Raw genomic sequence first — 114095 nt, forward strand, 5'->3', positions numbered from 1 at the left:
CGAGCCGGATGGTCCCGGAGCGCACGGTCTCCAGCCGGTTGATCGTCCGGCAGAGCGTCGACTTGCCCGACCCCGAGGGGCCGATGACCACCACCACCTCCCCCTTGCCGACGGTGAGGTCGATGTCCTTCAGGACATGCAGCTCCCCGTAGTACTTGTTCACGTCACGCAGCTCGATCAACGGATCGACGGCCATGGCAGTACCTGCCCACTCTCAGCTGTGTCGGTCCGCGCAAACTATCCACGCCGATATGGGACTTAACAGACGACACGCACTTATGGGCATTAACCGTATTTGCGGCTCAGCGGTGTCCCGGCCGCCGGGCCGGGACACGGCGGCCGCGCCTCAGGATTCCGCGGCCTCCGCGTAGAACTGGGACAACTCGGGGGCACCGCTCGCCGCCCAGGACTGGCCCGCCTCCACGACGTCGATCTCCCGGCCGGACGCGAGGCGCACCACCGGCTGCCCGTTGGGCCAGACCACCCAGGCGGCGCCCGGCACCCGGCGCACCAGGACCGTGCCGAGGTACAGGCCCGCGTCGTTGCCGAGCCAGAGCAGCGCCTCCTCGTCCTCCCGCCAGCGCGGCACCAGCTGGTCGAGGGCGGCCAAGGACCGTACGGAGTCGTCGAGTTCGACGCCGGACTGCTCCGCCTGGGCACGCAACAGCTCGCACTCGGCCAGGAGTTCGCCGACCCCGGCGGCGCCGTCACCGTCCGGCGGGAAGACGGCGACGGCCGCGGCACCGTGCCTCTTGCGCCAGTTGTCCACGAAAGGGATCTTCATACCGTCCAGCCTCGCATCCGGCCCCGCGCTCGCACCACAGGCGCGCTGGCCTACGTTCCCGGTGAGTTCACGCCGCATTCGGCCGTACCTCGTTGACGCCGTCCCACCCCCTTCCTACCTTCGTGGCGCACCCGTCACACCCGCCGCGCCACGGAAGGGAGCCGGTCTTGCGCCGACGCACCTGGGGAAGTGCCGTCCTGTTGGCCCTCTGCGCGGGGCTCAGCCCGCACGCGGCGGCCCCGGCGGCCGCCGCGCACCGACCCGGGCCGCTCCCCCTGGAGCGGCTCTTCGACAACCGGGCGGTCAGCGACGACCGTTCACCCGGGCAGGCGGACTTCGACGGGGCCGGCGGCTCGCTCTCCGCCCAGGACCTGACGGCCGCGGGCTGGAGCCCGGGCACCCGCCTCGGCGCCGAGGGGGCGCGGCTGACCTGGCCGCGCCCGGCCGGGACCGGGCCCGACAACGTACGCGCGAACGGGCAGCGGGTCCGGGTGACCGGCCGGGGCGACGCGCTGGCCTTCCTCGTCGCCGGCACCGGCGGGGACGCCCGCGGGACGGGCACCGTGCGCTACGCCGACGGCAGCCGCTCCGCGTACACGCTCACCGCCCCCGACTGGCGTACCGGACCGCTCGCCACGAAGTCCGTCGCATTGCCGCACCGGAACACGCCGGACGGCCAACTCCTCGACAGGACACGGCTGTACGTCGTGACCGTGCCGGTGCGGGCCCGGCACGCCATCGCCTCGGTGGAGCTGCCGCGGGTGACCGGCGGCGCCGCGCTGCACGTGTTCGCGCTGGCGGTGCGCGCGGCGACGACGGGGTGGACCGGGACCTGGGCGGCCTCCCCGGCCGGATACACCACGGTGGGGCCCTGGGCGGACCGCACGGTGCGGCTCGTCGTGCACACGAGCGTCGGCGGGCCACGGGTGCGCATCCGCCTCGACAACACGTTCGCCTCGACCCCGGTACGGATCGGGAGCGCGTCGGTGGCGGTGCGGGAGGCCGGGGCGGCGGCGCGGGGGAAGCCCGTGCCGCTGACCTTCGGGGGCGCGGCGGGGGCCCGGCTGCCGGCGGGTTCCCAGGCGTACAGCGACCCGGTCGGCCTGCGGGTGCCGGCCGACGGCGATCTGCTGGTCAGCTTCCACCTGCCCGAACCGGTGACCGCCGCGCCCGTGCACAGCCAGGCGCTCCAGACCTCGTACGTGAGCGGGCCCGGGGACCACGCGGCGGAGGCCGCGGGCGCGGCGTACACCTCGACGCTCTCGTACTGGCCGCTGCTCACGGGCGTCGACGTCGCCGGCGGGCCGGGTTCCGTGGTGGTGCTCGGCGACTCGATCACCGACGGCGTGCGCTCGACGCCCGACGCGAACAGGCGGTGGCCGAACGTCCTGGCCCGGCGGCTGCTGGCGCAGTCGGCCGTGCCGCGCTACGGCGTGCTCGACGCGGGCATCTCGGCCAACCGGGTGCTGGCCGACCGCTACCCCGGGGACGGGATCTCCACGGACACCGGCGGGGTGAGCGCCCTGCACCGGCTCGACCGGGACGTGTTCGCGGCGACCTCCGCGCGGACCGTCGTGGTCTTCCTCGGCGTCAACGACGTGCGCTGGGGGGCGAGTGCGGAGCAGGTCGGGGCGGGGCTGCGGGAGATCGCCGGGCGGGCGCACGCGCGGGGGCTGAGGGTGCTCGGGGCGACCATCACCCCGTGCGGCGGGGAGGCGTTGTGCACGGCTGCGGTCGATGCGGAGCGGGTCGCTGTCAACGGGTTGCTGCGTGGGGGCGGGGCCGGGTTCGACGGGGTGTTCGACTTTGATGCGGTGGTGCGGGATCCGGCTCGGCCGGAGCGGATGCGGGTGGAGTTCGACAGCGGGGATCACTTGCACCCGGGCGACGCGGGCCTCGCGGCCCTGGCCGCCTCTATCCAGCTCAGCACGCTGATCCCGCGTGCCTAGGTACCCACTCACCTGCGGGCCGGTGGGGGCTGGTCGCGCAGTTCCCCGCGCCCCTCAAAGGCGCACTCCGTGCGCCCCCGTCTTCGGCCGCGGGCCGGTGGGGCTTCTCGCGCCGTTCCCCGCGCCCCTGAAGGCTTGCGGCTTCGCCGCAGCCTGAGGGGCCGCTGCCCCGGAGGCCGATGAGACAGCGCACGAAGTGCGCATCTCAGGGGCGCGGGGAACTGCGCGACCAGCCCCCACCGGCCCGCGGGTGAGGACGCACCCCGGGACACAGCCCCACCCGCCCGCGGGACGCTACACGTCGAGGTCGACCACCACGGGGGCGTGATCGGACGCCCCCTTGCCCTTGCGCTCCTCACGATCGACATACGCGTCCTTCGCCGCCCCGGCGAACGCCGGGTTCCCGTACACCAAGTCGATCCGCATCCCCCGGTTCTTGGGGAACCCGAGCTGCCGATAGTCCCAGTACGTGAAGGGCCGGTCGTACTTGAGCGGCCGCGGCACCACGTCGGACAGCCCCGCCCCCCGCAGCGCGGCCAGCGCGTCCCGCTCGCCCGGAGTGACGTGCGTGGCGCCCTCGAAGAGGGAGATGTCCCAGACGTCGTCGTCCGTCGGCGCCACGTTGTAGTCCCCCAGGACCGCGAAGGGGCGGGAGCCGGCCGCGTCGCCCGCGACGGCCGCCGTGAGGGCCTCGAACCACCGGAGCTTGTACGCGTAGTGCGGGTGGTCCACCTCGCGGCCGTTCGGCACGTAGACCGACCAGACGCGGACCGGACCGCAGGTCGCGGAGACGGCGCGGGGCTCCTGGACGCCCTCGTACCCCGGGTCGCCGGGCAGGCCCCGGACGACGTCCTCCAGGCCGACCCGGGAGAGCACCGCCACCCCGTTCCACCTGCCGTCCGCGTGCACCGCCGACTCGTAGCCCAGCTCCCGCAGCTCGTCCGTGGGGAACTGCTCCGCCGAGCACTTGGTCTCCTGGACGCACAGCACGTCCGTGCCGCTGGACTCCAGCCAGGCGAGGAGGCGCGGGAGGCGCGCGGTGATCGAGTTCACGTTCCACGTAGCAATGCGCATGTCCTCCAACCTACCGGGCGGGTCCGACAACGGGCCGTCGCCGCGTCCGGATATAGACAGGCAACCTTGCAAGTTTTCCTGTCAGACAGGTAGCCTGTTCATCATGAGCATCAGCACCCCCCTGGACGAGCGCCCCGCCCTCGTCCTCATCGACCTCCAGAACGGCATCCTCGGCCTGCCCACCGTGCACCCCTCCGCCGAGGTCCTGAAGAACGGCGCGCGGCTCGCCGACGCCTTCCGCGCCAAGGGGCTCCCCGTCGTGCGCGTCCGCGTGACCTGGTCGCCCGACGGCGGCGACCTGCCGGTGAGCCGCTCCGAGGCGCCCGGCATGACGCAGGCGCCGCCGGCCGGGTTCGCCGAGTTCCCGGCCGAGCTCGGCCCGCTGGGCGACGACATCGTGATCACTAAGCGGCACTGGGGCGCGTTCACCGGCACCGAGCTGGACCTGCAGCTGCGCCGCCGCGGCGTCACCCAGATCGTGCTCGGCGGCATCTCGACGTCGATCGGCGTCGAGTCGACCGCGCGCTCCGCGTTCGAGCTGAGCTACCACCAGGTGATCGTCACGGACGCGACGACCGACACGGACGCCGCGTCCCACGAGCACTCCTTCGGCAAGATCTTCCCGCGCATCGCCGAACTCGGCACCACGGACGAGGTGCTCGAACTCCTCGGCCGATAGCGCCCTGAAGCGCACGACAGCGCCCGACAGCGCCCGAGAGCCGGGGCTCAGAGCCGGGCCGAGCCACCCGGCGCGAGCCGCAGGTGCTCCGCGCCGCCGAGGCCGCCGATCTGCCGGTCGTAGATCGGCCGGGCCAGGTCGGTCAGCAGCGCGTCGTGGATGTCGTAGGCGCGGTCCGGCTTCACCTCGCGTACGTAGTCGATCACCTCGGAGATCTTGTTCCAGGGCGCCATCACCGGCAGCATCAGCGTCTCGACCTGGTGGTCGGGGACGGTGAGGGCGTCGCCGGGGTGGAAGAGCGTGCCCGCGTCGACGAGGTAGCCGACGTTCGTGACGCGCGGGATGTCCGGGTGGATGACGGCGTGCAGTTCGCCGTGGACCTGGACGTCGAAGCCGGCCGCGCTGAACGTGTCACCGTGGCCGACCGTGTGCACCCGGCCCGGGAACGCGGCGGCGAGCTGCTCCGCGACCGAGGCGAGCGTCCAGATCTGCGCGCCGGGACGGTCCTCCATCCCGGCGCGCAGCCGTGCCTCGTCGAAGTGGTCGGGGTGCTCGTGCGTCACGAGGATCACGTCGGCGCCGAGCGCCGCGTCCTGTTCGGAGAACCCGCCGGGGTCGATGACCAGGGTCTGCCCGTCCTTCTCCAGGCGGACGCAGGAGTGGGACTTCTTCGTGAGCTTCATGGCTCCATCCTGCTCCCGCCGGGCGCCCGGCGGACAATCGGGAGCCTGGTGCTCCTGCCACCCCCGTGACCGGCCGCGGGCGGGACCCGCGCCACCCGCCCGGCGCTCACTCCGGCGGAGTCGTCTCCTCGCGGATGACCTGCTGGGCGACCTTGAAGGCGGCGCCGGCCGCGGGGACGCCGCAGTAGACCGCCGTCTGGAGCAGGACTTCCTTGATCTCGTCGGCGGTCAGGCCGTTGCGCAGCGCCGCCCGGGTGTGGGCGGCCAGATCGTCGAGGTGCCCGCTCGCGACCAGGGCCGTCAGAGCCACGCCGGAGCGCATCCGGCGGTCGAGCCCGGGGCGGCTCCAGACCTCGCCCCAGGCGTAGCGCGTGAGGAACTCCTGGTAGTCGCCGGAGAAGTCGTCGGCGGTGGCCAGGGCCTGGTCCACGTGGGCGTCGCCCAGCACCGCGCGGCGCACCTTCAGACCCACCTCGTGCGGGTCGGGCCGGACGGCCGCCTCGGGCTGCGCGGCGGCGGCGATCTCGGCGACGGGTGCGACCGGCGGGGGCGGCGGCGCGATGACCGGCTTGACGGGCGCGGCGGGGATGGCGTGCTGGCCGGTCTCGTACGCGGGCAGCCAGGCCGAGGAGAAGTGGCGTACGAGGAGGTCGGTGACGGCCGCGGGCTGCTCCACCGGGGCCAGGTGGGAGGCGCCGGGGACCACCGCGAGCCGGGCGTCCGGAATCCCGGCGACGAGCGTACGGGCCTGGGCCGGACCGGTGACCTGGTCCTCCGAGCCGACCAGGACGAGGGTCGGGACGCCGATGGCGCCCAGTTCGGCGCGGACGTCGAAGGCGGCCAGGGCCTCGCAGGCGGCTATGTAGCAGCCGGGGTCGGTCGTGCGGACCATCTGGACCGCCCAGTCCGTGATCGCGGGCTGCGCGGCGGCGAAGCCGGAGGTGAACCAGCGCTCGGGCGAGGTGCGGGCGATGGGGTCGAGGCCGTTGCTGCGCACGATGACGCCGCGCTGGCGGAACTCGTCGGCGGTCCCGAACCGCGGCGAGGCCGCGATCAGGCCGAGCGAGGCGACGCGCTGCGGGTGGCGCAGCGCCAGCTCGGCGCCGATCGCACCGCCCAGCGAACACCCGGCGTACCCGAACCGCCCCACACCGACCAGGTCGAGCGTGGCGAGGAGCCGGTCCGCGAGCGCGGCGACGGAACCGACCGGGTGGGCCGGGGCGCCGCCGTGGCCCGGCAGGTCGTAGCGGAACACCCGCCACTGCCTGGCCAGCTCGGGGACCTGGCGGTCCCACATGTGCCAGGTGGTGCCCAGTGAGGGGCCCAGGATCAGGACAGGAGCGTCTTCTGGCCCGTCAAAGCGGTATTGCAGGGTGTTCATCGGCGTCTCACTCACCTGCCCGACCCTCTCATCTGTCACCAGCGGTCCTACCGGCAGGGCCAGACAGTACCGGGCGACGACGGCACGGAAGCGGTGCGGGCCGCCTCCACGTCCAAGGCCATCGGCTCGGGCCGTCTTCAGAGGCGACCATTGTTCCGGTCACGTCGCAGAAAAGAAAAAAGCAGATATCCGCTGCCCGCGAGGATGAATACCCCGAGCCCCGCGTAGACGATCCCCTGATCCCCCCCGACAGCCACGCCTTCCACCGTGGCCGCAACCCCGAGAATCAGCATCAACCCGATGAAAACCAGAAGATTGCGATTCATTTTCTGCATGCGGATTCCTCCTGATGAGATCAATCAATGCTATCGAAGCGGGTAACGCCCGGACCCGCGGTCAGCGGGTCCGGGCGCTCATATCGACACGGCCGAGGTGTTATCCGTACGAGGGAACCGAGCCGCTGTTCTCCGCCATCACCATCCCGGCCGCGCAGGAGACACCGCCTGCGACGACGAAGGCCTCCGGCCCCAACGTCTCGGCAGCAGTGAGAATTCCGGTGCTGCTGGCCGCCGAAACACCTGCGATGCAGCCGGAGACGTCGGAGTAAAGTCGCTCACCGACGTCCTTGACGGTGCTCCAGAATCCGAGGCCACTGGGGTCTACGTTGTTGACGGGATCGCCGGCGGCGTAGAGATACGTGTTCTCTTCTTTGCCGGACGGGTCAGGCTGGGTGAAGCGGCCGAGGTTGGCGTCGTAGTAGCGCGCGCCCATCTTGTACAGGCCCGACGGGTCGAGGTAGGCGCTGGTGTAGCGGAACGGCTGGTTGGTGCCGCTGTTGGTGCGGGGTTCGCCGTAGGGGCCGTAGGAGTAGGTTGCGGTGCGCTTGCCGCTTGCGTCGACCAGGCCGGTGACGGAGTTCTGGGCGTCGGTCAGGTAGTACTGGCTGGCGCCTCCGCTCTTCATGGCGACCAGCGTGCCCGAGGGCTCACGGATGAAACCGGTGGCGGCGCCGGAGACGCTCTGGCCGGTGACGCCGACCGCGGCGTTGGTGAAGGTGGTGGAGCCGGCCTTCAGGCGCTGGGTGTTGTCGGTGCCCGCGTAGGTCTGGTCGGTGGTGGTGCCGGACTGGGTGTAGGCGCCGAGCTGGGTGAACGGCGTCCACGACTCAGCAGTGCGGGTGCCCGTCGGGCTGGCGGCCGCAGTCTCGTTGCCCGCGCCGTCGTAGGTGAAGGCGTCGTTGCCGTTGTACGAGGTCAGCTCGCCGGCGTCGTCGTAGACCGCCTTCTGCTGCGCGTCGTCACAGCTGGAGGGCAGCGACGTGCCCGAGGAGCGGCCCGTTCGGTTGCCGGCCTTGTCGTAGCAGTACGCCCAACCAGCCGTCGTTGACCCGGACTTGGTCTCCACCGCCTTGGTCAGACGGCCCAGGGTGTCGTAGGTGTAGGCCAGCGCCGCGCCGTCGGTGGTGCGCTTGCGGACCTTGTCGGTGTCCTTACCGGAGTTGGCGTAGTCGTAGGAGACCGTCGACAGGGTCGTCGAGCCGGACTTGGCCTCGATCTTGGTGGGGCGGCTGGAGTCGTCGGAGGTGACGCTCTGGGTGGTGCCGCCGGGGAAGGTGGTCTTGGTGCGGTCGCCGTTGTTGTCGTAGGCGAAGGTGGTCTTCGCGCCGCCCGGTTCGGTGACCGAGGTCAGTTCGTTGGCGTCGTCGTAGCCGTAGGTCACCGTGCCCGCGGCGTCGACGGCGGTGGCGACGTTGCCGGTGGCGTCGTAGGTGATCGACGTGGCCGGGGTGCCGGGCAGGGCGCGGGTGCGTTCCCGGTTCTGCTCGTCGTAGGTGAACGTCGACGTGCCGGCCGGGGTGGCGCGGGTCTTGAGGTTGCCGTCGCCGTCGTAGGTGAACGTGGCCGTCGAACTGCCGGCGGTCTGGGTCTTGATGCGGTCGCGGTTGTCGTAGGTGTAGGTGGTGGTGGTGCCGCGGCCGTCGGTCATCGTCTTCTGCCGGCCGAGGTCGTCATAGGTGTAGGTGATCGGCTTGAGCGGGGACGGCGGGGTGACCTTGGTCAGGTTGCCCTTGGAGTCGTAGGTGTACGACGTCTTCTTGTCCCGCGGGTCGGTCGCACTGCACCGCTGGCCCGGCAGGCCACCGCACTCCATCGTCCCCGACTTGGGGTTGTAGTCGTACGTCCACTTCGCGCCGGTGCCGCCCGTGGTGGAGTCGGTGGAGGTGAGCAGGTTGCCGGAGGCGTCGTATCCGTTCTCCGTCTTCTGCGCCGATGCCGTCGTGGCCGTTTCGGGGAAGTAGCCGCTGCCCTTCTTCACCCACGTCGCTGTCGCCGACGCCCCGGTCGGGATGGTCACCGTGGTGGGGTTGAAGGCGCTGTCGTACTTGTAACTGGTGACGTTGCCGTCCTCGGGGGCGGCGCCCATCGCGTCGGTGGCGGTGGCGATGTCGTTGTCAGGGCCCCAGGACTTGGAGCGGGTGTGGCCGAGGGGGTCCTCGGTCTTCTTGGTGCGCCAGTAGCCGTCGACCGTCTTGAGCGTGTTCTTGCCGCGCGGGTCGGTGACGCGCACCACGCCTTCGGCGTCGGGGTTGTTGTCGGGGGGCAGGATGTAGCGGAAGGCCGTGGTGTTGCCTGCGCCGGTGGTGTTGGTGACCACCCGGGTGAGGGAGGCGACCTTGTCGCTGTCCCAGGTGAACTTCGTCTGACGGCCCTCCGCCGTCGTGACCTTGGTCAGACGGTTCGAGGCGTCGTAGTCGAAGGTGGTGGTCTTGCCGTCGGTGTCGGTGAACGTCTTGATCAGATCACCGGAGTAGGTGTAGCTGATCGACCGGCCGGTGTTGTCGGTGACCTTGGTGATGTGCTTGCCGTCGTTGGTGAACGACAGCGTGCGCCCGGACGCGGAGGTGATCTTCGAGGTGAAGGTGCCCGAGTAGGTGATGGTGGTGGCGTTGCCGTTCTTGTCCTCCACCTTCGACACCCGCGCCACCCCCGTGGTGCCCGAACGGGAGAACGTGGTCTTCTCCCCCGTGCGGCGGCTGGTGAGGGTGAAGGACTTCTTGTCGGAGGCTTCGGTCAGGTCCTGCTTGTAACCCCGGGCCGGGGTGAAGCCGGAACCGTCGCGGGGGAAGACACCGACGGCGCCGGTGGGGCCTTCCACCGAGACGCCGTTGGGGGTGGTCTCCTCGACGAGGTAGTCGGCGCCGGACGTGGCGTTCCAGCCGGCGCTGTTGAGGCTGTTGAAGGTGGTGCCGTAGGCCAGGCCCGGGCCGGCGTCGGCGATGTCGAAGCCGTCGACGGTCAGCAGCAGGTTGCCGTTGCCGTAGTTGACCTGCGCGCTCACGCCGTCGGAGAGCTGCGCGGAGTAGAACTCCGACCACGGCACCTGCCCGACGCCGAGGGCGTAGAAGCCGGGGTCGGCCGCGGCCGACTCGGCCACCGGCTGACCGGAGCGGTCGGATGCCTTGAGCGCGGTGCTGGCCGGGGCCTTGGTCGTGCCCAGGGGTGAGGGGGACGGCTTGCCTGCCGTGGCGGTGGCGGGGGCATTCGCCGGCTGGGCGGTGGCGGGGACGGCGGTGGCCATGGTGGCGGTCGCGGTGGCCGCGGCCAGGATCGACAGCGGCAGCCAGTGTCTGCGGCGCCGGAACGCGGGCATGCGAGGATTCACGAAGGTCTCTCCGATGCGTTGGATGAAAGCGGAGCGGAGCAGGGCCTATGGGGGCGGCACCCCTGCATGGGTGCCGCCCCGCCCTGCGCGTACGGGTCCGTACGGTGAGGCCGCCGGCCTGACGCCGGCGCCGCACACTGCGTCAGCAGCGCTGGGACGTGCGCGTGTGCAGCTCCTGCGGGTCATCGGGGATGCTCATGGTCCCGTCGCCCGAGGTGCACTCGTCCGCCGTCTTGGCCGCGTTGCCCCAGAACTCCTGGGAGTGCGTGTCGAACACATCCCTGCGGCCCACCAGCGCGCTGCGCTTGTAGGACCACACACCGACCGTCAGATCAAAATTGATCTTCTTGTCCAGGAACGACTTCCAGACCCACACGTAGCCGTAGTTCTCGTCGCAGCTGGCCGAGTAGAACTGCTTGACCGAGGCGATCGTCTCCGTGCCCCGGTAGATGTACTCCGTCGTCCCGATCTGCGCCGCGTCCGAGCACACCCCCGCCGCCGACGCGACGCTGCTCAGCGGGTTACCGGCCTCCGTACCCGCGGCCCCCGCCGCCTCGTTCGCCGACCGCTGCTGCGGCGTCTGCCCCGGCCCCGTCGCGGCCGAGGCGACCCCGCCACCCAGCACTGACAACGCTGTCGCCGCAGCCACAGCAAGACCCGTCGTACGCGCACGTCTCACGTGCTCTACCCCCAGGAGAAGCGCGCAGCCCCCAGCGGCCCGAACAGGGCTCGGGCGCTGCGCACAGTGGAAAGCGCACCCGGTTGGTGCGCCTCCTCATCTTCACCACACATCACACCGGAATCCCACGTTCCACGCATGCGAATACCAGGCGTAGTGAAGTCACGCAGGGTACTTGAACGGATTTTCAGCACATAGACCTTGCAATCCAAGGTCAGCGCGCGTAGTTGTCACCGCCACCCAGGCGCGAACGCGTGCACATTGCACTTTCTCAGGAGAGGCATCGAAATGTGACGTGCACTACAAGCATGTTCCTCAACAGGGCGGGCACGCGAGCACGTTTGACATGCCATCAACTACCTCTGACGACGGCCGCGGTAGAGCAGGTCGCCTCCTCCAGTCAGGCGGTCACCAGGCCGGCGTGGTGGCGATACTGCCGCCCCAGGTTTCCCGTTGGGTGCCGTCGGCCGAATTCCACCGCCAGTGCGAGAGTGTCCCGTCGGGCGCGGAGCCGTAGACGTGCTGGGTGTCGCCGACCGCCTGCGCCACCGGATCCGAGGTGATCGTGCCGGGCCACACGGCGTAGTGGTTGCCCGTGGTCGGGTCCCACCACCAGTGGGCGAGGGTGTTGTCCGCGGTGCGGGCGAAGACATGCTGCTGTCCCCCGTGCACCAAGGAGACGGGCGGTCCGGCGAGCGCGGCCGGGGTGCTCAGGATCTGGCTCCTGACCACCTGGTCCGTGCTCTCCCACCACCAGTGGGTGAGCCGGTTCTGCGGGTCGGCGGCGTAGACGTGCAGCTGGCCCTTCTGGACGAGGGCGGTGGCAGCGCCCTTGGCCGATCCCGGCCAGAGTTCGTGCCGGATGCCCGGGCCCCGCGTCCACCACCAGTGGTGGAGCAGGCCGTCGGTGCCGGTGGCCCAGACGTGCTGCTGATCGCCGTAGCGCACGGCGACGGGGTCGCCGGCGAGGGTGCCCGCAGCGGCCCAGGTCTGCTGCTTCAGAGAGGCGGTGCCGGTGTCCCACCAGGTGTGCAGGAGCCGTCCGTCGGTCGCGCGGACCCACGCGTGCTGTTGGCCGGAGGTGACGAAGCCGGTGGGCGCTCCGGCCACCGTGCCCGCGGCGAGCCAGGTCTGCGAGGAGAGGCCGGTCGTGCTCCAGAACCGGTGGACGAGGCTGCCGTCGGTGCCGCGCGCGAGGACGTGTTGCTGGGCGCCGTCGTTGAAGGCGACCGTCTTGCCCGCGACGCCCGTACCCCAGGTGCCGCGCTTGACCGTGCCGTCGGCCTCCTCGAACCAGTGGCCGAGGCCACCGGCGGGTGTGGGTGCAAACAGGTGCAGCTGGTCGGGGCCGGTGGTGGCCAGCGCGCCGGTGTTCTGGTTCAGGGTGAGGGAGCCGGCGCCGGCGGGGAGGTCCAGGTCGGCTTCGGTGAACGTGGTGAACCTGATGTCCTGATACTGCTTGGTGGTTCCGGCCTCGTAGAGGATGCCGAAGGTTCCGCCGCCCAGGGCGGTCATGGAGCTGTAGGCGGAGTACCCGTCCTGCACGAGGGCGCCGTCGGCGGCATCCTGCCAGGTGAGGCCCCCGTCGAAGGAGGAGCGGATGGTGAGGTCCTCGCGGTTCGGGCCGACGGGGGCGGCGAAGACGGCCCGGTCGTAGCCGTCGCGGTTCTTCTCGCGCAGGGCGAGGGTCGACGCCTGTATGCCGGTGCCGGGCAGGTCCATGTCCGGGAGGAGCGCGAAGTCGGACTCGAAGCTGAGCCCCTGGTCGTCGGAGACCGCGTAGACCGCCCGGTCCCGGGTCGCGGGGGCGCCTTCCTCGTTGCGCGCCGTCACGAAAAGGCTGCCGTCCCCGCGTTCGAACAGGCTCAGTTCCTGCGCTCCGATGGCGGGTTCGGCGCCGAGTGAGGAGGCGCCGAGACTCCAGGTGAGACCGCCGTCGTCGCTGTAGATGAGCGCTCCGCCCAGGTCGGCGGGCGCGGCCCCCGGTGCCACGCGTACCGTCATGCCGGCGACCAGGCGTCCGGCGTGGCGGCCGTGGGTGAGCTGGATGGCGCTCGCGGGACCCGTCGCCATCTGACCGGCGTACAAGGCTCCCCAGGTGGTCGACCAGACGTCGGCGGAGATGTCGTTCGCGGCCGTCCAGTGCAGGCCGTCGTCGTCGCTGCTGGTGCGGTGGATGTGGTCGTAGTTCTCGGTGTACAGCACGACGACCCGGCCGGAGGCGGCGTCGACCACCGGCGTCACGTTGTGGTAGATGTGCCCGGCGCTGTGCCGGGCCACCACCTGCAAGGCACTCCATGCGCCGTTGACGTAGCGCTTCACGACGATGTCGATGGAGGCCGTGTCGGAGCAGCTGCCGAGCCGCCCCTCGGCGAAGGCGAGCACAGTGCCGTCGGCGGCCTTGACCACCGCGGGGGCACGGAAACACACGTAGGAGGCGGAAGCCCCGGCCTCCCGCTCGCCTTCGGTGAACACCGTCGTCCGCGGTCTGGTCAAGGGACCCGCCGTCGCGACGCCGGCGGGCAGGACCAGCGCGGACAGCACCGCCCATACGACTGCAACCACGGTGATCAGGAACACGGCCCGTCTGCCGCCACTTGACGCCCGCCCCCTGCGCGGCGCTCCTGGTCTGTCTGCTGTCTCGACAGCACGCATGTCTCGCTCCCCATACCTGTACGGGGATCGGGCGGCCGCAGCACCACGGGCCGGCTCCCCCCTGGCGAATAGCGCTCCCCCCGCCCGGCCACCAGGCAGTCTCGGCGAGGCCGGTGAACCGCGGATGAGGCGAGGGTGAACACGGCAACTGCCCCTCTGCGGCCCGGCCGATGATGCTGTTGACCGGTCCACTGGTACCCGGGCGGGCGATGAGGTGCGCCGTCCACCGGCGGGGCGGGGGTTCGCCGTACCGGACCGGAACGGGCCCAGTCACCAGGCCATGACGTGGCCGCCGTGCGGGTCGGCCGGTCGGCCCGAGGCCGGTCAGCGGAGCAGGTAGGCCGGCAGCGGCCGGCCTTCGATGTCCTCGCGTGGCAGGGACAGGCCGAATCGAGCCTCCAAGAGCGCCAGGGTGTGGCGGTCGCGGTCCTGGGAGGATTCGCTGATGTCGTCGCGGGCGTATTCGCCCTCGCTCGTCAGCACGTCGGCGGCGATCAGTTCAGCGAGCAGGAGGTCGGGGTGGGTGCCCCACCGCCAGACCTCTTCGCCGATCCCGAAGCCGCACACGATCTCCCCGTCGCGGGCGAAGGAGAACATCGACGGCGGGTGGTCGACGCACGGATCGAGCCGGACGGCCTCGACGCCGCCGCGGGAGACGGCGGCCAGACGGTCTGCCGCGTAGGGCATGCCGTGCTCGATGGCGAAGGCCCACGGTCCTGCCTGGCCGACGCGGATGACCGCGTCGTCGTCGTGCGCCGCGTCCCACACGACGGCCATCGCCTCGTCCTCGGTGAGCGGTACGGATAGGGAGTCCGGCACACCGCCGATCCGCGCAGCCAGCTCCGGTGGGGTGATGCCCCGTACCCACACCACGGCATCCCTCCAGTCGTCTTCCTCTTCCAGCAACCACAGAATTCCGGTCATGCGGTCCCCCCTAGGAGTTCCTCGGACACCCGCACCCCGGTCAGCCGTTCGGCCGGGGCGTCACCGAGGTCATGGTCCACAGTCTGCCGCCTGGCACCGACAGGACGAGGCGGCGGACACGGCTGCGCCTCGGCGCCCGTCTGCGGGAGACTGCGGCGGTGGTGCGGGCGGTTCACCGCTCGGCGACGTATGCGGGCGAACGCATTCGACGACGTCGTAGCGCGACCACCGCCACACCCCCGGTGCGGCCGGAGTACAGGCGGGCGCGCTGCCGGTCCGCTGGTGCCGACGCCCTCCAGCCGGTAGCCGTCGGGGACGCGCGGGCCGCCCGCTTCGCCTGAGTAGGCGTACTCAGGCGTCCGCGGCCCGTCGACGGCAGGCTGGAGGCCATGGGCTCTCCTTCGGTGTGGGTCGATGGTGCGGTGGCGCTCGTTCTTGGCGCGCTGACGGCCGCGCTCCTGTTCTGGCTGGGCTGGCGTGTGCTGTTCGCCGGCGACGACTTCGGCTCCCCCGGCCCGCGCACGGCCCGGGCCGCCCGCCGCGCCGCCCAGGTCAGCGGGTGCGTGGCCGCGGTGGCCGGGAGCGGGTTGCTGGGGCTGCGGCTGTGGATCGCCGCGGCGGTACAACTGTTCCTTGCCGGGTCGGCCACCGTCCTGTTCACCGGCATCGCCGTCGAACGCCGCTGATACAGGCCCCCGGAAGCCGTTCGCTCTACGACGCATGTGGGCCGGGAGTCGAAGTCAGTGGCGCAGTGATCGGCATGTGGGGCGGGCACGTCATTCAACGGCGCTGGACGCCGTCCGCCGCCGCCGTGCTCGAGCCACCGTCGTCATGACCGGCAGAAGCAGGAACAACACGGCGCTCGCGCTGGTCAAGGCCGCTAGCACGGCCACCGCACCGCCCCCCCGCGTCAGACGCGGCCGCGACCGTCTGCGGATCGTCCGCCCGGTACCGGACGGTGAGGTGCGCGCCCACGGGGTACTTGCTGCCACCACTGCCTGGGGGCAAGGCCGCCACGACAGTGCGGTCCTGCACCTCGAAGGCGACTTTGCACTGTCCCAGCGCGCATGTGCCGCGGGTACGCATGACGGCGTCCGTACGCACACCGTCGCGGAGCGAGCGCAGATGCTGGGCCTGGGGAATCAGTATCAGGGCCGACAGTGCCCCGAGGAGCAGCCCGAGACCGAGCCACACGCGGACTTCCGTGCGGTGCTCGGCGCCTGCACGTACCGTCTCATTCACCATGGTCCCCGCTTCCGTAGGCCCTGCTCACGTGCGGGGCAACGGTAGGTGGGGCTCCGCGGCGGGGTCACCGGCTGCTGACGGCACCCCTGAGCCGGTCCAGTTGCCGGACATCGGCAGGATGGGGGTGCGCGTGATGCGCCCGTCCCCTTGCGCGGTGGGTCAGGGGAGGGTGGTCGAGACGATGAAGACCATGGGGTGGTCCGGGTTGGAGCGGTTGACCACGATGCTCTGGGTCGGGGACGGCTTCTTCTGGGTGTGGGTGAGGCCGTACCAGGGACCCGGGCCGGTGAAGTCCCAGCCGGCCACGGACCGGTCGCGGGCCGCGATCGGCAGCTCGCCGCGGTCGAGGTCGCCGGCGTCGCTGCCGATCCGCTCCAGGAACGTGTCCAGACCGTCGTCGCTGGTGAGGAACTGCGTGTACAGGCGGCTGACCTTGTAGTTGTTCGTCTCGTAGTAGGCGACGTTACGGGAGTACCCGGGGATCGGGATCTGGTAGAGCCGGCGCTGCACCTTGGACGGCCAGCCGATGGTGAGACCGGTCGCCGAGTACTTGGCCTCCTTGTCCTTGCCGCTGTTGCGGCTCTGGTTCGCGGAGATCACCAGATAACCGGCGGGGATGCCGATGAGCAGCACGATGGTCAGGAGGGTGAGCGCGCGGCGGCGGATCACCCGGCCGCGGTCCTCGGCCGGACGCGGCGGCTCCCCGTCGGGGGACGAGGGCTGACGGGGCACGGTGGTCATGGCTGGCATTTCCTGTCGCTCTGGTCTCACTGGCCCTCGGCGCCGGTGCGCGTGCGCGCGTACCTCTCGTACCGCTCGTAGCGCTCCACGCGGCGGCGCTTGGCGCGGCGGAAGCGGCGGGCGACGAGCCGGGCGAGGTCCGCGGCGCCGACCATCCCGGCCTCGGGGCCGAGCTGGGCGCGGGCGATACGGGCCTCGGGGCGGTAGCCGCGGCCGGTGAGGTGGCGCTTGAAGGCGTCGCGGGCGGGGCCGATGAGGAGGTCGTCGGCGGCGGAGACGCCCCCGCCGATGACGAAGCAGGACGGGTCGAGGGCGGCGGCCAGGTTGGCGATGCCGACGCCGAGCCACTGGCCGATGTCCTGGAGCAGCTCGACGCACATGGCGTCGCCCTCGCGGGCCAGCTCGGTGATGAGCGGGCCGGTGATGTCGGGGACGCTGCCCTTGACCCGCTCGATGATGTTGTACGCGACCGGGGAGTCGGCGGCGGCGAGCTCGCGGGCCTCGCGGACCAGCGCGTTGCCGGAGCTGTACTGCTCCCAGCAGCCGCGGTTGCCGCACGGGCAGCGGTGGCCGCCGGGGACGACCTGCATGTGGCCGAACTCGCCGGCGACGCCGAACTTGCCCCGCTTGACCTGGCCGTCCTCCAGGATCGCGCCGCCGATGCCGGTGCCGAGCGTGATCATGACGAGGTGTTCCTCGCCGCGGCCCGCGCCGAACCGCCACTCCGCCCAGGCGGCGGTGTTGGCGTCGTTGTCGACGAGGACGGGGACGGAGAGGCGGCCCGCGAGGCGGTCGCGCAGCGGCTCGTTGCGCCAGGACAGGTGCGGGGCGAACAGGACGCGGTTGCGGTCCGCGTCGACCCAGCCGGCCGCGCCGATGCCGACGGCGTGCACGTCGTGCCGGTCGGAGAGGTCGAGCACCAGCTCGGTGATGGTGTCCTCGACGACCTTCGGGCTCTTCGACTTGTCCGGCGTCTCGGCCCGCAGCGTCTCCAGGATGGCGCCGTCCGCGTCCACGACGCCCGCCATCACCTTCGTGCCGCCGATGTCGATGCCGACGGTGGGGACGCGGGGGGCCGTCAGGTGCGAGCGGCGCTCCCGGGTGCCTACCGTTCGCAGGACGGTGGCGCGGGCGCTGCCACGGTGGGCTAGGTCGCGGTAGGTGCTCATTGCGGCGATTCTGCCTCACGCCCCGGCTCCGCCGCATGCCGGGTTTCTGGGACCCCGGGGTCCCATCCCCACGCGGGGTCCCTGTCCGCGACCCGGCGGGGGCTGAGCGCGCAGTTCCCCGCGCCCCTGGGCGGTTCGTTGTCCGCCGGCCGGTGGGGGCTTGTCGCGCAGTTCCCCGCGCCCCTGAAAGGCCGTCCTTCGGCCGCCGGGCCGGTGGGGCCTCTCGCGCAGTTCCCCGCGCCCCCAGGCGGTTCGTTGTCCGCCGGCCGGTGGGGGCTTGTCGCGCAGTTCCCCGCGCCCCTGACAGGCCGCCCCTCGGCCGCCGGGCCGGTGGGGCCTCTCGCGCAGTTCCCCGCGCCCCCAAGAAGACTTTGTCTGCGGCGCCGTCGTGGTTGCTCGCGCCGTTCCCCGCGCCCCTGGGGGGCTTGCGGCTGCGCCGCTGCCTCCCAGGGCCCGAGGAGATAGCGCACGAAGTGCGCATCTCAGGGGCGCGGGGAACTGCGCGACCAGCCCCCACCGGGCCCGCAGACGAGAGCGGGGGCGCACGTAGTGCGTCTTTCGGGGGCGCGGGGAACTGCGCGGCCCGCCCCCACCGGCCCGCGGGCGGACGACTAGCCAGGGCCGCGGGGAGAGCGCGGGCCGCCCCGCCCGGTCGCGGGCTGAGGGCTGCCAGGGGTCACTTCGGGGTGTCGGGGCCGCCGAGGTGGGTCGGGGTGGGGGCGCGTTCGAGTTCGTGACGGAGGTCGTCCAGTTCGTTGCCGCCGGCCATCTGCCGGGTCAGCTCGTCGAGGGAGATCTCGTCCCGCGTATGGCTGCCCGCCATCGCCCCCCGCTTGAGCAGCACGAAACGGTCACCGACCAGATACGCGTGGTGCGGGTTGTGCGTGATGAGGACAACCCCGAGCCCCGCGTCCCGCGCCGCGGCCACGTACTTCAGGACGACCCCGGACTGCTTGACGCCGAGCGCCGCCGTCGGCTCGTCGAGCACGAGCACCTTCGCGCCGAAGTAGACGGCCCGCGCGATGGCGACACACTGGCGCTCACCACCGGAGAGCGTCCCGACGGGCTGGTCGACGTCGCGCAGGTCGATCCCCATGCGCAGGAGTTCCTCGCGGGTCGTCCGGCGCATGAACTCGACGTCCAGCCGCTTGAAGGGGCCCCGCCCCTTCGTCGGCTCCGAGCCGAGGAAGAAGTTGCGCCACACCGGCATCAGCGGCACGACGGCGAGGTTCTGGTGGACCGTGGCGATCCCCCGGTCGAGCGCCTCGCGCGGATTGGCCAGCCTGGTCTCCTCGCCCTCGATCGACAAGGCTCCCGTGTCGTGCCGGTGCAGCCCCGCGATGATCTTGATGAGGGTGGACTTGCCGGCGCCGTTGTCTCCGAGGACGCAGGTGATCTCCCCCGCGTTGACCAGCAGGGACACGTCTTCGAGCGCGCGGATGTTGCCGTAGTACTTGCTGACGCCGTCCAGTTCGACCAGCGGCGCCGCCGCTTCCTGCACCGTACTCACTTGATCGCCTCCGCGCGCTTGCGGACCCAGTGGTTGAGCAGGGTCGCGAGGAGCAGCATCGCTCCCAGGAAGAACTTGAACCAGTCCGAGTTCCACTCGGCGAACACGATGCCCTTGCTGGTCATGCCGAAGATCAGCGCGCCGATGGCGGCGCCGACCGCGGAGCCGTAGCCGCCGGTGATCAGACAGCCGCCGATGACGGCCGCGACGATGTAGATCAGCTCGTTGCCGACGCCCTCGCCGGACTGCACGACGTCGTACGAGAAGAGCAGGTGCTGGCCGGAGATCCAGGCGCCGAAGGCGACGCCCATGTACAGGCCGATCTTGGTCTTGTTGACCGGGACGCCGACCGCGCGGGCCGCGTCCAGGTCGCCGCCGACCGCGAAGATCCAGTTGCCGACGCGGGTGCGCAGCAGGATCCAGGTGGCGACCAGGATCAGGGCGAGCCACCAGACGATCGTGATCTTGAAGTCGACGCCGCCGAGGGTGAAGGTCGAGGCGAAGACGGACTTGGCGGAGGAGAAGCCCTCCATGTCGGAGATCGACTTCGTGGAGACGGTGCCGCTGATCAGCTTGGTGAAGCCGAGGTTCATGCCGGTCAGCATCAGGAAGGTGCCCAGCGTGATGATGAAGCTGGGCAGTCTCGTGCGGGTCAGCATGACCCCGTTGAAGACGCCGATGGCGAGGGTGACCAGCAGCGAGACGAGGACGCCGACCCAGGTGTTCGCCGTCATCTGGTAGCTGAACATCGACGAGATCAGGGCCGAGGACGTCACGAGGACACCGGCCGACAGGTCGAACTCGCCGCCGATCATCAGCAGCGCCACCGGGACGGCCATGATGCCGAGGGTCGAGGCCGCGTAGAGGACGGTGGCGAGGCTGGTGGCCCGCAGGAAGCTGTCCGCGAAGATCGCGAAGAAGACGAAGACGGCGACCGCGCCGACCACCGAGCCCAGCTCGGGGCGGCCCAGCAGCTTCTTCCAGGGCGAGGCCCGCAGCACTCTCTCGTCGGCGCGTGGCTCCGGAGCCGTGGTCGTCATCGTGTCCCCCGCTTCGCGTATTCCTCCAGCTTGGCGGCCTCGTCCTTGGTGACGATCTGCGGGCCGGTGTAGACCGGCTTGCCGCCGCCGAGCACGTTGGCGTTGTACCGGTAGAGCCAGAGCAGGTCCACGGCCTGGTAGCCCTGGAGGTAGGGCTGCTGGTCGACGGCGAAGCCGAGCGAGCCGTCCTTGAGGCCCTGGGCGACCTTCTCGTTCAGGTCGAACGTGTCGATCTCCGCCTTGCTCCCGGCGTCCTGCGCGGACTTCACCGCGGTGGCCGCGAAGGGCGCGCCGAGGGTGACGACGGCGTCGACGCCGGAGTCGGACTGGAGCTTGGCCTCGATGGAGGACTGCACGTCGGGCATGTTGGTGCCTTCGACGTACAGGTTCGTCATCGTGCCCTTGAAGGTCTCCTTGGCGCCCGCGCAGCGCTGCTCGTGGCCCACGTTGCCCTGCTCGTGCAGGATGCACAGGGCCTTCTTCTTGCCGCGCTTGTTCAGCTCGTCGCCGACGGCCTCGCCCGCGATCTTCTCGTCCTGGCCGATGTGGGTGAGGGCGCCGAACTCCTTGGACTCCGCGGAGCCCGAGTTCACGGTGATGACCGGGATGCCGGCCTTCTCGGCGCGGGCCACGGCCGCCTTCATCGCGGCCGGCTTGGCGAGGGTGACGATGATGCCGTCGACCTTCTTGTCGATCGCGGCGTCGACGAGCTGGGCCTGCTGGTTCGCCTCGTCGTTGTGCGAGTACAGGAAGTTGATGTTGTCCTTGAGGGCGGCCTGCTTGGCACCGCTCTGGACGATGTCCCAGAAGGTGTCGCCATCACCCGAGTGGGTGATCATCGCGAAGGTCCAGCGCGGGGTGTCCACCGCGGCCTTGCCCTGGGCGGTCCGCGCCTTCCTGGCGTCCTCCGCCCGCTTGCCGCCGGTGCTGCTGCATCCCGCCAGCGTGAGGCCGAGCGCCCCCGCAACGGCGATGCTCACCCAGGTCCGAAACCGTGCCACGAGGCCGTGCCCTTCTTGGTCTGCTGCGTCGAACACCGGGCCCGGCGCGGGGCCGGTCCCGGTGGACCGTCCACCGGTCCGTGGAGACCGCTTCGCGGTCCCAAACGCACAAGTATGAGTCACGGGGATCATCCAACGGTTCACCGGGTGCCGCGCGCGGTGTACTTCTCCAGCTGGGGCACGTCCTTCCCGGTGACGAGCGCGGGTCCGGTGAGGACGGGCCTGCCGCCGCCCAGCACGTTGCCGTTCGTCTTGTACAGCCACAGCTCGTCGACGGCCAGGTACCCCTGGAGGTAGGGCTGCTGGTCGACCGCGAAGGCGACCTCCTTCGCCTTGAGCCGCCGCACGACCTCGGCGTTCAGGTCGAAGGTGGCGATCTCCGCCTCGCTGCCCGCGTCGTCCTTCGCCTTCACGGCGAGGGCCGCGATCGGGGCGCCGAGCGCGACGATCGCGTCGATGGACTTGTCGGCCTGGAGCTTGGCCTCGATGGAGGACTGCGAGTCCGGGGCGTTGGTGCCGTCGACGTTCAGGTTCTCGACCGTGCCCTGGAACGTCTTCTTGACGCCGGCGCAGCGCTGCTCCAGCGACACGTTGCCCTGCTCGTGGATGACGCAGAGGGTCTTCTTGCGGCCTTCCTGCGCCAGTCTGGTGCCGACGGCCTCGCCGGCCACCGCCTCCTCCTGGCCGATGTGGCTGAGCGCGCCGTACTTCGGCGAGAACTCGGCGCCCGAGTTGATGGAGACCACCGGGATGCCCGCGGCCTTCGCCTTGCCGAGCACCGCCTGCATCGCCTGCGGCTTGGCGAGCGTCACGACGATCCCGTCGACCTTCTTGTCGATGGCGGCCTGGACGAGTTCGGCCTGCCCCTTGGCCTCTTTGTCGTTCGAGTAGAGGAACTCGACATTGTCCTTGGCGGCGGCCTGCTTGGCGCCGTTGCGCACGATGTCCCAGAAGGTGTCGCCCTCACCGGAGTGCGTGATCATCGCGATCTTGAGGCGGGGCGTGGAGACGCCCGCGCCCCGGTCGGCCTTGTCGGTCCTGTCCTCGGAATCCTTGCCGCCCGATCCGCTGCATCCGGCGGCGAGGGCGGCCGCCACGACGAGAGCCGCGGCCGTGCGGGAGGCGCGGGTCGTACGCGGGGTGCGGGTACCCCGTGGCGTGCCGGTCGTCCGTGCGGTCCGGGCCCTGCGCGGGGTGCGCGCTGTATGCGTCGTACGCATCGTGGAGCCACCTCTCCTCCGGCCGCGCGGTGCGGCTGGAGGAGTTTGTAGCGGGGTCCCACCGCAGCGTCAATGACTTTGTCAGAACATTCGGACCACGCCGGGAGCGGTGCCGCCCGACGGTACGGCGGCGCGCTCAGGACCGTACGAGGAGCTGGAACTCGAAGGAGTAGCGCGAGGCCCGGTAGGTGTGCGCGGCGAACTCGACCGCGCGGCCCTTGTCGTCGAAGGTCGTGCGCTCCATCGTCAGCAGCGGCGCTCCCGCCGGTTCGCCGAGGCGCTCGCCCTCGACGGCGTTGGCGGCCCGCGCGCCGACCGACTGGCGGGCGCTGTGCAGCGTGATGCCCGCCGCGCGCATCAGCCGGTACAGGCCGGTGGCCTCCAGGCGGGCGTCCTCCAGCGGGAGCAGACCGGCGGGCAGGTGGTTGCAGAGGTGGGCGACCGGCTCGCCGTGGGTGAGCCGCAACCGCTCCAGGCGGACCACCTGGTCCCCCTCGCCGACCGCGAGCGCGGCGGCGACCTCGGCGGAGGCGGGCACCAGCGCGTGGCCCAGGACCCGGGTCCTGGGGCGCTGGCCGGCGGCCTCCAGGTCGTCGTAGAGGCTGGACAGTTCCAGGGGGCGCTTGACCTGGCTGTGCACGACCTGGGTGCCGACGCCGCGGCGCCGGACGAGCAGGCCCTTGTCGACGAGGGACTGGATGGCCTGGCGCACGGTGGGCCGGGAGAGGCCGAGCCGGCCGGCCAGCTCGATCTCGTTGCCCAGCAGGCTGCCGGGGGTCAGGGCGCCGCGCTCGATCGCCGACTCCAGCTGCTGGGAGAGCTGGAAGTAGAGCGGAACCGGGCTGCTGCGGTCGACGCTGAGTTCGAGCTGGACCGTCGGGTCGGCTACGGGTTTGGCCACGGGCCGAGCGTAGCGGCGCGGGGATGTTGACGGGAAGTCCTGTAGTCAGATTGTCCGGACAAATGACAGGTCCGGGCGCGTGTATGTCCTGACAAAGGATTGACAGTATGTGGGCGGGGCGGCACGTTGGGTCCATGCGCATCGGACTCATCGGAACGGGCCGGATCGGAACCTTTCACGCGGGTGTGCTGGAGCGGTACCGGGAGGTCGGCTCGCTGGTCGTCACCGACGCCGAGCCCGCGCGGGCGCTGGCGCTCGCCGACCGGATCGGGGCGACCGCCGCGCCCGGCGTGGACGAACTCTTCGCGTGGGGCGTGGACGCCCTGGTGATCACCGCGGCCACCGCCGCCCACGCCGAGCTGATCGGCCGAGCCGCGCGGGCCGGGCTCCCGGTCTTCTGCGAGAAGCCGATCGCCCTCGACCTGCCCGGGACGCTGGCCGCGCTGCGGGAGGTCGAGGCGGCGGGCACGGTCCTGCAGCTCGGCTTCCAGCGGCGGTTCGACGCGGGGTACGCGGCCGCGCGGGAGCGGGTGCGGTCGGGCAGCCTCGGACGGCTGCACACCGTACGGGCGATGACCTCCGACCCCGCGCCGCCGCCCGCCGCGTACCTGCCGCTCTCCGGGGGGCTCTACCGGGACTGCCTCGTCCACGACTTCGACATCCTGCGGTGGGTGACCGGGCGGGAGGTCGTCGAGGTGTACGCGGCCGGGTCCGACGCGGGGCCCGCGATGTTCCGCGCGGCGGGGGACGTCGACACGGCGGCGGTCGTCCTGACCCTGGACGACGGGACGCTGGCGACGGCGACGGCCACGCGGTGCAACGGGGCCGGGTACGACGTGCGGATGGAGCTCTCCGGGGAGCGGGACACCGTCGTCGTGGGGCTCGACGACCGGACCCCGGTGGCCTCCACGGAGCCGGAGGGGCCGCCCGCCGCGGCCAAGCCGTGGGGTGGGTTTCTGGAGCGGTTCGGGGCGGCGTACGAGGCGGAGCTGAAGGCGTTCGTGGCGGTGGCCCGGGGGGAGCGGGGTAATCCGTGTGACGGGTTCGAGGCGTTGGCCGCGTTGCGGGTGGCGGAGGCGTGTGAGGTTTCCCGGGCTGAGCGGAGGGTTGTGCGGGTGGAGGAGGTGCCCGGGATTTAGGGGGGTTGTCTGTCTGCTGACGGTGCGTCGTGGCTGGGCGCGCCGTTCCCCGCGCCCCTGACGGGGCTTGGCCTGTGCGTTTGCTGATCGTGCGTCGTGGCTGAGCGCGCCGTTCCCCGCGCCCCTGACGGGGCTTGGCGTGCCCCGCGTCTCTGGTGGGGATCTACCAGGTCACCGGGAGGGTGCGGGTGCCGCGCATCAGGAGGCCGGGGAGCCAGGTGTCGGGGGTCGTGGTCAGGGTCAGGTCGGGGCAGCGGGTCAGGAGGGAGCGGAGCGCCGTGCGGCCCTCGATGCGGGCCAGCGGGGCGCCGAGGCAGAAGTGGATGCCGTGGCCGAAGGCGACGTGGCCGCGGGCGTCCCGGGTGATGTCGAAGCGGTCCGGCTCCGGGAAGCGATCCGGGTCGCGGCCCGCCGAGCCGATGCCGATCAGGACGGGCGCACCCGTCGGGATGGTGCGGCCGTCGATCTCGACCGGCTCCGCGGCGAAGCGGTGGGTCGCGGTCTCCACCGGCCCGTCGTAGCGGAGCATCTCCTCCACCGCGCCGTCCAGCAGGCTCATGTCCGCGCGCAGGGCGGCGAGCTGCTCGGGGTGCGACAGCAGCGCCCGCACGCCGTTGCCGATCAGGTTCACCGTCGTCTCGTGGCCGGCGATCAGCAGCAGGAAGGCCATGGCGCGCAGCTCGTCCGAGGAGAGTCGGTCGCCGTCCTCCGCGGTGGTCCTGATGAGCGCGCCGAGCAGGTCGTCGGCGGGCTCCGCGGCCCTCTTCTCCTCGATGAGCGCGTCGAGGAACGCGGCCAGCTCCGGGTAGACGTCCGCCTCCTCGTCACTGCTCGTCGGCGCGACCACCTGCGTCGACATGCGGCGGAAGCGGTCCCGGTCGATGTCGGGGACGCCGAGCAGCTCGCAGATGACGACGAGCGGGAGCGGGAAGGCGAGGTCGGCGATCAGGTCGGCGGAGCCTTTGGGCACCATGGCGTCGAGCAGCTCGTCCGTGATCTTCTGGATGCGCGGCGCGAGCCCGGCGACCCGGCGCGGGGTGAACTCGCGGGTGACCAGCGAGCGGAGCCTGCCGTGCTCGGGCGGGTCCGCGAAGAGCAGGTGGCGGCCGATGAGCGCGTCGTCGAAGCCCCAGGGCGGGGACTTGACGAGGCGCGGGTCGGTGAACGCGGCCCGCGCCGCCTCGTGCCCGACGATCAGCCAGAGCTCCTCGCGGGGGCCGGGTCCCGGCGTGCGCACGTGGTGCAGGGCGCCGCGCCGGCGCAGCGCGTCGTACACGGGGTACGGGTCGGCGTAGAACCCCGCGCCGTCCGTGAACGCGTCGAGGTCGACGGTCCCGCCCAGGTCTGCCATGCTCGCGTGCCTCCCGCTCTCGCCCCCGCCGCCGGCGGGCGCTCTGCCCTCACCCCCTCCAACTCCCGCCGCTCACGGTCCGTTCCCGCTTCGCGCCGCCCGTCTCCAGGAAGCGGGCGAGCGGCAGCGTGGCCGCGCCGACCGTCACCGCGTCGGTGCCGAGGCGGCCGAGTTCGACGGTGGTCTGCGCGAAGGGGTGGCGCAGCGCGTAGGCGGCGGCCGCGCGGCGCACCGGTTCGATGAGGCGGGGGCCGAGGAGCAGTCCGGCCCAGCCGGCGAGGACGATCCGCTCCGGGTTGAAGAGGTTGACCAGGTCGGCGATGCCCGCGCCGAGGAACTCGGCCGTCTCGTCCAGGAGTCGGCCGGTGCCGGGCGCGGCGAGGAGTTCCGCGAGGGCGCCTTCCTCGTCCTGCGCGGTCCAGCTGCCGCCCGTCTCCCGCCACCGCTCCAGGAGCGCCTCCGCGCCGACGTAGGCCTCCAGGCAGCCGCGCGCGCCACAGCGGCAGAGCCGTCCGCCGACCTGGAGGACGGTGTGGCCCCACTCCCCCGCGCTGCTGGAGGAGCCCTGGTAGGGCACGCCGTCGGCGATGACGCAGGCGCCGACGCCGGAGCCGATGAGGGTGATGACCGCGTTGCGGGCGCCGCGCCCCGCGCCGAACCACATCTCGGCCCGGCCGAGGGTCTTGGCGCCGTTGTCGACGAACAGCGGTACGTGCGGCGGGAGTTCGCCCGGGGCGCGCAGCATCGCCTCCAGCGGCACGGCGTCCCAGCCGACGGTCTGGCCGTGCACGACGGCACCGGACGCGCCGGAGGCATCCACGATGCCGGGGACGCCGATGCCGACCCCGATGAGCGGGGCGGGCGGTACGTCGGTGCCGGCCAGGACCTGGGTGAGGCCGCCCGCGATGAGCCGGACCACCTCGTGGGCGTCGTAGCCGCCGTGCGGGGCCGGGTCGGGCAACGGGGCGTCCACCCGGGCGAGTTCGCTCAGCGCGAGGTCGAAGAGTTCCACGCGGACCCGGGTCTCGCCGACGTCGACCCCGACGAGGTGGCCGCTGCCGGGCGCGACGCGCAGCAGGGTGCGCGGGCGTCCCCCGTCGGAGTCGACGGAGCCCGCCTCCTCGACGAGCCCGTCGGCGACGAGTTCCGCGACGACGTTGCTGACGGAGCCGGAGCTGAGGGCCGTGAGGGGGCCCAGCTCCTGTCTGCTGAGCGGTCCGTCGAAGTAGAGCTTGCCGAGCACGGTGGCCCGGTTGTTGCGGCGCAGATCGCGCACCGTCCGCCGACGTGGCCCTGCCATCCTTCGCTCCACCCCTTCGCCCCGCCCTTGGATCACGGTGTGAATTTACCGTGGCGCCCCTCGGGCCGTCGGTCGTCGGCCCCCGGTCGCCGGCCTCGGTCCCCCGGGCGCGGGCCGCCGCCGGTCAGTCGTCGAGCAGGCCCGCGTCGTGGACGAGGAGCGCGATCTGTACGCGGTTGTTGAGGTCGAGCTTGGTCATGATGCGCGAGACGTGCGCCTTGACGGTGGCGACGCTCAGGTAGAGGGTCGCGGCGATCTCCGCGTTGGAGCCGCCGCGGCCGATGCCGACGGCGACGGCCCGTTCGCGCTCCGCCAGGCCGGCCAGGCGGCGGCGGGCGCTCGCCGTGCGGACGTCTCGTCCGGAGCCGGCGGCGTGGGCGATCAGCTGGCGGGTCACGGCGGGCGAGAGCACGGGGTCCCCGGCGACGACGCTGCGGACGGCGTCGAGGATCTCGGCGGGGGTGGCGTCCTTCAGCACGAACCCGGCGGCGCCCGCGCGCAGCGCCCTGAGCACCTGCTCGTCCGCGTGGAACGTCGTGAGGACGACCACCTCGGGGGCGTCGGGGCGCTCCCGCAGCCGCTCGGTGGCGGTGAGTCCGTCCATGACCGGCATGCGGATGTCCATGAGGACGACGTCGGGCCGCAGCCGCTCGGCGGCCGCGAGCGCCTGCTCGCCGTCGGCCGCCTCGCCGGCGATCGCGATGTCCTCGGCCCCGCCCAGCATCAGCGTCAGCCCGGAGCGGACCAGCGGGTCGTCGTCGACGAGCAGCAGACGGATGGGGTTCATGGGGTCACCGTAACCAAGCCGCGAGCGGCGCCGCACGGGCCGGTCACGGGGGCCGGGGGCGGGGCGGACGGGCTGCCGTGCGGGCCGGTCACGCGGGCCAGAGGAGCCAGGCGCGGAGTGTGAAGCCGCCGGTGGGGGCGGGGCCGTGGGCGAGGTGGCCGCCCGCGAGGGTGGCGCGTTCGGTCAGACCGATCAGGCCCTGCCCGGAGCCGGGGACGTGCGGGACCTTGCCGGGCGGCGCCGGGTTGCCGATCTCGATGGTGAGGCCGTCGCCGGGGCCGCCGCGGACCGAGACGCTCACCTCGGCGCCGGGGGCGTGCTTGCGGGCGTTGGTCAGGCCCTCCTGCGCGATGCGGTAGGCGGTGCGGCCGGTGGAGGCGGGGACGGCGGCCGGGTCGGTGACGGTCTGGTCGAGGCCGACCTTCATGCCGGCCGCGCGGCACTCGGCGACCAGCGCGTCCAGGGCCGCGAGCGTGGGCTGGGGCCGGCCGGACTCCTCGCCGTGGTCCCCGGCCCGCAGCACGCCGATGATCTCGCGCAGGTCCTGCAACGCCTCGTGCGCGCTCTCCCGGATGACGCCGGCCGCGCGGGCGATCTCCGGCCGGGGCGCGTCGGGCCGGAACTCCAGGGCGCCCGCGTGCACGCTCAGCAGGGTCAGCCGGTGGGCGAGGACGTCGTGCATCTCGCGGGCGATGGCCTCGCGGGCGAGGCGCTGGGCCTGTTCGGCGCGGAGGGCCGCCTCGGTCTCGGCGCGGTGGGCGCGGTCCCGCAGCGACGCCAGGAGCTGGCGCCGGGAGCGGACGAACATGCCCCAGCCGACACAGGTGACCGCGATGATCACGGCGAAGGCGACCGTGAGCAGGTAGGGCGTGGTCGGGTCGGGGCGCAGGGCGACGAAGAGCGGGATCAGCGCGATGGAGGCGCCGGCCACCCAGCCGACGTAGCGGAACGGCCGGTGGACCGCGAGCGTGAAGATCGAGATCGCCACGGCGCCACCCGCGCTGTCGGAGATCACGCTGACGGGCACCATCGCCAGGGCGAACCCGAGCGGCCAGCGGCGGCGCAGCCAGACCGCGGCGCAGGCCAGGACGCCGACGAGCTGGTCGACGACGGCGAGGTCGTGGGAGATGTCCGGGTTCTGGTCGAGCTGGTCGGCGGCGATCATGCCGATGCCGACCGCGACCAGGAAGCAGCTGAAGTCGACGGCCCAGTCGCGCAGGGTGCGCTTGCGCCGGCCGGGGCGGCCGTCCGGGTCCAGGTCGAACTCGCCCGTGGCCGGTGCGGGCAGCCGCCGGCGCCACCACGACGGCGGCACGGCCGCCGGTTCGGGTGTCGCGGTCCGCTCCGATGGCTCCATGGTCGACAAATCTACGCAGTGCGGGGGCCGCGTACCGCCCGGGACGGACGGAAGGCGACCAAAGTCGCGCAAGACAAGACTTCGGTCGGCCGGGGGCGGGCCGGACGGCGACCCCCGCCGCACGCGCCTCGCCCCGCGGCCGATGTGCGTGGGGGGTCCGCGGGGCGAGGGTTCCGGGCATGAACAAGAAGCGATGGACGCGGGTCCTGGAGTTCGCCGGCGTGCTCGCCCTGCTCCAGGGGGTGATGGGTCTCCTCCACGAGTTCACCTCGTGGAACTCCGGCGGCTGGCTCGGCTGGGGCCTGGTCCGGCACCTCGGCTTCCTCGACGGCCGCGAGGTCTACGCCGGTGCGGCACTGGTCGTGCTCGCGCTGGCGCTGTTCGCGGCCGCCGGGAGCCTGGAGAGGCGGTGAACCGGCGGTTCAGCAGCCGTGGTCGACGAGGTCGAAGGACGCGTAGTGGTCGGAGGTGTAGTAGTCCTCCTGGCTCGCCTCGCCGGTGACGATGCGGCGGGCGCCGCGGTCGGAGGAGCCCGGCGTGATGACGGTGTACTCGTGGTAGTAGCCGGCGGACCGCGACGGCAGGACGCCCTCGCGGTTCTGGAAGACGGTGCCGTCCTGGTCGTACGGGTAGGGGCCGCCCTGCGCGATGAGGTCCAGGGTGTCGTGCGCCTGGGACGGCAGCGCGGAGTAGCAGATGTCGCCGACGGAGGCGGCGGAGGCGGCGGAGAGGGCCGGTGCGGCGGCTGCGGGGGCCGGTGCCGCCTGGGCGGCGACGGTGGCGGGGCCGCCGACGAAGAGGGCGGCGGCGAGCGCGGCGACGCTGATGAAGCGTGGGGGAATCTTCATGCCCCACAGTGGACGCGCGTAGACGGGTACACGTCAACACCAACTCCCGCTTGTTCGCCATTGGTTCACATGTCGGCCCCGCGCCGGAACTCGGCGTCCGATCGGCGCCAGCCCTCGTGCGCGGATCCCGCTGTACTCGGAAGCACAGCAACCGATGACCTCAGGAGAGCACATGGACAGCAAGGTGGCCCTGGTGACCGGCGGCAGCCGTGGCGTGGGGGCGGCGACCGCGGTGCGGCTGGCGCAGGACGGCTTCGACGTGGCGGTCACGTACGTGCAGGGCAAGGAGGCCGCCGAAGAGGTCGTGCGGCGGGTCGAGGCAGCGGGGCGACGCGGGTTCGCGGTGCGCGCGGACTCGGGCGACGCCGAGGAGGCGGCCGGTGCGGTGGCCCGGACCGTGGAGCGGTTCGGGCGGCTCGACGTCCTCGTCAACAACGTCGGCGTCGGGGTGCTGGCTCCGCTGGAGAGCCTCTCGCTCGCCGACGTGGACCGGGTCCTCGCCGTCAACGTCCGCGGCGTCTTCCTCGCCGCGCAGGCCGCGGCACCGGTACTGGGCGAGGGCGGCCGCATCATCACGATCGGCACCTGCATGACCAAGCACGTGCCGGGCCCCGGCGGCACGCTCTACGCGATGAGCAAGTCGGCCCTGATCGGCCTGACGAAGGCGCTGGCACGGGAGCTGGGCGGCCGGGGCATCACGGCGAACATCGTCCACCCGGGCCCGGTCGACACGGACATGAACCCGGCGGACGGCCCGTACGCGGCGGGGCAGGCGCAGGCCACGGCGCTCGGCCGGTTCGCCGCGGCGGACGAGGTGGCCCGGACGGTGGCCCATCTGGCGGGCCCCGCGGCCACCTACGTCACGGGCGCGGAGCTGGCGGTGGACGGCGGGCACGCCGCGTAGGGCGACACGGCGATGCGGGGCACACCGGTGCTGTCAGGCCGGTGTGCCCCGCAGGTCTTGCCGGGGTGCCGATCAGGCGCCCAGCTCCGCTCGGCGGGCGGCGAGTTGCGACGCGCCCTGCTCGGTCAGCGAACCGAACAGACGCAGCCGCGAGATGCCGCCGTCGGGGAAGATGTCGATGCGGGCGTGGGTGCCGACCGCCGGGGTGTCGAGTACGAAGCGGTGGTTGGTGTCGGGCTGCAGGCGGGTGCGGGGCAGCACCTCGACCCAGTCGCCGTCGGCACCGTCCTTGACGGACACGGAGGCCCAGCCGGCCGAGTTGCCCTTCAGGTACGCCGTGTCGATCTCCAGGGCGCGGATCTGCGCCTGCGCGACGAGCTGGTAGCGGATCCAGTCGTTGCCGTCGTCGCGGCGGCGCCGGGTCTCCCAGCCGTCGTCCATCTTGCGGGAGTAGCCCGGCTGGATGGTGTTGGAGGCGGGCGAGTAGAAGAGGTTCGAGGCGTCCTCGGCGTGGCCGCCGTTGGCGAGCGCGACGACGTCGAACGTGCCGAGGGTGGCGAGCCACTCCGGGTCGGGGACGACCTCGCCGTGCACGCGCAGGCGGGCGATGCCGCCGTCGGGGTGCTGGTTGACGCGCAGGTGCGTGAAGCGCTGCTCGACGTCGACGGCGAAGCCGTTGGCCGCGTGGCCGCCGACCGCCGTGCGCGGGACGAGGGTCGTCCACTTCACGTCGGGGGCGAGCAGTTCCTCGGGCGTCGGGGCGCCGGCCACCGAGGTCGCCTCGACGGAGACGGCCTGCGGGTAGTTGCCGCGGAAGTGGGCGGTGTCGACGACGATGCCGCGGATCACGCCGGGGGCGCCGAGCCGGACGAGCGCCCAGTCGTGGTCCTCGGCGGTGGGCCAGGGGTGCTGGGGGCCCGTGCCGCGGCGGCGGCGGGTCTCCCAGCCGTCCATGATCTTGCCCTTGTGACCGAAGTGCTCCGGGTCGAACTCGGCGCGCTCGGCGACGAGGAGGTTCTCGCGCTGGGCGAAGAACTCGTCGTTCGCGGCGATCACCCCGGCGCCGAGCGTGCGCGCGGCGAGGTCGGCGTACCGGGTGAAGGGGAAGTCCGCGGTGCGGTAGTCGGCGTACGGGTCGCCGCCGCCGTACGGGCTGGCGTCACCGGTGAAGCGGGGTATTTCGGAGGATGCGGCCACGGTCTTACTTGGTCCTTTCGAGCAGCTTGCCCTGCGGGGCGGTGAACTCGCCGTCGGCGACGATGCGTTCGCCGCGCAGCCAGGTCGACTTGACGACGCCGTGCAGCGTCTTGCCCGCGTACGCGGTGACGCGGTTGCGGTGCTGGAGCGCGGCCGGGTCGACGGTGAAGGTCTCGTCGGGTGCGAGCACCGCGAAGTCGGCGTCGCGGCCGGCGGCGATGGCGCCCTTGCGGTCGTCGAGGCCGACCAGCTCGGAGGTGCGCGCCGACATCCAGCGGACCACGTCGTCGAGCGAGTAGCCCCGAGCGCGGGCGGCGGTCCAGATGGCGGAGAGGCTGAGCTGGAGGCCGGAGATGCCGCCCCACGCGGTGGCGAAGTCGTCGGTCTTCAGGTCGGCGGTGGACGGCGAGTGGTCGGTGACGACGCAGTCGATGGTGCCGTCGGCGAGCGCCTGCCAGAGCAGGTCCTGGTTGGCGGCCTCGCGGATCGGCGGGCAGCACTTGAACTCGCTGGCGCCGTCCGGGACCTCCTCGGCGGTGAGCGTGAGGTAGTGCGGGCACGTCTCGACGGTCAGCTTGACGCCCTCGGCCTTGGCGGCGGCGATCAGCGGCAGCGCGTCGGAGGAGGACAGGTGGAGGATGTGGACGCGGGCGCCGATCCGCTTCGCGGTGTCGATGAGCCCCTTGATCGCGGTGTCCTCGGAGATACGGGGCCGGGTCGCGAGGTAGTCGTCGTACTTGGGGCCGCTGGTGTGCGGGGCGACGTCCAGCTCGTGCGGGTCCTCGGCGTGCACGATGAGCAGTCCCCCATCAGCACCAAAGCCCGCGATCTCCGCCATGGAGGCGGTGAGCCGCTCACTGTCCAGGTGCGGGAACTCGTCCACACCGGACGGCGACAGGAAGCACTTGAAGCCGAAGACGCCGGCGTCGTGCAGCGGGCGCAGGTCCTTGACGTTGTCGGGCAGGGCGCCGCCCCAGAAGCCGACGTCGATGTGGGCCTTGGCCGCGGCGACCTCCTGCTTGGTGCGGAGGTTGTCGACGCTGGTGGTGGGCGGCAGCGAGTTGAGCGGCATGTCGACGAGGGTGGTGATGCCACCGGCCGCGGCGGCGCGGGTGGCGGTCCAGAAGCCCTCCCACTCGGTGCGGCCGGGGTCGTTCACGTGGACGTGCGTGTCCACGATGCCGGGCAGCAGCGCGTGGTCGCCGAAGTCCTCGAGACGGGCGCCCGCCGGGACCTCCGCGTCGTGGTCGAGCACCGCGACGATCTTCCCGCCCGCGACGGCGACCGACGCGGGCCGCGTACCGTCGGGGGTGACGACGCGGGTCGAGCGCAGCACCAGTTCGACTTCGGCCTCCGACACTCCGGACCTCCTCGTATTTCAACGTTCTGTTGAAGGTTCTCTCCGAGGAGTTTTGCCTCCTCGATCGCGGTCCGTCAAGGGTCGGCGGGCCGCACCGCATGTCCGGAACGGGCTCCCGCGGGCACCCTAGACGTTTCCACAAAGTGAAATTATGATTCCGGTAGGCAGAATGTAGCTACCGACGAACTTCAGGGTCAAGGGATCACCGGCCGGGGATGCGCCGGTAGGCTGCACCCCCGCCAGCTTGTCCTCGAAAGGAACGCGCCGTGCCGACGTCCGACGCCAGCACCACTGATGCCGCCAAGTCCGCGCCCAGCGGTGGTGTCCAGTCCCTCGAGCGCGCCTTCGACCTCCTGGAGCGGATGGCCGACGCCGGCGGCGAGGTGGGCCTCAGCGAGCTCTCCGCGAGCAGCGGCCTGCCCCTGCCCACCATCCACCGCCTGATGCGCACGCTGGTCGCCTGCGGGTACGTGCGCCAGCAGCCCAACCGACGCTACGCGCTCGGCCCCCGGCTGATCCGTCTCGGCGAGTCCGCGTCGCGGCTGCTCGGCACGTGGGCCCGGCCGTATCTCGCACGACTCGTGGAGGAGACCGGCGAGACGGCGAACATGGCGCTGCTCGACGGGGACGAGATCGTGTACGTCGCCCAGGTGCCGTCCAAGCACTCGATGCGGATGTTCACCGAGGTGGGGCGCCGGGTGCTGCCGCACTCCACCGGCGTGGGCAAGGCGCTGCTCGCGCATGCTCCGGCCGGTGAGGTGCGGTCGCTGCTCGCGCGCACGGGGATGCCTGCGGCGACCGAGAAGACGATCACCACGGCTGACGGGTTTCTCGACGCGCTCGAGGAGGTGCGGCGGCTGGGGTATGCCGTCGACGACAACGAGCAGGAGATCGGGGTGCGGTGCCTTGCCGTGCCCGTGCCTGACTCGCCCACGGCCGCGGCGATCTCCATCTCCGGGCCCGCGGGGCGGGTCACCGAGGCCGCCACGGACAAGATCGTCCCCGTCCTGCAACAGGTCGCCCAGGAACTCTCCGAGGCCCTGGCCAGCTCAGCCGCCACGCCCTGACCCGGCCCAGAGCTCCCCGCGCCCCTAGGTAGTTCGTTGCCCGCGGGCCGGTGCGGGCTGGTCGCGCAGTTCCCCGCGCCCCTGATGGGTCGCCTCTCGGCCACCCGCCCGGTGGGGGCTGAGCGCGCAGTTCCCCGCGCCCCTGGGCGGTTTGTTGTCCGCGGGCCGGTGGGGCTTCTCGCGCAGTTCCCCGCGCCCCCAAGAAGACTTTGTCTGCGGCGCCGTCGTGGTTGCTCGCGCCGTTCCCCGCGCCCCTGGGGGCTTGCGGCTGCGCCGCTGCCCCCCCAGGGCCCGATGAGACAGCGCACGCAGTGCGCCTCTCAGGGGCGCGGGGAACTGCGCGACCAACCCCCACCGGACCCGCACACGAAAACCGGGGCGCACGCAGTGCGCCTCTCAGGGGCGCGGGGAACTGCGCGACCAGCCCCCACCGGACCCGCACACGAAAACCGGGGCGCACGCAGTGCGCCTTTCAGGGGCGCGGGGAACTGCGCGGCCCGGCCCCGCCGGGGTCGGGGGCGAAAACGGGGGCCCGGGGGCGACCGCGGGGTGGGTCAATCCCGGCCGGCCCCGAACAGTTCTACCGCCCCCCGCACCTGACCCAGCGCCCCACCAAGCGCACTCATCGACCCAATAGCCCCCGCAACCAACAACAACGACCGCCGCAACCGCGGCACCTCAGGACACCCGCCCCGCGCCATCGCGTCGAGCGCCGCCAGCTCCTCCTCCGCGATCCCGCGATCGGGAAACTCCGCCGGATGCGCGGCCAGCTCCCGCCGCAGCCGCGCGACGGCCGCCCGCAGCTCCACCACCCGCGGATCCTCGTCACTGCCGGTCATCGGAGTCCGCCCCCGCGTCTGCCGCCGTCTGTGCTCCACACTCCGCGTCACAGGTCCCCCTCCGCACAGCGTTGTGCGCCTGTCGTACGACTTCGGTGCAGACCCGCGCCGCGTGCGCCCGCGCACTCAACTCGGGCTGATGGGCGCCTAGTTAACGCCACGATCCCCCTTTCGCGCCAGTCCGTTGCGTAAGGCAACTCCACCGCCGCGGGCACCCCGCGAGCCGGTGCGGTATGCAGGGGGCATGACGACTGGAGAGACGGACGAGGTGGCCGGGCTGCTGCTCGCCGCGGGCGGCGGCCGACGGCTCGGCGGCCGCCCCAAGGCCCTGCTGCCGCACCGCGGGCGACCGCTCGTGGACCACGCGGTGCGGATGCTGCGCGAGGGGGGATGCGGACCGCTGCACGTGGTACTCGGAGCGGCGGCGGACGACGTACGGGCGCAGGCGGGTCTGGAGGGATGCGTGATCGTGGAGAACCCCGGATGGCGGTCGGGCATGGGGTCGTCCCTGCGGGCGGGCCTGGACTCGCTGGCCGGCACCGGCGCGCGCGCCGCCCTCGTCCTGCTCGTGGACCAGCCGGGGATCGGCGCCGCCGCGGTGGCCCGGGTCCGCGCGGCGTACCGCTCACCCGCGACCCTGGCGGCGGCCGCGTACGACGGCGACCGCGGCCACCCGGTCCTGTTCGGCCGTGACCACTGGGCGGGGATCGCGGCGGGCGCGGACGGCGACCGGGGGGCGCGGGCCTACCTCAAGGAGCACGCGGCGGCCGTCGGCCTCGTCGAGTGCGGGGACGTGGCCGAGGCGTACGACATCGACACCGAGGAGGACCTCCGCCACCTGGAGTGAGAGACGTGGCACCGAGCGCCACGTTCTGTCGACTCAGAGAATCTCGATATCAACAAACGATTGAACTTCCACGATAAGGAAACTAATATCCACTGACGAGAAGGGCCGGCCCCCGGTCATGGGGGCAGCAGCCGTACCCAGGCGCCCTGGCACTCCGTGCCTTTCACGCCGCCGCTCGCTGAAGGAAGTGACAGCCTCATGTCCGCACCAGCGCCGTCCCCGCTGGCCATCGTCGACGCCGCGCCCCTGCCCCGGCAGGACGAGGTGCTCACCGATGCGGCCCTCGCCTTCGTGGCCGAGCTGCACCGGCTGTTCACGCCCCGGCGTGACGAGCTCCTCGCCCGCCGTGCCGAGCGCCGCGCCGAGATCGCCCGCACCTCCACGCTCGACTTCCGCCCGGAGACCGCCGCGATCCGCGCGGACGACTCCTGGAAGGTCGCTCCCGCTCCCGCCGCCCTGAACGACCGCCGCGTCGAGATCACCGGCCCCACCGACCGCAAGATGACGATCAACGCACTCAACTCGGGGGCGAAGGTCTGGCTCGCCGACTTCGAGGACGCCTCGGCGCCGACCTGGGAGAACGTGATCGGCGGTCAGCTGAACCTGACCTCGGCGTACGACCGCTCCATCGACTTCACCGACGAGCGCACCGGCAAGTCGTACGCGCTCAAGGACGCCGACCAGCTCGCCACGGTCGTCATGCGCCCGCGCGGCTGGCACCTGAACGAGCGCCACCTGGTCGACACCGACGGCAAGCCGGTCCCCGGCGCCCTCGTCGACTTCGGCCTCTACTTCTTCCACAACGCCAAGCGCCTCATCGAGCTCGGCAAGGGCCCCTACTTCTACCTCCCGAAGACGGAGTCGTACCTGGAGGCCCGCCTCTGGAACGAGATCTTCGTCTTCGCCCAGGACTACGTCGGCATCCCGCAGGGCACCGTCCGCGCCACCGTCCTCATCGAGACGATCACGGCCGCGTACGAGATGGAGGAGATCCTCTACGAGCTGCGCGACCACGCCAGCGGGCTCAACGCGGGCCGCTGGGACTACCTCTTCTCCATCGTCAAGAACTTCCGTGACGGCGGCGAGAAGTTCGTCCTGCCGGACCGCAACCTCGTGACGATGACCGCCCCCTTCATGCGGGCGTACACCGAGCTGCTCGTCCGCACCTGCCACAAGCGCGGCGCGCACGCGATCGGCGGCATGGCCGCGTTCATCCCGTCCCGCAAGGACGCGGAGGTCAACAAGGTCGCGTTCGAGAAGGTCAAGAACGACAAGGACCGGGAGGCCGGCGACGGCTTCGACGGCTCCTGGGTCGCCCACCCCGACCTCGTGCCGATCGCCATGGAGTCCTTCGACAAGGTCCTCGGCGACAAGCCGAACCAGAAGGAGCGGCTGCGCGAGGACGTCTCCGTCGCCCCCGGTGACCTGATCGCCATCGACTCGCTCGACGCGAAGCCCACGTACGACGGGCTCGTCAACGCGGTCCAGGTCGGCATCCGGTACATCGAGGCGTGGCTGCGCGGTCTCGGCGCCGTCGCGATCTTCAACCTCATGGAGGACGCGGCCACCGCGGAGATCTCCCGGTCGCAGATCTGGCAGTGGATCAACGCGGGTGTCGTCTTCGACGACGGGCGGGCCGCCACGGCCGACCTCGCTCGTGAGGTCGCCGCGCAGGAACTCGCCGCCATCCGCGCCGAGATCGGCGAGGACGCCTTCGCGGCGGGCAGGTGGCAGCAGGCCCATGACCTGCTGCTCCAGGTTTCCCTGGACGCGGACTACGCGGACTTCCTGACGCTCCCCGCCTACGAGCAGCTCCGCTGACCGACCCGCTGCCCAGGCCCCCGGCACCGTCTGGTGCCGGGGGCTTCTGCGTCGTCCGGCGCGGGCCGGTGGGGCGGCTCGCGCAGTTCCCCGCGCCCCGGACATGCGCGCTGGGTGCGCCGTCTTTTGAGTGCGACTCTCGTCGTGGCTGGTCGCGCAGTTCCCCGCGCCCCCGAGATGCGCACTGCGTGCGACATCTCCCCGGGGAAGGCTGCGCGCAGCGCATGCCTTCAGGGGCGCGGGGAACTGCGCGACCAGCCACGACGGCGGCGCACCGGCACACCGAGCCGCAGCCAGGTCACCCCAGGTGCCCGGACCAATCCCGCTCCGCCGAAGGCTTCCCGTGCAGGTCCGGGACCCGCTTCAACCAGGCGGGACGCCCCCGCTCCGTCGCGGCGGCGCGCCGCGCATCCGCCGCCGCCAACTCGTCCCGCGACGGAAAATCGGTGGGCAGCCACGCGGCAGAGGAACGGGCCCGGGCCAGCAAGTAGGAGACGTACGCGCCCCGCGCCTCCTCCGGCGTCGCGAAGTCGGTGAGCCACGCGTCGGGGACGAGGGCGAGCACCTCGCGCAGGAGCCCCTCCGTCACCCTGGGGACCAGCTCCGCGTCGGCGGCCCGCGTGTCGGGCCCGTACCCCCCGAGCGCGTGATGCCGGAAGTCGTACGCCTTGTCGGGGGCGGCCCCGTCCCAGCGGTGGTGGAAGACGAGCGCCGCGCCGTGGTCGATCAGCCACAGCCGCGGCACGGCCGTGCCGAAGGTGGGCCAGACCATGAGATTCGAGCTGTGCACCGTCCGGTCGACGTTGACGGTGAGCGCGTCGAGCCAGACGATCCGGCCGGCCTCCAGCGGGTCGACCGGGAAGGCGGCCGCGAGGTCCGGCGTGAGGTCCGCGGCGCCCGGCAGGAAGTCCATGCCGAGGTTGAGCCCCGCGCTCGCCCGCAGCAGGTCCTGGACCTCCTGGTGCGGCTCGTCGGCGGCGACCGCCGGGTCGAAGTGGGCGAGGACCAGCTCCGGGAAGCGCAGACCGAGCCGGCGGGCCAGCTCGCCGACGACGATCTCGGCGACGAGGGCCTTCACGCCCTGTGCGGACCCGGTGAACTTCAGGACGTACGTCCCCAGGTCGTCGGCCTCCACCACACCGGGTACGGAACCTCCGGTGTGCAGCGGGTTCACGTACCGGGTGGCGGTGACTTCTCTGAGCACGCCGCCAGGCTATACGGGCCGCCCGGCCCCGCCGGGGAGGGGACCGGGGTTCTCGTTTTGGCATGTCCCCTCTGTGATCCATAAGATCCGCCGATGATCACTAGACAACGGCTGGCGGCGGGCGCGGGCGCCCTGCTCGCCGCCCTGGCCCTGGGCGGCCTCGTACCGGCCGGGAGCGCGGTCGCCGCCGACGAGCCCGCCGGGGACAAGCCCGCCCCCAAGGTCGAACTCGTCCTGGACGTCAGCGGATCCATGCGCGCCCGCGACATCGACGGCGACTCCCGGATGGCCGCGGCGAAGCAGGCGTTCAACGAGGTCCTCGACGCCACACCCGAGGAGGTGCAGCTCGGCATACGCACGCTGGGCGCCAACTACCCGGGTGACGACCGCAAGACGGGCTGCAAGGACACCGAACAGCTCTACCCCGTCGGCCCGTTGGACCGCACCGACGCGAAGACGGCCGTCGCGACGCTCAGCCCCACCGGCTGGACCCCGATCGGCCCGGCCCTGCTGAAGGCCGCCGGGGACCTGGACACCGGCGAGAGCGGCGGCACCCGCCGCATCGTCCTGATCAGCGACGGCGAGGACACCTGCCAGCCCCTCGACCCGTGCGAGGTGGCGCGCGAGATCGCCGCCAAGGGCATCGGCCTCACCATCGACACGCTCGGCCTGGTGGCGGACGCCAAGACCCGCGCGCAGCTGTCCTGCATCGCCGACGCCACCGGCGGCACGTACACCTCGGTCCGGCACAAGGAGGAACTCACCGACCGTGTCGGCCAGTTGGTCGACCGGGCGGCCGATCCCGTGGTCACGCCCGTCGCCGTCGAGGGGGCCGCGCGGTGCGCGGCCGCGCCCGCGCTGAAGCCGGGGCTCTACACGGACCGGGAGAAGTTCGGCGAGCACCGGTACTACCGCGTGGACGTGGAGCCGGGCAAGGAGCTGCGGGCCTCGGTGAGCGTCGCGGCCGACCGTGCCGTCGACCGTGACTACGGCGTCCTGTTGCGCGCCGTCACCACGCACGGCCGCGAGATCGTACGCGGCCAGGAGGCCGGGGACGGGCGCACCGACGTCATCTCGACCGGGCTGCGCTATCCGAAGCCCGAGGCCGACGGGGACGGTGACGGTGACGGTGCGGACGGGGCGCAGGCCGAGACGGTCTGCCTGCAGGTCTCCAACTCCTACTCCGCGCCCGCCTCGGTGAAGGCCACCCCGGGCCTGCCCGTCGAGCTGACCGTCGACGTGGTGGACGGTCCCGGCGCGGCGTCCGACGTGGCGGCGTTCGGGCTCGGCCACGGCTGGTGGCTGCTGGCCGCGCTCGTCGTGGTGGGCTTCCTCGCGGGCGTGCTGTGGGGCTGGATCTCGCGCTGGCGCGTGACGGTATGGAGGACCAACTGATGCGACGCACAAGGCTGTTCTTCGCGGGTGTGGTGCTGGCCCTGACGACGTTGACGGCGGCCGGCTGGCCCGCCGCCGCCGACAATGACGACGGTGCGCGCAAGGCGCCGACCGAGGCGGGTACGTCGTTCCGGACCGCCACGGCGGTCGAGCAGGGGCAGAAGGCGACGGCGAGCGCCTCGACCGGCGACTACCTGTACTGGGCGTTCCCGGCCGACCAGGGGCAGCGGCCGACGGTGCGGGCCACGGTCGAACTGCCCGGGGCGCAGGCCCGGCACGGCGCCCAGACCTGGCGGATCGACGTGTACGACGGGCTGCGCCGCCGTCAGTCCTGCATGTACGGGACGCAGGCCCGCACGGTCGCCGCCGATGCCGCGCGCGTCGGGCTCGCGTGCACGCTGCGTACGGTGCGGGCCTGGGACGAGCCGTGGGGGAACGACCCGCTGCCCGGCACGTACTACGTCCGGCTGACGGTGACCGGGCTGGCCGGGGCCGATCTCGGGCTGCCGGTCTCGGCGTCGGTGGAGGCCGCCTCCAAGGACATGGGGGGCGCGGCGGCGGTCGACGGCTCGCTCTCCGCGCCGCTGGTGCCGGGGACGGCCGGCACCACGGACGACCACGACTGGGCCTCCGGCTGGTGGAGCAGCCGGTGGGTGTGGACGGGGCTGGGGGCGGTGCTCGCCGCGCTGGCGGGGATCGGCGGTTACACCCTGACCCGCCGCGCGTCTCCGACGGTCTAGCGGCTCCCAGGAACCCGGGGTACGCCCACGCCTGTGACGGCGTCGGGCGTACCCCGCCAGGGGCGCGGAGCCCCTTCGGCGCGCGGCCCACGGGGCTCCGCCCCGGACCCCGCTCCTCAATCGCCGGAGGGGCTTGATATGCCCTGAGCAGCGGCGGGGCTCGCCCTCCAGGGGCGCGGGGAACTGCGCGCCCAGCCACGACGCACGCGCACCCGCGAACGCGACCTGACGCTCCTCAATCGCCCAAGGGGCTTGACGTGAGCGCATTGGCCAGGGAGCCGGTTCCGGTCAGCTGGGCGTGGCCCGCGCGCACCGCCGCCACGAAGCCCAGCTCGCCCCGCGCCACCGCACCCCCCACCTCCGCGTCGAGCGTCACCCGCGCATCGGGCTCGCCCTCGTAGCGCCCGTCCCCGTACCGGGGGGCCTCCTCACCTACCAACACGTAGAACTCGCCCTCGTCGAGGCGGACTTCGAGCACCCCGGCTTCGCCGAGTTCCGCCAGCTCGCGCAGCACCGGCAGGGCCAGCCAGTGCGCCCGCACCGCGTCCGTGGGCCGCCGCTCCCCGAGCGCGGGCGCGCCCCACTCCCCCAGCGCCTGGAGCACGGGCAGCAACTCCCGGCCGCGCGGCGTGAGTTCGTACACGGAGACGGACGCGGGGGCCGCCAGCCTGCGCCGCGCGACGAGGCCGTCCCGCTCCATGTCCTTGAGCCGCGTGGCCAGCATGTCCGTGCTGACCCCGGGCAGGTCGGCGTGGAGGTCGGTGTAGCGGCGCGGCCCCCCGAGGAGTTCGCGGACGATCAGGAGCGTCCAGCGGTCCCCGACGGCGTCGAGGGCGCGGGCGGCGGCGCAGTACTGGTCGTAGCTTCGGCGTGGCATGACGGGCAGTCTATGCAATCCGTTGGACTTTCCAAGCTCCCACTTGGTAAAACCAAGTAACAAGAGTCACGGAGTACGCACCGCACCACGTCACCTGGTCCGCCTGGAGGGCACGCGCATGGAGTTCCGGCAGTCGAGCAAGCTGAGCGAGGTCTGCTACGAGATCCGCGGCCCGGTGATCGCGCACGCGAACGCCCTGGAGGAGGCGGGCCACAGCGTCCTGCGCCTGAACACGGGCAACCCCGCGCTCTTCGGCTTCGAGGCGCCGGAGGAGATCGTCCAGGACATGATCCGGATGCTCCCGCAGGCCCACGGCTACACGGACTCGCGCGGCATCCTCTCCGCCCGGCGCGCGGTCGCCCAGCGCTATCAGAGCCTCGGCCTGGACGTCGGCGTGGACGACGTCTTCCTCGGCAACGGCGTCTCCGAACTCGTCACGATGGCGGTGCAGGCGCTGCTGGAGGACGGCGACGAAGTCCTGATCCCCGCCCCCGACTTCCCCCTGTGGACGGCCGTCACCACGCTCTCCGGCGGCAAGGCCGTGCACTACCTCTGCGACGAGCAGTCGGACTGGTACCCGGACCTCCAGGACATGGCGGCGAAGATCACCGACCGCACCCGGGCCGTCGTGATCATCAACCCGAACAACCCCACGGGCGCCGTCTACCCGAAGGAGGTCGTCGAGGGCGTCCTCGACCTCGCGCGCCGGCACGGCCTGATGGTCTTCGCCGACGAGATCTACGACCAGATCCTCTACGACGACGCGGTCCACCACAGCGCCGCCGCCCTCGCCCCCGACCTCGTCGTCCTCACCTTCTGCGGCCTCTCCAAGACGTACCGCGTCGCGGGCTTCCGCTCCGGCTGGCTGGTGGTGACGGGCCCGCAGCAGCACGCGAAGAGCTACCTGGAGGGGCTGACGATGCTCGCCTCCATGCGGCTGTGCCCGAACGCGCCCGCGCAGTACGCCATCCAGGCCGCCCTCGGCGGCCGCCAGTCGATCCGCGAACTCACCCGTCCCGGCGGCCGGTTGCACGAACAGCGCGACAAGGCGTGGGAGAAGCTGAACGAGATCCCCGGCGTCAGCTGCGTCAAACCGAAGGGCGCCCTGTACGCCTTCCCGCGCATCGACCCGAAGGTCCACCCGATCGCCGACGACGAGAAGTTCGTCCTCGACCTGCTGCTGCGCGAGAAGATCCAGGTCGTACAGGGCACCGGCTTCAACTGGCCCCGGCCCGACCACTTCCGCATCCTCACCCTCCCGTACGCTGACGATCTCGACGCCGCCATCAGCCGCATCGGCCGCTTCCTGAGCGGCTACCGGCAGTGAGGCGGACGCCCCGCCGGCCCGACAGGAGAGTCCGTGAGCGCCTGCGCCAGCTGCGCGTATCCGAGCCACACCCAGTTCGCCTCGCCGGAGCTGGTCGGCGCGATCGTCTCGGGCCGCTTCGACCGGTCGCGGGACCCGGCCTGGCGCGCGTCGGGCGCGGCGACGGTGGAGGATTACGCGCGCTGGTGCGGGCACCTGTGCGGCGCCACCTGCCTGCGCATGGCCCTCGGTGACGCAGCGCCCTCGCTCTTCGAACTGCGGGACGGCGCCCTGAAGTCCGGCGCCTACACCGTGGACGCCGACGGCGAGATCCACGGGATGATCTACGCCCCCGCCGCCGCGTACCTGCGCGAGGCGCACGGCGTCGACGCGGAGGTGCACCGCGAGCTGACGACCGGCGGGATCGGGGAGCTGCTCGACGCGGGGCGGCTCGTCATCGCCTCCGTGCACTACGCGATCCGCCGCCCCGACGAGCCGGCGCCCGGGCGCGGCGGCCACCTCGTCCTGGTCACCTCGCGCACCCCGGACGGTCTTGGCCTCCACTTCCACAACCCGTCGGGCACGGACGCATCGACGCGCACGGCGGAGCTGCCGGTACGGCGGTTCGGCGCGTACTTCGCGGGCCGGGGCCTGTCGCTGGCGCCGGCCGCGGGGGCGTAGGTGGACGCGGCGCTCATCGCGGTGCTCGGCACCCTGCTCGGCTCGGTCGTCACGCACTACTTCCAGGGGCGGGCGACGGTGCGCGGCGCCGAGCTGGCCCGCGCGGAGCAGCTGCGCCAGGAACGCATCGCGAGTTACAGCGGCTTCGCGAGCGCGCTCTTCGACTACCGGCGCAGCCAGAACGACCGCTGGTTCCGCGCTCAGGAACAACCCGGCACGCGCGAGGCGGAGTCGGCGCGGTTCGCCTCGTACGAGGCGCGTATCGCCGCGCGGCAGGCGCTGGCGATGGTGCAACTGGTGTGTGACGTGCCGCGGTTGCGGCAGCTGGCCGAGGCCGCCTTCGAGTCGGCCAACTGCCTGCACGAGGCGGTGGACGAGCAGGACCGCGACCGGCGCTCGCAGCGCTGCAAGCAAGCCCTGACGGCCTTCGTGGAGGCGGCGGCGCCGAGCGTGCAGTAGCGGGCGGTCAGCCGTCGCCGAGCACGGAGGACAGGGCCGTGACGGGGTCGGGGCCCGGCTCGCCCCGGGGCCACCAGTCCTCGCGGCCCGGGTCCGACTCGTACCCGTACCACCAGCCGTCGCGGCCGAGGCGCAGCTGCACGGAGGCCGTCGACAGGTGGTTGCGGCGGGGGCGGAACTCCGGGTGGCCGGTGGCGAGAAGGGCCGGGCGGGCGCGGTCGAAGGGGCCGGCCGGGGGGTCCCACTCCTCTTCCAGGACGGCGAGTCCCGCGAGGGCGCCCTGCCGCCAGGCCGCGACCGCGCGGGCGAGGTCGGCGGGGGTGCGGCCGGTGCCGCGGGCCAGGGAGGCGTAGAGCGCGCGGGTGGCGGCGGTGAGGCCCGAGCCGGGGTGGGCGGCGGCCAGCCGCACGGCGTCCTGCCAGGGGGTGAGGCCGCCGGTCGGGTCGGCTCCCGTGGTCAGCAGGGCGTGCGCGCGCATCCCCGCCTCCGTGGCCAGCAGGTCGAGGGCGAGCGGGTCGGGGGCGCCGGGGGCCTGGGGGTAGGACGGCGGGCGCCCGGGGTGGGCGGGCGGCGCGAACTCCGGTGGCAGCTGCGGCAGTCGACCGGTCCGGGCGAACGCGTCCCGCGCGGTGACCGCGTCGAGGCCGGGCGCCGCGGCGGTGGTCCGCTCCCGCGCGGTGTGCGCCGCGTTGCGCCGGGTGAGGGCGGCCAACAGCTCCTGCTCGCCGCGCCCGCGCAGCAGGAACAGGACGAAGGGGTCCTCGTCGACGAGCCGCGCCGTCTGGTAGCAGAGCGCCGCGGCGTGCTTGCACGGGTCCGCACGGTCCGGGCAGGTGCAGTCGGGGACGAGGTCGTCGACCGCGGGCAGCAGGTCGACGGCGGCGGCGAGCGCGTGCGGCACGTCCTTGTCGAGCAGGGACGCCAGGTGCTCGGGGCGGGCCGCGGCCGTCTCCGCGAAGTGCTCCCACTCCTCTTCCGAGAGGGTGCGCAGCCGCAGGTCCGCGCGGTAGGGGCGGGGCCGCGAGCCGTGCACGTACGCGGTGACGCGGCCCGGCGTGACGGTGATGGCGTCGACGTGGCCGCGGTCGGCGTAGGCCCGGCCGCGCGCGAGGCGGGCCGGGTCGAGGGCGGTGTCCTCCAGGGCCTCCACCCAGGCGTTCCCCCACCAGGTCAGGGCGGCGCCGACGCCCGGGGCGGCGCGCGGCAGCAGCGGCGGGAACGTGCGGCGGGTGTCGGTGTGCCGGGCCTGTGCCCGCTCGGTGGCGCCGGCCCGCCCCGGGACGTGCGCGGCGTGCGGTCCGCCACGGGCAGGGCTCATGCCGGCTCCCTGCGCAGGGAGACCAGGTCGGTCAGCTCCCGGTCGGTCAGCTCGGTGAGCGCCGCCTCGCCGGAGCCGAGCACGGCGTCGGCCAGGGCCCGCTTCGCCGCGAGCAGTCCGGCGATCTTGTCCTCGACCGTGCCCTCGGTGATGAGGCGGTGCACCTGGACGGGCTGGGTCTGGCCGATGCGGTACGCGCGGTCCGTGGCCTGCTCCTCGACCGCCGGGTTCCACCAGCGGTCGAAGTGGACGACATGGCCCGCGCGCGTGAGGTTCAGGCCGGTGCCCGCGGCCTTCAGGGACAGCAGGAAGACGGGGACCTCGCCGGCCTGGAAGCGGTCCACCATGCGCTCGCGCTCGGCGACCGGGGTGCCGCCGTGCAGCAACTGCGTGGGGATGGAGCGGGTCGCCAGATGGGTGGCGAGGAGCCGGGCCATCGACACGTACTGGGTGAAGACGAGGACCGAGTTCTGCTCGGCGACGATGGTGTCGAGCAGCTCGTCGAGGAGGGCGAGCTTGCCCGAGCGGCCCGCGAGCCGCACCCGCCCGCCCTCGGCCTCGCCTTCCTTCAGGTACTGCGCGGGGTGGTTGCAGATCTGCTTGAGCGAGGTGAGCAGCTTCATGACGAGCCCCCGGCGCCCGATGCCCTCGGCGGCCTCGATGACCGCCATGGACTCGCGCACCACTGCCTCGTAGAGCGACGCCTGCTCCCGGGTGAGGGGCGCCGGGTGGTCGGACTCCGTCTTGGGCGGCAGCTCGGGCACGATGCCCGGGTCGGACTTCTTGCGGCGCAGGATGAAGGGGCGCACCAGGCGGGCGAGGCGCTCGGTCGCCTCGGGATCGTGCAGCGGCCCCTCGCCCTCCACGGCCCGCGCGTGCCGGGCGCGGAAGGCCTTCAGCGGGCCCAGCAGGCCGGGTGTCGTCCAGTCGAGCAGGGCCCACAGCTCGGACAGGTTGTTCTCGACAGGGGTGCCGGTGAGCGCCACGCGCGCGGGGGCGTCGATGGTGCGCAGGGCCTTCGCCGTCGCCGAGTTCGGGTTCTTCACGTGCTGCGCCTCGTCGGCGACGACCAAGCCCCAGGCCGTGCCCGCGAGTTCGGCGGCGCGGCTGCGCAGCGTGCCGTACGTGGTGAGGACGAAGCCGCCGTCGTCGCCGTGCAGGGTGCGGTCGGCGCCGTGGAAGCGGCGGACGGGGACGCCGGGGGCGAACCGGCCGATCTCCCGCTGCCAGTTCCCCAGCAGGGAGGCGGGGCAGACGACCAGGGTGGGCGCCGGGCGGTTCCTGCGCAGGTGCAGGGCGATGAGGGTGACCGTCTTGCCGAGCCCCATGTCGTCGGCGAGGCAGCCGCCGAGCCCCAGCGACGTCATGAGGTCGAGCCAGGCCAGTCCGCGCAGCTGGTAGTCGCGGAGCGTGGCGTGCAGGCCGGCGGGGGGCTCCACGGTGTCGATGCCGCGGGTGAGCCGGTCGCGCAGCTCGGCGAGGCGGCCGCTGGGCACGGCCGCGACGCGCTCCCCGTCGACGTCGGCCTCCCCGGTGAGCGCGACGGCCAGCGCGTCGGCCGGCTGGAGCAGGCCCAGCTCCCGCTTGCGCGCCTTGCGGACGAGGTCGGGGTCGACGACGACCCACTGGTCGCGCAGCCGGACCACGGCGCGGTGCGATTCGGCGAGCCGATCCATCTCGTGCTCGGTCAGCGGGTCCCCGTCGAGCGCCAGCTGCCAGTTGAACTTGAGTAGTTCGTCGCTGTCGAAGAACGTGGTGCCGTCGGTGGCGGAGCCGGGGGCGGCCTGCGCGCGCACGACGGCCGTCGCGGTGAGCGAGCGGGCCAGCTCCCGCGGCCAGTGCACGGTGACGCCGGCCGCGGCGAGGCGGGCCGCGCCCGGCCCGAGCAGGTCGGTCAGCTCGGCCTCGGAGAGCGCGAGCACGTCCGGCACGTCCTGCTCCAGGAGGCGGCCGAGCGGCGGCCAGGCGACGACGGCGCGGCGCACGGCGAGGATCGCGTCGATCCGGGCGCGCGGCCCGAAGTGGTCGGAGGCGTCACCGGCCCACAGGTGCGCGGCGTCCACCACGCGCGTGGGGTCGGCGAGGCTGTGGACCTGGACGACGGCGGCACCGGCGCGGCGCGTGCCCGGGTCGTCGGCCGCCCCGCTCTGCTCGGCGGCGTCGAAGAGCAGCTGCTGCGCGAGGTCGAGCCGCAGGGAGACCCGCACCCCCGTGTCGAGCCCGGCCGCCGCCTCGACGGCCCAGGGGCGCGCGTGCGGGAGGTGCTGGGGGGCGACGGCGGCGAACGGGGCGCCCGCCGCGTGGGCCGCGGCCGGGGTGCGGGGCAGGGTGTCGGCCACCGCGTCCAGGAAGGCGCGGACCAGGGCCCCCGGCTCGGGCAGCCGGAGCGGGCGGCTGCCGGGGACCGGGGTCGCGTACCCCTCGACGGGCAGGGCGGCGGCGACAGCCCGCACCTGGGCGACGTCGTCGGCGTCCAGCGGGCCGGCCCGCCACGCGTCGAGGTCGTCGGCGGTGAGGCCGGGCAGCAGCCGGCCGCGGGCCACCAGGTGCAGGGCGTGCACGGCGGCGGCGCCCCAGGCGGCCGCGGCGGGGTGGGCGCCGGGGGTGCGGCGGGCCCGGACGAGCAGCGGCAGCGCCCCGGCGACCGGCAGCACGAACGCGGGCACCTCGCGGCTGCGCACGCCCGTGCCGTGCGGGCGCACGACCGTCAGCGTCGCGTCGGCGCCGGGCAGGGCCGCGCCGTCCGGCGCCCAGAACGCGATCTTGCCCTCTCGCGGCAGGGCGGCGGGCAGGAAGACGGCGGCGGCGCCGAGGACGACACCGGACAGCTCCGGCACGCTCGTGACACCTCCCCTCTGCGCTCGCTCGGCCCGGACTCGGTGGGACCGCCTCGAACCTTACGGGCCGGGTCCGACAATCCCCGGTCCGCGGGGCGCCGCGCGGGCCCCGCGGACGGCTGCGGCGCAGGTCGGCGGGGTCGGGGCGGGGAGCCCCGTGTACCGTTCGTTCCACAATGTTCCCGTCCCGTACCGACCTCAGAACAGGCGTGAACCGTGGGTGATCTGCTCCTCGTCCGGCACGGTGAGACCGAATGGGCGCTGACCGGTCAGCACACCGGCCTCACCGACATCCCGCTGACCGAGAACGGCCGCGAGGAGGCGCGCAGGGTCGCGCCCCTCGTCGGCAGCTACCACGTCGGTGCCGTCTTCGTGAGCCCGCTCGGCCGGGCCCGGGAGACCGCCGAGCTGGCCGGTCTGCACCGCTTCACCGTCGATCCCGACCTGCGGGAGTGGGACTACGGCGCCTACGAGGGCGTGACGACGCGGGAGATCCAGCGCACCCGCCCGAACTGGTACCTCTTCGACGACGGGGTGCCGCCCGGGCCGCCCGAGCATCCGGGCGAGACCCCGGAGGAGGTGGGCGAGCGGGCCGACCGGATGCTCGACAAGGTCGACGCGGCGCTCGCCAACAACGAGGGCAGCGTCGTCCTCGTCTCGCACAGCCACTTCCTGCGGGTGCTCACCGCCCGCCGCCTCGGCCTGCCGCCGTCGGGCGGCTCGCACTTCCTGCTGGCGACCGGCACGGTGAGCCGGCTCAGCACGGAGCACGGCCGGCCGGTGGTCTCCGGCTGGAACCTGCGTCCGTCGAGCGGCTGACGCCGACCGGCCTGCGGCGCTCGGGCGGTTCGGCGGCCGGGCCGCGTTGTCAGTGGCGTCGTGCACCATCGTCGGCAGGAGGTGCGCCATGACCCGACCGCCGACCGCCGCGCAGCGGCGCATCATCGACGCCGCCGACCCGCAGACGGGCCGGATCAGCGGCGGCGCCGCCCAGCTGGCGCGGCTCGTCGCGCTGAAGCTGGCGTTCCGCCATCCGCGGCCGCCGCACGAGCACTTCCTGACCCCGGCCGGGCACCGCGTCCGCGAGGCGCCGCCGGAAGCCGCCGCACCGGCACCGGGCGGGGTGGTACCCCCGCCGCCCTCGGCGCCCTCCTCCACGGGTGTGTTCACCGCGCGGCTCGGCGGCGAGCCGGGGCCCGTCTCCTCCCCGGCCAGGACCCGTGAGGTCCGTACGGCGTGGCAGGGGCTGCTGGAGATACGCCGCATGACCTCGCCGGACGGCGCGACCGACCGGCCCTGCGCCTGGGAGCGCGGCCGTCTCGCGCACGCGGCGGCGCTCGCCCTGGAGGCCGCGGGCTGCCCGCCCGCGAGCACGACGGAGCCCGGGTACCGCGTGACCGAGACCCCGCAGCCCGAGGCGGTCGCGGTCCACGACCCGGACCCCACGGCCCGCACGGCCTGCGCGACGGCGCTCCGGCAGGCGGGCTGGCAGGTCAGCGAGCACGCGAGGCCGCGCGGCGACCGCTACCTGTTGGCCTCACCGAGACGGGCGTAGCACCACGACCCGCCGATCCGGCCTGCGCGGATCGGGTGTCAGGCGTCGGGCGACCAGCCGCGTCGCCCGACCGGTGCCCGGCGGGCGGGCACGCCACCCGCCCCTCCGCCCGACCGGACGGGCGGCACCCGTTCGGCGCCCCGGCCGACCCGGCGGCCGGGTCCAGCCACCCGCCGTTCACGTGGGCCACCCCCTCCCGTCCGCGCGGCGTCACGCGCCGCGTCGCGGGAGAGGGTATGCACTCACCATGCCCTTGGCCCGCCGTACGTTCCTGACCGCGCTCACCGGATCGGCGCTGGTGTCCTGCGCGGACGCCGCCGCCGGGCGGGAGGACGCCGCCCCGCCCGCCCCGGACGCCGCGGCGGCCGCCGCGCGCCGTCTGCTCGGCCGCCACGCGGAGCAGCTGGTCTTCACGCCGCTGCCGGACGCGGGCGAGCGTTTCCGGGTGGACGGGGAGCCCGGCCGCGTACGGATCGCGGGCAGCTCCCCCGCCGTTCAACTCATGGGTCTGCGCCACTACTTGAAGCACGTGGCACACGCCAACATCTCCTGGGCGGGCGAGCAGCTGAACCTGCCCGAGCGGCTGCCCGCCCCGCCGCACCCGCTCACCGGCAGCGCGCACGTGCCGCACCGCTTCGTCCTGAACGACACCAACGACGGGTACACGGGGGCGTACCACGACTGGGCGTACTGGGAGCGGGAGCTGGACGTGCTCGCCCTGCACGGGTTCAACGAGGTGCTCGTGTACACCGGCGCGGACGCGCTGTACCACCGGGTGCTGCGCCGCTTCGGCTACGGCGAGGAGGAGCTGCGCGAGTGGATCCCGGCCCCCGGGCACCAGCCGTGGTGGCTGCTGCAGAACATGGCGGGCCCGGTGGGCGGCCCGGTGCCGGCCGGCCTGCTCGCGCGGCGCGCCCGCCTCGGGCGCCGGATCGCCGACCGGGTCAGGGAGCTGGGGATGAAGCCGGTCCTGCCCGGCTACTTCGGCACGGTGCCGCCGGGGTTCGCGGACCGCAACGCCGGCGCGCACGTGGTGACGCAGGGTGAGTGGTACGGGTACCGGCGGCCGGACTGGCTCGATCCGCGCGGCCCGCACTTCGCCCGGGTGGCGGCCGAGTTCTACCGGACGCAGGCGGAGATGTTCGGCCCGGCGGAGCTGTTCAAGATGGATCTGCTGCACGAGGGCGGCAAGGCGGGTGACGTGCCGGTCCCCGACGCGGCGCGCGGCGTCGAGAGGGCGCTGCGCGCGGCGCACCCGCAGGCGCTGTGGGTGATCCTGGGCTGGCGCCGCAACCCGCCGAAGGCGATCGTGGACGCCGTCGACAAGACCCGCATGCTCGTCGTCGACGGCATCTCGGACCACTACCCGACGGTGACGGACCGTGACGCGGACTGGGACGGCACCCCGTACGCCTTCGGCTCCATCTGGAACTTCGGCGGCCATACGACGCTGGGCGCCAACACCCCGGACTGGGCCCGGCTCTACGAGCAGTGGCGGACGCGGCGGGGCGGAGCGCTGCGCGGCACCGCGCTCATGCCGGAGGCCGCCGACAACAACCCGGCGGCGTTCGACCTCTTCGCCGAACTCGCGTGGCGGACAGGAGAGTTGGACCTGGCGGAGTGGTTCGAGGAGTGGTCCGTCGCGCGGTACGGCGGGCGCGATCCCGAGGCCGTGGCGGCCTGGGAGGTCCTGCGGCGCACCGCGTACGGCACGACCCGCGAGGACGGCTGGGGCGAGGGCGCGGACGGCCTGTTCGGGGCGCGGCCCGCCCTGACGGCCCGGTCCGCGGCCTCCTGGTCGCCGAAGCAACTGCGCTACGACGCGGCCGAGTTCGAGTCGGCCCTCGACCACCTGCTGGCCGTGCGTCCGGCGCTGCGCACCTCGTCGGCGTACCGTCGCGACCTCCTCGACGTGGCGCGCCAGGCCCTCTCCAACCGCAGCCGCGCCCTCCTCCCCCGCATCAAGGAGGCGTACGAGTCCAAGGACGCGGCCGGTCTCGACGGGCTGAGCGGTGAGTGGCTCACCGCGATGGATCTGCTGGAGCGGCTGCTGGCGACCGACGCCGGCCATCTGCTGGGCCGCTGGGTGGCGGACGCGCGGGCCTGGGGCGCGAGCGAGGCGGAGCGCGACCGGCTGGCGTACGACCAGCTGTCCCTGGTGACGTCGTGGGGGACGCGCGCGGGGGCCGACGCGGGGTTGCACGACTACGCGAACCGGGAGTGGGCCGGGCTCGTCGGCGGGCTCTACCGCACCCGCTGGGCGACGTACTTCGCGGAACTGCGCGCCGCTCTCGACGCGGGCCGGGCGCCGCGTCCGACGGACTGGTTCGCCCTGGAGGACGCCTGGGTCCGCGACCCGGGCGAACTGCGCACCCGCCCCACCGGAGACACGTACGCCGTCGCGGTCCAGGTCCGCGCCCACCTGAACGGAGCCTGAGGGCCGCCCGTCCGGGGCCGTCGTCCCGCTCGCCCGGGGCCGTCGCCGCGCGTCCCAGGGAATCGTTTCGGCACCTCTTGTGGCGAATCGTTTCCCCAAGCGTCCAACACCGCGTCCACCAAGGCGACTTGACGGGTATACGTCATCCGCAATTTCTGGTAGGAAACCTTCCTAACAGTCGACGGCGTGACCTCTCCGCCGGCGGAACGACGAACTCCCCTTTGGAGGAACCGTGTCCACCCCCCGCATACACCCCTCCCGTCGCAGCCTCCTCGCCTTCCTCGGCGCCTCCGTCGTCGCGGCGCCCCTGCTCTCCGCCCAGCTCGCCGGCGCCGCGCCCGCCGCCTCGGCCGCGAGCGGGCTCGACGACCCGGCGAAGAAGGAGATCGCCATGAAGCTGGTGTCGAGCGCGGAGAACTCCTCGCTCGACTGGAAGGCCCAGTACGGCTACATCGAGGACATCGGTGACGGCCGCGGCTACACCGCCGGGATCATCGGCTTCTGCTCCGGCACCCACGACATGCTCGACCTCGTCGAGCTGTACACCCAGCGCAAGCCCGGCAACGTCCTCGCGAAGTACCTGCCCGCTCTGCGCGACGTCGACGGCAGCGACTCGCACGCCGGGCTCGACCCCAACTACCCGCGCGACTGGGCGAAGGCGGCGCAGGACTCCGTCTTCCAGCAGGCGCAGAACGACGAGCGCGACCGCGTCTACTTCAACCCGGCGGTCAGCCAGGGCAAGGCCGACGGCGTCGGCACGCTCGGCCAGTTCACGTACTACGACGCGATCGTGATGCACGGCGACGGCTCCGACCCCACCAGCTTCCGCGGCATCCGCAAGCGCGCGCTCGGCAAGGCGAAGCCGCCCGCCCAGGGCGGCTCCGAGGTCACCTGGCTCAACGCCTTCCTGGACGCGCGGGTGTGGGCCATGCGCCAGGAGGAGGCCCACAGCGACACCAGCCGCGTCGACACCGCGCAGCGCGTCTTCCTGAAGGCGGGCAACCTGAACCTGAACCCGCCGCTGGACTGGAAGGTCTACGGGGACAGCTACCACATCGGGTGAGCCGGAACCCCGTGCGGCGGCCCGCCCGGAGTGGACGCACTCCGGGCGGGCCGCCACCCGCGCTTCCGTCCGCTCCCGTCAGTGCACCGACGCCGCCGAGGCGCCCGTCCGCTGTTCGACGATGGCGCCGCCCGACTCCATCGGGGAGGTGACGTCGTCCGCGTCGCGGTGGCGTCCGATGTGGTTGAAGACGAGGTTCAGGAGCACGGCGGCGACGCACCCGGTGGAGATGCCCGAGTCCAGGATGATCTTCGCGGTGTCCGGGAACGCGTGGTAGAACTCCGGGGCCGCGATCGGGATCAGGCCGACGGCGAGCGAGACCGCGACGATGAGGACGTTGTTGTCCTTCTCCAGGTTGGCCTTGACCAGCGTCTGGATGCCGCTGGCCGCGACCGAGCCGAACAGGACGACGCCCGCGCCGCCGAGCACCGGGCGCGGCACGACCGCGATCAGCGAGGCCGCCACCGGGCACAGGCCCATCAGGACGAGGAACGCGCCGCCGGTCGCCACCACGTACCGGCTGCGGATCTTCGTCATCGCCACGAGCCCGATGTTCTGGGCGAACGCGCTGCACATGAAGCCGTTGAAGAGCGGGCTGACCGCCGTGCCGAGGGTGTCGGCGCGCAGCCCGGCCGCGATCGTCTTCTCGTCGGCCGGGCGGTCGACGATCTCGCCGAGCGCGAGCATGTCGGCGGTCGACTCGGTCATCGAGACGACCATGACGACGCAGAGCGAGACGATGGCCGCGCCCGCGAACTGCGGGGCGCCGAAGTGGAACGGGGTCGGGAAGCCGACGATGTCCGCGTCGCCGATCGGCGAGAAGTCCGTGACGCCGAACGGGATCGCGACGACCGTGCCGATGACCAGGCCGAGCAGGACCGCGATCTGCTTGACGAACCCGGTCGTGAACCGGCGCAGCAGCAGCACGATGACGAGGGTGGCGCCGGCCAGGGCCAGGTTCTTCATCGAGCCGTAGTCCGACGCCTTGGTGTCGGGCCCTTGCGCCCAGCCGAACGCGACGGGCATCAGCGAGATGCCGATGAGGGTGATGACCGTGCCGGTGACGACCGGCGGGAAGAAGCGGATCGCCTTGGAGAAGAAGGGCGCCGCGATGAATCCGAGGACGCCCGCGACGATCACCGCGCCGAAGATGATCGGCAGCGCGTCGTCCTTGTCCTTCGTCGAGTCGACGACGGCGAGCATCGGGGCCACGCCCGCGAACGTCACGCCGTTCACGAAGGGCAGTCTGGCGCCGATCTTCCAGATCCCGAGGGTCTGGAGGAAGGTGGCGAGGCCTGCCGTGAACAGACAGGCGCCGGTGAGGAAGGTGAGTTCCTTCGCCGAGAGGCCTATGTAGGCGCCGACTATGAGCGGGGGCGCGACCACACCCGCGTACATCGCCGCCACGTGCTGCAACCCCGTCGTCGCCATCTTCAGCGGGGGCAGCGTCTCGTCTACCGGATGTTTGGTATGCCCCGCCGGGACCTCGTCGGGGGTGGTGCCTTGCTTGGTGAACCTGGGCTGCGTCGCCACGTCGGCTCCTCCGGTTGTTTTCCAGCCCCGGCACGCCGCCGGCACTTTTCGCTTCTGGGAGGTGGTGCAAGGTCGTGCTGCCGTGCTCGATATGAAGTTGTTCCGCGCCCAGGTAGGAGTGACCGCCCCGGGAACGTGAAGCTTTGGGCCACGTTCCGGGGCGGCACCCGAGCAGCCCGCTCGGCTGCTCGGGTCCGGCCGGGGACCGTCCTCCCCGGCCGGCGTTCTCGGGTGTCTCAGCCCTGCGCGGCGATCCGCGCGAGCCGCTGCGCCTCGTCCCGCGTGGAGCGGGCGACGGCGTCCTCGTCGACGTGCAGGAGGCGGCTGTTCTCCACCACCGGCGCGCCGTTGACGAGGGAGAGGGTGACCGGTGCGGCCGCGCCGAAGACGAGCGCGGTCACCGGGTCGGCGATCGAGGAGTGCGCCAGGGTGTCCAGCTTCCACAGCACGAGGTCGGCGAGCTTGCCGGCCTCCAGGGAGCCGATCTGGCTCGCCCGGCCGAGGACCTGCGCGCCGCCGTACGTGCCCAGGCGCAGCGCCTGGCGGGCGTTGAGCGCGGCCTCGCGGTGGGCGCCGAGGCGGTTGATGAGCAGGGCGTTGCGCAGTTCGGTGTGGAGTTCGCCGGACTCGTTCGAGGCGGTGCCGTCGACGCCGAGGCCGACCGGGACACCGGCGGCGAGCATGTCGGGGACGCGGGCGATGCCGGCCGCGAGCCGCGCGTTGGAGGACGGGCAGTGCGCCACGCCCGTCTTCGTGCGGCCGAACGCGGCGATGTCGGAGTCGTTCATGTGGACGCTGTGCGCCATCCACACGTCCTCGCCGAGCCAGCCCGTCGACTCGAAGTAGTCGGTGGGGCCCATGCCGAACAGCTCGTGGCAGAACTGCTCCTCCTCGACCGTCTCGCTGCCGTGGGTGTGCAGCCGCACCCCGAGTCGGCGCGCCAACTCGGCGCCCTGCTTGAGGAGTTCGGTGGAGACGGAGAACGGGGAGCAGGGGGCCACGGCCACCTGCGTCATCGCGTCGAAGGAGTCGTCGTGGTGCTTCTTGACGGTCTCCTCGGTCGCGGCGAGCGCGCCCTCCAGGGTCTCGACGGCGAAGTCCGGCGGCAGGCCGCCGTCCTTCTCGCTGCGGTCCATGGAGCCGCGGGCCAGGGTGAAGCGCACGCCCATCTCGGAGGCGGCCCGGATGATCGACCCGGAGAGGTCGCCGGAGCCCTGCGGGAAGACGTAGTGATGGTCCATGGCGGTGGTGACGCCGCCGCGCACCATCACGGCGAGGGAGCCCTGCGCCGCCGCGTACGTCATCCGCTCGTCGATCCGCGCCCACGTCGGGTACAGCGTCTTCAGCCAGTTGAAGAGGTTGTGGTCGGTGGCGAGGCCGCGGGTGATCCACTGGTAGAAGTGGTGGTGGGTGTTGACGAGTCCGGGCGTGGCGAGGTGGCCGGTGCCGTCGACCCGGCGGACCACGTTCTCCAGGCCCTCGGGAGCCTTGCCGGCGCCGATGGACTCGATCCTGTTGCCCGCCACGACGATGTGGCCCGAGGCGTACTCGGTGTCGTCCGCGTCGACCGTCGCGATGGCGACGTTCTCGATGACGATGCGGTCGGTGGCGCTGTTTGCCGTAGAAGCTGCCATGGTGCTTCCTTCATTCATGAGTGGCGATTGCTGGGCACGGCAGGACCCTAGGTGGATTTGAGTGCCGCAGCCGCGCCGGCGCTGCTACGGGTGCCGAGATGGTGGAAGAACAGGTTCAGCGTGACGGCGACGAGCGCGCCCGCGCTGATGCCGGAGCCGAGCACGGTCTGCGCCCAGGCCGGGAAGTCGGCGTAGAAGGTGGGTGCGGCGAGCGGGATGATGCCCGCGCCGAGCGAGACGGCCACCAGGATGATGTTGGAGCTGTCGTCCAGGCCCGCCTCGGAGAGGGTGCGGATGCCGCTGACGGCGATGGAGCCGAAGAGGACGATGCCCGCGCCGCCGAGGACCGGCATGGGGACCAGGGAGACGACCGCGCCGAGCATCGGGAAGACGCCGAGGATCAGCAGGGCGCCGCCCGCCACCGCGACGACGTAGCGGCTGCGCACCTTGGTCAGCGAGACGACGCCGACGTTCTGGGCGAAGGCGGAGGTCGGGAAGCCGCCGAAGACCGGGCCGAGGAAGGTGGCGATGCCGTCGGTGCGCAGGCCGCGGGTGATGGTCCGCCCGGAGGTCTCGCGGTCGCAGATCTCGCCGATGGCGAGCATGCCGGCCGAGGACTCGGTCATCAGGACGAGCATCACGAGGCAGAGCGAGACGATCGCGGCGGGCTGGAACTGCGGTGCGCCGAAGGCGAAGGGGGTGGGCAGCGCGGCGACGGGCGCGGAGCCGAGGGCGCTGAAGTCGGCCATGCCGAACGGGATCGCGGCCAGCGTGCCGATCAACAGGCCGAACAGCAGGGCGACTTGCTTGACGAAGCCCTTGCCGAAGCGCTGGATCAGCAGGATGACGACGAGGGTGAAGCCGGCGAGTGCGAGGAAGCGCATGTCGCCGTAGTCGGCGGAGGTGGCGTCGCCGCCCTGGGCCCAGCCGACGGGGACGGGCATCAGGGTCACGCCGATGAGGGTGATGACGACGCCGGTGACCAGCGGCGGGAAGAAGCGCAGCAGCCGTCCGAAGAAGGGGCCGATGGCGAGGCAGAAGACGCCCGCGACCATCACCGCCCCGTAGATGGCGGGGAGTTGGTCGCCCGAGGCGTTGGTCTCGGCGATGGCGAGCATCGGTGCGATGCCCGCGGAGGAGGCGGCGTTGACGAAGGGCAGCCGGTTGCCGACGAAGCCCTTGACGCCGAGTGTCTGGAGCAGTGTGGCCAGGCCCGCGATGAGCAGGGACGCGGCGATCAGCCGGGTCCGGCCCGCGGTGTCCAGGTGGACGGCCTGGCCGATGATGAGCGGAGGGGTGACGACGCCCGCGTACATGGCGGCGATGTGCTGGAGAGCGGCGGGGACGAGCCGCGAGACGTGGAGCTTTTCGTCCACCGGGTGCACCGGGTCGGCGCTGCCCTGTGGGCCGGACGATGTAGAACACGGGCTCTCGGCTTCAGCCGGCCCCTTTGCTGGCACTGCCATTGCGTTGTTCCCTCCGGTGCGGCGCACCCCCGCCGACCGGGGTGGACGGGGGTGCGCTGTCGCGTCCGATTACGCCTGGGGGCGTCAGAGGTTGGTCATGTCGACCGGGATGCGCTGCTCGGCGCCGTCCCGCAGGATGGTGGCCTCGATCAGGCCGTAGGGGCGGTCGGCGGCGAGGTACACGGCGCCGTCCTTCGCCTCGTTGTCCAGGCCGAAGGGCGACAGGTCCTGGCGGAAGTGGTGCTTGTTCGGCGCGGAGAAGCGGATCTCGTCGATCTCGCTGCGGTTGTTGATGACGCGCGAACCCATCTGGTACAGCGTCTGCTGGAGCGAGAGCGAGTACGTCTCCACGAAGGCCTGGAGGATGTGCTTCTTGGCCTGCGCGTAGGACTTCTCCCACTGCGGCATGCGCTGCTCGTCGGAGGTCCAGTTGTGCCGCCACCAGGTGGACAGCGACGTCGCGAGGATACGGTCGTAGTCCTCCTTGAGCGTCGTGTACTTGTCCTTGATGTAGCCCCAGAACTCGGAGTTCGTGGTGTTCATCACGGTCAAGTCCTTGAGCCCCGACAGGACTTCGAACTTCTCGCCGTCGTACGTGATCTGCGCGAGCCGCGTCTCCTGGCCCTTGCGGACGAAGGAGTGCTGGACCTCGTCGGCACCGATGAAGTTGGAGCCCGCGTCGGAGCCGGCGATCCGCTCCCAGCTGTACTCCTCGATGCGGATGCGGGCCCGGTGGATGGGCTCCTGGCTGTCGACGAAGTGGCGGGCGAGGTGGATGCCGTACTGCTCCACCGAGTCGATGCCGTATTCCTTGGCGAAGGCGAAGCAGGTGTTCTTCGTGGTGTCGGTCGGCAGGCAGTGGGCGTTCGACCCGTTGTAGTGCACGTCGTCGAGGTCACCGCTGAGGGCGACCGAGACGTTCACGTCCTTGATGTGGTGGGTGTCGCCGTCCCGCGTAATCTTGACGACGCGGTTCTCTGCTTTGCCGTACTGGTTCTGGCCGAGAATCGTGGGCATGTCTGCTAGCTCCCTCGGTAAACGGAGTAGCCGAACGGGTTGAGCAGCAGCGGCACGTGGTAGTGCTCGCCCGGCGTGACGGCGAACGTGATCGCCACCTCCGGGAAGAACGCTCCGGTCGTGACGCTGTCCCGATTCGCGGGGGCGTCCTGCTGCGCATCGGCTTGCTTCTTGTCGAAATACGCTTCCGTCTCGAAGTCGAGACGGACGTGGGTGGTTCCCTCCGGCAGGGCCGGCAGGTCCTTGCAGCGCCCGTCCGCGTCGGTGGCGGAGCCACCGAGCGCCACCCAGGCGGCGCCCGAACCGGCGCGGGCCGCGAGGGAGATGGCGACGCCCCCGGCGGGGCGTCCGATGCTGGTGTCCAGGATGTGGGTGGACACCGACGCGGTCGTCTCGGTGCTCATGAGGCGTTGTCCCCTTCTTCTGCGGCTACGAGGCGGGTGAGGCGGATGCGGTTGATCTTGCCCAGTTCGGTGCGGACGATCTCCCGCTCCTGCTCGGCGGTGTTGCCGATGCGTGCCTTGAGCGCGCCGAGCATCTGCTCCGCGCTCGCCCCGGTGGCGCAGATCAGGAAGACATGCCCGAACCGGTCCTGGTAGGCCAGGTTCTGTTCGAGCATCTCCGCCTTGAGCTCCTCGGAGGCCCCCGCCATGCCGCGCTGTTCACGCGACGAGGTCGGGTCGCCGGGCTTCGGGCGGCCGATCGGCGGATGCCCCGCCATCGCCTCGGTGAGGTCCTCTGCGGTCAGTTCGGCCGTCGCGGCGTCACTGGCACGGAAGAGGGACTCGGCAGTGGCGAAGGGGCGCTGGGCGACGATCTTCTGCCCCCACGCCGATGAAGCACACACCTCGTGGAGCTCGGCCAGGGCCGCGCTCTCGTCCGAGGTGTTGAACCGGGTGAGTCCCGGTGTCGTTCCTGAAGTCACGGGATGCCTCCGTGGCCTTGTGCTGGACGGGCTGCGGATAGCTAACGCCCTCGGAAACACTGCGTCAACACTTTGTTGAAAACTTGGAACGACAAAAACCGCCGTCCGGTATCCGGACGACGGTTCGTGGCACCGGGGATTCCCCCAGGTCAGGTGGCTTTCTCGCGGTTCAGGTAGTTGTACACGGTGAAGCGGGAGACACCCAGTGCTCCGGCGACGGTTTCCACGCCGTGGCGCACGGAGAACGCGCCGCGCGCCTCCAGGAGCCGGACCGCCTCCTGCTTCTCCTTGCGGTCGAGCTCGGCGAGGGGCCGGCCCGCCGTGCGCTCCATGGCGGCCAGCAGGTGATCGAGCGAGTCGGCCAGCTGCGGCAGCCGGACGGCGATGATCTCGGCCCCCTCCCAGCTCAGCACGATGTCGTCCTTGGCCGCCTCGCTCGGCGGCAGCATCTCGGCCCCCATGGCGTCGACGAGCGGCTTGACCGCCCGGACGAAGGGCTCGTCCCCCAGAGCGGTCACTTATCGCCCTCCCCCACCACGTTGACCTGGAGCGAGACCCGGGTGGCGCCCGCTTCGAGGGCCTGGCGCAGCAGCGCGTCGACCGCGGTGAGCACCCGGCCGGCCTCCCCCTCGGCGGTGTTGCCGAACGGGCCGACGTCGACCGCGTCCAGGTCGGCCCCCTGGACGACCTCGCGCGCGACGACCGCGTGCGGCGGCGCCTCGTCAAGGTCGAAGGGCTCGGTCGTGAACTCCACTCTCAATCGCACGGGCTCAACCTAACGCCGAACGTGCTTTTTCCGGCAGCCCCTCTTGACAGCTCCGTCAGGTCAGAGGCAACCTTCCATCAAGCAGAAACGAACTTCCGCAATACGGAACTAATACGGAAGGGAGCGCCGACCTCGTGGGATTCGCAGACCAGCGCTTCAACGTCAACCTGTCGATCCTCTTCACGGAACTCCCGCTCCTGGAGCGTCCCGCGGCCGCCGCCGCGGCCGGCTTCACCGCGGTCGAGCTGTGGTGGCCCTGGGTCGACGCCCCCACCCCCGCGCAGTCCGAGCTGGACGCCCTGCGCGACGCCATCAAGGACGCGGGTGTCCAGCTGACCGGCCTGAACTTCTACGCCGGGCAGCTGCCCGGCCCCGACCGGGGCGCCCTGTCGGTCCCCGGCGAGGAGAGCGAGAAGTTCCGCGCCAACCTCGACGTCGCCGCCGACTTCGCGCACTCGCTCGGCTGCAAGGCCCTGAACGCGCTGTACGGCAACCGCGTCGACGGCGTGGACCCGGCGGTCCAGGACGACCTCGCCCTGGAGAACCTGGTGCTCGCGGCCCGCGCCGCCGACCGTGTCGGCGCCGTGCTCCTCATCGAGGCTCTCAACAAGCCCGAGTCGCCGGCCTGCCCGATCGTGAGCGCCCCCAAGGCCATCGAGATCGTGGACAAGGTGAACGCGGCGACCGGTCTCGGCAACGCCAAGTTCCTCATGGACCTGTACCACCTGTCGATGAACGGCGAGGACCTCCAGCAGGTCATCAGCGCCTACACCGACAAGACCGCGCACGTGCAGATCGCCGACAACCCGGGCCGTGGCGCCCCGGGCACCGGCTCCCTGCCGCTGGAGGAGCTGCTCGACCAGCTCACGAAGGCCGGCTACGAGGGCTACGTGGGCCTGGAGTACAAGCCCGGGGACGCCCCGAGCGCCGAGTCCTTCGGCTGGCTGCCGCACGAGGCCCGCGCCGCGCGGAACTGAAGCGCGCGCCACTCATCGACGTATCAGCTTTCCTGAGCTTTTTGGAGTCACCCTCATGAGCAACAACCTCCCCAAGGTCGCATGGATCGGTCTCGGCATCATGGGCTCCCCCATGGCGGAGAACCTGATCAAGGCCGGTTACGACGTCACGGGGTTCACCCTGGAGCAGGAGAAGCTGGACCGCCTCGCCGCGGCCGGCGGCACCGCGGTGAAGTCGATCGCCGAGGCCGTCAAGGACGCCGACGTCGTCGTCACCATGGTCCCCGCCTCCCCGCAGGTCGAGGCGATCGCCTACGGCGCCGAGGGCATCCTGGAGAACGCGAAGTCCGGCGCGCTGATCGTCGACATGTCGTCGATCACGCCGCAGACCTCGGTCGACCTCGCGAAGGCCGCCAAGGACAAGGGCATCCGGGTCCTGGACGCCCCCGTCTCGGGCGGCGAGGCCGGTGCGATCGAGGCCGTCCTGTCCATCATGGTCGGCGGTGAGCAGGCCGACTTCGACGAGGCCAAGCCGCTCCTGGAGGCGCTCGGCAAGACCATCGTGCTGTGCGGTCCGCACGGCTCGGGTCAGACGGTGAAGGCCGCCAACCAGCTCATCGTCGCGGTGAACATCCAGGCGTGCGCCGAGGCCGTGGTCTTCCTGGAGAAGTCCGGCGTGGACCTCAAGGCCGCGCTCGACGTCCTCAACGGCGGCCTGGCCGGCTCGACCGTGCTGACGCGCAAGAAGGACAACTTCCTCAACCGCGACTTCAAGCCCGGCTTCCGCATCGATCTGCACCACAAGGACATGGGCATCGTCACCGACGCCGCCCGCAACGTCGGCGCGGCCCTGCCCGTCGGCGCCGTGGTCGCCCAGCTGGTCGCCTCGCTGCGCGCCCAGGGCGACGGCGGCCTCGACCACTCGGCGCTGCTGCGCTCGGTCGAGCGCCTCTCGGGCGAGCAGGTCGCGTAACACCCCAGACTTCCGGGCCGCGGCGGCGCTGACACCTGTCCTGTCGCGCCCAGGCGTCGCCGCGGCCCGGAACCCCTTTTTTGCAACAAAAAGTTGAACCAAGTACGCCCATAACTTCAACAAACTGTTGACGCAGCTGTTCAGGGGTCCTTACGCTCCCCCACATCGTCAGCAGCCACTGCACGGAAGGTCGCCTCGAATAATGCCGAAGCGTGTGCTCACGACCGAGTCCGGCGCCCCAGTCGCCGACAACCAGAACTCCGCCACCGCAGGCGTCGGCGGCCCGATCCTCCTCCAGGACCAGCACCTCCTGGAGAAGCTCGCCCGTTTCAACCGTGAGCGCATCCCGGAGCGCGTCGTGCACGCCCGCGGCTCCGGCGCGTACGGCTACTTCGAGGTGACCGACGACGTCACCGGCTTCACCCACGCCGACTTCCTGAACACCGTCGGCAAGCGCACCGAGCTGTTCACGCGCTTCTCGACCGTGGCCGACAGCCTCGGCGGCGCGGACGCCGTCCGCGACCCGCGCGGCTTCGCCGTGAAGTTCTACACCGAAGAGGGCAACTACGACCTCGTCGGCAACAACACGCCGGTCTTCTTCATCAAGGACCCGCTGAAGTTCCCGGACTTCATCCACACGCAGAAGCGCGACCCGTTCACGGGCAAGCAGGAGCCCGAGAACGTCTGGGACTTCTGGGCGCACTCCCCCGAGGTCACGCACCAGGTGACCTGGCTGATGGGCGACCGCGGCATCCCTGCCTCGTACCGCCACATGAACGGCTTCGGCTCGCACACCTACCAGTGGACGAACGAGGCGGGCGAGGCCTTCTTCGTGAAGTACCACTTCAAGACCAACCAGGGCATCCGCTGCCTCTCCACCGAGCAGGCCCAGGAGCTGGCGGGCAAGGACCCCAACTCCCACCAGACGGACCTGGTGCAGGCCATCGAGCGCGGCGTGAACCCGTCCTGGACGCTGTACGTGCAGATCATGCCGGCGGCCGAGGCGGCCGAGTACCGCTTCAACCCGTTCGACCTCACCAAGGTCTGGCCGCACGCGGACTACCCGCTGCAGCGCGTGGGCCGCATGGTCCTCGACCGCAACCCGGACAACGTCTTCGCCGAGGTCGAGCAGGCCGCGTTCTCCCCGAACAACTTCGTGCCCGGCATCGGTCCCTCGCCGGACAAGATGCTCCAGGGCCGGCTGTTCGCCTACGCGGACGCGCACCGCTACCGCCTGGGCGTCAACCACACCCAGCTCGCGGTGAACGCGCCGAAGGCCGTCGTCGGCGGGGCCGACAACTACGGCCGCGACGGCCTCATGGCCACCAACGCCTACGGCCGCGCCCGCAAGAACTACGAGCCGAACTCCTTCGACGGCCCCGTCGAGACCGGCCGGCCGCTCGCCGCACCGCTCGCCGTCGCCGGCCACACGGGCACGCACGAGGCCCCGGCCCACACCAAGGACGACGACTTCTTCCAGGCCGGCGAGTTGTACCGGCTGATGTCCGAGGACGAGAAGCAGCGCCTCGTCGCCAACATCGCGGGCGGCCTCTCGCAGGTCTCGCGCGACGACATCGTGGAGAAGGCCGTCGCCCACTTCCACGCGGCCGACCAGGACTACGGCAAGCGTGTCGAGGAAGCGGTCCGCGCCCTGCGTGAGGACTAGTCCTCCCGGGCACGACCCACAGACTGCGTACGGGGCCTGACGGGAGGTCAGCTCCGTACGCACAAGCCCGCGCCTCCTGTGCGACCCGGATGAGGGGTGGCCGCGCAGGGGGACGCGGGAGGACGAGGATCGCGGCGGCCGGTGCGAGCCAGTGCGGTGGTGAAGGCTCCGGACTCCCTTTCGACCTGAGGAAGGAAGTCCGGCAGGCCGTCGCCCGGCCGCCGCGATCCCAGCCACATCGACTCCGTCCGGTGGCGCGCATGCATGTTCCGCCAGTCGCGCGCCGTCGGACGGCAACAACCTCCTGACCGACCCCGGGTACGACGGTCCGTACCCGGGGTCCGCGCATGCCCGCCCCGGTCCACAGGACAGAACCCGCCTTGGCTACCGTGGAGTCGCCATGGACGCCGACGACCCGGACACCAGCGCGGCCCTGCACGAGGCCGCGGCCCATCTCCTGGCCCTCCTGCACGGTGAGCGCCCCGCCACGGCGCCGGAGCACCTGGCCGCGTGGCGGGCCGCGCAGGCCTTCACCGAGCTGGAGGTGACCCTCACCGAACTCGGCCGCGCGCGCCGGCGCCGGGTACAGACCGAGATCAGCGCCTTCGGCGAGACCAAGAGCGCCACCGACTGGGCCGACGACCCCCGCTTCCCCGTCACGGCCCAGGCCCTGGCCCAGCGCGTCGCCTCCGGCATGCGCGTCACCGACGCCCTCACCCAGCCCGTCACCCGCACCCGCAAACCCGAGGAGCGGGCCGCGTTGCAGGTCAGGTTCCTGGCGCTGCTGCGCACCGGGGACCGGTCGGTGCCCGAGACCCGGGACCTGCTGGGCGTCCCCGGTTCCACCCTGACCTCGTGGCTGCGCGCCAACCCCGCCTTCAGGGCCGCCGTGGAACGGGCCGCCGACGAGGGGACCGCCCGCGCCAAGGACGCCGTCCTGGACCGGCTCCGGATGGGATCGACGCTGGCCGGGGCCGCGCAGCGCACCGGGATCCATCCGGGCCGCATCAGTGGCTGGCGGCGGACCGACCCGGCGTTCGCCCGGCGCGTCGACACCGCGCTGACGCGCCGGCCGGGCGGGGCGGGCCCGGCATGACCAGATCGCCGCAGAGGTAACGCCTTTATCCAGCCGAAATTGAGGCGGACTTGAGCGGCCCCACAGCGCGCCACCGTCGGGTATGTGGACGGCGACACCAGAACATAGGCCGAAAACGCGGACATTCGGCCGCGTCCTCACCAGGACCGTTTTCCGGACGCGCGGGACCCGCTTCCCTTTGCACCGCGTCCCCTCTCGCCGACCATGGAGGCGACGCCTGGTTCACCTGGTGCTGCTGAGCACGCCGCTCACGTTGAGCACCTCGTGGCATGCCTGCGCGCGGCGGCCCGTGGCCGGCGTGCCCGGCTTCGCACAGGTCACCTGGGCCGTCACCGTGTCGTTCTCGGTGATCCTGATGGGGGTGACCCAGTGGTAGTCCTGATTGCGGAACGTCTCCAGCGCGATCGTCGTGATCTTGCGCTCACCGAAGTTGATGGTCAACACCCCTTCGTCGCCCTGGAAGTTGGCGACGACGATGTCGGTGATCCCGAACTCCTTGCCCGCGGGCACGGTGTACGTGCCTGTCCTGCTCGCCCCGCCCGAGGTCTGCACGTCGATGGTGGCCGAACTCTGCTGTCCGCCCGCGCCCCCGCCGCCGGTGCCCGTCCCCGTGCCGGTACCGGTGCCCTGCCCGGCGCCGGTCCCCGTGCCGCCGCCCCCGGAGCCCTGGCCGCCGTCCGCGCCGCCGCCCGGCTGCTGCCCGGGGCCCGTCCCGGCGCCCTGTTCGTCCGGGCTGCCGGGGGTCGGCCTCGGCTGGACCACCTCGTCGGCCGCCTCCTTGGCCGTGCTGCGCACCGCGGGCCGCACCAGCGTGAACCAGGCGAGCAGCAGGGCGAGCAGCGCGGCGAGGACCGCGAGCAGCCACTTCGGGAAGACGGGTATCTGCACGAACTCGGCGTCCAGCGGCGCCCGGACGTCGAGCGCCACGTCGGGATCGCGGTCCTCGGCGCCCTCCCCGGTCTCCGCGACGGCGACCGTGAACGGCCAGCTGACCGGAGAGCCGAACCACACCGGTCTGCCGATGCGGACCCGCAGGCCCACCTCGGCGGACTCGCCGGGCTCCAGATCGCGCACCGCCGGACGGAACGCGAAGCCCAGCTCCTCCCCCGGCTGGGCGGGCGTGAAGCCGAGCCGCACCGGGACGTTGCCCTCGTTGCGCACCGCGACGCGGTAGCGGCCGCGCAGCCAGCCACGGCGCCGGCGCGGCGCGATCTCGGTGCGCAGCTGCCGGAACTCCCCGACCCGTACGACGGTCTCCGGGACCCGCACCGCCTCGGGGTGCTCCGTGGGCAGGACGCGGACGGCGAGCGGCACCTCGCCGGCCCGCACCTCGAAGGAGCGCGGCGGCGCGAGCCGGATCGTCACCGTCTCGGAGGTGCCCGGGTACAGGGAGAGGCGCTCCGGCTCCACACTCGCCCACGCGGCACAGTCGCCGACGACCTCCAGACGGTAGGCCTCGACGATGTCGCTGTCGTTGCGGACGGTCAGACTGGTGGACGCGGTGCTGCCGGGCGCCACTGACACCTCGGGGATGTCGAGGCCGGGCGCGCCGGGGCTGGGGGAGGCTGCTGCGGAGGTCACGCGGCGACGCTATGCCGGTACGGGCCCGGCCCGCAGAGGCGCGGGGGCAGGGCACCGGGCAGCGCCGGTGCCCCGGCCAGCCGCCGCCGGCTCCCCCGCCGCGGCGCTCCCGCGGCCCGTGGCGGACACCCGGAACTGCCGTGCGCCGCCCGCTCGTCGTGCCGGACCACGCATTCGCTCCCGCTCCACAGGCTCCAAGGAACAGGTACCCGACCATGACCTGCCCCCAGGCAAGCAGCCCCGCCCCCGTCCCCTCCGCCTCCCCTGTCTCCCCTGTCTCGCCCGCGCACACCGTCCGCTGGACGGCGACCGCCGAACGCCCGTCGCGGGTCACCGTGGCCGTCTACGCCCCCGACCCCGTCCTCTACGTGGGCGTCGTGCAGCAGTTACGCCAGCGCCCCGAGATAGAACTGGCCGCCGACCCCGACGCGGACGCGGCCCAGGTCTCCCTGGTCACCGTCGACACCGTGGACGACGAGACGACCGCCCTGCTGAACCGGCTGCGCCGCAACTCCCGTACCCGTACCGGCCTCGTGGTGGGCACCTTCGAGTCGGGGGACGCCCTCCAGCGGGCCATCGACGCCGGGGTGGCCGCGGTGCTGCGGCGCGCCGAGGCCGACCAGGACCGGCTGCTGCGCCTGGTCCTCGCGATCGCCAACGGCGAGGGCGTGCTCCCCGGCGACCTGCTGGCCAAGCTGCTCAGCCACGTGGGCAGCCTCCAGCGCTCGACGCTCGACCCGCGCGCCGCCTCGCTGTCCACGCTGACCAGCCGGGAGGCGGAGATGCTGCGCCTGGTGTCGGAGGGCCTGGACACCGCGGAGATCGCCCGGAAGACCGCCTACTCCGAACGCACCGTCAAGAACGTGCTGCACGAGATCATCACCCGCCTGCAACTGCGCAACCGCGCCCACGCCGTCGGCTACGCGCTGCGCAACGGGCTGATCTGACGGCCCGGACACCGCACCGCCGGGGCGCCGCGCTCCCCGCCGGCTGCCCGAACGCCCACCCGCCGCTTCCCCCGGGTGCGTCCCACGGGCCCTGCCCCGCGGGGGCGGGCGGGGCCCAGGATGGCGGGCGTGTGGGTCAGGGCGGTTCTTCGGACGGTGAGGTGGGCCGTGTCAGGCACGGGTGGATCCGGTGGCCGGCGCGGCCGCCCGGGGCGGTTCGGGACGGCCTTGCTGCTGCTCGTCCCCCTGCTCGCGGTGACCGCGGCCGCCGGGCCCGACGACCCGGGTGCGAGCCCGGCGGCGCGGGCGGTCGCCGCGGACGCCACCGGGACCCGCATCGCGTACGCGGGGACCCGCCACCACAGCCTCGGCCGGGTCGCCTCCACCGAGTCCTCCACGCCGCTCTTCGGCACTGGTCCCGTCCATGCCGACGTCCAGCCCGCCGCGCTCGGCGACCAGTTGGTCTTCGCGAGCCGCCGCGACGAGAAGAACCCGCAGGTCTACCTGCGTGCGGCGGACGGGTCGGTGCGCAAGCTCACCGGCGGCCGGGACGCGGCGCATCCGCGGCTGTCCCCGGACGGCCGGTCGGTCGTCTTCGACTCGGCCGAGCCCGGGGCGGCCGGCGGCGCCACCCAGCGGGACCTGTGGCTCGTCCGCACCGACGGCTCCGGCCTGTCCCGGCTGACCGACACCCCCGCGAACGAGGAGAGCCCGACGCTCTCCCCGGACGGTCAGCGGCTCGCCTACGCGGGCGACGCCGATCCCGGCGCGGGGCGGCAGATCTACGTACGGGCCCTGTCGGGCGGGCCGGCGCAGCGGGTCACGGACCCGGCGGACGGCACCGCGGACGAGCCGGTCTGGAACCCCGTGGACGACGCGGAGAACCGCGACATCATCGCCTACACCGCCACCGGCGCCGACGGGCCCCGGCTGCGCTGGACGGCCGGGAGCGGGGGCGGCGGCGGTCCGCTGCTGGCCGGGGCGCAGGCGCAGTGGCGGACCCACGGGGCAGCGTGGTTGCCCGACGGGGACGGTCTGCTGTTCCTCAGCCCGGACGTCACCTGCCAGTGCGAGGGCACCTGGGACCACGTCTTCCGGGTGCCGGCGCACTCCGACGCGACGCCCTCCCTGGTGCTCAGCGAGGACCGCGAGGTCCGCTCGGTGACCTGGCTCGGCCCGCCCGACGGCGGCACCGCGGTGGTGGACCGCACGTCGGCGGCGGGCCCGCACGTGGTGACCCTCCAGGACATCCGCTCCGACGGCTCCGACCCGCGGGACCTCAATCTGGAGATCCTCAGGGAGGATCCGGCGGCGGACACCAACACCGACCCGGCCAAGGACCCGCTGTTCCAGCCGGCCGCCGGCTCCGACCCGTGGACCGAGCGGCAGAACTACACCCCGGACGGCCGCCGGATCGTCCTGACCCGCTTCGAGGGCACCGCCCCGAACCGGATCGAACGCATCTGGCTGGCCGACGCCGACGGCACGAACGAGGCGGTCCTGCCGCTTGCCGGGCGGGCGGACACCGACTGGGACACCGACCCGACGCTGTCGCCCGACGGCACGCGCCTCGCCTTCACCCGGACCTCGCCGGGCGGCGTCGGGGACGCGGCCGGACCCAGCCGCGTACTGATCGCGGACGTGGCCACCGGGGCGCTCCAGGGTGAGATCACCCCGCCCGCCGGGGAGGCGGCCGGCGGCGACGCCCAGCCCACCTGGTCCTCCGACGGCACCACCCTGGCCTTCACCCGCAACGAGGTGATCGACGGCGGCGGCGGCAACAAGCACGTCTGGACCGTGCCGGTGGACCACCTCGACCAGCAGCGCGATCTCAGTGCCGGCGCCTGCCCCGGCGCCTGCCAGGTCATCGACGACAGCCCCGCGTTCTCCCCCGACGGGCGGACCGTCGCCTTCAACCGGAAGAACGGGGCGGGCCGCGTCGACCAGCGCAACGGCATCCTGCTCACCTCCCCGGCCGGCGACGACTGCCGCGTCCTGCTGCCCGCCGCCGCGCGCGGCGTCCCCGGGGCCTGCGGACGCGAGCTGCCGGACACCACGGCGACCGGTCCTTTCCAGCCGCGGGACGCCGCCTGGACCGCCGACGGCCGGTCCCTGGTGGTCAGTTCCCGTGCCGCGCCGGCCCCGAACAGCCCGGAGAAGCTGCACCGGGTGGACGTGGAATCGGGCGCGATGACCGCGCTCACCGCGCAGCTGCCCGGCCGGCAGAAGGAGCCGGCCGTGCAGCAGTCCGTGGACCTCGCGGTCCGGGCCCCGGACACCTCGGGCACCGTCGTCGTCGGCCGCACCGGCACCGTCACGGTCGACGTCGTCAACCAGGGGCCCGCCGCGTCCCCGGGCACCCGGCTGACCGTGGACCCGCCCGCGGGCGTCACCGTCACCGGGCTGACCGCGCCCGGCGGCAGCTGCGATCCCGCCGCGCTCACCTGCGACCTCGGCGTGGTGCCGCCCGGCACCACCGTCCCGGTCACCGTCACCCTCACCGGCGTCACCCCCGGCATCCAGCAGGTCGGCTGGTCGGTCACCGGCGCGGTGCTCGACCCGGAGCCCGGCGACAACACGGACCGGACCGCGGTGCCGGTGCGCGAGGCGACCGACCCGCCGCCGGGCCCGAGCCCCACGCCGACGCCGACGCCCACGCCGCCGCCGGCTCCGAGCCGGCCGCCGGCCACGACGCCCGCTCCCCCGCCGCCCGCCGCGCCGCCCGCGCCGAAGGCCGGCCCGGGAGTCGGCGTCCGGGCGCGGCCGAACCCCGGCTACGTCGGCGGCCGCGTCGTCGTCACCTTCAGCGTGAGCAACGGCCGCAACGCCCTGGCCACCGGGTTGCGCCTGCGCCTCGGACTGCCCTCCGGCGTGCCGAACAACGGGCCGCCCCCGGGGTGCGACAGCGGCTGGGTGTGCGCGCTGCCCGATCTCGCGCCCGGCGGCCGGGCCGAACTCCAGGTCGTGCTCAGCCCCGACAAGGCCCTCACCGCCGAGGTCACGGCCACGCTGACCACCACCGGCACCGACGCCGACCCCGGTGACAACGCCGCCCGGCAGCGGCTGCGCGTCCTCCAGCCGAGGATCGTCGCGGTGCCGCCGATCGGCAGGCCCGGCTTCGTGACCTCGGTGCGCGGCACGGACTTCCCGCCGGGGGCGCCGGTGCGCTTCCGCTGGAAGCCGGGCATCACCGCGGCGGCGGCGCCCTCGGTGCCGCTGGCCGACGGCACGTTCATCGGGCAGCTGCTGATCCTCGCCAAGGACCAGACGGGGCCGCGGACCATCACCGCGAGCGGCCCCGGCTTCTCCCCGGTGAAGACGGACTTCCTGGTCGTCAACGGCAGCGTGCAGCCGCCGGACGAGGTGACCCGCCGGTGATCCACGAGGTCGACGAGGCGCTGCGCAGGCTGCTGGAGGGGGCCGGGATCGCGGCGTCGGGCGTCGAGGTGGTCTTCGACGCGCCGACCCGCGACTGGGCCGCCCGCCGCAGCGCCCCCACCGTCTGCGTGTTCCTGTACGACATCCGCGAGGACAACACCCGGCGCGGCAGCAGCAGCGGCGAGGTGTACGACGAGGACGGCCTCGTCGTCGCCCGGCGCTCCCCCGCCCGCTGGTTCGAGCTGACGTACCTCGTCACCGCGTGGGCGAACCGGCCCCAGGACGAGCACCGGCTGCTCTCCCAGGTGCTCGCCTGCCTGGTCTCCACCGACACGCTCGGCGCGGAGCTGCTCACCGGTTCCCTCGCCGAACTCGGCCTCATCGTCGGCCTGGACGGCGGCGGCACCGGCCTGGAGGCTCCGGCCGCGTCCGACGTGTGGTCCGCCCTCGGCGGCGAGCTGAAGGCGTCGCTCGGGGTCCGGGTGCGGGCGCCGCTGGCGGGGATCGAGCGGGTCGCGGCGCCGCCGGTCACCGAGGGCGTCGTCGTCCGCTCGGTGCCGCGGTCCGGTCCGCAGGCCGCCGACTCCGCGCGCCGGCTGCGCTACACCGAGGTGAGCGACCCGGGCGAGGAGGGCTTCGGCGGCTCGCGCGAGCGCCGCCCCCGGCCCGCGCGCCGCCGACGAGGGGACCGCCAGCCATGACCGCCACCACGCGACCGACCGCGCCCCCGGACACGCCGCCCCCGGCCCCCACGCCGCCGCAGGCCACGCCCCAGGACGCCACGCCCCCGGACCCCGGGTACCCGGGGGCCGCGTCCCTGGAGCCCGCGTCCCCGGACCGCGCGTCCCTGGACCCCGCGCCCCTGACGCCCGCGCCACCGGACCCCGCATCCCTGGACCCCGCGTCCCCGGACCGCGCGTCCCTGGAGCCCGCGTCCCTGGAGCCCGCGTCCCTGACGCCCGCGCCACCGGACCCCGCATCCCTGGACCCCGCGTCCCTGGAGCCCGCGCCACCAGACCGCGCGTCCCTGGACCCCGCGCCCCTGACGCCCGCGCCCCTGGACGCCCTGTCCCCGGACCCCGCGCCCCTGACGCCCGCGCCACCGGACCCCGCGCCACCGGGGACCGGCCGGCACGGTGAGCGGCCCGACGCCTACCTGTGGCGGCGGTTGCGGCTGGTGGAGGAGCGGGTGCGGCGGGCCGTCGCGGACCGGCGGGCCGGGGATCCGGACCCGGACGATCCCTACCGCGGGCAGTACCTCACGCCCGACGCGGCCGACCGGCTCCTGGCCGCCCCGGCCGGGGGCGGGGCGCTCGCGCCGCAGGCCGAGGAGCCGCCGCCCGGCACCGTCCTCGGGGACCTGGCCCGGGACTTCGGCCTGGCCCCGCTCGACGTGGAGCTGCTGCTCGTCGCGCTCGCGCCCGACCTGGACGCACGCTTCGAACGGCTCTACGGCTACCTCAACGACGACCTGACGCGCCGCCGGCCCACGGTCGGGCTCGCGCTCGAACTGTGCGGCCACACCGGGACGAGCGGCGGCCGGTTCCGGCTGGCGCCCGGCGCGCCGCTCCTCGCGGGCGGCCTGCTGGTGGTCGCCGACCCCGAACGCCCGCCGCTGTCCCGGGTGGTGGCCGTCCCGGACCGGGTCACCGCGCATCTGCTCGGCGACCCCGCGCCCGACGCGCGGCTCGTCCCGGTGCTCGGGGAGGACGCCGGGGCCGCCGGGGACACAGCCGACCCGGCCCACGACGCCGCGCAGGTGGCCCGCGCCGCGGCCGCGGCGGACAGCGGTACCGGCCATGTGCACCTGCGGGCCCGCGGCGGTGCCCCCGAGAGCCTGGCCGGTGCCGCGCTGCGCGCGTCGGGCCGCCGCCCGCTGGTCCTGGACGCGGCGGCGCTCGCCCGCCGCGCCGCGGAGCTGCCCGCGCTGGCCGCGGCCGCCGCCCGCGAGGCCCGGCTGACCGGGGCGGGGCTCGTCCTCGGCCCGCTGGAGGCGCTGCCCGACAACCCCGCCGACCGGGCGCACGCCCTGCGGGTGCTGACCGGGGCGCTCAGCGGCCTGCCGCTGTTCACGTTCGGCGCGGACGGCTGGGACCCCGGCTGGGCGGCCCGTACGCCCGTCGTGCTCACGGTGACCGGCGCCCCGGCGGAGCGGCAGGCCGTGCGGTGGCGGTACGCGCTGGCGGCCGCCGGCGCCGCCGCACCCGCGGCGGACGTCGAGGCACTGGCCCGCTCGGTGGCCGCCCACCGCCTGGACTCGGGGCAGCTGCGGCGGGCGGCGGAGGCCGCCGTGCGCACGGCGACGCTGGCCGGACGCCCGGTGGCGCCCGGCGACCTGCGGGCCGCGGTGCGGGCGCAGAACAGCGCGGGTCTCGCCCGCCTCGCCCGCCGGGTGGAGCCAGCGGTGGGCTGGGACGACCTGGTGCTGCCGCCGCGCACCCGCCGGGGGCTGCGCGAGCTGGCCGTGCGCGCCCGGCACCGCGACCGGGTGCTCGGGCAGTGGGGCATGCGGCCCGGCGGCGGCCGCGGGCGCGGGGTGATCGCCCTGTTCGCGGGCGAGTCGGGCACGGGCAAGACGATGTCCGCGGAGGTCGTCGCCGCGGACCTCGGCATGGACCTGTACGTGGTGGACCTGTCCACGGTCGTCGACAAGTACATCGGGGAGACCGAGAAGAACCTGGAGCGGATCTTCACGGAGGCGTCGGCGGTCAACGCGGTGCTGCTCTTCGACGAGGCCGACGCGATCTTCGGCAAGCGCTCCGAGGTGAAGGACTCCCGCGACAAGCACGCCAACATCGAGTCGGCGTACCTGCTCCAGCGCATGGAGTCCTTCGACGGCATCGCGGTGCTGACCACCAATCTGCGGGCCAACCTGGACGAGGCGTTCACCCGCCGCCTCGACGTGGTCGCCGACTTCCCCGTGCCCGACGCGGCCCAGCGGCTCGCCCTGTGGGAGCGGTGCGTCGGCGCGCGGCTGCCGCGCGCCGACGACCTGGACCTCGCCTTCTGCGCCGACCGGTTCGAGCTGGCCGGCGGCTCGATCCGGTCCTGCGCGGTGACCGCCGCGTACCTGGCGGCCGAGTCCGCCGCGCCGCTGACGATGGCGCAGCTCGTCTCGGCGGTCGCGCAGGAGTACCGCAAGCTCGGCCGGCTGGTCCTGGAGAGCGAGTTCGGGCCCTGGCTCGCGCAGGTCACCGGCGTCTGAGCCTGCACGCGGGGACCGGTCCCGGCGCCCGCGCGGGCAGGGCGATTGCCCCCGGGCAGGGTCCGCCGTCCTCTGCCCCCGGCGGCGGCCGGCGGGAAAGGCTGGGAGCGACCCGGACCGCAGGACCGTGAAGGAGCGAGCATGCCGACGTACCTCACCCCAGGCGTATACGTGGAGGAGGTGCAGTCCGGTGCTCGGCCCATCGAGGGTGTCGGCACCGCCGTCGCCGCGTTCGTCGGCTTCGCCGAGGACGGCCCGTTCCACACGCCGACCCTGGTCACGAGCTGGGACCAGTACAGCAGGGCGTTCGGCGGCTTCACCCGCGGCACGTACCTCCCGCACGCGGTGTACGGCTACTTCGCCAACGGCGGCGGCGCCGCGTACATCGTGCGCATCGGCGGCTCCGCCGACGACACCTCGGCGCCGGCCGTGGACGGCTCCGCGGCGCAGCAGAACCACGCCCTCGCCCAGCCGGTCGAGCTGGGCGGGTTCCTCGTCGCGGCGCGGCCCGGCGTGAGCGGGGTCTCCGTGGAGATCGCCGAACCGGAGGGCGAGAGCCCGCCGGAGGACCGCTTCCGGGTGCTGGTCCGCCAGGGCGACCAGGTGGCGGAGAGCTACGACGTCTCCACCCGCAAGAACGTCAAGGGGTACCTGCTCAACCAGGTCCGCGCCTCGAAGCTGATCGAGGTCACCGAGCAGCGCGGCGCGAGCCAGACCCGGCCGGCCGCGCAGACGGTGGCGGTGCCCGACGCGCCGGCCGCGCCGGCTCCCGCGGGCAACGGCGCGGTGGCCAGGCTCGATCCGGCCGAGTACGTCGGCGACGCGGACTCGCGCACCGGGTTCGCCGGTCTGGAGACCATCGACGAGATCACGATGGTCGCCGTCCCCGACCTGATGAGCGCCTTCGAGCGCGGCGACATCGACGACGAGGGCGTACGCACCGTGCAGCTCGCCGTCGTCTCGCACTGCGAGCAGATGGGCGACCGGGTCGCCGTCCTGGACACGCCGCCCGGCCTCTCCGCGCAGCAGGTGCGCACCTGGCGCAACGACGAGGCGGGCTACGACTCCCGCTACGCCACCCTCTACTACCCGTGGGTGCGGGTCTTCGACCCGGCGGCCGGGCACAACACGACGGTCCCGCCGAGCGGTCACGTCGCCGGGGTGTGGGCGCGCAGCGACGCCGAGCGCGGGGTGCACAAGGCGCCCGCCAACGAGGTCATCCGGGGCGCCGTCGACCTGGAGCTGCGGCTCAGCAAGGGCGAGCAGGACCTGCTGAACCCGATCGGCGTGAACTGCGTGCGCGCTTTCCCGGGCCGCGGCATCCGCATCTGGGGCGCCCGCACCCTCTCCTCGGACCCGGCCTGGCGCTACCTGAACGTGCGCCGCCTCTTCAACTACCTGGAGGAGTCCATCCTCCTGGGCACCCAGTGGGTGGTGTTCGAGCCGAACGACGACCGCCTGTGGTCGAGCATCCGTCGCAACGTGAGCGCGTTCCTCACCGAGGAGTGGCGCCGTGGCGCGCTGTTCGGGCAGACCGCCCAGGAGGCGTTCTACGTGAAGTGCGACCGGGACAACAATCCGCAGGAGTCCATCGACCAGGGCCGGGTGGTCTGCGAGATCGGTGTCTCGCCGGTGAAGCCCGCCGAGTTCGTGGTGTTCCGGCTCGCCCAGTTCTCCGACAGCACCAGCCTCGTCGACGAGTGACGCGGAGCGCGGCCCGGGCCACCACCAACCTCCCCCGCAGCAAGGAAAGGTGACAAATAGTCATGGCAGAGGGCGATGCTCTTTCCACCCATATCTTCGGCGTGCAGCTCGGCGGCTACCTGGTGGAGTCGATCCAGGAGATCAGCGGGCTGACCGTCGAGGAGGAGGTCGTCGAGGTCCGCCAGGTGAGCGCGGAGGGCAAGCAGATCATCCGCAAGCAGCCCGGCGCCCGGCAGGCGGGCGAGATCACGATCACCCGGGGACTCGACCAGAGCAGCGAGTTCACCAAGTGGATCAAGGAGACCCTGAACAACGGGGCCGTCGACACCGCACGGCAGAACCTCACCATCGAGATCAAGGACTCCACGGGCGAGACGGTCCGCCGCATCCAGCTGATGCAGGGCTGGGCGTCCAAGTGGGAGGGGCCCTCGCTGAAGGCGGGCGAGTCCTCGGCGGCCACGGAGTCGGTGACCATCGTGTTCGAGGAGATCGTCGTCGAATGAGGCGCCGCACGGTGACGGCGGGCAACCTGGAGGAGATCCTCCAGGCCACGGCGCCCGCGACGGAGACGGCCGCCCCGCAGCCCCCGGCGACCGCACACGCTCCCGCTCCCGCTCCCGCTCCGGTCAGGGACCACGGGCTGCGCACCGAGTTCGAGTTCGAGCTGCCGCGCGGGTACGTCGACGAGGCGGGCACCGTGCACCGGCACGGCGCGATGCGCCTCGCCACGGCCCGCGACGAGTTGCGCCCCCAGATCGACCTGCGGGTCAAGGAGAACCCGGCGTACCTCAGCGTCGTGCTGCTCAGCCAGGTGATCACCCGGATCGGCACGGTGACCGACGTGCACGCCGGGGTCGTGGAGCGGATGTACGCGACGGACGTGGCGTTCCTCCAGGACTTCTACCGGCGGGTCAACAGCGAGGGGCACACCCGCGCAGCGGTCACGTGCCCGCACTGCGAGGGCGCCTTCGAGGTCGACCTGTCGGGTGGGCGCCTGGGGGAATCGTGACGTACGCGCTCCCCCGGCTGCGGGAGGAGATCGCGTACATCGCCTACCACTTCCACTGGCCCCGCGAGGAGATCCTCGACCTGACCCACGACGAGCGCCGCCAGTGGGTCGGCGAGATCGCCCGTATCAACACCCGCGTGAAAGAAGGCGGTTGAGCACATGGCATGGCGGGACAGGACGCGCCGCAAGGAACGCGGCGGGGCGGCGGCGAGCCCGGCCGCGCCCCCGCGCGGCGACGCGGTCGCCGATTCCGGTGCGCCGGAGCGGGGTTCCGCCGTGCCCGGCGACTGGGACGGCGGCTGGCGCGGCGCCGGCGCCTCCCCCCTCACCGTGTCCCGGGCCCCGCTGGCGGTCAGCGACGGCCTGGTGTTCCGTTCGCGGCTCGCGGCGTGGACCGACCCGTCGTTCGACACCGGCCTCGCCCACGGACTGCTGCCCTCCGCACCGGCCGGGCTCGTCCGCGGGGTGGCCCGTCCGGCCACGACGCGGCCCGCCGCCGGTACGGGCGGGCCGGTACTGCTGCGGCCCGTGACCGGCGACGGGCAGTGGCCGGACGCCGCGGGCTCCGCCGCGAACGGGAACGTGGACCGTACGAAGCCGGGGACGCGCTCCGCGCCGGAGCGGCCGCCCGCGGCACGACGGGCCCTCGGGCCCGCGGGGTCTCCCGCGGTGCTGGGCGGGCCGGACGGGTCCGCGCCCACCGGAGGAACGGCCGGGCCGGTCAGGTCCGCGCCCACCGGACGAACGGCCGGGCCGGACGGGGCCGCGCCCACCGGACGAGCGGCTGGGCCGGCGAGCCGCGCTGCCGCGCAGGCACCCGCGCTGCCCCTGGCGCGCCGGGTGGCGGTGGTCCCGCAGGGGCGAAGTGCCCGCGCGGTGGCCCCGGAGGACGGGAACGGCGGTTCTGCGGTGGTCCCGGGTGGCGGGGGCCCGATTGGCGGTGCTGCGGTGCTTCCGGGGGGCCGGAGCGGCGGGTCGGCGGGACTCCCGGGAGGCCGGAGCGGTACGGGTCCGGCCGGTGCCGCGCGGGCGGCTGCCACCCAGGGTGGCGTCACCGGCACGGCCCGCCCCGGCGACGCGGCCGGGCCCGCGCTCCGAGTCCGGCCGCGGCCGACGGGCAATTCGCTGATCGTCGCGCGGAGCGTGGCGGTACCGGCGCGTCGCCTGCCGGCGCTGCTTCCCGCCGCCGTCGAGGCGCCGGCCACGCGCCCGGCGCCGGACCGCCCCGGGGCGCAGGACCCGGCCGGGCCGACACCGAGTGGGGCACGACTCGGCCCCCCGCGCGCGGGCGCCGGGACCGGTGTGTCGCCCGCGAACGCCCCGCGCGGGGACGGCGAGACCGGGCCGAGCCTCGGCGCCCCGGGCTCGTCGGGCCTGCCCGTCGTGCAGAGCAGGCCAGATGACGCTCCGCCGGCCGGAGCCCGCCCCGGACCGGCCCCGAGCGACGACGGGCGCGACTCCGCGACGAGCGGCCCGCGCCTGCCGGTCCTCCGGAACACTCCCGGCGACGCTGTTCCCACCACCGCGTCCTCGCCTGTCGTGCAGAGCAGACCCGAGGGAGCCGTGCCCGCGTCGGGCGGTCCCGACCGGTCGACGCTCGGGGCACGCCAGTCCGGACAGCTGTCGGCGCCCGCTCCGTCAGGCCGAGGTGCCGGCCCGGGCTCCACGGACGGGCATCCGGTGCGCCCGGCCCCGGGCCGGATCACGCCGGGCCAGGACACCGCGGGACGTCCCGCACCGGGCGGGCCGCTGCCCGTCGTACGGGGCCGGGGCGACGAACCTGCCGCGGGCGCGCCGACATCCTCGGGGCAGCGCAACGCACCCGTGCAGCGGGCGACGGGCCGTGCCGCGTTGGGCGCTCCCCTCACCGAACTCCCGCCCACGGCGCAGCCCTTGGCCCGGGGGGCGGCGCGTCCGTCCGGCCCGTCGGCCGTGCGGGGCACGGGCGCGGGCACCACGCCGGAGAGGGCCGGTTCCGACGGGCGGGGCACGGCGCAGGGCCGCACGCCGGAACGGCGCAACTCCGACCGGCGGGGCAGGGCCGAGGGCACGACTCCCCAACAGCGCGGCTCCGACCCGCGAGGCAACGCCCCAGGCACCACCTCGGGACGGCAGGGCTCAGGTAGGCCGGGCAGGGCCGAGGGCCCCGCCCTGCAACGGCGCGGGTCCGAGCAGCGCAGCGCCGACCGGCCCGGCAGGACTGAGGGCGCCGCCCCGCTACGGCGCGGCTCCGACCCGCAAGGCAACGCCCCAGGCACCGCCTCGGCACGGCACAGCTCCGACCAGCCCGGCAGGGCCGAGGAGACCGCCCTGCAACGGCGCGGGTCCGAGCAGCGAGGCACGGCCGAGGGCACGACCTCAGGCCGTGACAGCTCCGACCGGCGCGAGGGGGCCACGGGCACTACCCCGGATCAGCACGGCGCTGAGCGGCGACGCACCACCCCGGGCACATCGTCAGCAGGGCTCGGCTCCGACCGGCCGGGCAGGACCGCGGGCGCCACGCCAGGACCGCACAGCCCCGACCGCCCCATGCTGGGCGTGTCCCGCACCGCGGCGGACGGCTCCTCAGACCCGGGGCTCCCGGGTCGTCCCCTCGGGCCGGGCGGCACGGACGCCGCCCCCGCGGCCCCGGACACCGCCACCCCGCGGCCACTCTCCCTGCCGGTCGTCGAAGCCCGTACCGATGGGGCACTCGGCCGCGGCACGTCCGCGCAGGTGACGAGTGACGCCCAACCCCTGGCGTCAAAAGGGGCGTTGTGGAAGGACACCGCCGCGCGCCCGGCCGGCGCCGCTCCCGTGCAGCGGGCGACCGATACCGGAGGCCGAGCCGCACCCGCACCCCGCTCGACCGGCCGCCCGCTTTCGGGCACCGCGCACACGGACCCCGCATCGACGGGCCAGGCCCCGCCCGGGCTTCCCTCCGTACCGCGGGAGACCGACGCAACCGCCCCCGCGCGCCGACCCGCCGACCGGCCGACGCTGGGCACCGCGCAGACCGGGACGGCCTCGCCGGGTGCGGACGCCGCGGGGCGCTCCGGGCCGCCACCCGGCCCTTCCCTTCCTGTCGTGCAGAGCCGTACCGAGGACACCGCGCCGGGCCGCGCCACCTTGGGCGCACGAGGCCCCCAACCCCCGTCCCTAGAGGGGCCGTTGGGTACGGTCTCCACGAACACGACACCGTCGCCCACGACCGGCTCTCCCGCTCTCCCCGTCGCGCGGAGCCGCACGGACGGCATCCCAGACGACGTGGCCGACCGGCGCCGCCACCCCGACAGGGCGCCGCGCACCGGGCTCGGCGCGCCCCTGGCCGCGCTCCCGGAGACCGCCGGGCGGACCGGTGCGGCCCGGCAGCGGACCACCGGTGCGGCCGGGGCGGCTCCCGCTCCGTCCGTCCAGCGAGCCCCGGCCCATCCGCCGACGCCGGACGCACCCCTCCTCGGCCGCACAACCGCCGCGCCGGGCGCCCCGGCATCGACCGCGCGCGGCACCCTCGTACCGCACGGCCCGTCGTCCCGCACCGCCGGCGGGACCGGTCCCGTACCGCTCGTCGTGGCGCGGGCCGTGCCCGGTCCCGGCGCCGGAACGGTGACGGCGAGCGGGCCCACGGCACAGCTGCTGTCCGCGCGCCGGCTCACCCTGAGCACGCACGCGGCCGACGGGCCGGTGCCGCCCGCCATGGCGCCCGGCCGCCACCCCGTCGTCGCCGCACGCTGGGCACACGAGGCGCAGGCGCCGCGTCCGGCGGGCGCCCCGCCCGTCGTGGCACCGCCGCGCCCGGCCGCGCCCTCCGTCCAGCGGGCTCCCGCGGCCCTGTCGGACCGACCGCTCCCGGTGACCGCCCCGAATCCACAACTGCACGGGATGCAAACGGCGTTGACCACACCCCCCACCCGTTCCCCCGGCTCATCCGCTCCCGCCGTACGGCCCGTGGTGCGGCCGGTGGTGCAGCGGGACACCGGCGCGCCCGCGGCCGAAGACCCCGCGGCGGCCGCCCCGAAGACCACGACCACGACCACCCCCACATCCACGACCTCCACCGGAACACAGACAGCGCAGACCGCGAAGACCGCGGACGCCAAGGCCGCGGCCAGGAGCGCGGCCCCGCCCGCAGGCGCCGACCTGGACGAGCTGGCCCGGCGCCTCATCGACCCGGTGTCCCGGCTGCTGCGTACCGAATTACGGCGGGGCCGGGAACGGACGGGCCGGCCCGCCGACGGCCGCCGCTGACCCCGGCCCGGCCAGGCCCGGCCCGGCACCCGCCCCCCGCGCAAACCGCACACCGCACACCGCACACCGCCAACCCACGGACGACGAACGACGGACGACGGACGGACCCATGACGGACAACATCTTCGCGACGAGCGTCTTCTTCAGGCTCGCCATCGGCGGCAACGACCTGGGCGCCTTCCACACCTGCTCCGGCATGGGCGCCCAGGTGGAGATGGAGAGCTACGCCGAGGGCGGCAACAACGGGTTCACCTGGCAGCTGCCCGGCCGCGTCACCTGGTCGAACATCACGCTCACCCGGCCCGTCACCACGGACACCGCGAAGATCGGCCGCTGGCTCGACGAGACGCTGCGGCGGGTCGAGCCGAAGGACGGCGAGATCGTCGCGCTCCGTCCCGACCTGAGCCGGATCATCAGCTGGCAGGTCTACGGCATCGTCCCGGTCCGCTGGCAGGGCCCCTCCTTCGACCCGGCCAACTCCGCGCCCGCGGTCGAGACGCTGGAGATCGCCCACGAGGGCCTCTCCCCGTCCTGACCCCCACCTGCCCCCGCCTGACCTCACCTGCCCCTACCTGCGAGCACCGCATCCCGCCCGTCCGGTCCCGAGAGGAAACGCCGACCATGTCCCCAGCCGCCCGCGCCAGCCGGGCCAGGGCCCAGCTCACCCTGAAGGAGCCGCCGGCCTCGGTGGGCGCCCGGCCCGGTGGCACGATCGCGCGGCTGGACCTCCAGTTCAACCCCTCGACCCTGCAACTGAGCAAGTCGACCGAGTGGCGCCGCACCCCGTCCCGGATGGCGGGCGAGTCCGCGCTGCCGGAGTTCGTGGGCAGCGGTCCGCGCAGTCTCAGCCTCGACGTGTTCCTGGACGCCACCGCCACCCACGACGACTCCGTGGAACAGGCCGTGGAGAAACTGATGAAGGCGTGCGTGCCGACCCCGGCGAGCCTCGGACGCAAGAAGCCGGCCAGCCCGTGGGTGCGGTTCGAGTGGGGGACGGCACGTACGACCTCGTTCGACGGGGTCATGTCCAGCCTGTCGGTGTCGTACACGCTCTTCGACGTGGACGGCACCCCGCTGCGCGCCAGTTGCTCGCTCTCCATCGAGGAGGCGAGCGTCGATCCGCCGGGGCAGAACCCGACGTCGGGCTCGCGCACCGCGCGCAGTACGCACACCGTCGTGGCCGGTGACTCGCTCGCCCTGCTGGCCTGGCGCGAGTACGGGGACGCGACCGCGTGGCGGTCCATCGCGGAGGCCAACGACATCGACGACCCGATGGCGCTCGTCCCCGGCACCGAACTCGTCGTGCCGGGCGTCCGGGACGCGCGGGACGAGGAGGAAGCGTGACGACACCCGAGGCGCGCGACGGGCGGTCGTTCGCGGCCGACCCGGTCGTGGAGGCGCCCGCCGAACTGCCGCCCGTCTGGGCCACCCGGCTGGTCAGCTGTGTGGTGGACGAGAACGTGGGCCTGCCCGACATGGCGGTGCTCTCCTTCCGCGACGACGGCCACGAGTTCCTCACCGCGACCGGCGTCACCATCGGCACCCCGCTGAAGGTGTCGGTGGTGACGGTCAAGGGGCGGTCCCGCGAGCGGCTGTTCACCGGCGAGGTCACCGCCCTCGAACTGGACCGGGACAGCACCGGCACGTTCACCGTGGTGCGGGCCTTCTCCAAGACGCACCGGCTCCAGCGGGGCCGCAAGGTGGTCGCGTACCGGAACATGACGACGGCCGCGATCGTCCGCAAGGTGGCGACGGACGCGGGGCTCGCCGTGGGCAGGATCGAGGCACCGGCGGTCACGCACCGCCAGTTGTCGCAGGCCAACGTCTCCGACTGGGACTTCCTGCAGTACCTGGCGGGCGAGTGCGGCGCGCTGGTCCGCGTCGACGAGCAGGGCAAGTTGCAGTTCACCAAGCCGCTGAAGGCGTCCGGGGCGCCCGCGCCCGGCACGTCGGCGACCACCAGCCCGATGGTCGTGGAGTACGGGAACAACCTGCTGTCGCTGCGGGCCGCCCTGACGACCGCGGACGCGGCGGCGAAGGTGCAGGTGCGCGGCTGGAACGTGACGACGAAGCAGTCGCTGCGCGCGGAGCAGGCGTCCGTCGTCAGCGGCACGGTGGTGCCGGGCCTGGGCGCCGCCTCCGTCAACCGGTTCGGCAAGGCGACCCAGCTGACCGTCACCGACACCCCGTACCGTACGCAGGCCGAGACGCAGGCCGTGGCCCGGGCGACGGCCCAGCAGGTCGCGTCCGGGTACGCGGAGCTGGAGGCCGTCGTCGAGGGCAACCCGCTGCTGCGCGCCGGGAAGCCGATCGCGCTGGGCAATGTGGGCGAGGCGTTCTCCGGCCGGTACACGACGACGGCGACCCAGCACGTCCTGGAGCCGCACGGCGGCTACCGGACCACCGTGTGGGTCAGTACGAGTCCGGACCGCTCGCTGACCGGCCTGGTCACCGGCGCCAACGCGCCCGGCCGCGGACCGCGTCTGCCGGGGCTCGCGATCGGCGTGGTCACGGATGTGCGGGAGGAGCCGGCCGGGTCCGACCGGGGCTCGGTCCGGCTCACGTTCCCCTGGCTGGACGACACCTATGTCAGCGACTGGGTGCGGACCGTGCAGTGGGGCGGCAAGGGCGGTGGCGGCGTGGTCAGCCCGGAGGTGAACGACGAGGTGCTGGTCGGGTTCGAGCAGGGGCTGCTCGACAGCCCGTACGTCATCGGCGGTCTCTACAACGGGGTCGACAAGCCGTCGCCGCACGACGTGCCGCTGATCGACAAGACGAGCGGGAAGGTCAACCGGCGTTCCGTGGTGTCGCGTTCGGGACACCGGGTGGAGCTGCTCGACGCGCCGCGGCCCGGCCCGTCGGGGCTGCTGCTGCGGACCGGGGACGAGCGGCTGGAAGTACGGCTCGACGACCGCAAGGACCGGATCGAGGTGACCGTGTACCGCGGGGCCGCGTCGGTCGCGACGTCGATCGTCATGGACAGGGACAGCATCACGCTCGACGCGGGGCGCGGCGAGGTGAACATCAAGGGGCGCCGGGTGAACGTGCAGGGCCAGTCCTCGGTCGACGTCAGTGCCCGCAAGGTGGCCGTCCGCGGCCGTTCGGAGGTCACCGTCGACGGCGGGCTCCTCGGGATCCTCAAGGCGAAGATCGTCAAGATCAACTGACCTCCTGAGGGCGGTGGTTGACCGCCCATGCCCGCTCCCCCACCCGCAGCAGCGCCCCGAAAACGAAGGAGCACCGATGCCCGCAGCAGTCCGGACCGGCGACCCCACCACTCACGGCGGCCGCATCACCACCCCGCCGCCCCCGGCCGCCCTGAAGGTCGAGAGCGTGCTGATCGGCGGCGCGCCCGCGGCCGTCGTCGGCAGCCTGCACGTCTGTCCCGTCGTGCCGCACGCGGCGCTCCTCGCGGCCAACGTGATCGTGCCCGACCCGGCCGATCTGGTGGGCGGCACGGTCCTCATCGGCGGTCTGCCCGCCGCCCGGGCGGGCGACAAGACGGCGTGCGGCGCCCAACTCCTGCCCGGTTGTCTGACGGTGGAGATCGGGGGCGTGCTGTGAGCGAGCGGTTCATCGGCCGCGGCTGGGCCTTCCCGCTGCGGACCGGCCCGACCGGCGGCATCGCGATGGTCGAGCGGGGCCGGGAGATCGAGGAGGCCATCCGGCTGGTCCTCGGCACGGCGCCCGGCGAGCGGCCGATGCGCCCGGAGTTCGGCTGCGGCATCCACGACTACGTCTTCGCGCCGGGCGACGGCGCGACCGCCGGGCGGATCGCCCAGCAGGTGCGCGAGGCGCTGGAGCGCTGGGAGCCGCGGGTCACCGTGGACGACGTCGTCGTCGCCTTCGACGCGGTGGACGACGGCACCCTCTATCTCGACGTGCACTACACCGTGCGCTCCACCAACGACCGGCGCAACCTGGTCTTCCCCTTCTACACGATCCCCTCGGAGGAGGGGGCCGAGGAAACGGTCGGCGACTGATGGCCCTGCCCTCCCCCAATCTGGACGACCGACGGTTCCAGCAGCTCGTCGACGAGGCGAAGCGGTACGTGCAGCAGCGTGCGCCCGAGTGGACCGATCACAACGTGTCCGACCCGGGCGTCACCCTGATCGAGACGTTCGCCTACCTCGTGGACCAGCTGCTGTACCGGCTCAACCGGGTCCCGGACAAGAACTACCTCGCTTTCCTCGACCTGTTGGGCATCCGGCTGTTCCCGCCGGCCGCCGCCCGCGCCGAGGTCGACTTCTGGCTGTCGGCGCCCCAGCCGGAGGCGGTCACCCTGACCGCGGGCACCGAGGTGACCACCGCCGCCGGGGAGGACGAGGACGCCGTGGTCTTCGCCACCACCGCCGAACTGAGCATCCTGCCCAGCGAGTTGACGCGGCTCGTGACGGCGCCGCACAGCGGTGCGCAGAGCGACAGGACCGGCGCGCTCGCCGACGGCCTGGACGTACCGTGCTTCCAGGCGACGCCGGAGCCGGGCGACGCGCTGCTGTTCGGGCTGCCGACGGCGGTGCCCCGCTGCATCGTCGCGGTGCGCCTGGACAGCCGCGTCGAGGGCGTCGGCGTCGATCCGCGCCAGCCGCCGCTGGTGTGGGAGGCGTGGGACGGCGGACGCTGGCAGCGGTGCGAGACCGGCGAGGACTCCACCGGCGGCCTGAACCGGCCGGGCGAGGTCGTCGTGCACGTGCCCGCCGGGCACACCGCGTCGGTGGTCGGCGGTACGCGCGCGGGCTGGCTGCGCTGCCGGGTCGTCGAGCCGGAGCCGGGCCAGCCGTTCTACTCCGAGTCGCCGACCGTGCGGGAGGCCTCGGTGTTCACCGTGGGCGGCACGGTGACCGCCGAGCACGCGGAGACGGTGACCGGTGTGCCGCTGGGCACGTCGGAGGGGGTCGCCGGGCAGACGTTCCGCCTGGAGCGGCCGCCCGTGCTGCTCGACGGGGAGCCGCCGGTGGTGGAAGTGGCCTCGCCCGAGGGGTGGCTGCGCTGGGACGTCGTCGACCACTTCGGGCGCTCCGGGCCCGAGGACCGGCATGTGCAGGTGAACGCCGCCACCGGGGAGTTCCTCTTCCCGCCGGCGCTGCGGGAGGCCGACGGCACGCTGCGGCTGTGCGGCGCCGTGCCGCCGAAGGGCGCCCAGGTGCGGGTGGCCCGCTACCGCACCGGCGGCGGCCCGGCCGGCAACGTCGCGCGCGCCGCGATCAACGTGCTGCGCAGCTCCGTCCCGTACGTGGCCCGGGTCGGCAACCGCGAGGCGGCGCGGGGCGGAGTCGCGGGCGAGACCGTCGCCAACGCCAAGCTGCGCGCCCCGCAGGCGCTGCGGATGCAGGAGCGCGCGGTGACGGCGGAGGACCACGAGATCATCGCCCGGCAGGCGGCGCCCTCGGTGCGCCGGGTGCGCTGCCTGCCGGCCGCCGAGGGGCCCGGCGCGGTCCGGGTCCTGGTGGTACCGGACGCGGTGGCCGACGAGGGCGACGACCGGCTGCGCTTCGAGCAGTTGATCCCCTCCGACCAGGTCCTCGCCACGATCACCGAGGCGCTCGACGAGCGGCGCCTCATCGGCACCCGGCTCGTCGTGGAGCCGCCGGACTACCAGGGCGTCACCGTCGTCGCCCGGCTCACCGCCCCGGCCGGCGCCGCCGACCGGGTGCGCGAGGCCGCGCTCGCCGCGCTCTTCCGCCACCTCAACCCGGTGCACGGCGGACCCGACGGCACGGGCTGGCCGTTCGGGCGGCCGGTGCAGTACGGGGAGGTGTTCGGCGTGCTGCAACGCGCAGTCGGGGACGTGCTGGTCGAGGACATCCGGCTGTTCGCCGCCGACCCGATCACCGGGCGGCGCGGCTCGCCCGCCGACCGCATCGACATCGGCGCGGGCACGCTCGTCTTCTCCTACCAGCACCAGGTGGTCGTCACCGCGGCGGAGCCGGGGGGCCTCGCATGAGCCGGGCCGCCGTCCCCGGCCTGCCCAGCCGGTACCCCATCGGGGAGCAACTGCCCGCGCTGTACGCGGAGGACGACTTCGCGCAGCGGTTCACCGCCGGGCTCGACACGGTCCTCGCGCCGGTCTTCGCGACCCTGGACAACCTGCCCGCCTACCTCGATCCGCGGGTGGCCCCGGCCGACTTCCTGGCCTGGCTCGCCTCGTGGGTCGGCGCCGACGACGATCCCGGCCGCCCGCTCGACGTGCGCCGCGAGGCGACGCTGCGGGCCGTGGAACTGCACCGCAGGCGCGGTACCGCCCGCGGTCTGCGCGAGACCCTGCGGCTGGTGCTCGGGGTCGGCGCGGACGTGGTCGGTGCGGGCGGCGCGACGTGGTCGCGCACCGCGGGGGCCGACCTGCCGCCCGCGCCGGACGCCGAGGTCGTGGTGCGGGTGTGGCCCGACCGGACACCGACGGTCGACGCGGACCGGGTCGGCGCACTCGTCCGCGGCCTGTGCCCGGTGCACACGGCATTCCGGGTGGAGGTCCTGAGCGGCCCGCCCACCGACGACGAAAGGTGACGGCGATGCGCGCGTGCCCGGCCTGCGGGGCGTCCAACGGGGAGACGGACGACTTCTGCGGCAACTGCGGGACCTATCTGGGCTGGTCGGACGAGGTCGCGGCGAGCCGCTCCGCGCGCCGGGCCCCCTTCCCCGGCCCGGAGCCCACCCCGGAACCAGATCCGGAGCCCCCCGGCGCGAGCCCGACACTGTCCACCGCGACAGCCTCCGGCGACGCCGAGCCCGGGCCACTCCCTGCCCCGCGACCGGAGGCGCCGGGAGCCGTCCCGGGGCCGGGGGTCGCGGGAGCCCCAGCGAGGCCGGGAGACGCGAAAGCCCCAGCGGGGCTGGGAGTCTCGGAAACCCCAGCGGGGCCAGGAGACGCGAAAGCCCCAGCGCGGCCGGGGGGCGCGGAAGCCCCAGCGAGGCCAGGAGACGCGAAAGCCCCAGCGCGGCCGGGAGTCCCGGAAACCCCAGCGAGGCCGGGAGTCGCGGAAACCCCAGCGCGGCCAGGAGTCCCGGAAACCCCAGCGAGGCCAGGAGACGCGGAAACCCCAGCGAGGCCGGGAGTCGCGGAAACCCCAGCACGGCCAGGAGACGCGAAGGCCCCAGCGCGGCCGGGGGGCGCGGAAGCCCCAGCGAGGCCGGCAGGTGCGGAAACCCCTGCGGGGCCGGAAAGTGCCGGGCGCGGCGGGGTGGCCGAGAGCGCCGACCGCTCCGGCGCACGGGGTGCCGCGGCGCGCCGCTCCGCGCGCCGGTCGCCCTCCCCGGACCTGGAGCCCACCCCGGGACCGGTGCCGGTTCCCACCCCGGGACCAGTACCGGAGCCCCCCGGCGCGGGCCCGACACCGTCCCTCGCAACGGCCTCCGGCGACGCCGAGCCCGGGCCACCCCCTGCCCCGCGACCGGAGGCGCCGGAGGCCCGCGGCTCGTCCGGAGCCCCGCGCCCGGCCGCTGCCCCAGGGGCCGTTCCCGCTCCTCCCGCCCCCGGCGGAGCCGACACCCACCGACCCCCGCCCCCGGCGCCGCCGAAGCCCTCCACCGCACCCGGTACCCCTGGCCCACGCCGCGCCGCCCCCGGCCCGGCCTCCCCCAGACCCGTGACCCCACGGGCCCCCGCCCCACCGCAGGCGACCGCGCCGCAACCCGTGAAGCCCGCCAAGGCCGTCGCGCCGCGGCCCGTCGTGCGGGCCCTGCCGGGGGACGACGACGTGGCCGGGGAACCGTGTCCGAAGTGCGGCACGCCCAACCCGCCCGGCCGCCGCTTCTGCCGGCGGTGCGCGGCTCCGCTGGCCCCGGCCGTGGCGGCGGCGCCGCTGCCGTGGTGGCGGACCGTGTGGCCGTTCCGGCGGCGGGCCCGGTCGGGGTCGGGCCGGCTGCCGCGGCTGCTGGCCGTCCTCGTCGTCGTCCTGGCCCTGTGCGCGGGCGGTTTCCTGCTGCTGCCCGCCGGGCGCCACCTGATCGAGGACACCCGGGACAAACTCGGCACGGCCGTGGCGGTGACCCCGTCGGGCGTGGCCGCCTCCGGGCAGTTGCCCGGGCACCCCGCGGCCGACAGCGTCGACGGGGTGAGCAACCACTACTGGGGGGCGCCGGGCCCCGGCGCCTCGGTCACGTACACGTTCGGCACCCCGATCCGCCTGGTGGACCTGATCGTCACCAACGGGGCGTCGAAATCCGCCGAGCAGTACGGTCGGCAGGCGCGCGCCCTGGAGATCGACGCGCAGTTCAGGGAGGCGGACGGCACGGCACACCTCCAGCGGCTGACGCTGAGCGACAAGGCAGGGTCGCAGACGTTCCAGGTCGGGGTCAGCGACGTCGCGTCGGTCCGGCTGGTCCTGCGCGCCCCCGCCGGACTGACCGGCGGCCGCCACATCGCCCTCGCAGAGGTGGAGTTCTTCCGGCGCGGCTGAGGCGGCGCGGCTGAGGCGGCGCGGACGTACGAGAGCGGGCCACCGGTGGTCGACCGGTGGCCCGCCCTCGTGCGTACTGTCCGGGATCAGACCTTCAGCGGCCGGATCGACGTGGGCGCGTGCCCGGGCTCCGTCGCCAGCTCCTCGAACTCCTTGACCGCGCTGATGTCGGCCGTCGGGCTCATCGCGATGTTGGTGATGCGCTCCAGGATCGCCTCGACGACGACCGGCACCTGGTGGTCCTGCGCGAGCTTCTTCGCCCGCTCCAGGGCCTCGCCCAGCTCGTTCGGGTCGGTGACCCGGATCGCCTTGCAGCCGAGGCCCTCGGCGACCTTGACGTGGTCGACGCCGTAGACGCCCAGCTCGGGGCTGTTCTGGTTCTCGAACTCCAGGTTGACCTGGAAGTTGATGTCCAGGCCGATCTGGGCCTGGCGGATCAGGCCCAGGTAGGCGTTGTTGACCAGGACGTGCACGTACGGGATGCGGTGCTGCGCGCCGACCGCCAGCTCCTCGATCATGAACTGGAAGTCGTAGTCGCCGGAGAGGGCGACGACCTGCGTGTCCGGGTCGGCCTTGGCGGCGCCGAGCGCGGCCGGGATGGTCCAGCCGAGCGGGCCCGCCTGGCCGCAGTTGATCCAGTTGCGCGGCTTGTAGACGTGCAGCATCTGCGCGCCGGCGATCTGCGAGAGCCCGATCGTGGTGACGTACCGGGTGTCCTTGCCGAACGCCTTGTTCATCTCCTCGTAGACGCGCTGCGGCTTCATGGGGATGTTGTCGAAGTGCGTACGGCGCAGGAGGGTCTCCTTGCGCTCCAGGTGGGAGGCGACCCACGCGGAGCGGTCGGGGAGCTTGCCGGCGGCCTTGAGTTCGCGCGCGACCTCGACGAAGAGTTCCAGGGCGGCCTTGGCGTCCGACGCGATCCCGTAGTCCGGCGCGAAGATCTTGCCGATCTGGGTCGGCTCGATGTCGACGTGCACGAACGTGCGGCCCTGCGTGTAGACGTCGAGCTTGTACCCGGTGTGGCGGTTGGCCCAGCGGTTGCCGATGCCGAGGACGAAGTCCGACTCCAGGAACGTGGCGTTGCCGTAGCGGTGGCCGGTCTGCTGGCCGACCATGCCCGCGTTCAGCTCGTGGTCGTCGGGGATGGTGCCCCAGCCCATCAGCGTGGGCACGACCGGGGTGTTGGTCAGCTCGGCGAACTCGACGAGCAGGTCGCTCGCGTCCGCGTTGATGATGCCGCCGCCCGCGACGATCAGCGGCCGCTCGGAGGCCAGCAGGAAGCCGATGGCCTTCTCGATCTGGGCGCGGGTCGCGGCCGGCTTGTAGACCGGCAGCGGCTCGTACGTCTCCGGGTCGAACTCGATCTCGGTCTGCTGGACGTCGATGGGCAGGTCGATCAGGACGGGGCCCGGGCGGCCCGAGCGCATCAGGTGGAACGCCTGCTGGAAGACGCCGGGGACCTGCGCGGCCTCCAGGACGGTGACCGCCATCTTCGCGACCGGCTTGGCGATCGTGGCGATGTCGACGGCCTGGAAGTCCTCCTTGTGCAGGAGGTGGCTGGGCGCCTGACCGGTGATGCACAGGATCGGGATCGAGTCGCCGATGGCGGAGTACAGACCGGTGATCATGTCGGTGCCGGCCGGGCCCGAGGTGCCGATGCAGACACCGATGTTGCCCGGGTTGGCCCGGGTGTAGCCCTCGGCCATGTGCGAGGCGCCCTCGACGTGGCGGGCGAGCGTGTGGTCGATGCCACCGCTGGCCTTGAGCTCCTTGTAGAAGGGGTTGATGGCGGCACCGGGCACGCCGAACGCGTTGCTGACGCCTTCGCGCTTGAGGATCTCAACGGCCGCGCGGGCGGCGGTCATTCGAGCCATGAGGTGCTCCCGACTTCTGCAGTGACTGAGTACGTCTGTGTCCGGCGGTCGGATTCGCGCTCCCGTCGCGCCCCGCGGCGAGCTCTGAAGTCCGTACCCCCCGCATTTCCATAATGCGGAAAGTTTGTTCTGCTATATGGAAGCAATGTAGAGGGGGGTCTCCGAGGCCGTCAAGGTGGATGATGGAACGGACCACGAACCGGAACCGTGGAGCCCGAGGGGGATACGCCATCGCCGAGCCCGTGCGCGTCCGGTGTCCCGCCTGTCAGCGCGAGCACGTCTACGCCCCCGCGGAGCTGCCCTGCGCGTGTGGCGCCCCGGTCGCTCCCCCGGTGCTGCGTGACGCCGTCGCCGAGCCGGTGAGCGCGCGCACCTGGGCCGACGACTGGGTCACCCTGCGCTGCCCGATGTGCGGCCGCCGCGACCGCTGGCCGCGCCCGGAGCTGGGCTGCGAGTGCGGCACCGTGCTGCGGATCCCGGTCAGGAGCGATCAGGCCCCCGCCGCCGCGCCGGCCCCTCCCCCTTCTCCCGCTCCCTCCCACATACCGCTGCCGCGGACCGCGCCCGCCCCGCGGCCCGCGTTCCGGCCCGTCGCCATCCGCACCGCGCGCGACGCGGTGACCGCCGCCGCGCTCTACCTGCGCTGGCTGGGCTACCGGGACGTGCGCCGCGCCGACCAGCGCCCCTCCTCCGGCGTCGGCCTCGCGGCGCAGGGCGTCATCGCGCAGATCGAGCCGTCGGTCCGGCCCGCGACCGTCCGCGACGTGGAGTGCCTGTGGTTGCAGTCCATGACGGAGTCGGCGGCCCCCGTCTTCTTCTCCCTCGCCGGGTACGCGGACGCGGCCCGCACCCGCGCGGACGAGCTGGACGTCCCGCTCTTCGTCCTCGACCTCGCCGGGGTGCCGCAGCCGGTGAACAGCCCGGCCGACGAGCTGATCGCGAGCGGGGCCTGACCGGCGGGCTCCCCGAGGGGCGGCGCCGCCCCGATACTGGCCCGATGATCCTCCGTAGCGCCACGGCGGCCGAACTGCCCCGCCTTCAGGACATCGAGGTCGCGGCCGGAGCCGCCTTCCGGCCCCTCGGCATGGACGCCGTCGCCGACGACGAGCCGCCCGCCCTCGCGGAGCTGGAGGCCTTCCGGCGCGCCGGGCACTGCTGGGTCGCCGCGGCCGGCGACGGGACCGTCCTCGCCTACCTCATCGGCCTCCCCGTCGACGGCGCCTTCCACGTCGAGCAGGTCACCGTGGACCCGGCCGCCGCCCGGCGCGGGATCGGCCGGGCCCTGCTGGCGCACGCCGCGGACCGGGCCCGCGCCGCGGGCCTGGCGGCACCGACCCTGACCACCTTCGCCGACGTGCCGTGGAACGCGCCCTACTACGAGCGGCTCGGCTTCCAGCGGCTCACGGACCGCGCTCTCACGCCCGGCCTGCGCGCCGTCCGGGCGGCGGAAGCGGCGCACGGGCTCGACCGGTGGCCGCGGGTCTGCATGCGCCGGGAGCTGTGACGCCCACCCGGGGCCCGCGCTCCGGGCGCCCCGCTCCGGCTACGACTCCCCGTACCCCTCCCGCAGTTCGACCTTGCGGACCTTGCCGCTCACCGTCATGGGGAACGCGTCGAGGATGCGCAGCCGGGTGGGCACCTTGTAGTGCGCCAGCCGGTCGCGGCAGAAGGCGCGCAGCTCGTCGAGGGTGAGACCGCCGGCGGTGTCCCGCAGGATCACGCAGGCCAGGACCTCTTCGCCGTACTTCTCATGCGGTACGCCCACCACCTGCACGTCGGCGATGGCCGGGTGCCCGTACAGGAACTCCTCGATCTCGCGCGGGTAGACGTTCTCGCCGCCGCGGATGATCATGTCCTTGATGCGGCCGACGATCTGCGCGTAGCCGTCCTCGCGCAGCACCGCGAGGTCGCCGGTGTGCATCCAGCGCCCGGCGTCGACGGCCTCGGCGGTCCGCTCGGGCTCGTCCCAGTAGCCCAGCATCACGCTGTAGCCGCGGGTGCACAGCTCGCCGGGTTCGCCGCGCGGCAGCGTGACGCCGGTGGCCGGGTCGACGACCTTGACCTCGATGTGCGGCAGGACGCGGCCGACGGTGCCGGTGCGGCGTTCCAGGTCGTCGTCGCGGCGGGTCTGGAGCGAGACGGGCGAGGTCTCCGTCATGCCGTAGCAGATGGAGACCTCCGCCATGTGCATCTCGGCGACGACCCGCTTCATCACCTCGGCGGGGCACGGCGAGCCGGCCATGATGCCGGTGCGCAGCGACGACAGGTCGTAGGCGGCGAAGTCGGGCAGGTTCAGCTCGGCGATGAACATCGTCGGGACGCCGTACAGGGACGTGCACCGCTCGTCCTGGACGGCGCGCAGGGTCGCGGCCGGCTCGAAGGACGGCGCGGGGATGACGATGCAGGCGCCGTGCGACGTCGCACCCAGATTCCCCATGACCATGCCGAAACAGTGATAAAACGGGACGGGCAGGCAGACCCGGTCCTGTTCGGTGTAGCCGACCGTCTCACCCACCCAGTAGCCGTTGTTGAGGATGTTGTGGTGGGAGAGCGTGGCGCCTTTCGGGAAGCCGGTGGTGCCGGAGGTGTACTGGATGTTGATGGGGTCGTCGCACGACAACTGCGCCTCTCGCCGGGCGAGTTGATCGGGCGTGACGTCCGCACCGCCCGCGACGAGCGCGTCCCAGCTGCCCTCCCCGATGAACACCCGCTCCCGCAACCGCGGGCATTGGGGGCTCACTTGGCGCACCAGCTCGCGGTAGTCCGTGCCCTTGTGACCCGGGGAGGAGATCAGCACCGAAATCCCGGACTGCTTCAGGACGTACGCCAGCTCGTGCGCGCGGTACGCCGGGTTGATGTTGACCATGATCGCGCCGATGCGGGCGGACGCGTACTGGACGAGGACCCACTCGGGGCAGTTGACGGCCCAGATGCCGACACGGTCCCCCTGCGCGACCCCGGCGGCCAGCAGCCCGCACGCCAACTCGTCGACGGCCGAATCGAATTGCGCGTAGGTCCAGCGGCGCCCGCTCGGCACGTCGACGAGGGCGTCACGGTCCGGCCACGCCTCGACGGCCCGCCGCAGGCTGGAGCCGATGGTGTCGCCGAGCAGCGGCCTGGTGTCCGTGCCGTGCGCGTAGGAGAGCTTGGTGGTCACCGGAAGTCCTCCTCGCGGTACTCGTCGGCCGAGCCCTGCGCCGTGCGCTCGCGCAGCTCGATGCGGCGGATCTTCCCGGAGACGGTCTTGGGCAGCTCGGCGAACTCGACGCGCCGCAGCCGCTTGTACGGGGCGAGGACCGCGCGGGAGTGCTCGAAGAGCAGCTTGGCGGCGTCCGGGCCGGGTTCGAACCCCTCCGCCAGCACGACGTACGCCTTCGGCACGGAGAGCCGCAGCGTGTCCGGGGCCGGCACCACCGCCGCCTCGGCGACGGCCTCGTGCTCCAGCAGGGCGCTCTCCAGCTCGAAGGGGCTGATCTTGTAGTCGCTGGCCTTGAAGACGTCGTCGGAGCGGCCCACGTACGTCAGGTAGCCGTCGGCGTCCCGCGCGCCGATGTCGCCGGTGCGGTAGTAGCCGCCCGCCATCGCCTCGGCCGTCCGCTCCGGATCGCCGTGATAGCCGACCATCAGGCCGACGGGGTGCGCCGAAAGGTCGAGGCTGATCTCGCCCTCGGCCGCGCCCGGTTCGCCGGTGACGGGGTCGAGCAGCTCGACCTTGAAGCCGGGGCTCGGGCGGCCCATGGAGCCCGGCTTGAGGAGCTGTCCGGGGCTGTTGGAGACCTGCACGGACGTCTCGGTCTGCCCGAAGCCGTCCCGGATGGTCACGCCCCAGGCCCGCCTGACCTGCTCGATGACCTCGGGGTTGAGCGGCTCGCCCGCGGCGACGACCTCGCGCGGCGGGGTGGCCAGCTCGGTGAGGTCGGCCTGGATGAGCATGCGCCACACGGTGGGCGGCGCGCAGAACGACGTGACGCCCGCCCGGTCCATCACCGCCATCAGGCGGCCGGCGTCGAACCGCGTGTAGTTGTAGAGGAAGACGGTCGCCTCCGCGTTCCACGGCGCGAAGAAGTTCGACCAGGCGTGCTTGGCCCAGCCGGGCGAGGAGATGTTCAGGTGCACGTCGCCGGGGCGCAGGCCGATCCAGAACATCGTCGCCAAGTGCCCTACGGGGTACGAGACATGGGTGTGCTCGACGAGCTTGGGCCGGGCCGTGGTGCCGGACGTGAAGTACAGCAGCAGCGGGTCGTCGGCGAGGGTGACGCCGTCGGCCTCGAAGGTGTCGGGGGCGTCCGCGGCGTCCTCGTAGGAGAGCCAGCCGTCGACCGGTGCCGGTGCGCCGACGACGATCCGGGTGTACTCCCCCGGCACCTCGGCGAACTTCCCGGTGTCCTCCGGGCGCACGATCACGTGCCGGGCGCGGCCGCGCTCGACCCGGTCGGTGAGGTCGGCGGGGCCGAGCAGCGGCGTGGTGGGGATGACGACGGCGCGCAGCTTCATCGCGGCGAGCATCACCTCCCACAGCTCGACCTGGTTGCCGAGCATCAGCAGGACACGGTCGCCGGGCCGCACGCCCTGGGCGCGCAGCCAGGAGGCGGCCCGGTTCGAGCGGCGGCGCAGTGTGTCGAAGGAGAACACGCCCTCGTCGCCGTCCTCCTCGACGATGTGCAGGGCGGTCTTGCCGTTGCCGTCCGCGATCACGTCGAACCAGTCGAGGGCCCAGTTGAACCGGTCCGGCCGGGGCCAGGCGAAGCCCTCGTACGCCGCCTCGTACTCCTGGGCGTGCCGCAGCAGGAAGTCACGGGCCGTGCGGAACTGCTGCGTGGGGCCGTTCGCCGTCGTCATCTGCGCTCCTCGCGCTGCTGGAGTCTCACTCGTCCCGCGCCGACGCGGGCCGTGTCATACCTGACCGTCTCTGTCATCGTGTAGGGCGTGACGCAGGTCTCACCACCCCCGAACGGGGGTGACCGGAGCACGGCGAGGAGATCGAGGGTGACGGCAGAAGCCGCGGAGGCGGTCGAGATGCGCGCGGCGCTGGTGCGGCTGCGCCGGGGCACGGGGTTGCCGGTGGCCTTCGGCGGCCTCACCCCGACCGCGGGCCAGGTACGGATCGCCGAGCTGAGCGGCGCGGCCACGCACGCGCTGCGCGGCCTCGCCGTCTCGGCGGGCAACGGCCTGGGCGGCAAGGCCCTCAGCCTCGCCCGGGCCTGCGCGGTCACCGACTACCAGGACTCGCGCCACATCAGCCACGAGTACGACGCCGCCGTCGCGGCCGAGGGGCTGCGCTCGGTCCTCGCGGTCCCGGTCGTCGTACGCCACCGGGTGCGGGGCGTGCTCTACGGGGCGCTGCGCGCGGCCCAGCCGCTGGGCGACCGGGTGCTGACCGCGGCGGTGATGGCGGCCCGCGACGTGGAGCACGCGCTGGTGGTACGGGACGAGGCGCGGACGCTCCTGGCGGCGGCGAGCGCCCCCGAGGCCGGGTCCGGCGCGGCGTGGGAGGAGGTCCGCGAGGTGCACGGGGCGCTGCGGGCCCTCGCCCCGAAGATCGTCGACCCGGCGCTGCGGGCCGAACTCCTCGCGGTCTGCGGCCGCCTGGCGTCGGCGTCCGCCCCGGCGCCGCAATCCGGCCGGGCGCCGCTGGTGAGCGCGGCGCGGTCCGGGGCGGCCCCGGTGGTGCTGGCGCCGCGCGAGGTGGACGTCCTCGCGTGCGTGGCGACCGGGGCGACCAACGCGGCGGCGGCCGAACGGCTGGGGCTGCGGCCGGAGACCGTCAAGGGGTACCTGCGCGCCGCGATGCGCAAGCTGGGGGCGCACACGCGGGGGGAGGCGGTGGTGGGGGCGCGGCGGGCGGGGTTGTTGCCGTAGGCGGGCAGGCACACGGTGCCTGCGCGGGTTGTCAGGGGCAGGGGTTTCGGTAGCGAGGGGATGAGGCGCGTGGTGTCGACGGACCGGTTCCTGGCGTTCGCGGCGATGTCGCTGCTGGTGATCGTGGTCCCGGGGCCGAGCGTGCTGTTCGTGATCGGCCGGGCGCTCGCGCACGGGCGGCGCACGGCGGTGGCGACGGCGCTGGGCAATGTGGTCGGCTCGTACCTGCTCGTGGTGGCCGTGGCACTCGGCATCGGCACTCTGGTGGAGCGTTCGGCCGAGCTGTTCCTCGCGGTGAAGCTGGCGGGAGCCGCGTACCTCGTGCTGCTCGGCGTCCAGGCGTTCCGCCACCGGCACGCCATGAAGGCGGCGGACCTCAGCGCTCCGGCGGCGCCGGCTCGCGGCGATCTGCGTACCGTGCTGGACGGGGCGCTGGTGGGCGTCACGAACCCGAAGGGCATCGTCTTCTTCGCCGCGGTGCTGCCCCAGTTCGTGGACCACGCGGCGGGCCGGCTGCCCGCGCAGATGCTCCTGCTGGGCCTCGTCCCGATCTCCATCGGCCTGGTCACGGACACGCTGTGGGGTCTGACGGCGTCGGCGGCACGCAACTGGTTCGCCCGTTCGGACCGCCGTCTGTCGCTGATCGGCGGGACGGGCGGGTTCGCGCTGATCGGGCTGGGGGTGACGGTCGCGGCGACGGGCCGGGCGGACTGAGACGTGCCTGACCGACGGGGCACTGAGGCGTGCCTGGCGGGCGGGGATCAGCGTGCGGGCTGCCTGCGTACGGTGCCGAAGTCGACGGAGACCGGGCCGGGCGCCTCCAGGACGGCGGCGGTGTGCTCGGCCTCGGCGACCAGCTCGTCGCGCGGGGCGCGGGCGAGGTCACCGAAGGGCTCCAGGGTGAGGGAGCTGCCGTCCGCGCCGTTCTCCTGGAGCGACCACAGCCCGGCGAGGAGGCCGTCGACGAGGAAGGTCGCGTAGGCCACGTTCCCCTGCCAGGCGCGGCCGCGGTCGGCCTCGCGCACCACGCGGGTGCGGTCGGCGTGGGAGAGCAGCAGGTTGTCGAAGCTCGGGAGGAGCCGGGGCGGCGCCGGTGCGTCCGGGTCGGGGCGCGGCGCGTCGGGCAGGTCGAACAGTTCGACGCCGTGCTCGTCGCGGAACGTCACGAGCCGGGGCCGCAGCCGCTCGAAGGCCTCCTTGGTGCGGGTGAGCCCGGCCCACTGCTGGAAGTCCTTGACGGAGGCGGGGCCGAAGGCGCGGAGGTAGCGGAGGACGGTGGCGTCGGGGGCGGGGGCGGCCGGGGCGGTGTCGGGAGCCGGGGGTGTGTGCGGGGCCGGGGTCACGGGCGCGGCCGCTGTCACGGGCGAGGCCGGCCGTCGTAGCCAGTGCTCGGCGGTGGTCAGCCGCACCCCGCCGCTGCGGCGCCACAGGCCGCGCGGGGTGACCTGGACGAGGGGCAGCGAACAGCGGGCGGCGGTCGACAGGGACTGCGGATCGGCGTCGGGCCACTCCTTCAGGAGCAGTTCGCGCAGTTCCTTCGGGGTACGGGGTTCCGCCTCGACGTACTCCCGGGTCAGGACGGCCAGGCGCGGCAGGTCCACCCCGGTGAGCCCCTTGCGGAACATGTGCAGCTCGCGGTCGCGCGCGGGCTGTACGAGGGGACGGAGCGTCATGCAGTCGTCGGCGGTGTGCAGATGGATCGTGGACCGCAGCGTGACGAGCCGGGCCACGGCCCGCTCCTCCAGGGCGCTCGACAGCGCGCCGGGGCGGAAGCCGTCGATCCTGGCGGCGAGCGCGACGTAGGGCGGCCGGACCTCCTGCGCCTGGAGCCCGACGAGGTGGGCGACGGCGTCCGTCACACCCATCGGGGCCCGCCGCAGCAGTAGTTGGCGCTCCAGGGTGGCCCGGCCGAGGGCGCGGGCGGTCAGCGGCTTCGTCGTCATAGGGCGAAGGTAGCGGGCGGGCGGGCGGCAGGTGCCCGTCATGCCGCTGCCGGGCGGTGACGACTTCGCTGGTTACGCTGCCCGGCGGCGGCACTCTCGCTGGTTACGCTGCCCGGGACCCGACGGCGGAAGGAGGCGGCGATGCCGCGACGGCAGGAGCGGCCCGGCCGGGACCGGCGCGGCGGAGCGCGCCGCTACACCTGGCGGCGGGGCGCGGCACCGGCCCCGGCGGCGCAGCCGCCCACGGAGCCCTCCCCCGACGCGCCGCCCGAGCAGGAGCCGGCAGGCAGCGTCGTCCACACGGCGCTGTACCGGGACGGGCTGCGGGTGGCCAGCCCCGACACGCTCACCGACACCTACCGGCAGCTGCACGAGCACCCGCGGACGGTGGCCTGGATCGGCCTGGCCCGTCCGACGGAGTCCGAACTCAAGTCGCTGGCAGCCGAGTTCGACCTGCACGAGCTGGCGGTGGAGGACGCGCTGGAGGCGCACCAGCGCCCGAAGCTGGAACGCTACGGGGAGACGCTCTTCGTGGTCCTGCGCGCGGCCCGCTACCTGGACGCGCCCGAGGAGGTCGACTTCGGGGAGCTGCACGTGTTCGTCGGCGCGGACTTCGTCATCACGGTCCGGCACGGCGCCGCCCCCGACCTCACGGCGGTGCGACACCGCATGGAGGCCAGCCCCGACCTCCTCGGCCTGGGCCCCGAGGCGATCCTGTACGCGATCCTCGACGCGGTCGTGGACGGCTACGCGCCGGTCGTCGACGGGGTCCAGAACGACATCGACGAGATCGAGACGGAGGTCTTCTCCGGCGCCCCCGAGGTCTCCCGCCGCATCTACGAACTCTCCCGCGAAATGGTGGAGTTCCAGCGCGCCACGCGCCCCCTGGTCGGCATGTTGCACGCCCTGATGGCGGGCTTCGCGAAGTACGGCACGGACGAGGAGCTCCAGCGCTACCTGCGCGACGTCGCCGACCACGTCACCCACACCAGCGAACGCGTCGACGGCTTCCGCCAGGCCCTCACCGACATCCTCACGGTCAACGCGACGCTGGTGACCCAGCAGCAGAACGCGGAGATGCGGGCGCTGGCGGAGGCGGGGTTCGAACAGAACGAGGAGATCAAGAAGATCTCGTCGTGGGCGGCGATCCTGTTCGCCCCGACCCTCGTCGGCACGATCTACGGCATGAACTTCGACCACATGCCGGAGTTGCACTGGGTGCTCGGCTACCCGTTCGCGATCACCCTGATGGCCATCGTCTGCGTCAGCCTGTACGTCATCTTCAAGCGCAAGGACTGGCTCTGACGGTGGCGCCGGAGCACGGCCCCACCACGGCGCGCGAGGTACGCGCCGGGTCCCGAGGCGGAAACTCGCACGTTTGTGTCGGCGGCAATCCGTTGTGCGGCCCCAGAGCCGCTGCAAGGATCTCGGAACACCTTCGCCGACCACGAGAGGCAAGCTGTGAAGTTCACCTTTGAGAGTCCTTCCCACGCGCCGACTCCGGTCGGAGGGGGAGCATGACGATCCCACGCATCTTCCGGCCCGAGTTCCAGGCGGCCGCCTCGCGGTTGAGCGTGCCGGAGATGGGGACCGATGTGGTGGCCCCCCTCCTCGCCCACCTGGTCCGGCTGCTCCGGCCACGTCGGGTGCTGGAGGTCGGCATGGGCTACACGACGCCGTTCCTGGCGGCTGAGCTGGCCGACCTCCGGGAGGTCGTCCGGACCGAAGCGGAGTCCCTCTCCGAGAAGACCCGCCGCCACCTCTCGGACGCGGGTCAACTCGACGACTCCTGGCTGCTCGCCGATCCCCCGCTGGTGACGCCTGCCGCCCACACCGAACCGTACGAGCCGCGTCTGGCGGTCGTGGACAACCTCCTGGACCCTGACTCTTCCGCCGGCCGGGTGACGGAGGTGCTCAAGGAGCTGGCGCTCGAAGACTCGGTCACCGTGGTGAACGCCGATCTCAAGGAGCTGGCCGACCATCTCCCGGCCGACTTCCGCCCCATCGACTTCGCCTGGGTGGACGCCTGGGAGTGCCTGTACTTCTTCGACCACCTGATGGACCTGGTCGACCCGGACGGTGGGGTGGTGGTCATGCACTACCTCATGACGTATCCGGAGGGCGAAGCAGTGCTGCGCTACATCGCCGAGTACCAGCGCCGGCACCCCGGTGAGCTGGAGGTGCTGAACCTGCTGGAATCACAGAAGCTGATGCAGAACAGCATCACCGTCCTCTCCCGGACGTCCGGCCGCGCCAAGCGCCGGTACGCCAAGCTCGGAGGCGCGATCGACTACGGCGACGAGTTGCACGCGGCAGCCCGACTGCAGGCGGGGAGCCGGTGACAACGCAGGCGGACACCCGCGACTTCCTGTTCGTCCTGGCCAGTCACCGCGCCGGCGGCCGGACCGAGGAGCTGGCCCGGAAGTTCGCCGCGGATCTCCCGCCCGCCGCCGCTCAGCGGTGGCTCCGGCTGGCCGACCTCACGCTGCCGGACTTCGTCGACCACCGCGGCGACGGGAGTGGGACGGTCCCTCCGGGCGAGAACGAGTCGCGGCTGCTCAAGGCCACGCTCGGAGCGAGCGACCTCGTCATCGTGTCACCGCTGTACTGGTACAGCGTCTCGGCGTCGGCCAAGCGCTACCTCGACTACTGGGGGCGCTGGCTGGAGCTGGAGGGCGTCGGCTTCAGGGAGCGCATGAAGGGCAAGCGGCTCTGGGCCGTGTGCACACTGTCCACGGGCAAGGACCTCGATGACACGCGCCCCATGATCGACATGCTCAGCAAGTCGGCCGCCTACCTCGGCATGGAGTGGAGTGGCGCACTGGTCGGCGACCATCACCTTCGTTGAGCAACGAGTGCGACCGGGACCACCCGAGGCCGGCCGGCTCGCGGCCGGCCCCTGCCGAACGGTAGGGACAGCGCCGCCGCTCAGTCAGTGAGGTCGAATGAATCAAGAAGATGGCTCTGGGCGATGAGATAGCCGAGCTGAGTCCGACTGGTGCTGCCCAGCCGACGAGAGATCCGCGCCACGTGGGCAGCGACCGTCCGCCGGCTCATTCCAAGGCTCCTGCCTATTTTGTCCTCCGTGTCACCCTTCACCAGCCGCTCCATGATGGTGATTTGCACATCGTCGGCCCATTTTCCTCTTCCGGCGCCCGGGACCGACGGTCCGGTCGGTAATCGACCGCCCCGCCACATCGAATCGAAATGGTTCGCCAGCGACTCGACGACGGCTTCCTCTCGCGCCTCGACCGATGCGCTGCCGACGAGAGTGAACGCGACCTCTCGGTCGAACACCGCGAATTGGGTGGGAACTTCATCGACGAGGCGTATCTGCAGACCGCTCTGCGGATCGCGGGACTCGAAAGCCCTCCGGGGGATGTGATCGCACAGGACGCGGACCCGGGGGAGAGTACCGCCGCCTCCCGCTGTGGCACGCAGCGAGTGCTGGACGGTGTCCCACCAGGCCGCCTCACGGTCCGCCACCGCGATAAGCGTCTGTCGGGCGCACGGCAGACGATCTTCCAAGACCCCGACTAACGGTTCCGCTTCCGATACGTCGACATTCTCTTTCACCTGCATGACGGCGTCGATCCCTCACTTGACTTACTCAGACGTGCTGCCCTGTTCCGTGGCGCAGTCGCCGGGAAACGGGCGGCGCGGTGCAGGTCGTAGGTCAGGACGGTGCCACACCACGGCACAGCCCGTCGCCACCGAATCCCAGGTACACGAGAACTCGCGCGACAGCCGGAATGAGAGCCGCTACCTCCGACCCGGGCCCCTTCGACCGGATCGCGAAGCTCACAGAGCTTCGGCGGCTACAGCGCGGGCCACTGTCACTCCTCCGAGGTGGACAGTTCCTCAGCGTTCACGGTCTGCGCGTCGACATGTTGGTTTCGTTCCAGGTGCTGGGCGCGTCGCATCCACGCGGGGGCGCTGTCGACGACGGTCAATCCAGCGTTGGCATCGATTTGATGATCGAAAAGGTGATACAGGTGCCCCACGTCATGCCCCCCATATTAGTTTCACAAACCCCACCGCCGAGCAGAGCGCCCACTTGAGCGGTCTGGCGTCGGCGGCTGGAATCAGCACTTCACCAATAGCGCACAGCATCAGGTCGAGCCGAGAAGCCCGAGATCACGATATAGGAACGGCTTATCGAAGGGAAGGTCTCAACTAACGGCCGGGGTTGAATTCGTGGTGTCGCGGAGCTGACACAGACGAGCCGTCCCGGAGGCGCACCACCGAAAGCGTAAAAGGCGAGTTCACATCAAGATCACGGGGTGCTTTGCACAGCTACAGCGGCGGCGAACCCGTCAGGCGCGGCGATGTCCCAGATGCTCCAGCCGACGGGTGCCTGCGCGGGGTGCTCCCCGGTACCGAGGTAGTCGCGGGACAAGTCCCCTGCCACCCCGACGCCCAGGCCCTTGAGATAGGCCTCCTTGCGGGTCCAGACCCGGGCGAAGGCGCGTGGGCCGGCCGTGGCGTCCCGGGCCCGGAGTTCGGCGGTCTCCCTCGGATGCAACAGCCGCCCTACGCCGGCGACGGCCGGCAGCTGCGGCAGGCGTTCGATGTCCGCACCCACCGGCGTCGAGGACAGCGCCAGCAGCACCATCGGACTGCTGTGGGAGAGGGAGAAGTGTACGGAGCCGGAACCCTCGGCGAGGGAGGGTCGTCCATGCGGGCCGCCGCAGCCGGGGCAAGGATCGCGCACCAGGCGCACCGCACGGGGGGAGCGTCCCGTGGCCGCGGCGAGCAGCTGACGCAGGGCCACATGAGCGAGCACGTAGGTGAGTCGGTCCTCCACGCGGCGGAAGGCAGCCGCGCGGGCGAGTTCGTCCTCGTCCAGCACGGTCGGCGCGAGCCGGGCGGCCAGGTCTCCGTCCCGCTCGGCGTCGGCTATCCACACCGAGGGCGTCCGCGGCCGCACCGGTGGCCTGGTCAACGAGAACGCGACGGGCTCTTTCGCGAACGGCATGGCTGGCACCCGTACAGCATAGGCAAGCGGTCACACGGGCATCACCGGGAGACACTGCCGCCGTGGAAGGCGGGCGCGGCGGTGTCGGCGTCCGGGCCGGAGGGCCGGTGCGCCCCCTGGGCCGGTGGAACCGGACCGAAGGCGGCCGCGAGTTGGTCGAGCAGAGGCGCCGCGGAAGGGTGCGGATCGCGACGTGGCGCGATCGCGTAGATGCCGCGGGTCGGAGGATCGACGAGAGCCACCGTGGTGACGTCGGTCCGCAGCGCGCGCGTCAGCACTCCGGGTATCAGGGCGATGGCGTGGCCGGTCGCGACCAGGGCCGTCTTGCCGAGCAGATCGGCCGCGGTGAGGTCGATGCGAGGGGTGACGCCGGCACGGGCGGCGTGCTGGCGCAGCAGCGACGCCGAGCCGTCGTTGTCCTCGACCCAGGTCTCGTCGGCCAGCGCCTGCACGGGTACGGGACCGCGCCCGGATCGGGGATGGCCGAGGGGCAGCACGACGACCATCTCGTCCATCCCGAGGAATCGTCGTTCGACACGCGTGTCGTGGGGCAGCCCCGGTGGCGCGTCGGTGACGACGGCGACGTCGAGGCTTCCGGCGGTCACGCGGTCGTGCAGCTCCGGGCTCAGCCCGGGCACGAGGTTCCATCGCAGGGGCCCGCCGGCGTCCAGCAGGCGGCGGATCGCCGCGGGCACGATCTCGGCGGCCAGCGACGGCGTCGCGCCGACGACCAGCGGCCGGCCGAGCGCCCCGTGGCGCACGTCCCGGATGGCGCGCAGGGCGCGGTCGGCCTCGTCGAGCGTGGCCAGGGCGTGGTGGCGGAAGACCTCACCGGCAGGCGTCGGGCGCACCCCGCGCACATGCCGCTGGATGAGCGGCACCCCGGCCTGGCGCTCCAGCCCCGCGATCTGCCGGGAGACGGCTGACTGCGTGTAACCGAGCTCGACGGCCGCCGCCGAGAGCGACCCGAGCCGGCACACCGTCACGAACGTCCGCCACGCTGTTAGTGCCATGACACGAGTATGCCTGCCCGGTATGCGAGTTCCGCATCGCTGCCCTGCGAGGTCTGCGCTTGTCGGGGCTCGTCCGGTACCCCAGGCTGGTGCGCATGACCGCACAGACGATCGCCGTCCTCGGCCTCGGACGCATGGGTACCGCTGTGGCGACACGCCTCGCCGACCAGGACTGGGACGTTGTCGGCTGGACGCGCTCCGGGCGCCCGGCAGACGGCGTCGCGACGGCCGACGACCCGAACGACGCCGTGGCGAAGGCCGGCATCGTCCTTCTTGCCCTGTTCGACGGTCCGGCCTGCCGGCAGGTCCTCGACCAGGTCCGCGACTCGCTGCGCGCGGACACCGTCGTCCTCAACATCAGCACCATCGCGCCCGACGAGGCCGCGGGACTGGCCCAAGACCTCGGTGCCTCCTACGTACACGCGCCCGTGCTCGGGTCGGCGCCGGCCGCCGCCGCCGGTTCCCTGCACATCCTCACCGCCGCCGACCAGGGCGCGCTCGACCGGGCCCGGCCCGTTCTGGAGGCGCTGGGCACCGTACGGCCGGTCGACGACGCCGCCACGGCCGCCGCGCTCAAGCTGGTCGCCAACAACAGCCTCGCCGGCGCCGTCCTCGCGGTGCGCGACGCGCTGCGGCAGGCCGACGCCCTGGGTCTGCCGCGCGCCGAAGCGCTGGACGTGCTGGAACTCGGCCAGCTCGGCGGGCTCGTGGCGCGTAAGCGCCCCTTCCTCACCGGCGAGCCCACCGAGGCCGCCCCGGCGACGTTCACCATCGGTGCGCTGGCCAAGGACATGGCCCTGCTGGCCGCCGCCTCCGACGTCCCCGTGCGCAGCGCTGCCGACCTGGCCGAGAGTCCTGCCGGCCCCGAGGCCGACATCGCCGTCGCCGCCACCGCCCCCGCCGTGGACGACGCCGTACTTGAGCCGCTGCGCGCCTACATCCGCGGACACGCCACCGGTGACCCCGCCCACTTCCGCGACGCGTTCCTGCCCAGCGCTCACATCGAGGGGCTTCGGGACGGCGTGTTCGTCTCCTGGCCACTGGACCAGTACTGCACTCTCTTCAACGGTCGGCCGGCCCCGGACGAGCCGGCCCGCTCGCGCCGTATCGACACCGTCGACGTCCACGACACCATCGCGACGGCGACCATGACGCTCTGGCACGGCGCGGACACGTTCACCGACATCTTCCTGCTGGTACGGGCCGACGGCGGCTGGCGCATCGCCAACAAGGCGTACCACCGGCACTCCTGACCGGCGGGAGCCCCGTGGTCTCAGCGAGACGCAAGACGGGCGGCGTCGATGTCCCGCAGGATGGCGGAGCTCACCGCCTCCACATGGTCGAACAGGTAGAAGTGGCCGCCCGGCCATGAGTGTGTCGTGGTCCGGGCTGTCGTCTGCTCGCTCCAGGGAGCGGCCGCCCCCGGCGGCGCCACCGGGTCGTTCTGCCCGGTGAACACCGAGACCGGAACGTGCAGGGGCGGGCCGGGGTGTCTCCGGTACGTGTCCACGATCGCCAGGTCGTCACGGAGCACGCGCATCATCACGTCGAGCACGTCCGGCATCGCGAAGACCGAGTCAGGGGTGCCGCCCAGTCTCCGCATGAAGGCGGTCAGCCGCTCCCGTGACCAGGAATGGCGCTGCGCCCGGTCGGGACCGCTCCCGGGAACCGCGGCCCCGGAGAGCCCCACCCAGACCGGCGGCACGGCCTCACGGGACAGCTCCCGGGCCGCCTCGAACGCGATCAGCGCACCCATGCTGTGCCCGAACACGGCGAAGGGGCCGTCCAGCAGGGGCCGCAACCTGGGCAGCAGGAAGTCGAGTGCCTGGCCGGAGGTGCGGCAGGCCCGCTGCCCCCTGGTCATCATCCGGCCGGGCAGGTCGACGGAGAGCATGTTCCAGTCGGCCGGGAAGAACGGGACGAACGGGGTGAAGGCCCCGGACGAACCCCCTGCGTGATGCAGGAACACCAGGGTGAACCGGGCCGGGTCCGCGCTCGGCTCCCCCGCGCGCAGTGCGGACGCGGCTGCCGGCCACCGCCGCAGGTCCGTCACCCCCGGTTCCAGGATCATGTCGTCGCGTCTCCTGTCAGGTCCTCGGCGTCGCGGTCGGCCCTGGCCGGTACTCCGCAGCCGTGACACCCCAGCTGAAGCCCACGCCGCTCGTACAGAGCAGGATCAGATCGCCCGCGTGCAGCCGTCCTTCGTCCTTCAGGTCGGCGAGGGCGATGAAGGTGTCCGCGGGGCCCTGGTGCGCGTAACGGTGGTAGTTGAAGACACTGCGTTCCGGCGCGATGCCGAGGTCGGAGAGCAGTTCCTCGTGCATCGACCTGTCGGTCTGGTTGATGAGCAGGTGCGCCACGTCCTTCCGGCTTTGGCCGAGGGCGTCGAGCGTCAGATCCACCAGCTCGGCCAGGTTCTTCAGATAGGCCGCGCGCAGACCGGAGCGGCGTCCCCGCCGGCGCACCCGGGTGACGAAGTCCTCACGGTCCGCGGAGTAGTAGTCCGCCCAGGAGGCGTCGGTACGCAGCTGCGCGTGCAGGATCTCGAACTCGCTCCGCTCCCGCCCCACCAGCACGGCGGCTGCCGCGTCGGCGAAGTTGAACAGCGCTTTGGACTCGGGGTCCTCGTGGTCGACGAGCTGGCTGAGCCGGTCGCCCAGCAGGACGAGGACGTACTCGCTGCGCCCCAACGTCGTCTCGTCGCACGCGAGTTGCAGCGCGGGCGCAGCGGAGTTGCAGAAGTTGACCACTTCCATGCAGTGCGCCTCACGGATGCCCAGCGCATCGGCGGCCTTGGCGGCCGGCGACCAGAACGCGGGCTCCCACTCGCCCGAGCCGGCGTAGATGACCTTGCCGATCGTGGCCGGGGCGACCCCGGACCGGTCCAGCATCGTGCGGGCCGCCCGGATGGCCAGATCCCACGGCTGCTCACCGGGGGCCAGCACGGGCCATTCCGGAGTGACGCAGATCCGCTGGATCTGGTCCACCGGCAGGCCCGAGGAGCGGGACAGGTCCTGCGCCCTGGCCCTGCCGCTCGGCAGCACGTAGGCGAAGTCGACAATGCCGCTCACGGTCGTTCTCCCGTCGGCGATCCGGTGGCGATCCGTCTCCTGACGTCTCCCAGCAGGTCCAGTCCGGCCAGCACCGCCTTGTGCGGCAGTCCGAAGTCGATCAGGCAGGCGATCTCGTCCACGCCGAGCGCGGCGAAACCGGCGGCGTTCCGCGCGGCCCTGTCCACGGTGCCCAGGAGGCCACCGCTCTCGAAGTACCGTTCGAAGGCGCGACCGATGATGAACTCGGTGTCCGCCGCGGACAGCTTCTTCGGATCGACCATCCGCGCACCGTCGTACCGGGCGCCCAGCAGCATCCTGAGCGAGCTTCCCAAGTAGTCCGACAGCGGCCCCCGGACCTGCTCCTTCACCTCCGCCTCGTCGTCACCCAGGAAGGTGTGCACCATCAGCGCGACGTGCCCGTTCCAGCCGTCGTGGCCTGGCCGTTCGGCCAGCGCCTCGCGGTAGGCGGTGATCTTCACCGCCAGTTCCTCCGGCTCCTGGCCCAGCAAGTGGGTGAGCACGCCGGCACCGAGCCGCCCGGCGGCACGGAAGGTGTCGACGCTGCCCGCGCTGGTCACCCAGACGGGCAGCTCGCGCTGGACCGGTTGCGGGTAGACGGCCACGTCCCGTTGCGTTCCGACTCCGTCCGTCAGGGACATCGTCTCGCCACGCCAGAGTGCCCGGACCTGCTCCACGTGCTCGCGGACGAGCCGGTGGCGGTCCTCGTAATTGCCGGGGGCGAGCACGAAGTCGGCCGCGTTCCACCCCGAGGCGAAGGAGACCCCGGCGCGGCCGCCGGAGATGTTGTCCACCACCGCCCACTCCTCGGCGATCCGCAGCGGGTGGTGCAGCGGGGAGACCACGCTGCCCGCCCGGATCTGGATCCGCTCGGTCACCGCTGCCACGGCCGCCCCGGTCACCGCGGGGTTCGGGTACAGGCCGCCGAACGGGTGGAAGTGCCGTTCCGGAGTCCATACGGCCGAGAAGCCGTTCTGATCGGCGAACCTCGCTCCGTCCAGCAGCAGTTGGTAGCGGTTGCCCTCGAACTCGCGGCTGTCGTTGGCGAAGTAGAACAGACTGAAGTCCACAATTGGCTCCTAGCTGGTTGTCTCGGGAACCGTCCGTCTCGGGGCGAACCGGTCCCTGGTCCCCTCGGCCCAGTGCACGGCGAGCGGCGCGGCCAGTCCCGCCGAGATCAGCGGCAAGGCCAGCAGCAACCACCCCGCCCAGGCGAAGTGGGTCAGTAGGTAGGTGGCCAGGGCCGGGGTCGCGACGGTGCCGAGTTGCACGGACATGGCGAACAAGCCCTGGTACTGGCCCTGCGCGTGGTCAGGGGCCAGCGAGAACGACACCGACCACTGCCCGGCGCCCTGCAGCATCTCGCCCATCGTGTGCGCCAGCAGCCCGACGGCCAGCAACAGCAGCGCCAGCCACAGCGACCGCCCCTGCATCAGCGCGAACAGCGCGCAGCAGGCCGCGAGCGCCAATCCGGCGCGCCGCAACGCCAGGCCTCCGCCCGCCGCGCGCTCGCTGCCCCTGCTCACCCGGACCTGGAGCAGCACCACCATCGCGGTGTTGATGATCAACGCCACCGAGTAGGTCCAGGCGGGGCTGGAGGTCTGCGTGGTGATCCAGATCGGCAGCGCGACGGTGAGGATCGTGATGTGCATGACGAGCAGGGTGTTGAGCAGCGCCAGCAGCACGTACGGGCGGTCGCGCAGGACCGCCGTGCGCCGCTCCCCCTTCTGGGCCGTCGCCGGGACCGAGGGCACGGCGAAGTAGGCGGCCCCCGAGATGAGGAACAGCACTCCCCCGAGGACGAGCACGCCGAGGTAGACCGTTCTGGTGTCGAAGTAGAGCGCGACGCCGCCCGCCATGGCCCCCACACCGATGCCGATGTTGGCCACCGACCGCATGTACGAGAAGGTGCGGACCCGCTCGTCCGGCGGGATCAGCCCCGCGACGAGCGCACCCCGTGCCGCGTCGGTCGCGGTCTCGGCCATCAGCGCCAGGCTGACCGCCACGATCAGCCCGACGAACCCGGTCACCAGCGCGTACCCGGCGGCGAACACGCCCAGCAGGAACAGGCAGACGATGGTGACGGACCGCGGCCCGAACCGGTCGGCGAGATGACCGGACGGGACGCTGCCCAGCATCCCGACGGCCGCGCCGAGGCTGAGCGCGAGACCGACCTGGTCGGCGGGGATGTCCACGGTCCGGGTGAAGTACAGGACACTGACCGACATCAGGATCCCGTGGCCGGCGGTCTTGGCCAGGTTGCTCAGGCTGAGCAGCCTGACGATGCCCGCCGGTGGGATGGTCTCACGGAGGAACTCGGTGAGGAATGGCATGCGCGCGTGACTCTCCGTTCGATCTGCTGCCCGTCAACGCGAGGCTTGGACGGTGCTCCCGTGCTCGGTCACCAGCTCCCGCACCCGGCCTCGATCGATCTTGCCGTTGGCGTTCAACGGAAGGGCGTCCAGGTGGTGCAGCAGCCGGGGGACCATGTGGACGGGCACGCGTCTGCGCAACCAGCGCACCAGCGCCCCCCGTTCGAGCGGAGAGCCGGTGTAACAGCCGACCAGCCGGGTCTCGCCGCCGTCGCGGATCGCGACGACGACGGCCTGCCCGATCTCGGGGTGCTTGCGCAGCGCGGCCTCGATCTCGCCCAGCTCGATCCGGTAGCCGCGCACCTTCACCTGGTTGTCGGACCGGCCGAGATGTACGAGGGTGCCGTCCTCGTACCGGACGCGGTCACCGGTCCTGTAGTAGTGGCCGGGCGTCAGGTGCTCGACCTCCAGGACCGCGCGACCCTGGTCGAAGCCGATGAAGCGCCCCTCGTTGTCGGACGGATCGAGATAACCGTCGAACCGCTGCGAGCCCCGGACGAACAGCTCCCCCTCCTTGGCGGGCCTGCCCTGCTCGTCCAGGACCAGGAACTCCAGAAAGCCGTAGACGTCGCCGATCGGAATGGTCCCGTTGGAGGTGACCGGCCAGGAGGCGGTGTCGTCGGGCAGGGTGTATTCGGTGCACTGGATGGTGAGTTCGGTCGGCCCGTACACGTTGGTGAGCTTCGCCTGCGGGGCCACTGCCTGCCAGGCAGCCGCCTGATCGGCGGTGAGCTGTTCACCGATGAACACGCTGTGCCGCAGGGTGCTCGCCCCGTCGGCCGGCAGGTTGCCCAGCTCGGCTGCGACCGACACCACGGACGGCACGGAGAACCAGTGCGTGAGGCCGTTGCGTGCCACGTAGTCGACCGGTGTGAGCATGTCCTGCCCGCCCGGCACCACCAGCGTGGCACCGCCGGACCAGGCGACGAACAGGTCGTACACCGACGGGTCGAAGGTCAGGTCGAAGGTGTGCGACATCCGGCAGCCGGGGCCGACCTCGAACCGGGCGACGTTGTGCTTCAGGAACGGAGCCACGTTCCGGTGCCGGATCGGCACGCCCTTGGGGCGGCCGGTCGAGCCGGAGGTGAACAGGATGTAGGCGACGTCGTCCGGTGACGCGGTGAGCGGCGGCAGCTCGCCCTCGGTCCGCAGGCCCGCGATCTCCTCGTCGGTGAACCGCAGGACGGGGCCGGCGTCCTCAGCGGTGAGCTGCGCCGCTCCGGCGGCGTCGGCGATCAGCACGTCCGGCCGGGCGAGCGACCGGCTACGGCGGTTGCGCTCGGCGGGATAGCCGGGGTTCAGCGGAACGACCGTCGCACCCAGCCGCAGCGCGGCCAGATAGCTCGCGAAGGCGGTGACGCCTCGCGCGGCCAGCAGCGCGACCCGGCGCGGCGGTTCACCGGTGACCCGGAGAATGCGCTCGGCCACCGCGTGGGCGCGGTCCCTCAGCTCACGGTAGGTCAGGGTGATCTCGCCCGCCTCGACGGCGATGTGATCGGGGTACCGCTCCGAGGAAGCGGCGAACCACTCGTACAGCGTCCCGTGCTCGGTCACGTGGCCTCCTGCAGTTCCGGAACGATCAGGCGCATGGTCGTGGGCGGCTCGGACACCTCGGGCTCGACGTGGAGCACCTGGAGGTCGGGGGTCTCCCGGTCGTCGGAGAGCTCGCCCAGGCAGTCGCAGCTCTGGTCGGTCAGGCCGGCGAAACGGTAGGCGACCTCCATCATCCGGTTGCGGTCGGTGCGCCGGAAATCTCCGGCCAGGTGCGCGTTCGCGAGCGCGGCCCGGCTCATGAGCCAGCGCAGCAGCACCGCGCCCGCGCCGAACGAGACGACCCGGCAGGAGGTGGCCAGCAGCTTCAGCCGCCACACCGAGGGGTGCCGTTCGAGCAGGATGATGCCGATCGAGCCGTGCGACCCGAAGCGGTCCTTCATGCTTGCCACGAGCACGTCGTGGCCCGGGTCGGCGATCAGGTCGCGCAGTGTCTCGTCCGAGTAGTGCACGCCGGTGGCGTTCATCTGGCTGGTGCGCAGGGTCAGCTCCTCGACCCGTGCCAGATCGGTGTCGCTCGCGCGGCGGACCACCAGTTCCAGATCCAGCGTGCGCAGGAAGTCCTCGTCGGGTCCCTGGAAATCCTCCCGCGCGGCCTCGCGGTCGAAGCCGGACTGATAGATCAGCCGCCGCTGCTGGGACTCGTCGGTGACGGTCGCCGGTGTGAACTCCGGCAGGTCCGGCAGGTCCAGGACCTGGGTCGCGTCGAAGCAACGCACCTCGGGCAGGTGGTGGGCGACCTCGGCGCGCTCCGTCGGCTGGTCGTCGACGAACGCCATCACCGCGTCGGCGAAGTTGAGCTTGTCGGCGATCCGGCGGATCGACCGCGACTTGGGGTGCCAGCCGATCTCCGGCAGGACGAAGTACTCGGTGAGGCCCAGCTCCTCCAGCCACTTCCACGCCAGGTCGTGGTCGTTCTTGCTCGCGATCGAGTGGAGGATGCCGCGCCCGTCCAGCGTGACGATCAC

Annotated in this window: 99 protein-coding genes (2 of these 99 cut by a window edge); 47 read left to right on the forward strand and 52 right to left on the reverse strand. The window is 72.9% G+C overall.

Translation table 11 applies throughout. The features are described 5' to 3' along the window. Positions 1–196, reverse strand: the beginning of a protein-coding gene (locus ACIBW6_RS08215; protein WP_399057976.1) for an amino acid ABC transporter ATP-binding protein. It extends 548 nt beyond the left edge of the window; only the first 196 of its 744 coding nucleotides appear in the window; it begins with the start codon at positions 194–196; its stop codon lies beyond the left edge, outside the window. A gap of 150 nt (positions 197–346) precedes the next feature. Continuing rightward, positions 347–784 (reverse strand): DUF6278 family protein, encoded by a 438-nt coding sequence (locus ACIBW6_RS08220; RefSeq protein ID WP_399057978.1) that lies wholly within the window; start codon positions 782–784, stop codon positions 347–349. Positions 785–951: 167 nt separating this feature from the next. On the opposite strand from ACIBW6_RS08220, the gene ACIBW6_RS08225 reads away from it, so the two are divergent. After that, on the forward strand, positions 952–2733 hold the full coding sequence (locus tag ACIBW6_RS08225; protein WP_399057980.1) for an SGNH/GDSL hydrolase family protein: 1782 nt from the start codon (positions 952–954) through the stop codon (positions 2731–2733). A gap of 294 nt (positions 2734–3027) precedes the next feature. Here ACIBW6_RS08225 and ACIBW6_RS08230 read toward each other — a convergent pair whose 3' ends face one another. Next, a complete protein-coding gene (locus ACIBW6_RS08230) occupies positions 3028–3807 on the reverse strand; it encodes an exodeoxyribonuclease III (protein WP_399057982.1) in 780 nt (259 codons plus the stop codon). A 103-nt stretch (positions 3808–3910) separates the two neighbouring features. Between ACIBW6_RS08230 and ACIBW6_RS08235 the strand changes: the two genes are divergently transcribed. Beyond that, positions 3911–4486 (forward strand): isochorismatase family protein, encoded by a 576-nt coding sequence (locus ACIBW6_RS08235; protein WP_399057984.1) that lies wholly within the window; start codon positions 3911–3913, stop codon positions 4484–4486. 47 nt (positions 4487–4533) lie between these two features. Here the strand turns inward: ACIBW6_RS08235 and ACIBW6_RS08240 are convergent, their stop codons facing one another. From ACIBW6_RS08240 to ACIBW6_RS08270, 7 genes are all read right to left on the reverse strand, one after another. After that, entirely contained in the window at positions 4534–5169 is a 636-nt protein-coding gene (locus tag ACIBW6_RS08240; protein ID WP_399057986.1) for an MBL fold metallo-hydrolase, read from the reverse strand. 106 nt (positions 5170–5275) lie between these two features. Then, positions 5276–6565 (reverse strand): alpha/beta fold hydrolase, encoded by a 1290-nt coding sequence (locus ACIBW6_RS08245; protein ID WP_399057988.1) that lies wholly within the window; start codon positions 6563–6565, stop codon positions 5276–5278. Between the two features lie 122 nt (positions 6566–6687). Continuing rightward, on the reverse strand, positions 6688–6885 hold the full coding sequence (locus ACIBW6_RS08250) for a hypothetical protein (RefSeq protein ID WP_399057990.1): 198 nt from the start codon (positions 6883–6885) through the stop codon (positions 6688–6690). Between the two features lie 100 nt (positions 6886–6985). Further along, positions 6986–10213, reverse strand: coding sequence for an RHS repeat-associated core domain-containing protein (locus ACIBW6_RS08255; RefSeq protein WP_399057992.1), 3228 nt, complete (start codon positions 10211–10213; stop codon positions 6986–6988). A gap of 142 nt (positions 10214–10355) precedes the next feature. Beyond that, positions 10356–10862, reverse strand: a complete 507-nt coding sequence (locus ACIBW6_RS08260; protein WP_399057994.1) for a hypothetical protein — start codon at positions 10860–10862, stop codon at positions 10356–10358. 438 nt (positions 10863–11300) lie between these two features. After that, positions 11301–13457 carry an exo-alpha-sialidase gene (locus ACIBW6_RS08265; RefSeq protein WP_399057996.1) on the reverse strand — a complete coding sequence of 719 codons (2157 nt, stop codon included), beginning with the start codon at positions 13455–13457 and terminating at the stop codon, positions 11301–11303. Between the two features lie 414 nt (positions 13458–13871). Further along, positions 13872–14471 carry a DUF6461 domain-containing protein gene (locus ACIBW6_RS08270; RefSeq protein ID WP_399057998.1) on the reverse strand — a complete coding sequence of 200 codons (600 nt, stop codon included), beginning with the start codon at positions 14469–14471 and terminating at the stop codon, positions 13872–13874. Positions 14472–14860: 389 nt separating this feature from the next. Here ACIBW6_RS08270 and ACIBW6_RS08275 point away from each other — a divergent pair, with 389 nt between their 5' ends. Beyond that, positions 14861–15157, forward strand: a complete 297-nt coding sequence (locus ACIBW6_RS08275) for a hypothetical protein (RefSeq protein WP_399058000.1) — start codon at positions 14861–14863, stop codon at positions 15155–15157. 94 nt (positions 15158–15251) lie between these two features. Here the strand turns inward: ACIBW6_RS08275 and ACIBW6_RS08280 are convergent, their stop codons facing one another. The 8 genes from ACIBW6_RS08280 to ACIBW6_RS08315 form a co-directional block, all read right to left on the reverse strand. Beyond that, complete coding sequence (locus ACIBW6_RS08280; RefSeq protein WP_399058002.1) at positions 15252–15716, reverse strand: hypothetical protein; 465 nt, start codon at positions 15714–15716, stop codon at positions 15252–15254. A gap of 159 nt (positions 15717–15875) precedes the next feature. After that, on the reverse strand, positions 15876–16457 hold the full coding sequence (locus tag ACIBW6_RS08285; protein ID WP_399058004.1) for a sugar kinase: 582 nt from the start codon (positions 16455–16457) through the stop codon (positions 15876–15878). Between the two features lie 26 nt (positions 16458–16483). Next, positions 16484–17626: an ROK family glucokinase gene (locus ACIBW6_RS08290; RefSeq protein WP_399058006.1), complete on the reverse strand. Its 1143-nt coding sequence runs from the start codon at positions 17624–17626 to the stop codon at positions 16484–16486. Positions 17627–18302: 676 nt separating this feature from the next. After that, positions 18303–19166, reverse strand: a complete 864-nt coding sequence (locus tag ACIBW6_RS08295; protein ID WP_399058786.1) for an ATP-binding cassette domain-containing protein — start codon at positions 19164–19166, stop codon at positions 18303–18305. Beyond that, entirely contained in the window at positions 19133–20176 is a 1044-nt protein-coding gene (locus ACIBW6_RS08300) for an ABC transporter permease (protein WP_399058008.1), read from the reverse strand. The genes ACIBW6_RS08295 and ACIBW6_RS08300 overlap by 34 nt, the downstream gene beginning before the upstream one ends. After that, positions 20173–21177 (reverse strand): sugar ABC transporter substrate-binding protein, encoded by a 1005-nt coding sequence (locus tag ACIBW6_RS08305; protein WP_399058010.1) that lies wholly within the window; start codon positions 21175–21177, stop codon positions 20173–20175. The genes ACIBW6_RS08300 and ACIBW6_RS08305 overlap by 4 nt, the downstream gene beginning before the upstream one ends. A gap of 140 nt (positions 21178–21317) precedes the next feature. Further along, on the reverse strand, positions 21318–22397 hold the full coding sequence (locus ACIBW6_RS08310; RefSeq protein ID WP_399058012.1) for a sugar ABC transporter substrate-binding protein: 1080 nt from the start codon (positions 22395–22397) through the stop codon (positions 21318–21320). Between the two features lie 136 nt (positions 22398–22533). Then, the gene (locus ACIBW6_RS08315) at positions 22534–23298 is read right to left on the reverse strand and encodes a GntR family transcriptional regulator (RefSeq protein ID WP_399058014.1); all 765 of its coding nucleotides are present in this window, start codon (positions 23296–23298) and stop codon (positions 22534–22536) included. Between the two features lie 134 nt (positions 23299–23432). Between ACIBW6_RS08315 and ACIBW6_RS08320 the strand changes: the two genes are divergently transcribed. Continuing rightward, on the forward strand, positions 23433–24437 hold the full coding sequence (locus tag ACIBW6_RS08320; protein ID WP_399058016.1) for a Gfo/Idh/MocA family oxidoreductase: 1005 nt from the start codon (positions 23433–23435) through the stop codon (positions 24435–24437). Positions 24438–24600: 163 nt separating this feature from the next. On the opposite strand, the gene ACIBW6_RS08325 is transcribed toward ACIBW6_RS08320, so the two are convergent. From ACIBW6_RS08325 to ACIBW6_RS08340, 4 genes are all read right to left on the reverse strand, one after another. Continuing rightward, positions 24601–25788, reverse strand: a complete 1188-nt coding sequence (locus ACIBW6_RS08325; protein ID WP_399058018.1) for a cytochrome P450 — start codon at positions 25786–25788, stop codon at positions 24601–24603. 49 nt (positions 25789–25837) lie between these two features. Continuing rightward, the gene (locus tag ACIBW6_RS08330) at positions 25838–27088 is read right to left on the reverse strand and encodes an ROK family protein (RefSeq protein WP_399058020.1); all 1251 of its coding nucleotides are present in this window, start codon (positions 27086–27088) and stop codon (positions 25838–25840) included. A 124-nt stretch (positions 27089–27212) separates the two neighbouring features. Then, complete coding sequence (locus ACIBW6_RS08335; protein WP_399058022.1) at positions 27213–27875, reverse strand: response regulator; 663 nt, start codon at positions 27873–27875, stop codon at positions 27213–27215. Between the two features lie 88 nt (positions 27876–27963). Beyond that, on the reverse strand, positions 27964–29232 hold the full coding sequence (locus tag ACIBW6_RS08340; protein WP_399058024.1) for a histidine kinase: 1269 nt from the start codon (positions 29230–29232) through the stop codon (positions 27964–27966). A 179-nt stretch (positions 29233–29411) separates the two neighbouring features. On the opposite strand from ACIBW6_RS08340, the gene ACIBW6_RS08345 reads away from it, so the two are divergent. Beyond that, positions 29412–29645 (forward strand): hypothetical protein, encoded by a 234-nt coding sequence (locus ACIBW6_RS08345; protein WP_399058026.1) that lies wholly within the window; start codon positions 29412–29414, stop codon positions 29643–29645. Positions 29646–29654: 9 nt separating this feature from the next. On the opposite strand, the gene ACIBW6_RS08350 is transcribed toward ACIBW6_RS08345, so the two are convergent. Further along, a complete protein-coding gene (locus ACIBW6_RS08350; RefSeq protein WP_399058028.1) occupies positions 29655–30080 on the reverse strand; it encodes a ribonuclease in 426 nt (141 codons plus the stop codon). A 172-nt stretch (positions 30081–30252) separates the two neighbouring features. On the opposite strand from ACIBW6_RS08350, the gene ACIBW6_RS08355 reads away from it, so the two are divergent. Further along, complete coding sequence (locus ACIBW6_RS08355) at positions 30253–30984, forward strand: SDR family oxidoreductase (protein ID WP_399058030.1); 732 nt, start codon at positions 30253–30255, stop codon at positions 30982–30984. A 72-nt stretch (positions 30985–31056) separates the two neighbouring features. Here the strand turns inward: ACIBW6_RS08355 and alc are convergent, their stop codons facing one another. Further along, positions 31057–32181, reverse strand: coding sequence for an allantoicase (gene alc / locus ACIBW6_RS08360; protein WP_399058032.1), 1125 nt, complete (start codon positions 32179–32181; stop codon positions 31057–31059). Positions 32182–32185: 4 nt separating this feature from the next. Next, positions 32186–33541, reverse strand: coding sequence for an allantoinase AllB (gene allB, locus ACIBW6_RS08365; protein WP_399058034.1), 1356 nt, complete (start codon positions 33539–33541; stop codon positions 32186–32188). A 266-nt stretch (positions 33542–33807) separates the two neighbouring features. Between allB and ACIBW6_RS08370 the strand changes: the two genes are divergently transcribed. Then, positions 33808–34608: an IclR family transcriptional regulator gene (locus ACIBW6_RS08370; RefSeq protein WP_399058036.1), complete on the forward strand. Its 801-nt coding sequence runs from the start codon at positions 33808–33810 to the stop codon at positions 34606–34608. Between the two features lie 554 nt (positions 34609–35162). Here ACIBW6_RS08370 and ACIBW6_RS08375 read toward each other — a convergent pair. Beyond that, complete coding sequence (locus ACIBW6_RS08375) at positions 35163–35447, reverse strand: DUF5955 family protein (protein WP_399058038.1); 285 nt, start codon at positions 35445–35447, stop codon at positions 35163–35165. 244 nt (positions 35448–35691) lie between these two features. Between ACIBW6_RS08375 and ACIBW6_RS08380 the strand changes: the two genes are divergently transcribed. Together ACIBW6_RS08380 and aceB are read left to right on the forward strand one after the other, a co-directional pair. Then, positions 35692–36294, forward strand: a complete 603-nt coding sequence (locus tag ACIBW6_RS08380) for an NTP transferase domain-containing protein (protein ID WP_399058040.1) — start codon at positions 35692–35694, stop codon at positions 36292–36294. Between the two features lie 198 nt (positions 36295–36492). Then, complete coding sequence (gene aceB, locus ACIBW6_RS08385) at positions 36493–38115, forward strand: malate synthase A (RefSeq protein ID WP_399058042.1); 1623 nt, start codon at positions 36493–36495, stop codon at positions 38113–38115. 298 nt (positions 38116–38413) lie between these two features. On the opposite strand, the gene ACIBW6_RS08390 is transcribed toward aceB, so the two are convergent. Beyond that, entirely contained in the window at positions 38414–39319 is a 906-nt protein-coding gene (locus tag ACIBW6_RS08390; RefSeq protein ID WP_399058044.1) for a HipA family kinase, read from the reverse strand. 93 nt (positions 39320–39412) lie between these two features. Between ACIBW6_RS08390 and ACIBW6_RS08395 the strand changes: the two genes are divergently transcribed. Together ACIBW6_RS08395 and ACIBW6_RS08400 are read left to right on the forward strand one after the other, a co-directional pair. Next, positions 39413–40714, forward strand: coding sequence for a VWA domain-containing protein (locus tag ACIBW6_RS08395; RefSeq protein ID WP_399058046.1), 1302 nt, complete (start codon positions 39413–39415; stop codon positions 40712–40714). Then, positions 40714–41454 (forward strand): hypothetical protein, encoded by a 741-nt coding sequence (locus tag ACIBW6_RS08400; RefSeq protein ID WP_399058048.1) that lies wholly within the window; start codon positions 40714–40716, stop codon positions 41452–41454. The genes ACIBW6_RS08395 and ACIBW6_RS08400 overlap by 1 nt, the downstream gene beginning before the upstream one ends. 235 nt (positions 41455–41689) lie before the next feature. On the opposite strand, the gene ACIBW6_RS08405 is transcribed toward ACIBW6_RS08400, so the two are convergent. Continuing rightward, positions 41690–42331 (reverse strand): winged helix-turn-helix transcriptional regulator, encoded by a 642-nt coding sequence (locus ACIBW6_RS08405; protein ID WP_399058050.1) that lies wholly within the window; start codon positions 42329–42331, stop codon positions 41690–41692. 118 nt (positions 42332–42449) lie between these two features. Between ACIBW6_RS08405 and ACIBW6_RS08410 the strand changes: the two genes are divergently transcribed. The 3 genes from ACIBW6_RS08410 to ACIBW6_RS08420 are packed head-to-tail and all read left to right on the forward strand — an operon-like array spanning position 42450 to position 44777. Next, positions 42450–43658: a pyridoxal phosphate-dependent aminotransferase gene (locus ACIBW6_RS08410; RefSeq protein ID WP_399058052.1), complete on the forward strand. Its 1209-nt coding sequence runs from the start codon at positions 42450–42452 to the stop codon at positions 43656–43658. A gap of 33 nt (positions 43659–43691) precedes the next feature. Beyond that, a complete protein-coding gene (locus tag ACIBW6_RS08415) occupies positions 43692–44318 on the forward strand; it encodes a peptidase (protein ID WP_399058054.1) in 627 nt (208 codons plus the stop codon). Next, positions 44319–44777, forward strand: coding sequence for a hypothetical protein (locus ACIBW6_RS08420; protein ID WP_399058056.1), 459 nt, complete (start codon positions 44319–44321; stop codon positions 44775–44777). It begins immediately after the preceding gene. A 7-nt stretch (positions 44778–44784) separates the two neighbouring features. Here ACIBW6_RS08420 and ACIBW6_RS08425 read toward each other — a convergent pair whose 3' ends face one another. Both ACIBW6_RS08425 and ACIBW6_RS08430 read right to left on the reverse strand, forming a co-directional pair. Further along, on the reverse strand, positions 44785–46095 hold the full coding sequence (locus ACIBW6_RS08425) for an SWIM zinc finger family protein (protein WP_399058058.1): 1311 nt from the start codon (positions 46093–46095) through the stop codon (positions 44785–44787). Continuing rightward, a complete protein-coding gene (locus ACIBW6_RS08430) occupies positions 46092–48932 on the reverse strand; it encodes a DEAD/DEAH box helicase (RefSeq protein WP_399058060.1) in 2841 nt (946 codons plus the stop codon). The genes ACIBW6_RS08425 and ACIBW6_RS08430 overlap by 4 nt, the downstream gene beginning before the upstream one ends. Before the next feature lie 216 nt (positions 48933–49148). On the opposite strand from ACIBW6_RS08430, the gene ACIBW6_RS08435 reads away from it, so the two are divergent. From ACIBW6_RS08435 to ACIBW6_RS08450, 4 genes are all read left to right on the forward strand, one after another. Then, positions 49149–49751, forward strand: a complete 603-nt coding sequence (locus ACIBW6_RS08435; protein ID WP_399058062.1) for a histidine phosphatase family protein — start codon at positions 49149–49151, stop codon at positions 49749–49751. 88 nt (positions 49752–49839) lie between these two features. Then, positions 49840–50487 carry a hypothetical protein gene (locus tag ACIBW6_RS08440; protein WP_399058064.1) on the forward strand — a complete coding sequence of 216 codons (648 nt, stop codon included), beginning with the start codon at positions 49840–49842 and terminating at the stop codon, positions 50485–50487. A gap of 247 nt (positions 50488–50734) precedes the next feature. After that, a complete protein-coding gene (locus ACIBW6_RS08445; protein WP_399058066.1) occupies positions 50735–52924 on the forward strand; it encodes an alpha-N-acetylglucosaminidase in 2190 nt (729 codons plus the stop codon). Positions 52925–53156: 232 nt separating this feature from the next. After that, the gene (locus ACIBW6_RS08450) at positions 53157–53987 is read left to right on the forward strand and encodes a chitosanase (protein WP_399058068.1); all 831 of its coding nucleotides are present in this window, start codon (positions 53157–53159) and stop codon (positions 53985–53987) included. A 78-nt stretch (positions 53988–54065) separates the two neighbouring features. Here the strand turns inward: ACIBW6_RS08450 and ACIBW6_RS08455 are convergent, their stop codons facing one another. The 8 genes from ACIBW6_RS08455 to ACIBW6_RS08490 all read right to left on the reverse strand — a co-directional run bounded on the left by ACIBW6_RS08455 (position 54066) and on the right by ACIBW6_RS08490 (position 61328). After that, positions 54066–55520 carry a nucleobase:cation symporter-2 family protein gene (locus ACIBW6_RS08455; protein ID WP_399058070.1) on the reverse strand — a complete coding sequence of 485 codons (1455 nt, stop codon included), beginning with the start codon at positions 55518–55520 and terminating at the stop codon, positions 54066–54068. Positions 55521–55756: 236 nt separating this feature from the next. Further along, complete coding sequence (locus ACIBW6_RS08460) at positions 55757–57154, reverse strand: 8-oxoguanine deaminase (protein ID WP_399058072.1); 1398 nt, start codon at positions 57152–57154, stop codon at positions 55757–55759. A 47-nt stretch (positions 57155–57201) separates the two neighbouring features. Beyond that, positions 57202–58620, reverse strand: coding sequence for a nucleobase:cation symporter-2 family protein (locus ACIBW6_RS08465; RefSeq protein WP_399058074.1), 1419 nt, complete (start codon positions 58618–58620; stop codon positions 57202–57204). Positions 58621–58704: 84 nt separating this feature from the next. Beyond that, entirely contained in the window at positions 58705–59637 is a 933-nt protein-coding gene (gene pucL, locus ACIBW6_RS08470; protein ID WP_399058076.1) for a factor-independent urate hydroxylase, read from the reverse strand. A gap of 5 nt (positions 59638–59642) precedes the next feature. After that, positions 59643–60041: a hydroxyisourate hydrolase gene (gene uraH, locus ACIBW6_RS08475; RefSeq protein WP_399058078.1), complete on the reverse strand. Its 399-nt coding sequence runs from the start codon at positions 60039–60041 to the stop codon at positions 59643–59645. Next, entirely contained in the window at positions 60038–60562 is a 525-nt protein-coding gene (gene uraD / locus ACIBW6_RS08480; RefSeq protein ID WP_399058080.1) for a 2-oxo-4-hydroxy-4-carboxy-5-ureidoimidazoline decarboxylase, read from the reverse strand. Before uraD ends, uraH begins: the two co-directional genes overlap by 4 nt. 149 nt (positions 60563–60711) lie before the next feature. Beyond that, positions 60712–61080, reverse strand: coding sequence for a helix-turn-helix domain-containing protein (locus ACIBW6_RS08485; protein ID WP_399058082.1), 369 nt, complete (start codon positions 61078–61080; stop codon positions 60712–60714). Beyond that, a complete protein-coding gene (locus tag ACIBW6_RS08490; protein WP_356494500.1) occupies positions 61077–61328 on the reverse strand; it encodes a hypothetical protein in 252 nt (83 codons plus the stop codon). Before ACIBW6_RS08490 ends, ACIBW6_RS08485 begins: the two co-directional genes overlap by 4 nt. A 134-nt stretch (positions 61329–61462) precedes the next feature. Between ACIBW6_RS08490 and ACIBW6_RS08495 the strand changes: the two genes are divergently transcribed. From ACIBW6_RS08495 to ACIBW6_RS08510, 4 genes are all read left to right on the forward strand, one after another. Then, the gene (locus ACIBW6_RS08495) at positions 61463–62305 is read left to right on the forward strand and encodes a TIM barrel protein (protein ID WP_399058085.1); all 843 of its coding nucleotides are present in this window, start codon (positions 61463–61465) and stop codon (positions 62303–62305) included. A gap of 55 nt (positions 62306–62360) precedes the next feature. Beyond that, positions 62361–63257 (forward strand): 2-hydroxy-3-oxopropionate reductase, encoded by an 897-nt coding sequence (locus ACIBW6_RS08500; protein WP_399058087.1) that lies wholly within the window; start codon positions 62361–62363, stop codon positions 63255–63257. Between the two features lie 202 nt (positions 63258–63459). Continuing rightward, positions 63460–64923 (forward strand): catalase, encoded by a 1464-nt coding sequence (locus ACIBW6_RS08505; RefSeq protein WP_399058089.1) that lies wholly within the window; start codon positions 63460–63462, stop codon positions 64921–64923. Between the two features lie 400 nt (positions 64924–65323). Continuing rightward, the gene (locus tag ACIBW6_RS08510; RefSeq protein WP_399058091.1) at positions 65324–66019 is read left to right on the forward strand and encodes a hypothetical protein; all 696 of its coding nucleotides are present in this window, start codon (positions 65324–65326) and stop codon (positions 66017–66019) included. A gap of 222 nt (positions 66020–66241) precedes the next feature. Here the strand turns inward: ACIBW6_RS08510 and ACIBW6_RS08515 are convergent, their stop codons facing one another. Continuing rightward, positions 66242–67600 (reverse strand): hydrolytic protein, encoded by a 1359-nt coding sequence (locus ACIBW6_RS08515; protein ID WP_399058093.1) that lies wholly within the window; start codon positions 67598–67600, stop codon positions 66242–66244. A 215-nt stretch (positions 67601–67815) separates the two neighbouring features. Between ACIBW6_RS08515 and ACIBW6_RS08520 the strand changes: the two genes are divergently transcribed. From ACIBW6_RS08520 to ACIBW6_RS08600, 17 genes are all read left to right on the forward strand, one after another. Next, on the forward strand, positions 67816–68547 hold the full coding sequence (locus ACIBW6_RS08520; RefSeq protein ID WP_399058095.1) for a response regulator transcription factor: 732 nt from the start codon (positions 67816–67818) through the stop codon (positions 68545–68547). A 168-nt stretch (positions 68548–68715) separates the two neighbouring features. Next, positions 68716–71925, forward strand: a complete 3210-nt coding sequence (locus tag ACIBW6_RS08525) for a hypothetical protein (protein ID WP_399058097.1) — start codon at positions 68716–68718, stop codon at positions 71923–71925. Beyond that, complete coding sequence (locus tag ACIBW6_RS08530; RefSeq protein WP_399058099.1) at positions 71922–72626, forward strand: DUF4255 domain-containing protein; 705 nt, start codon at positions 71922–71924, stop codon at positions 72624–72626. The genes ACIBW6_RS08525 and ACIBW6_RS08530 overlap by 4 nt, the downstream gene beginning before the upstream one ends. Beyond that, the gene (locus tag ACIBW6_RS08535; RefSeq protein ID WP_399058101.1) at positions 72623–75130 is read left to right on the forward strand and encodes an AAA family ATPase; all 2508 of its coding nucleotides are present in this window, start codon (positions 72623–72625) and stop codon (positions 75128–75130) included. Before ACIBW6_RS08530 ends, ACIBW6_RS08535 begins: the two co-directional genes overlap by 4 nt. Positions 75131–75271: 141 nt before the next feature. After that, the gene (locus ACIBW6_RS08540) at positions 75272–76834 is read left to right on the forward strand and encodes a phage tail sheath family protein (RefSeq protein ID WP_399058103.1); all 1563 of its coding nucleotides are present in this window, start codon (positions 75272–75274) and stop codon (positions 76832–76834) included. 62 nt (positions 76835–76896) lie between these two features. Then, positions 76897–77337 carry a phage tail protein gene (locus ACIBW6_RS08545; RefSeq protein ID WP_164560583.1) on the forward strand — a complete coding sequence of 147 codons (441 nt, stop codon included), beginning with the start codon at positions 76897–76899 and terminating at the stop codon, positions 77335–77337. Further along, the gene (locus ACIBW6_RS08550) at positions 77334–77843 is read left to right on the forward strand and encodes a hypothetical protein (protein WP_399058105.1); all 510 of its coding nucleotides are present in this window, start codon (positions 77334–77336) and stop codon (positions 77841–77843) included. The genes ACIBW6_RS08545 and ACIBW6_RS08550 overlap by 4 nt, the downstream gene beginning before the upstream one ends. Continuing rightward, the gene (locus tag ACIBW6_RS08555) at positions 77840–77998 is read left to right on the forward strand and encodes a DUF6760 family protein (RefSeq protein WP_399058107.1); all 159 of its coding nucleotides are present in this window, start codon (positions 77840–77842) and stop codon (positions 77996–77998) included. The genes ACIBW6_RS08550 and ACIBW6_RS08555 overlap by 4 nt, the downstream gene beginning before the upstream one ends. A 3091-nt stretch (positions 77999–81089) precedes the next feature. Further along, the gene (locus ACIBW6_RS08560; RefSeq protein ID WP_399058109.1) at positions 81090–82070 is read left to right on the forward strand and encodes a hypothetical protein; all 981 of its coding nucleotides are present in this window, start codon (positions 81090–81092) and stop codon (positions 82068–82070) included. A gap of 109 nt (positions 82071–82179) precedes the next feature. Next, positions 82180–82605 (forward strand): phage tail protein, encoded by a 426-nt coding sequence (locus ACIBW6_RS08565; RefSeq protein WP_399058111.1) that lies wholly within the window; start codon positions 82180–82182, stop codon positions 82603–82605. Positions 82606–82691: 86 nt separating this feature from the next. Beyond that, entirely contained in the window at positions 82692–83414 is a 723-nt protein-coding gene (locus tag ACIBW6_RS08570; protein ID WP_399058113.1) for a LysM peptidoglycan-binding domain-containing protein, read from the forward strand. Next, positions 83411–85237 carry a VgrG-related protein gene (locus ACIBW6_RS08575; protein WP_399058115.1) on the forward strand — a complete coding sequence of 609 codons (1827 nt, stop codon included), beginning with the start codon at positions 83411–83413 and terminating at the stop codon, positions 85235–85237. Before ACIBW6_RS08570 ends, ACIBW6_RS08575 begins: the two co-directional genes overlap by 4 nt. A 76-nt stretch (positions 85238–85313) precedes the next feature. Further along, on the forward strand, positions 85314–85634 hold the full coding sequence (locus ACIBW6_RS08580; RefSeq protein ID WP_399058117.1) for a PAAR domain-containing protein: 321 nt from the start codon (positions 85314–85316) through the stop codon (positions 85632–85634). After that, entirely contained in the window at positions 85631–86053 is a 423-nt protein-coding gene (locus ACIBW6_RS08585; protein WP_399058119.1) for a GPW/gp25 family protein, read from the forward strand. The genes ACIBW6_RS08580 and ACIBW6_RS08585 overlap by 4 nt, the downstream gene beginning before the upstream one ends. Next, positions 86053–88014 carry a putative baseplate assembly protein gene (locus ACIBW6_RS08590; protein ID WP_399058121.1) on the forward strand — a complete coding sequence of 654 codons (1962 nt, stop codon included), beginning with the start codon at positions 86053–86055 and terminating at the stop codon, positions 88012–88014. The genes ACIBW6_RS08585 and ACIBW6_RS08590 overlap by 1 nt, the downstream gene beginning before the upstream one ends. Then, a complete protein-coding gene (locus tag ACIBW6_RS08595; protein WP_399058123.1) occupies positions 88011–88574 on the forward strand; it encodes a phage tail protein in 564 nt (187 codons plus the stop codon). Before ACIBW6_RS08590 ends, ACIBW6_RS08595 begins: the two co-directional genes overlap by 4 nt. A 1079-nt stretch (positions 88575–89653) precedes the next feature. Then, complete coding sequence (locus tag ACIBW6_RS08600; RefSeq protein ID WP_399058125.1) at positions 89654–90466, forward strand: zinc ribbon domain-containing protein; 813 nt, start codon at positions 89654–89656, stop codon at positions 90464–90466. 86 nt (positions 90467–90552) lie between these two features. Here the strand turns inward: ACIBW6_RS08600 and gcl are convergent, their stop codons facing one another. Then, positions 90553–92331: a glyoxylate carboligase gene (gcl, locus tag ACIBW6_RS08605; RefSeq protein ID WP_399058788.1), complete on the reverse strand. Its 1779-nt coding sequence runs from the start codon at positions 92329–92331 to the stop codon at positions 90553–90555. Positions 92332–92570: 239 nt separating this feature from the next. Between gcl and ACIBW6_RS08610 the strand changes: the two genes are divergently transcribed. Beyond that, the gene (locus ACIBW6_RS08610; protein ID WP_399058790.1) at positions 92571–93293 is read left to right on the forward strand and encodes a hypothetical protein; all 723 of its coding nucleotides are present in this window, start codon (positions 92571–92573) and stop codon (positions 93291–93293) included. A 44-nt stretch (positions 93294–93337) separates the two neighbouring features. After that, positions 93338–93844 (forward strand): GNAT family N-acetyltransferase, encoded by a 507-nt coding sequence (locus ACIBW6_RS08615; RefSeq protein WP_399058127.1) that lies wholly within the window; start codon positions 93338–93340, stop codon positions 93842–93844. Positions 93845–93883: 39 nt separating this feature from the next. Here ACIBW6_RS08615 and ACIBW6_RS08620 read toward each other — a convergent pair whose 3' ends face one another. Together ACIBW6_RS08620 and ACIBW6_RS08625 are read right to left on the reverse strand one after the other, a co-directional pair. Beyond that, positions 93884–95497 carry an AMP-binding protein gene (locus tag ACIBW6_RS08620; protein WP_399058129.1) on the reverse strand — a complete coding sequence of 538 codons (1614 nt, stop codon included), beginning with the start codon at positions 95495–95497 and terminating at the stop codon, positions 93884–93886. After that, the gene (locus ACIBW6_RS08625) at positions 95494–97179 is read right to left on the reverse strand and encodes an AMP-binding protein (RefSeq protein WP_399058131.1); all 1686 of its coding nucleotides are present in this window, start codon (positions 97177–97179) and stop codon (positions 95494–95496) included. The genes ACIBW6_RS08620 and ACIBW6_RS08625 overlap by 4 nt, the downstream gene beginning before the upstream one ends. Positions 97180–97326: 147 nt before the next feature. On the opposite strand from ACIBW6_RS08625, the gene ACIBW6_RS08630 reads away from it, so the two are divergent. After that, on the forward strand, positions 97327–98199 hold the full coding sequence (locus tag ACIBW6_RS08630; protein WP_399058133.1) for a response regulator transcription factor: 873 nt from the start codon (positions 97327–97329) through the stop codon (positions 98197–98199). Positions 98200–98268: 69 nt separating this feature from the next. After that, positions 98269–98913 (forward strand): LysE family translocator, encoded by a 645-nt coding sequence (locus tag ACIBW6_RS08635; protein WP_399058135.1) that lies wholly within the window; start codon positions 98269–98271, stop codon positions 98911–98913. A 47-nt stretch (positions 98914–98960) separates the two neighbouring features. Here ACIBW6_RS08635 and ACIBW6_RS08640 read toward each other — a convergent pair whose 3' ends face one another. Further along, complete coding sequence (locus tag ACIBW6_RS08640; RefSeq protein WP_399058137.1) at positions 98961–100142, reverse strand: winged helix DNA-binding domain-containing protein; 1182 nt, start codon at positions 100140–100142, stop codon at positions 98961–98963. A gap of 141 nt (positions 100143–100283) precedes the next feature. Here ACIBW6_RS08640 and ACIBW6_RS08645 point away from each other — a divergent pair, with 141 nt between their 5' ends. The 3 genes from ACIBW6_RS08645 (at position 100284) to ACIBW6_RS08655 (ending at position 102990) form a co-directional block, all read left to right on the forward strand. Further along, positions 100284–101447, forward strand: a complete 1164-nt coding sequence (locus ACIBW6_RS08645; protein ID WP_399058139.1) for a magnesium and cobalt transport protein CorA — start codon at positions 100284–100286, stop codon at positions 101445–101447. A gap of 212 nt (positions 101448–101659) precedes the next feature. Then, positions 101660–102484 (forward strand): hypothetical protein, encoded by an 825-nt coding sequence (locus tag ACIBW6_RS08650; RefSeq protein ID WP_399058141.1) that lies wholly within the window; start codon positions 101660–101662, stop codon positions 102482–102484. Further along, positions 102481–102990 (forward strand): flavodoxin family protein, encoded by a 510-nt coding sequence (locus ACIBW6_RS08655; protein ID WP_399058143.1) that lies wholly within the window; start codon positions 102481–102483, stop codon positions 102988–102990. Before ACIBW6_RS08650 ends, ACIBW6_RS08655 begins: the two co-directional genes overlap by 4 nt. Positions 102991–103070: 80 nt before the next feature. On the opposite strand, the gene ACIBW6_RS08660 is transcribed toward ACIBW6_RS08655, so the two are convergent. The 3 genes from ACIBW6_RS08660 to ACIBW6_RS08670 form a co-directional block, all read right to left on the reverse strand. Next, positions 103071–103724 (reverse strand): LuxR C-terminal-related transcriptional regulator, encoded by a 654-nt coding sequence (locus tag ACIBW6_RS08660; RefSeq protein ID WP_399058145.1) that lies wholly within the window; start codon positions 103722–103724, stop codon positions 103071–103073. 694 nt (positions 103725–104418) lie between these two features. After that, positions 104419–105120 (reverse strand): 4'-phosphopantetheinyl transferase family protein, encoded by a 702-nt coding sequence (locus tag ACIBW6_RS08665; protein ID WP_399058147.1) that lies wholly within the window; start codon positions 105118–105120, stop codon positions 104419–104421. Between the two features lie 41 nt (positions 105121–105161). After that, positions 105162–106133 carry a LysR family transcriptional regulator gene (locus tag ACIBW6_RS08670; protein WP_399058149.1) on the reverse strand — a complete coding sequence of 324 codons (972 nt, stop codon included), beginning with the start codon at positions 106131–106133 and terminating at the stop codon, positions 105162–105164. Positions 106134–106228: 95 nt separating this feature from the next. Between ACIBW6_RS08670 and ACIBW6_RS08675 the strand changes: the two genes are divergently transcribed. Next, positions 106229–107386 (forward strand): nuclear transport factor 2 family protein, encoded by a 1158-nt coding sequence (locus ACIBW6_RS08675; RefSeq protein WP_399058151.1) that lies wholly within the window; start codon positions 106229–106231, stop codon positions 107384–107386. 20 nt (positions 107387–107406) lie between these two features. Here the strand turns inward: ACIBW6_RS08675 and ACIBW6_RS08680 are convergent, their stop codons facing one another. The 6 genes in view from ACIBW6_RS08680 to ACIBW6_RS08705 are tightly spaced (at most 33 nt apart) and all read right to left on the reverse strand, a layout consistent with a single transcriptional unit that may run on beyond the window. Beyond that, positions 107407–108204 (reverse strand): thioesterase II family protein, encoded by a 798-nt coding sequence (locus ACIBW6_RS08680; RefSeq protein ID WP_399058153.1) that lies wholly within the window; start codon positions 108202–108204, stop codon positions 107407–107409. Between the two features lie 16 nt (positions 108205–108220). Then, positions 108221–109204, reverse strand: a complete 984-nt coding sequence (locus ACIBW6_RS08685; RefSeq protein ID WP_399058155.1) for a 3-oxoacyl-ACP synthase III family protein — start codon at positions 109202–109204, stop codon at positions 108221–108223. Further along, positions 109201–110274, reverse strand: a complete 1074-nt coding sequence (locus ACIBW6_RS08690) for a MupA/Atu3671 family FMN-dependent luciferase-like monooxygenase (protein ID WP_399058157.1) — start codon at positions 110272–110274, stop codon at positions 109201–109203. Before ACIBW6_RS08690 ends, ACIBW6_RS08685 begins: the two co-directional genes overlap by 4 nt. Positions 110275–110283: 9 nt before the next feature. Next, positions 110284–111537, reverse strand: a complete 1254-nt coding sequence (locus tag ACIBW6_RS08695) for an MFS transporter (protein WP_399058159.1) — start codon at positions 111535–111537, stop codon at positions 110284–110286. Positions 111538–111570: 33 nt separating this feature from the next. After that, entirely contained in the window at positions 111571–113130 is a 1560-nt protein-coding gene (locus ACIBW6_RS08700; protein WP_399058161.1) for an amino acid adenylation domain-containing protein, read from the reverse strand. Next, positions 113127–114095 carry the 3' portion of an HAD-IIIC family phosphatase gene (locus ACIBW6_RS08705; RefSeq protein ID WP_399058163.1) on the reverse strand. It continues 102 nt past the right edge of the window, so the window shows 969 of its 1071 coding nt (coding positions 103–1071); the start codon falls outside the window, past its right edge; it ends in the stop codon at positions 113127–113129. Before ACIBW6_RS08705 ends, ACIBW6_RS08700 begins: the two co-directional genes overlap by 4 nt.

Origin of the sequence: Streptomyces sp. NPDC049813, from assembly GCF_044465085.1 — a bacterium.
Lineage (GTDB): Bacteria > Actinomycetota > Actinomycetes > Streptomycetales > Streptomycetaceae > Streptomyces.

Excerpts from the sequence above, each read along its gene's own strand:
- ACIBW6_RS08220 (WP_399057978.1), bottom strand. The coding sequence starts at position 784 with ATGAAGATCCCTTTCGTGGACAACTGGCGCAAGAGGCACGGTGCCGCG.
- ACIBW6_RS08230 (WP_399057982.1), bottom strand. The coding sequence starts at position 3,807 with ATGCGCATTGCTACGTGGAACGTGAACTCGATCACCGCGCGCCTCCCG.
- ACIBW6_RS08235 (WP_399057984.1), top strand. The coding sequence starts at position 3,911 with ATGAGCATCAGCACCCCCCTGGACGAGCGCCCCGCCCTCGTCCTCATC.
- ACIBW6_RS08240 (WP_399057986.1), bottom strand. The coding sequence starts at position 5,169 with ATGAAGCTCACGAAGAAGTCCCACTCCTGCGTCCGCCTGGAGAAGGAC.
- ACIBW6_RS08250 (WP_399057990.1), bottom strand. The coding sequence starts at position 6,885 with ATGCAGAAAATGAATCGCAATCTTCTGGTTTTCATCGGGTTGATGCTG.
- ACIBW6_RS08270 (WP_399057998.1), bottom strand. The coding sequence starts at position 14,471 with ATGACCGGAATTCTGTGGTTGCTGGAAGAGGAAGACGACTGGAGGGAT.
- ACIBW6_RS08275 (WP_399058000.1), top strand. The coding sequence starts at position 14,861 with ATGGGCTCTCCTTCGGTGTGGGTCGATGGTGCGGTGGCGCTCGTTCTT.
- ACIBW6_RS08280 (WP_399058002.1), bottom strand. The coding sequence starts at position 15,716 with ATGGTGAATGAGACGGTACGTGCAGGCGCCGAGCACCGCACGGAAGTC.
- ACIBW6_RS08285 (WP_399058004.1), bottom strand. The coding sequence starts at position 16,457 with ATGACCACCGTGCCCCGTCAGCCCTCGTCCCCCGACGGGGAGCCGCCG.
- ACIBW6_RS08290 (WP_399058006.1), bottom strand. The coding sequence starts at position 17,626 with ATGAGCACCTACCGCGACCTAGCCCACCGTGGCAGCGCCCGCGCCACC.
- ACIBW6_RS08300 (WP_399058008.1), bottom strand. The coding sequence starts at position 20,176 with ATGACGACCACGGCTCCGGAGCCACGCGCCGACGAGAGAGTGCTGCGG.
- ACIBW6_RS08310 (WP_399058012.1), bottom strand. The coding sequence starts at position 22,397 with ATGCGTACGACGCATACAGCGCGCACCCCGCGCAGGGCCCGGACCGCA.
- ACIBW6_RS08320 (WP_399058016.1), top strand. The coding sequence starts at position 23,433 with ATGCGCATCGGACTCATCGGAACGGGCCGGATCGGAACCTTTCACGCG.
- ACIBW6_RS08325 (WP_399058018.1), bottom strand. The coding sequence starts at position 25,788 with ATGGCAGACCTGGGCGGGACCGTCGACCTCGACGCGTTCACGGACGGC.
- ACIBW6_RS08330 (WP_399058020.1), bottom strand. The coding sequence starts at position 27,088 with ATGGCAGGGCCACGTCGGCGGACGGTGCGCGATCTGCGCCGCAACAAC.
- ACIBW6_RS08335 (WP_399058022.1), bottom strand. The coding sequence starts at position 27,875 with ATGAACCCCATCCGTCTGCTGCTCGTCGACGACGACCCGCTGGTCCGC.
- ACIBW6_RS08340 (WP_399058024.1), bottom strand. The coding sequence starts at position 29,232 with ATGGAGCCATCGGAGCGGACCGCGACACCCGAACCGGCGGCCGTGCCG.
- ACIBW6_RS08345 (WP_399058026.1), top strand. The coding sequence starts at position 29,412 with ATGAACAAGAAGCGATGGACGCGGGTCCTGGAGTTCGCCGGCGTGCTC.
- ACIBW6_RS08350 (WP_399058028.1), bottom strand. The coding sequence starts at position 30,080 with ATGAAGATTCCCCCACGCTTCATCAGCGTCGCCGCGCTCGCCGCCGCC.
- ACIBW6_RS08355 (WP_399058030.1), top strand. The coding sequence starts at position 30,253 with ATGGACAGCAAGGTGGCCCTGGTGACCGGCGGCAGCCGTGGCGTGGGG.
- ACIBW6_RS08375 (WP_399058038.1), bottom strand. The coding sequence starts at position 35,447 with ATGACCGGCAGTGACGAGGATCCGCGGGTGGTGGAGCTGCGGGCGGCC.
- ACIBW6_RS08380 (WP_399058040.1), top strand. The coding sequence starts at position 35,692 with ATGACGACTGGAGAGACGGACGAGGTGGCCGGGCTGCTGCTCGCCGCG.
- aceB (WP_399058042.1), top strand. The coding sequence starts at position 36,493 with ATGTCCGCACCAGCGCCGTCCCCGCTGGCCATCGTCGACGCCGCGCCC.
- ACIBW6_RS08395 (WP_399058046.1), top strand. The coding sequence starts at position 39,413 with ATGATCACTAGACAACGGCTGGCGGCGGGCGCGGGCGCCCTGCTCGCC.
- ACIBW6_RS08400 (WP_399058048.1), top strand. The coding sequence starts at position 40,714 with ATGCGACGCACAAGGCTGTTCTTCGCGGGTGTGGTGCTGGCCCTGACG.
- ACIBW6_RS08405 (WP_399058050.1), bottom strand. The coding sequence starts at position 42,331 with ATGCCACGCCGAAGCTACGACCAGTACTGCGCCGCCGCCCGCGCCCTC.
- ACIBW6_RS08410 (WP_399058052.1), top strand. The coding sequence starts at position 42,450 with ATGGAGTTCCGGCAGTCGAGCAAGCTGAGCGAGGTCTGCTACGAGATC.
- ACIBW6_RS08425 (WP_399058058.1), bottom strand. The coding sequence starts at position 46,095 with ATGAGCCCTGCCCGTGGCGGACCGCACGCCGCGCACGTCCCGGGGCGG.
- ACIBW6_RS08440 (WP_399058064.1), top strand. The coding sequence starts at position 49,840 with ATGACCCGACCGCCGACCGCCGCGCAGCGGCGCATCATCGACGCCGCC.
- ACIBW6_RS08445 (WP_399058066.1), top strand. The coding sequence starts at position 50,735 with ATGCCCTTGGCCCGCCGTACGTTCCTGACCGCGCTCACCGGATCGGCG.
- ACIBW6_RS08460 (WP_399058072.1), bottom strand. The coding sequence starts at position 57,154 with ATGGCAGCTTCTACGGCAAACAGCGCCACCGACCGCATCGTCATCGAG.
- ACIBW6_RS08465 (WP_399058074.1), bottom strand. The coding sequence starts at position 58,620 with ATGGCAGTGCCAGCAAAGGGGCCGGCTGAAGCCGAGAGCCCGTGTTCT.
- pucL (WP_399058076.1), bottom strand. The coding sequence starts at position 59,637 with ATGCCCACGATTCTCGGCCAGAACCAGTACGGCAAAGCAGAGAACCGC.
- uraH (WP_399058078.1), bottom strand. The coding sequence starts at position 60,041 with ATGAGCACCGAGACGACCGCGTCGGTGTCCACCCACATCCTGGACACC.
- ACIBW6_RS08500 (WP_399058087.1), top strand. The coding sequence starts at position 62,361 with ATGAGCAACAACCTCCCCAAGGTCGCATGGATCGGTCTCGGCATCATG.
- ACIBW6_RS08505 (WP_399058089.1), top strand. The coding sequence starts at position 63,460 with ATGCCGAAGCGTGTGCTCACGACCGAGTCCGGCGCCCCAGTCGCCGAC.
- ACIBW6_RS08510 (WP_399058091.1), top strand. The coding sequence starts at position 65,324 with ATGGACGCCGACGACCCGGACACCAGCGCGGCCCTGCACGAGGCCGCG.
- ACIBW6_RS08520 (WP_399058095.1), top strand. The coding sequence starts at position 67,816 with ATGACCTGCCCCCAGGCAAGCAGCCCCGCCCCCGTCCCCTCCGCCTCC.
- ACIBW6_RS08535 (WP_399058101.1), top strand. The coding sequence starts at position 72,623 with ATGACCGCCACCACGCGACCGACCGCGCCCCCGGACACGCCGCCCCCG.
- ACIBW6_RS08540 (WP_399058103.1), top strand. The coding sequence starts at position 75,272 with ATGCCGACGTACCTCACCCCAGGCGTATACGTGGAGGAGGTGCAGTCC.
- ACIBW6_RS08545 (WP_164560583.1), top strand. The coding sequence starts at position 76,897 with ATGGCAGAGGGCGATGCTCTTTCCACCCATATCTTCGGCGTGCAGCTC.
- ACIBW6_RS08550 (WP_399058105.1), top strand. The coding sequence starts at position 77,334 with ATGAGGCGCCGCACGGTGACGGCGGGCAACCTGGAGGAGATCCTCCAG.
- ACIBW6_RS08565 (WP_399058111.1), top strand. The coding sequence starts at position 82,180 with ATGACGGACAACATCTTCGCGACGAGCGTCTTCTTCAGGCTCGCCATC.
- ACIBW6_RS08570 (WP_399058113.1), top strand. The coding sequence starts at position 82,692 with ATGTCCCCAGCCGCCCGCGCCAGCCGGGCCAGGGCCCAGCTCACCCTG.
- ACIBW6_RS08580 (WP_399058117.1), top strand. The coding sequence starts at position 85,314 with ATGCCCGCAGCAGTCCGGACCGGCGACCCCACCACTCACGGCGGCCGC.
- ACIBW6_RS08590 (WP_399058121.1), top strand. The coding sequence starts at position 86,053 with ATGGCCCTGCCCTCCCCCAATCTGGACGACCGACGGTTCCAGCAGCTC.
- ACIBW6_RS08595 (WP_399058123.1), top strand. The coding sequence starts at position 88,011 with ATGAGCCGGGCCGCCGTCCCCGGCCTGCCCAGCCGGTACCCCATCGGG.
- gcl (WP_399058788.1), bottom strand. The coding sequence starts at position 92,331 with ATGACCGCCGCCCGCGCGGCCGTTGAGATCCTCAAGCGCGAAGGCGTC.
- ACIBW6_RS08615 (WP_399058127.1), top strand. The coding sequence starts at position 93,338 with ATGATCCTCCGTAGCGCCACGGCGGCCGAACTGCCCCGCCTTCAGGAC.
- ACIBW6_RS08625 (WP_399058131.1), bottom strand. The coding sequence starts at position 97,179 with ATGACGACGGCGAACGGCCCCACGCAGCAGTTCCGCACGGCCCGTGAC.
- ACIBW6_RS08640 (WP_399058137.1), bottom strand. The coding sequence starts at position 100,142 with ATGACGACGAAGCCGCTGACCGCCCGCGCCCTCGGCCGGGCCACCCTG.
- ACIBW6_RS08645 (WP_399058139.1), top strand. The coding sequence starts at position 100,284 with ATGCCGCGACGGCAGGAGCGGCCCGGCCGGGACCGGCGCGGCGGAGCG.
- ACIBW6_RS08650 (WP_399058141.1), top strand. The coding sequence starts at position 101,660 with ATGACGATCCCACGCATCTTCCGGCCCGAGTTCCAGGCGGCCGCCTCG.
- ACIBW6_RS08660 (WP_399058145.1), bottom strand. The coding sequence starts at position 103,724 with ATGCAGGTGAAAGAGAATGTCGACGTATCGGAAGCGGAACCGTTAGTC.
- ACIBW6_RS08665 (WP_399058147.1), bottom strand. The coding sequence starts at position 105,120 with ATGCCGTTCGCGAAAGAGCCCGTCGCGTTCTCGTTGACCAGGCCACCG.
- ACIBW6_RS08670 (WP_399058149.1), bottom strand. The coding sequence starts at position 106,133 with ATGGCACTAACAGCGTGGCGGACGTTCGTGACGGTGTGCCGGCTCGGG.
- ACIBW6_RS08675 (WP_399058151.1), top strand. The coding sequence starts at position 106,229 with ATGACCGCACAGACGATCGCCGTCCTCGGCCTCGGACGCATGGGTACC.
- ACIBW6_RS08680 (WP_399058153.1), bottom strand. The coding sequence starts at position 108,204 with ATGATCCTGGAACCGGGGGTGACGGACCTGCGGCGGTGGCCGGCAGCC.
- ACIBW6_RS08695 (WP_399058159.1), bottom strand. The coding sequence starts at position 111,537 with ATGCCATTCCTCACCGAGTTCCTCCGTGAGACCATCCCACCGGCGGGC.